This window comes from Azospirillum oleiclasticum, assembly GCF_013423485.1.
Lineage (GTDB): Bacteria > Pseudomonadota > Alphaproteobacteria > Azospirillales > Azospirillaceae > Azospirillum > Azospirillum oleiclasticum.
The window spans coordinates 226,986-340,701 of record NZ_JABFFR010000011.1 but is presented as its reverse complement, the minus strand read 5'-3'; the positions used below and the strand labels follow the sequence as shown (position 1 = coordinate 340,701).

The window sequence follows — 113,716 nt, the reverse complement described above, 5'->3', positions numbered from 1 at the left end:
TCAGCCCGTGCCGCTCCACCGCCGCCGCCGACGCCAGGACCAGCGCCGCCGCCCCGTCGTTGACGCCCGACGCGTTGCCCGCCGTCACCGTCCCGTCCCGGCGCACCACCGGTTTCAGCCGGGCGAGCGTGTCCGCCGTGGTGTCGGCGCGCGGGTGCTCGTCGCGGCCCACGACCGTGGTTCCCTTCCGGTCGGGCACCTCCACCGGCACGATCTCGGCATCGAAGAAGCCGGCGGCCTGGGCCGTCGCGGCGCGGCGCTGGCTGCGCAGCGCGAAGGCGTCCTGGTCCTCCCGCGACACGCGGAAGTCGTCGGCGACGTTCTCCGCCGTCTCGGGCATGCTGTCGATGCCGTGCTGGTCCTTCATCACCGGGTTGACGAAGCGCCAGCCGATGGTGGTGTCGAAGATCTCCGCGCTGCGCTGGAAGCCGGTCTCCGCCTTGCCCATCACGAAGGGCGCGCGGCTCATGGACTCCACGCCGCCGGCGATGGCGAGGTCGATCTCCCCGGCGCGGATGGCCCGGGCCGCCGCCGCGACGGCATCGAGCCCGGAGGCGCAGAGGCGGTTGAGCGTCACCCCTGGCACCTCGACGGGCAGGCCCGCCAACAGCAGGGCCATGCGGGCGACGTTCCGGTTGTCCTCCCCCGCCTGATTGGCGCAGCCGAGATAGACCTCCTCCACCGCGTCGGCGAGGCCGGGGTTGCGGGCGGCAAGCGCGCGGATCGGGATGGCAGCCAGATCATCGGCCCGTACCCTGGACAGGGCGCCGGCGTAGCGGCCGATGGGGGTGCGGGCGTAGTCGCACAGGAACACGTCGGTGGTCATGGGATGCATCCGGTGGAAGGACGGGAAGTGGCGGTCAGCCGGCCATCGCCCGCATCGTCTCGCGGGCAATGATGAGCTGCTGGATCTGCGACGTGCCCTCGTACAGGCGGAACAGGCGGACGTCGCGGTAGAAGCGCTCCACCGGGTACTCGGCGATGTAGCCGGCCCCGCCGTGGATCTGCACCGCCCGGTCGGCGACGCGCCCGACCATCTCGGTGGCGAAGAGCTTGGCGCAGGACGCCTCCAGCGTGGTGACGGCGCCCGCGTCGCGACGGCGCGCGGCGTCGAGCACCATGCAGCGCGCGGCGTAGCTCTCGGCCCGGCTGTCGGCGATCATCGCCTGGACGAGCTGGAACTCGGCGATGGGCTTGCCGAACTGGCGCCGCTCGGCGGCGTAGCGGCAGGCGTCGGCGATCAGCCGTTCGGCGATGCCCACGCTGAGTGCCGCGATGTGCAGCCGCCCCTTGTCGAGGACGCGCATGGCGATTTTGAAGCCGTCGCCCTCCCGCCCGCCGAGAAGGGCGGTGGCCGGGACGCGGCAGTCCTCGAAGATCACGTCGCAGGTGTGCGCCCCCTGCTGCCCCATCTTGCGGTCCTTGTGGCCGAGCCTCAGGCCGGGGGTGCCGGCCTCCACAAGGAAACAGGATATGCCGCTCTCCCCCTCCGGTCCGCGGGTGCGGGCGAGCACGGAAAAGACGCCGGCCTGCGGGGCGTTGGTGATGTAGCGCTTGGTGCCGTTCAGCACGTAACCGTCACCGTCGCGCACGGCGAGCGTGCGCAGGCTGGCGGCGTCGGAGCCGGCGTCGGGCTCGGTCAGTGCGAAGGAACCGATCAGCTCCCCCGACGCCAGCCGCGGCAGGTACCGGCGGCGCTGTTCCTCCGTCCCACCGAGGACGATGGCCTGCGAGCCGATGCCGTTGTTGGTGCCAATGGCGGAGCGGAAGGCCGGCGAGGTGCGGCCAAGCTCGAACACCGCCAGCACCTCCTCCTCCATGGTCAGGCCGAGCCCGCCATAAGCCTCCGGGATGGTCAGGCCGAACAGGCCCAGCGCGCGCATCTCCTCCACCAGCTCGTCGGGGATGCGGTCTTCCTCCGCCACCCGCGCCTCGTTGGGCACGAGCCGTTCGACGACGAAGCGGCGGATGGTGTCGAGGAGCTGGTCGAGCGTGTCCCGGTCGAGGGCCATGGCGGTCCTTTCGTCATGAGGGTTCTGCGGCGGGCCGCAGGCCGCGCACCAGCAGGTCGTGATAATCGGCGGCGATGGCGGCGGCGGTCTGCGGCCCGCCCGGCCGGTACCAGCGCACCATCCAGTTCAGCATCGACAGCACCGCGCGGCCGGTGACGGCGGGATCGACGGGGCGCAGCTCGCCGGCGGCCACGCCGTCGCGGATGATCGCGCGCAGCGTGCCCTCGTGCCGGCGGCGCCAGAGCAGCGCCTCCGCCCGCATGTCGGCGGAGTGCATGCCGCCCAGCCCGATCAGCATGGTGACGAAGAACCAATAGTGGCGCTCGAAGAAGTCGCCCTGTGCGGTCATGAAGACGCGCAGCCGCGCCTCCGCCCCGGTGACACCGTCGAGCGCCGCCTCCACCGACACCGCCAGGCCGCGCAGCGCGTCCACGATGATGGCGTCGTAGATCTCCTGCTTGGTCTGGAAGTAGTGGTAGACGGTGGCCTTCGACACGCCCATCGCCGCGGCCAGTTCCCGCAGCGACGTCTTCTCGAAACCGACCTCGGCGAACTGGCGGGCGGCGCTGTCCAGGATCGATTGCCGGCGGTTCTCCACCAGCGGCGGGCGACCAAGCCTGCGACGGCCGGTGTCGGTCATCGGTGACTGGTCCGGTTCATGCGGTGCGGCGGGCGGGGGCGCCGAGCGGCAGGCCCAGCGCGGCGCGACGGCGCAGCCAGGGGCTCGGCCGATAGCGCGGGTCACCGGTCAGGTCGTGCAGCGCACGCAGCACCATCATCACACGGCCGGTTCCGATCCGGTCGCCCCAGGCCAGCGGCCCGCAGGGGTAGCCCAGCCCCAGTTCGATGGCCCGGTCGATGTCCGCCGGGCTTGCCAACTCCTGCTGCGCCACCTCGCAGGCGAGGTTGACGATGGCGGCGAGCACCCGCTGCACCACGAAGCCAGGCCCATCGGACAGCACCGTCACCGCAAGCCCGGCCCGCCGCATGGCGGCCGCGGCGGCGGCGAGGGCACCCGGCTCCGTCGCCGGGGTCGGCATCAGCACCGCCCGGCGAACCGGCGGCAGCATCAGGTCGACGGCGACGGTTCGCTCCGGGTCGAGGCCCAGGCGCAGCGCCGCACTGGTGGCGTCCTCGCCCAACGGCGCCACCAGCAGCACGCTGCCCGTGCCCGGCCGTTCGCCGTCGTCGATGGGAACGCCGGCATCGGACAAGCTGCGCAGCAGCGGCCCCGGATCGCAGGCCGACCCCGGCGCCGCCCAGATCGGCCGCAGCTCCGCGTCGTCCCACGCCGGCTCGGCCGGTTCGATGCGGCGCCCATCCTCGTACCGGTAGAAGCCGGCGCCGGTCTTCCGGCCGAGCAGCCCCGCGGCGACCCGCGCCCGCGGAAGCGGCGTCGGGCGCACGCGCGGCTCCTCGTAGAAGCCGCGGTAGACCTCCTCCATCACCGCGAAGGAAACGTCGAGCCCGGTCAGGTCGAACAGCTCGAACGGACCCATCCGGAAGCCGGCGCCGTCGCGCAACACGGCGTCGATGTCGGCGGGATCGGCCACCCGCTCCTGCACCAGCCGCAGCGCCTCCGTCGAATAGGCGCGGCCGATGTGGTTGATGACGAAGCCGGGGCTGTCGGCGCAGCGGATCGCCGTGTGGCCGACCCGCGCGCACAGGTCCACCAGCGTGTCCGCGACCGTGGGCGCGGTGCGCAGCCCGGAGACCACCTCCACCACCCGCATCAGCGGCACCGGGTTGAAGAAGTGAAGGCCGGCCACGCGCTCCGGCCGGCGGCTGCCGGCGGCGATGGCGGTGACCGACAGGGCGGAGGTGTTGGTGGCGAGCACCGCGTCGGGGTTCACCACCCCGTCGAGCCGGGCGAACAGGTCGCGCTTGACGTCGAGCCGCTCGGCGACCGCCTCCACCACCAGGTCGCAGCCGGCCATGCCCGCCACATCCCCGACCACGGTGAGCGCCTGTGCCGCACGGTCGGCGGTGCCGGCGGGAAGGCGCCCCTTGCCTTCGGCCCGCCCGACCTGCTCCAGCGCGGCGTTGCGCGCGCGTTCCGCGGCACCCGGCGCCAGATCCTGAAGCACGACGGACAGCCCGCTCTGCGCCATGAGCTGCGCGATGCCCGTGCCCATGACACCCGCGCCGATCACGCCCACCCGCTCGATCCCGCTCATCCCACCCTCATGGTTATTTACCGGCCGACCGGCTGATAAATAACCATGAGGGTGGGCGGCCGTCAAGCTCCGGCGGGGGCTTCGGCGACACCTTTCATGTCCATCATGATGCCCTGCATCAGAGTGATCGCGGTCTCGCGCCCCGCGGCCACGCCAAGCACCGCAGGCAATTGCGAATTGTTCGCATCTTATACAGGGTGTCTGCGGATATGGGGATTGCCGGAACGGGCGGATCGGAGTGACGGGATAAGGACCTCAAGCGGCTGTTTCTCGTCCACAAGCGGGAAAGCCACGGCTACCTGACACGGCGCCTGCGCAACGTCCATTCTCGCGACGGAGGCTCGCCCTATACCTCGCCCGACGGCGCGGATAGAAGTTTCGCCCGCCGCCGCCGAACGTCCAGCGCCTTGATCGGAGGGAGCGGCACAAATTCCTTCGGGCTTTCCACGCTGCCGGTCATGGCCTTGTAGATCGAGACGTTGGCTCCCTGGACCACGTTGCCGCGCTGCACCTGATCGAGGAATTGCCGGCTCGGGGTCATGACATAGACGATATCGTCGATCCGTCGTCCATCCTTGGACACGACCTTTTCGACCTGATCGAGGATCCCCTCCTCGACGAGCGAGTCTACGGCCAAGGACACGGTGCGCAGGGTATCGCGACGCCGGCTCCACTCGTTCATGCCGGAATTGTTGATGATCTGGTCGGCCGACAGCGTCATCGCCGGCACTCCCTCCGGGCCGGCGGTCACCTGCGCGATGTCGAGGTCGCCATATTCGATGGAAAGGCGGTTGTAGAGCCACCGAGCGACGGGGCTCTTGAGCCGCATCATCCACTGGTACGAGATGGGCTTGAATTCGAGGTTGCGGATGGCCGAGGCCACCAGCGCGTTGAACTCGATGTAGGTGTCCTCCTCGTCCCCGTCGACGGCTTCGCCGGTCCGCGGCCGGATGTACAGCGTCGGGAAGACCGACGACTCCAGCACCGGCCGGGGCGTCTTGCGGCCAGTCTCGGACACCTTGGAGATGATCATGCGCGTCCGCGCAAGGATCTCCAGGGCCTCGCGGATCTCGGCAACGTCCATGGTCCGGTTCACCGCGCGCAACTCGCGCCTTATCTCGTACAACGAGAAGTGGACCCTCACGCGATCCTGCTTGTCGCCCATGAGCGACAGGCGCGACCGGTCCATAGCCAGACGCCGCACCACCTGCTCGACGATCTGCTCCCGCTCCGAGGGGAACACTTCGTACTCGACCATCCGCTTCTCGCCGGCGTCCTCGCCAGGGGCGGGCTTTGCCGGACGGTAGATGCGGGCGGGCTGGAGGGTGAGCGTGAAGGTGGCCTCCTTGAACGGAAACTCCTTGTGAACCGACTGCACGAATTGATTGGCACTCGGCAGGTCCACCTCGCCGTTCCGTCCATGCCCCTTTGAAACGAACACGAACCGCGGCGCCGTGTCGTAGAGTGCGATCATGTGGGACTGGCTGCGGTCCTCCATCTCGAACAGAGCCAACTGGACAGCCGTCGTCTTGGTCATGCGCAACCTCCTCACCCAAGGGCCACGATAGGGGCGACGGCCAGGTGGACGCAACGCGCGACGCCGGATGGGGGCCGACGTGTGTATCCCGTTTGCTCGCGGCTAGGTCGGCAATGGTCGCGGGTGTGTCCCATCAGCTCGCGTTTGGGCCGGCGCGGCCACCCAGGTCGCTGTTCCAGAGCTTTCCCGGACCTGCTGCCGGGCTGCGGATCGCGCGGCCGATTCCCCTGCCGCTCCGAAACGCGAGCAAACGGGACCGAACGACCGACGCCGCGGCGGTTGGAAGCGCGAGCAACAGGGACACACGAGACCCTTTCGTCGGCACCGCCGATCGGATCCGTACGGAGCGCGGGCCGGACGTCCACGGCACGCATCAAGCGCGACCAAAAGTGACATGGCCAACCGACCCGGCACACGAAGCGCGAGCAATCGGGACAGGCCGGTGGACCCGACCCTTCGCAATTCGGTGCGGCGCGATGCCGAACCGGAGCAGACGGGCCCGCACCCGGCTCCGAACGACGGCTCCGGCCGAAAGCGCGGGCAAACGGGACACACCAGAGCCGATCGGGGCTTCCACCATGGCCTCCCGCGGGACCCGCCTACCGCGAGCAAACAGGATACATCCGCGCGCATTGGGGATCGAATCCGATTCGGCGACGAAGCGCGGGCAAAGGGGACCCATGCGCGACCATCTCCGCTCCATGCGCGGGCAAACGGGAGCTATCCGCGGGCAAAGGCGACAAGGGCGACTCGGTCCCACTTGCTCGCGATTCGACGCCCGCGGATGTCGTGCGGAATCCTTCTCGGCGGAACACCGACCCGCTGCCGACCAACCACTTGCTTGGACCCGCGATGACAACCGCAAAAGCCGCCGACACCAGCCGCTGGGGCAGGATCCCGGCCTGGTGGCTCGACCATCCCGATCTCGACGCCGACGGTTTCGCCGTGTTGGCAGCGCTCGCCACCTTCGCCGACGAACACGGCCTTTGCTGGCCCTCGCAGTCCACGCTGGCTGCGAAGCTGAAGCGCTCGCGTCCGACGATCAACCGCATCCTGCAAACCTTGGACCGCATCGGCTTGGTCAGCATCGAACATCGCAGTGGCCGCGACGGCGCCCGGCTGTCCTGCCTGTACCGGCTTCGCCTTGTGCGCGACGGCGGGACGGATGCCGTCCAGGCGGCCCCGACCGCCGTTCCAACTCCGGACCGGGATGACTCGCGGGCGAACGCCCCCTGTCCAACGGCGAGTCAGGAACATCACCATTCCGAACAGACTCCGGACTCGCACGCTTCGGGCAGGCGCGGGCCGGTACTTGCGGTGCTCCGAGATTGGATGCCATCGGCCGACGACCTCGCTTGGGCTCACGAACGCTTCGGCGCTATCGACCTCGTGCAGCATGTCGAGACCTTCACGCTCCGCTGCCAGGCGCACGGCTACCGCTACCGCGACATCGGTGCGGCCTGGCGGGCGTGGCTGATGCAGGACGCAGCGGCCGGCAGGGCCCCGTCGGCAATGGCCGCGGCGGGCCGAACGGCCCGGCCCGCCCAGCCCTTCACAAAGCGTGCGTACGACAACGCCGCCGAGCAGCGGATGGGCGCCTGGATGGCCGCGGCTGCGCGCCTCCAGGGCTCCGTCTCACCATCCCCAACCTGGTCCTGACCCTGGGAGAAAGTCATGTCCGCTGCTGTCAGGTCATTGCCCGAACGATCGGCGCTGCCGTTCGATCCCAAGATGCCCCCCGCGGATCGTGTCCGGACACTCGTCGCCGCACTTCCGGACGCTCTCCAGGAGGTGCTGGCCTCCGGCCGGGTCGAGCGCTGCTCGCGCTTTCGCGACGAGGTCTTCGACGACCTTGCCGAACTGTGGTTGCCACCCGCCTCCGTAAACGCCCGCACTGCCGCCATCGCACAACGCACGCTCGACGAGATGGAGCGCAGCGTGCTGGCACCGGCCGACACGAATCATGTGCTCGCCCGGGTCCTATCGCTTCTCTCACACTTTCCGGCCAAGGCCCTGCCAGCACCCGTCGAGGAGATGGTGGCGCTCGACTGGGCTGACGACCTCGGCGAATTCCCCGGTTGGGCCATCGACCAGGCGGCACGGGTGTGGCGCCGGACCCGGAAATGGAAGCCGTCGATCGCCGAAATGCGGGCGCTGTGCGAGGAGGCGTGCGCGCCGGAGCGTCGGGTCGCCGCGAGGCTGAAGGCCGTCGCGCAGGCCGGTACGGCCGATCCTGCGGTCCGACCGGAGTCCCTGCTACGGCTGGCTGGAGTGGCCGTGCGTCGCATGTCGTGACCGGTGTTCGGCCGATGTTCGTCAGGCCGACCGGGGATGGGAGTCCGATAGCCGGCAGTGTGGGGTGCCGATTCACATCTAATCCAACACCATGAGCCAATCGACCGCGACGACGCCGGCCGGGCCGGCCAGAACCGGGTTCAGGTCCACCTCCGTCAGACGAGGCCCGGCACCGGCGGCAAAGGCCGACGCCGCACAGATCAGCCGCGCGACGGCCTCGCGGTCGACCGGTGGCCGGCCGCGCACGCCGGCAAGCAGCGCCTTGCCACGAAGCTCGTCCAGCATGCCCAACGCCTCCACCCGCGTCACGGGGGCCGGTCGCACCGCAACGTCCTTCAGCACCTCCACGAGGACACCGCCGAACCCGGCCATCACCACGGGCCCGAAGACCGGGTCATGCTTCAAGCCGATGACCAGCTCCACATCGCCCTGCGCCATCGCCTGCACCACCACACCCTCGATACGGGCGTCCGGACGATGGGCGCGTGCGGATTTCATGACCGCGGTGACGGCGTCGCGCACCGCCGCTCCGTCCGCCAAGCCAAGGCGGACGCCCCCGACCTCGGTCTTGTGGGCGATGTCGGGTGACTCGATCTTGACCGCCACCGGAAACCCCAGTTCCTGCGCGGCCGCGACCGCTTCGTCGGGGTCACGCGCGAACCGCGCGGCGGTCAGCGGCACCCCGGCGTCGCCGAGCAGCCGTGCCGCTTCCAGCGTCGGCACCAGCCCGGCACGCTCCGGAAGCGTCACCGGTGGCGGTGCCAGCGCGATCCGCTGGGGGCGGTCCGCCGCCAGACGGCGCCTAGACTCGGCGTAGCCGATGACGGCGGCGGCGGCGTCCACCGCCGGCTCGCCGCCCCGGAACACGGGAATGTTCCGCTCCCGGCACTTGGTCAGCGCCTCGTCGGTGGCGGCGACCCAGCAGACGAGGAAGGGCTTGGACGTGCGTGCGCGGATCTCCTCGAACAGGCCGACGAGCACATCGACATGCGCCTCCATCAGCTGCAGCCAGATGATTCCCATATGCACCTGCGGATCCTCCAGGACGAGGACAACGCTTTCGCGGAGCACATCGGGATCGGCCAAGAACTGCGCGGTGACGTCCACGGGATTGCCCGTCGCGCCGAAGCCGGGCACGACCTTGGCGAGCGCGGCCTGCGTTTCGGGGGCGAGCACCGGCACCGTCAGCCCCAGCTCCTCCGCCCGGTCGGCCATCAACACGCCGGCCCCGCCGGACTGGGTGACCAGCCCCAGTCCGCGACCGGCCGGAAGCGCGTCGAGTCCGGTGAAGGCCTCGACGATGTCGAGCATATGCTCCTCATTGCGCGCGCGGATCATGCCGCCGGCCCGCACCGCGCCGTCGAACACCGCATCGACGCCGGCCAGCGACCCGGTGTGCGACGCCGCGGCGCGCGCACCGGCCCCGGTCCGGCCGACCTTGGTCAGCACGACCGGCTTGCCGGCGGCCATGGCCTCCTCCGCCAGCCGCTGGAAGCCGGGGCCGTCCTTCAGCCCCTCGATGTAGCCGGCCAGCACGCGGATGCGGGGATCGGCGACAACCGCGCGCATCACCTCCACCACGTCGACGTCGGCTTCGTTTCCGGTGTTCACGAAATAGCCGAGCCCAAGCCCACGCCGGCGGGCGAGCGCCGCGATGGCCGTGCCGAACGCTCCGGACTGGGTGACGAAGCCGACCGGCCCCGCCGGGGTGTCGCCGTTGGCGTACTGGCTGAACGTCGCGATCACCCGTTCGAACGCATTGATCAGACCCAGCGTGTTGGGTCCGCACAGGCGGATACCGCGGCGACGCGCGGTCTCCGCCACCTCCCGCTCCAGGCGCCGCCCGTCCTCGCCCATCTCCCCGAAGCCGGAACTGAAGACGATCGCGGCCGGGATGCCCTTCCGCCCCGCCGACTCCAGCGTCGTGGCGACCTCGCGCGCGGGTACGGCCACGATGACCAGGTCGACGGGCCCCGGGATCGCCTCCAGATCCGGATGGCAGGGCAGACCGGCGACGGTGTCGTATTTGGGGTTCACCGGATGGATCGCCCCCGCATAGCCCTTCTCCAGCAGGAACCGCAACGACCGTCCATTCAATTTGCGGCCGTCCGACGAGGCGCCGACGATGGCGATCGACCGTGGGTTGAGCATGGCGTCGATGTTTCTCATTGTCCCTTTCCGTCTGCGGTTTCGTCCGGAGATGCCGCGCGTCCATCCCCGTCGGCATCCGGTCCGCCCGAAATTGATTGATGTGCGAACAGTCCGTTCTCCCATCTTGTATTGGATGCTCAGCCGGGTAAAATGGTTTTCTCAGACGCGACGTTTCATTCCGAAAAATGAGACGATCGTTGCAGCAACGATAACGGCCCCGCCACGACGGGGCTTCGGGGAGGAGACGGTCACGATGGTGTGCACGACGTCGCCATACGGTCGCGTGAGCGCCCCTCCCCGGTGGTTCGGTCCGACCAAGGACGCCCGAGCAGGAGGAAGCGCATGAACATCCGAAACGCAGCAGGACGAGTGGCCGTGGCGGTGCTGGCGCTGGGGGTGCCACTGGCGGCCGGCCCAGGTGCCGCGGCCGGCTATCCCGACAAGCCTGTGACGATCGTGGCGCCCTTCAGCGCCGGCGGCGACTCGGATCTGGCCGCCCGCAATCTCGCCAACGTCGCCCAGAAGTACCTGAACCAGCCGGTGATGGTGGTGAACAAGACGGGTGCCAGCGGGGTCACCGGCTCCAACTTCGTCGCCAAGTCGAAGGGCGACGGTTACACCCTCCTGCTCGCCCGCGTCGGCTCGCAGGCGGTCACGCCGGCGCTTCAGCCGAACATCCCCTACAAGTGGGACGACTTCACCTTCATCGGCCTGCTGGAGCTGAACCCCTATGCCTGCGCCGTGCGGGCGGACTCGCCGATCAAGTCCTTCGATGATCTGGTCCAGCGCATCAAGGACAAGCCGGGCACGCTGACGTACAGCACGGCCGGTGTCGGCACGATCCACGGCATGGGCCCACAACTCCTGTTCGAGCGTCTGGGCCTGGACAAGTCGGCGGCCACCGAAATCCCCTTCAAGGGCGGCGGGGAGGCGTCCACCGCGCTGGTCGGCGGCCATGTGGATTTCGGCTGTTCCAACGTCGCGACGATCATGCCGCACATCCAGTCGCGTGCGGTGCGCGGGTTGGTGGTGACCACGCCGGAACGCTATGAGGGCATTCCCGATGTGCCGACGGCCCGCGAGGTCGGTTACCCCGAGTTGGAGCGGATCACCGGCTGGAGCGCGCTTTACGGTCCTCCCAACATGGACAAGGCGGCCGTGGAGCAATGGTCCAAGGTCCTGACCCAGGTCAAGAACGACAAGGAGTGGGCGGACACCACGCGCAAGCTGGGCTCGGTCCCCCAGGTCCGCTCGCCGCAGGAAACGGAAGCCTTCGCCAAAGAGCAGTTCGAGACCTACGACGGGCTCGCGCGCAAGCTGGGCCTGCGGCAGGGCGGCTGACGCCACACTGTCGCCATGCGGGATCTGGCAAGCGGGGCCTTGGATGATTGGCAAATACGGACGCGACACGATCTTCGGAGCGCTGCTCGCCGGCTTCTTCCTCCTGTTCCTCTTCGTCGTCATTCCCGTCGGCATCCCGGTGCCGGCGGGGGTGCGGAGCACCGCCCTGTCGCCGGCCTTCTGGCCCCGCATCGTGTCCGTCCTCATGGTGGTCTTCGGATTGATGCTGATGGCGCAGGGCATCCTGGCCGCACGCGCGCGGCCGGCGGAGGACGCCGGGTCCGCCATCCCGACGGAGGAGGAGGACCTTGTGCCGCCCATGGTGGCGCGTACGCGCATCGCCGCGGCCATGGTGATGATGTTCGCCTATTACGGGCTGGTGGAGATGGCGGGCATGACGGCCGCCTCCATCATCGCCTTTGTCGGCTTCGCCGCGCTCTATGGCGAACGCCGATGGCTGCTTCTCGGGGTCGTCGGCGTGTCACTGGCGCTGGCGCTCACACTGTTCTTCACGGATGTGGCGCAGGTGCCCATTCCGTCGGGAACGCTCTGGGACTGACGATCCGCATCCTAAGACGCAAGAGGGACCAACCACGGTGAGTTCCGACCTGTCCGCCGGGTTCGCGATGTTCGCGGACGTCTACAACGTGCTCGCCATCTTCGGCGGGGTGGTGATCGGCACCATCGTCGGCGCCATCCCCGGCATGACCGGGACGATGGCGGTGGCGCTGGCCCTGCCCTTCACCTTCTACATGTCCCCGGTCACCGCCATCCTGCTGCTGGTCGGGCTCTACAAGGGGGCGATGTACGGCGGCTCGATCACGGCCATCCTGATCAAGACGCCGGGCACCCCGGCCGCCGCGGCCACCGTGCTGGACGGCTACCCCATGGCCCAGCGGGGCGAGGCGGGCAAGGCGCTGAACATGGCGCTGTACGCGTCCTGCATCGCCGACTTCATCTCCAACCTGTCGCTGATCTTCCTGACCGGGCTGATCGCCGGCTTCGCCCTGTCCTTCGGCCCGCCGGAGTTCTTCGCGCTGATCTGCTTCTCGCTGACGATCATCGCCGGGGTGTCCGGCGGGTCGCTGCTGAAGGGCGTGATCTCGGCCGGGCTGGGGCTGCTGTTCGCGGTGGTCGGCATGGACATCATCTACGGCTCGGAGCGGCTGACCTTCGGGCGGTTCGAGCTGATGGAAGGGCTGAGCTTCATCCCCGTGCTGATCGGCCTGTTCGCCATTCCCGAGATGCTGGAGGCCTATCGCCAGCGCTGGCGCGCCAGGAGCGGTATGGCACCGGTGGGCGCCAGCCGCGTCAGCCGGGCGGAGTTCACGCGCTGCCTGCCGACCATCCTGCGCGGCAGCCTGATCGGCGTGGTGCTGGGCGCCATTCCCGGCATCGGCGGTGCGCCGGCCGCCTTCCTCTCCTACAGCGAGGCGCGGCGCGTCTCGCGACACCCCGAGCGCTTCGGCCGCGGCGAGATCCAGGGCGTGGCGGCGGCGGAATCCGGCAACAACGGGGTCTGCGGGGCCACGTTGATCCCGTTGCTGTCGCTGGGCATCCCCGGCGACGTCATCACCGCGGTGATGCTGGGGGCGTTCATGATCCACGGCCTGTCGCCGGGGCCGCTGCTGTTCCAGCAGAATCTGCCGGTCGTCTACGCCCTGTATTTCGGGATCATGCTCAGCTCGGTGTTTCTGTTCATCACCGGCAAAGCGATGATCCGCGGCTTCTCCCGCGTCGCCGACGTGCCGAATCCCATCCTGTTCCCGGCCGTGCTGGTGCTGTGCTTTTACGGCGCCTACGCCGTCAACGGGAACATGCTGGATGTGCTGGTGATGGTGGCGATGGGGGTGTTCGGCTTCGGCATGCTGACCATGGGCCTGCCGGCGGCCCCCTTCCTGATCGCCTTCATCCTGGGGCCGCTGTTCGAGGACAATTTCCGCCGCTCCATGCTGATGTCGCACGGCGACCCGTCGATCTTCTTCCGCAGCTGGATCTGCTGGCTTTTCCTGGGGCTGACCGTGCTGTCACTGGTGATGCTGCTGCGGCCCATGGGCGCCACCCAGCGGCCGGAGCCGGGCTCCGCCCCGCCGGGCAAGCACGCCGCCACCGCCGCCGACGGCGAGTGAGTTGCAATCCTCTCTGTATTTTCCTTCGGAGACTTCCCCGATGACGACCACGGTCGCCGACAGCATCGCCACGACCCTGCACGCGTACGGCGTACGCTTCGCCTTCGGCCTGCCGGGCAACGACGTGCTGGAGACCATCCGCGCCTGCGAGGCGGTGGGCATCACCTTCGTCCTCGCCAAGGCCGAACCGTCCGCCGCCTTCATGGCCGACGCGGTGTACCAGTTGACCGGCGCCCCGGCCGCCCTGATCCCGGCGCTCGGCCCCGGCATCGCCAACGCGGTGTCGGGCATCGCCGGCGCGGCGCAGGAACGCTCGGCGATGATCGTGCTGTCGGGGGAGATGGGCACGAAGCAGATGGGCATCTACACCCATCAGATCTTCGACCATGTGGCGCTGTGCGCGCCGGTGACGAAATACGCCGCCCCGCTGAACCCGAACCGCCCGGCCCAGCAGGTGGCGAAGGCGCTGGACATCGCGCTCAGCCACCCGGCCGGCCCGGTGATGCTGAACGCCGCGGCCGACCACACCCGCGCGCCCGCCCCGAAGGAACCGGCCTTCACCCCACCGCGCGTGCTGCCCGTCGCCCTGCCGGCCGAGGCGGTCGCGACCGCGCGTGCGCTCCTGGAGAAGGCCCGCCGGCCGCTGGCGCTGGTCGGGCGCGGCGCCCTGAAGGACGGCGTGCCGGAACCGCTGCGCCGCTTCCTCGAAGCCTGGAGCATGCCCTTCTTCGCCACCTACAAGGCGAAGGGCGTGCTGGACGACGCGCACCCGCTGTGCCTGGGCGCGGTCGGCCTAAGCCCCATCGTCGACCAGGAGAACCAGGCGCTGGTGGCCGAGGCCGACCTGATCGTCCCCATCGGCTTCGATCCCATCGAGCTGCGTGACGGCTGGGTCGATGCCTGGCCGGTCGACCGCGCCTGCCTGTCCATCGACTGGGCACCCGCCACCCACCGTGTGTTCCCGCTGGGGACGGAGGCGGCGGGCGACCTGCCGACCATCCTGGGCCAGCTCGCGCCGGAGGGCGGCGGCCGGAAGACCGGGTGGCCCACGGAGCGGCTGGACCGGCTGCGCGCCGCGGTGGCGCACATCGTCCGCCCGCGCACGCCGGATCACGGCATCAGCCCGGCCGCCCTGTTCGGCGCGATCAGCGACCGCGCGGACGCGGACTGGATCATGACGGTGGACGTCGGCTCCCACCGCATCCTGGCGAACCACGTCATCCGCTGCCGGGCACCGGGGCAGCTCATGCAGTCGAACGGTCTCGGCTGCATGGGCTACGCCCTGCCCGCCGCCGTCGGAGCCCAGCTCGTGCACCCCGAGCGGCCGGTGGTCGCCATCGCCGGCGACGGCTGCACGCTGATGACGTTGGGCGAGATGGCGGTGGCGGCGGAGCGCGGCCTGCCCATCGTGCTGGTCGTGCTGAACGACGCGAGCCTGAGCCTGATCAAGCTGAAGCAGTCGAAGATGGGGCTCGACACCAAGTCGGTGGATTTCGGCGCCCCGCGTTTCGACGCGATCGCGGCGGGCTTCGGCGCCGTGGGCGTTCGGGTGGAGACCATCGGCGCCTTCGCCGAGGCGCTGGATCAGGCCGTGCGCAGCCGCCGCTTCACCATCATCGATGCGCTGGTCGACCCGCGCGAATACTGGGAACAGATGTGAAGGAAGGAGCGGCCGATGCTGCGAGCCGAGCGCGAGGGCGCCGTCACCACCCTGTGGATCGACCGCCCGAACCGGCGCAACGCGCTGAACGCGGAGGTCATCGCCGCCCTGCCCGGCGCCATCGCCGCGGCCGGGGCGGACGGGGCCTGCCGCTGCGTCGTGCTGCGCGGCGCGGGCGATCATTTCTGCGCCGGGCGGGAGCTGGCGGACGGTGAGGCGGTCGGCCGGTCCCTCGACGCCGTCTTCGCCTACGACGACGCCTACACCCGCATCTTCGAGGAGCTGAACCGGCTGCCCAAGCCGTCGGTCGCCGTGGTGCGCGGCTACGCCGTGGCCGGCGGCTTCACGCTCGCCATGGGCTGCGACTTCGTGCTGGCGGACGAGACCGCGCGCTTCGGCGCGCTGGAGATGCGCAACGGCTTCCCCGCCGCCATCAACACCGTCCTGCTGGCCCGGCTGGCCGCACCGCGCCACGCGCTGGAGCTGCTGCTGTCCGCCGGCACCGTCACCGCACGCCGGCTCGAGGCGATGGGGCTGGTCAACCAGGTGGCCGACGACGGCGACGCGCTGGAGGCGCTCGCCGGCTCCTTCACCCGTGACCTCGCCGAACTCGACCCGCTGGCCGTGCGCCTGACCAAGGAGGCGCACCGCGCCGCCCGCTCGCTGCCGCCGGGGGAGGCGCTGGCGACCGGGCGCAACCTGAACGCCTTGCTGATGGCGTCCGGCCGCATCGCCGAGGGTGCGCGCGCCTTTGCCGAGCGGCAGGCCGCCCGGCGGGGGGCGTCATGACCGATGACGCGCCACTGATCCTCGCGCGGTTGGAGGCGCATGTCCTGCGCGTGCCCATCGTGGTGCCCGTGCGCACCTCCTTCGGCACGATGACGAGCCGGCCCGCGGTCGTGGTGCGGGTGATGGACGCGGACGGCGTGACCGGCTGGGGCGAGGTGTGGTGCAACTTCCCGAGCTGCGGGGCCGAGCACCGGGCGCGGCTGGTGGAGGGTTGGGCGGCCGAGATCCTGACCGGTCGGCCCTTCGCAGATCCGGCCGACGCCTACCGTGAACTGACCGCGCGGGCGCGGCTGCTGGCGATCCAGGCGGGGGAGCCCGGCCCGTTCGCGCAGGTGGTGGCCGGCATCGACATCGCGCTGTGGGACCTGACGGCGCGACGCGCCGGCGAGCCGCTGTGGCGGATGCTCGGCGGCGCGTCGCCGCGCGTGCCGGTGTACGCCAGCGGCCTCAACCCCGACCGACCGCAGGACCTCGCCGCCGAGCGGCAGGCCGAAGGCTACCGCGCCTTCAAGCTGAAGGTGGGATTCGGCCGCGAGCGCGACCTGGAGAACCTGCGGGCGCTGCGCGCCACGCTGGGCGAGGACGCGGCGCTGATGGCCGACGCCAACCAAGCCTGGGAACCGCAGGAGGCGGCGGAGATGGCCGCGGCCATGGCGCCGTTCCGGCCGGTCTGGCTGGAGGAGCCGGTGGCCGCCGACCGTCCGCTGTCGGACTGGGTGGCACTCGCCCGCCGCTGCCCCACCCCGCTCGCGGCGGGGGAGAACCTGCGCGGGGAGGAGGCATTCCGCGACGCCATCGGTTCCGGCGCCTTCGGGGTGGTGCAGCCGGACCTGTGCAAGTGGGGCGGCTTCACCGGCTGCCTGCCGGTGGCGCGGGCGGTGCTGGCCGCCGGCCTCACATACTGCCCGCACTATCTCGGCGGCGGCATCGGGCTGGTGGCGTCGGCCCATCTATTGGCGGCGGCGGGCGGTCCCGGCCTCCTTGAGGTGGACGCCAACCCGAACCCGCTGCGCGACGCCCTGGCGGCCCCGGTTCCGGCGCCGCGGGACGGGCATCTCGTGCTTCCCGACGCGCCCGGGCTGGGCGTCGAACCCGATCTGCCGGCGCTTGCCCGGCTGTGCGGGTCCGACGGGTGATGGATGCGGGGGCGGGCGCCGGGCTGACGCTGGCCGTCGCGGCGGCCGGCCTGATGCTCGGCGGATTTGTCAAGGGAACCATCGGGATCGGTCTGCCGCTGGTCGCCGTGCCGCTGCTCGCCACCGTCATGCCGGTACCGCAGGCGGTGGCGCTGATGGTGCTGCCGCTGATGGTCACCAATCTTTGGCAGGGGCTGGCCGGCGGGCACGCGCCGACGATCGTCCGGCGCTTCTGGCCGATGATCCTGGTGCTCATGGCGACCATCCCGGTCAGCGCCACCGCGCTGTCGGCGCTCGACCCGTCGCTGCTCTACCTGATCCTGGGCGCGGCGGTGGTCGTGTCTGCCGTGCCGATGCTGGCCGACGTGGTGCCGCCGATCCCGCCGCACGCCGAGCCTTGGGCCGGCCCGCTGGTCGCCGGCATCGCCGGGGGGCTGGGCGGCGTGTCGTCCTTCTTCGGGCCGCCGATCGTGCTCTACATGCTCGGCCTGCACCTCGCCAAGGACCTGTTCGTGGCGACCATGGCGATCGTCTACCTGACCGGCACCATCGCCCTGTCGCTGACGCTGGCCGCCAACGCCGTGCTCACCCTCGGTCTGCTCAAGCTGTCGGCCGCCGCGGTGCTGCCGACGGCGCTGGGAATGGCGGGCGGGGCGCTGGTGCGGCGGCGCATCGACCAGCGCCTCTTCCGCCGCGTCGTCGCCGTCACCCTGCTCGTCATCGGAGTCAATTTCGGCTGGAAGGCGTTGTCGTGAGGGGTGACTTGCGCGCTTGGAATCAATGGTGCAAATTATTGAACAACACGTCTCATAAATCGAGACCATAACGACGGGCGGCCACACCGCTCCGGGAGGAGACAATCATGGTCGTGCAGACCGAGACCGTGGCGGATGGCGTCCTGCTCGTCCGCCTCAACCGGCCGGACGCGCGCAACGCGCTGAACATGGAGCTGCGCACGCGGCTCGCCGAAGTTTTTCTCGCCCTCGCCGACGACCCGGCGGTGCGCTGCGTGGTGGTGACCGGATCGCCGAAGGTGTTCGCCGCCGGAGCCGACATCAAGGAGATGGCGGAGTCCGGCGCCATCGAGATGATGGGCCGGCGCATTCTGCGCCTGTGGAAGCCGCTGGCCGACTGCCCCAAGCCGGTGATCGCGGCGGTGAACGGCGTGGCGCTCGGCGGCGGCTGCGAGCTGGCGATGCACGCCGACATCATCGTCGCCGGCGAGGGCGCCCGCTTCGGCCAGCCGGAGGTCAAGGTCGGCATCATGCCCGGCGGCGGCGCCACCCAGCGGCTGGTCCGCGCCGTCGGCGTCTACCGCGCCATGCGGATGATGCTGACCGGCGAGCCGGTGACTGCGGCGGAGGCCCTGTCCATGGGTCTGGTGAGTGAGGTGGTGGCGGACGACACGGTGCTGGATCGCGCGCTGGAGATGGCGCGGGCCATCGCCGCCATGCCGCCGCTGGCCGTGCAGCAGATCAAGGAGACGGTCTACGCCGGGCTCGACGGGTCGCTGGCCGGCGGGCTGCTGCTGGAGCGCAAGGCGTTCGAGATCCTGTTCGCCTCCGCCGACCAGAAGGAGGGCATGCGCGCCTTCATCGAGAAGCGGTCGCCGACCTTCGAGGGGAAATGAGACATGACGCTGGACGCTGAACGCTCCGATCTGGTGGTGGGTGTCGTCGGGGCCGGGGCCATGGGCCGCGGCATCGCCCAGGTGGCCGCCACCGGCGGCATGCGCGTGATCCTGCACGACGCCCGGCCCGACGCCGCCGCGGAGGCGCGGCGCTTCGTGGGCTCGATGCTGGAGCGCTCCGCCGCCAAGGGCGGCATGACGGCCGACGCCGCCGCGGCGGCGCTGGAGCGCATCGCCGTCGCCGGCACGGTCGCCGACTTCGCCCCCTGCCATCTGGTGGTGGAGGCGGTGGTCGAGGACCTCGCCGTCAAGCGCGCGGTCTTCGCGGAGCTGGAGGAGGTCGTGTCCGAGGGCTGCATCCTCGCCACCAACACCTCGTCTTTGTCCGTCACCATGATCGCGGCGGGGCTGCGGCGGCCGGGGCGCTTCGCCGGCTTCCACTTCTTCAACCCGGTCCCGGTGATGAAGCTGGTGGAGGTGATCGCCGGCATCCGCACCGAACCCTGGGTGGCCGAGGCGCTGACCGTCGTCGGCCGCCGCATGGGCCGCGAGCCGGTCGGCGTGATGGACGCGCCGGGCTTCCTGGTCAACCAGATCGGCCGCGGCCTGACCATCGAGGCGGCCCATCTGGTGTCGGAGACGGGCATCCCCTTCGTCGATGTGGACCGCGTGATGCGGGAAGCCGGCGGCTTCCGCATGGGGCCGTTCGAGCTGATGGACCTGACCGCGGTCGACGTGACCCACCCCGCGACCGAGGCGATCCACGACCAGTTCTACGGGGAGCCGCGCTACCGCCCCTCCCCCCTGATGCGCGCGCGCATGCAGGCCGGGCTGCTCGGCCGCAAGACCGGCCAGGGCTTCTACACCCACGCCGACGGCAAGCAGCAGAATCCGGCGGAATCCCCCGCACCCGATGCGAGGCCGGCCGCCGTCTGGGTCGGCCGCGCCGACGCCGCGGGGCACGCGGCGGTCACCGCCCTGCTCGGCCGGCTGGGCGCCATGGTGGACGGCGGAGCGCGGCCGGGCACCGACGCGCTGTGCGTGGTGACGCCGGTGGGCGCCGACGCCACCACGGCGGCGCTGGCGGAGGGGCTGGACCCCGCCCGCACGGTGGCCATCGACACCATCCTGCCGCTCGACAAGCGCCGCACCGTGATGGCGAACCCGCTCACCACGCCGGCGATGCTGGCGGCGGCGCACGGGCTGTTCGCATCGGACGGGGTGCCGGTGACGGTGATCCCCGACAGCCCCGGCTTCATCGCCCAGCGCATCCTGGCGATGATCGTCAACATCGGCTGCGGCGTGGCGCAGCAGCGCACGGCCTCGCCCGCCGACATCGACAAGGCGGTGACGCTCGGCCTCGGCTACCCCAAGGGGCCGCTCGCCTATGGCGACGCGCTGGGACCGGCGCGCGTGCTGGCGGTGCTGGAGACCATGCACCGGCTGACCGGCGACCCGCGCTACCGCCCCACCCTGTGGCTGAGCCGCCGGGCGCGGCTGGGCGTGTCGCTGCTGACGCCCGAGCGTCCGGACTGACGCGCAGTCCCGCCCTCCCCTGCTCCCGCTTCCCGAAGGACACCTTCCATGCTCGACGCCTACATCTACGACGGCCTGCGCACCCCCTTCGGCCGCCTGTCCGGCAGCCTGTCGCGGGTGCGGCCGGACGACCTGCTGGCCGGGGTGCTGCGCGCGCTGGTCGACCGCAACCCGTTCGCCGCCGGCGACATCGAGGACGTGCTGGTGGGCTGCGCCAACCAGGCCGGCGAGGACAGCCGCTGCGTCGCCCGCCACGCGGCGCTGGTCGCCGGGCTGCCCATCGAGGTGCCGGGGGCCGCACTCCAGCGCAACTGCGGCAGCGGCATGAACGCCGTCATCGCCGCCGCCCACGCCATCACCGCCGGGGAGGGCGGGCTGATGCTGGCCGGCGGGGTGGAGAGCATGAGCCGCGCCCCCTTCGTGGTCGCCAAGGCCGAGCAGGCCTTCGCGCGCGACTTCAAGGTCTTCGACAGCACGGTCGGCGCCCGCTTCCCCAACCCGAAGGTGGAGGCGGAGTACGGCGCCGACACCATGCCGCAGACCGCCGACAACCTCGCCGCCGAGCACGGCATCACGCGGGAGGAGGCGGACGCCTTCGCGCTGCGCTCCCAGCAGCGCTGGGCGGCGGCGCAGGAGGCCGGCTTCTTCGCGGGCGAGATCGCGCCCGTCTCCATTCCGGCCGCCCGCAAGGGGCCGCCGACCGAATTCTCGGTGGACGAGCACCCGCGCCCCGACACCACCGCCGAGGCGCTCGCCAAGCTGCGCGCCCTGAACGCGGGCGGGGTGACGACGGCCGGCAACGCGTCGGGCGTCAACGACGGCGCGGTCGCCATGCTGGTGGGCAGCCGGCAGGCCGGCGAGAAGGCCGGGGCCGCCCCGGCCGTCCGCATCCTGGCGAGCGCCGTCGCCGGCGTGGCCCCGCGCATCATGGGCTACGGCCCGGTGCCGGCCTCGCAGAAGGCGCTGGAGCGCGCCGGGCTGTCCGTCAAGGACATGGACGTGGTCGAGATCAACGAGGCCTTCGCGGCGCAGGTCCTGGCCTGCGCCAAGGGCCTCGGCATCGCCGGCGACGACACCCGCCTCAACCCCAACGGCGGCGCCATCGCGCTCGGCCACCCGCTGGGCGCGTCCGGCCCGCGCATCGTGCTGACCGCGGCGCGGCAGTTGGAGCGCACCGGCGGGCGCTACGCGCTGGCGACCATGTGCATCGGCGTCGGCCAGGGCATCGCCGTGGTGCTGGAGCGGGTCCGTTGAGTGGCTTCCGCTGGGACGACCCGTTCCTCCTCGAAGACCAGTTGACGGAGGAGGAACGGCTGATCCGCGACACCGCGCGCGAGTACGCGCAGGACCGGCTGATGCCGCGCGTGGTGGAGGCGAACCGCAACGAGCGGTTCGACATGGCGGTGTTCGACGAGATGGCGGCGCTGGGGTTCCTCGGCGCCACCCTCAAGGGCTACGGCTGCGCCGGCATCGGCTACGTCGCCTACGGGCTGGTGATGCGGGAGCTGGAGCGGGTGGACAGCGCCTTCCGCTCCGCCGTCACCGTGCAGACCAGCCTCGCCATGAACGCCATCCACGCCTACGGCTCGGAGGAGCAGAAGCAGCGCTTCCTTCCGGCCATGGCGCGCGGCGAGGTGCTGGGTTGCTTCGGCCTGACGGAGCCGGACCACGGCTCCGACCCCGGCGGCATGCGCAGCCGGGCGCGCCGGGTGGCGGACGGCTGGGTGATCTCGGGCAGCAAGACCTGGATCAGCCACGCCCCCATCGCCCATGTGATGGTGGTGTGGGCCAAGGACGACGAGGGCACGATCCGCGGCTGGCTGCTGGAACGCGGCATGGCCGGGCTGACCACGTCCAAGATCGAGGGAAAGTTCTCCGTCCGCGCCTCGATCACCGGGCAGATCGCCATGGACGAGGTGTTCGTGGCGGAGGAGAACCGGCTGCCCCTCGCCCACGGGCTGAAGGCCCCCTTCGGCTGCCTGAACAACGCCCGCTTCGGCATATCCTGGGGTGCGCTGGGGGCCGCGGAGTTCTGCTGGCACACCGCCCGCACCTACGCCATGGAGCGCCACCAGTTCGGCCGGCCGTTGGCCGCCAACCAGCTCGTCCAGCGCAAGCTGGCCGACATGCAGTCGGACATCGCCGTGGCGCTCCAGGCCGTCCTGCGCGTCAGCCGCCTGCGCGACGAGGGCAAGGCGACGCCGGAGATGATCTCCATCATCAAGCGCAACTCCGCCGGCCGCGCGCTGGAGATCGCCCGCATGGCCCGCGACGTGCTGGGCGCCAACGGCATCAGCGACGAGTTCCACGTGATGCGCCACCTGCTGAACCTGGAGACGGTCAACACGCTGGAAGGCACCCACGACGTGCATGCCCTGGTGCTGGGCCGCGCGCAGACGGGGATCAGCGCGTTCTGAGCGGATCGCCGGAAGGTGGAATGACCTTGGTGGTTCCGGTGCGGAGCGTCGCTTCGGTTCGCGCTTTGGGTCTGGGGGGCATGCGGCCGGTGGGAAGGCGACGACCCGATCCGATCGGCTTCCGGAGCACCCCGTGCGGTTCGGTATCGGGCGCCCCGGGCCGCCGCCGCCCCTGTGAAGGGCCGGCGGCGGGTGCATCCGTGGGCACGGCCCGGATTCAGGCCGTCGTCGCTCAGATCTCCCGCTTGCCCATCTGATCGGCGATGAAGTCGGCCTGCCGGATCGCCAGGGCGACGATGGTCAGGGTCGGGTTCTCGGAGCCGCCGGTGGTGAACTGGCTGCCGTCGGAAACGAACAGGTTCTTCACGTCATGCGCCTGTCCCCACTTGTTCACCACGCCGTCGCGCGCGTTCGCGCTCATGCGGTTGGTTCCGAGATTGTGGGTGGAGGGGTATGGCGGGGTGTGGATGGTGCGCTTGGCGCCCACCGCGTCGTAAATGGCCGAGCCCCGGGCGAAGGCGTGATTGCGCATGGCGACATCGTTGGGGTGGTCGTCGAAATGCACGTTGGGGATCGCGAAGCCGAACTTGTCCTTGTCCGTCGCGTGCAGGGTGACGCGGTTGGTCTCGCGCGGCATGTCCTCGCCCACCAGCCACATGCCGGCCATGTGGTCGTACGCGTCGAGGGCCGAGGAAAAACCGCGCCCCCAGGCGCCCGGATCGAGGAAAGCCGCCATGAAGGGCACGCCCAGCGACAGCGTCTCCATCTCGTAGCCGCCGACGAAGCCGCGCCGGGGGTCGAAGCGGGACTCGTCCTTGACGATGCCGGCCATGGTGGTGCCGCGGTACATGTGCACCGGCTTCTCGAAGACGCCGTAGACCGAGCCGGTCATGTGCCGCATGTAGTTGCGCCCCACCTGCCCGGAGGAATTCGCCAACCCGTCCGGGAACATCGGCGAGGCCGAGTTCAGCAGCAGCCGGGGGCTTTCGATGGAGTTGCCGGCCACCGCGACGATGCGCGCGCGCTGCCGCTGCACCGCTCCGGACGCGTCGGCGTAGAGCACCGCGTTGGCGCGCCCGCGCGCGTCGTGCTCGATCTTCAGCACCTGGCTGTTCGGCCGGACCTCCAGGTTGCCGGTGGCTTCGCCCTTCGGGATTTCGCTGTAGAGGGTGGACCACTTCGCCCCGGACTTGCAGCCCTGGAAACAGAATCCGATCTGCTGGCAGGACCCGCGCCCGTCGCGCGCCTTGCTGTTGATCGACATGTTGCCGGTGTGGAAGTCGGAATAGCCGACCTTCTTCGCGCCGGCGGCCAGCACCTTGTAATTGTTGTTGCCGGGCAGGCGCGGAATGCCGTTGGTGCCGGTCGTGCCCATCTTGCTCTCGGCCTTGGCGTAGTAGGGCTCCATCTCCGCCAAGGTCACCGGCCAGTCCAGCAGGTTGGCGCCATCCAGGGCGCCGTAGGTGGTGCGCGCCTTGAACTCGTGCTCCTGGAAGCGCAGCGAGGCGCCGGCCCAGTGCACGGTGGAGCCGCCGACCGCCTTCACGATCCAGGCCGGCAGGTTCGGGAAATCCTTCGACACCCGCCATGTGCCCGAGGTCGTGCGCTTGTCCAGCCAGGAGATCTGGGCGAAGCTCTTCCATTCGTCGTTCACGAAATCCTGGATCTCGTGGCGTCCGCCGGCCTCCAGGCAGACGACCTTGATGCCCTTCTGCGCCAGCTCGTTGGCCAGCGTCCCGCCGCCGGCACCGCTGCCGATCACCACCACGACGCCGTCGTCATTCAAAGCGAAATTCGCAGCCATTCCTCATCCTCCCCCGTGTCGGTTCAGCCGGTTGGTTCACGCGTGCCGAACCGGTCAGGCCTCTTTGATCCAGTCGATGTCGTCGAAGCCGCGGTGCAGATAGCCACCCAGCTCCGCCGACGGTCCCTCGTAGCCGAGCTTCGCCCACACCTCCGGCTGGTTGTAGAGGGCGACCACCATGTCGCCGCGCACCTTCTGGAAGAAGGGCGTGGCCTCCATGGATTTCAGGACGGCCACGCGTTCCTCCTCCGTCTTCAGGGCGGCGTAGGGGGTCTTGCGCTGCGTCTGCGCGGCGGCGTCGAGCGCCGCCGCACCCTCGTTGAGCTGCCTGCCGAGCGCGGGTTCCTTCGCGGCGGCCTCGTCCATGGCGGCGATCGCACGCTCGTAATAGCCGTCGCCCAGCCGGTCGTGCGGGTAGAGGTCCCGCACCATGACCAGAAGCGTCTTCGCCGCGGCGGGATCGATGGCCTTCAGCGACCCCGCCCAGGCCGGCAGTGCCGGCAGCGACACCATCCCGCCCGACAGGGCGCCGACGGCGGCCGTGGACGCCGCCGAGCTCTTCAGGAAGCCTCGCCGGCTGATCCGGCTCCGTTTGTCGAGAACGCGCATGATCGACATCTCCTTCCCAGGGTCCGTTGTTCGTGATGAAGCGGTCACCGGTAGCGGCCGTGGCGCTGGAGCACCTCGATCTTGTAGCCGTCGGGGTCGGTGACGAAAAAGAAGCGCGCCAGCAGGGATCCGCCGGGCGCGAACTCCTTCACCGGCGTGACCGTGAAGCCCAGCGCGGTGAAGCGCGCGTGCTCGCCGTCCAGCTCGTCCACCGCCACCGCCATGTGGCCGTAGCCGTCGCCATGGGTGTAGGGTGCCGTCCGGTCGTGGTTGACCGTCAGCTCCAGCTCCATGTCGTTCTCCCGGTTGCGCAGGTAGATCAGCGTGAAGCCGTCGAACGGCAGCCGCTCCGCCGGCTCCAGCCCGAAGGCACGGGCGTAGAAATCCAGCGACCTCCGCTCGTCGAGGACGCGCACCATCATGTGGATGATCTTTGCCATCAGGTTCTCCCGGTTCAGTCGGCGGCGCTGGTCTGAAGGAATCGGATGATCTCCCGGCGAACCGTGTCGTTCGTCTGCCGGTAGTTCATGACGCTGCCGGGCAGGAACTCGTTGGAGTTGGTCAGCCAGCGTTCAAGCGTCGCGGTGTCCCAGGTGATGCCGGCTTTCCGCAGGGCGTCCGAATACTCGTAATCCGCCGCGGAGCCCGCCTTGCGGCCGACGACCCCGTGCAACGAGGGACCGGCGCGCGGGCCGTCGTCGCGCTTCACCGAATGGCAGGTCCCGCACTGCTGGCGGAACAGCGCCTCCCCTTCCGCCGCCGCCGCCGGCGCCATGAGGACTGGCAACGCGAACAGGGCCAGGGCCAACCTCGCGGCCAGCGCCGGCGTCACCGTCCGCGTGTGCAAGGCATGCGTCATGTCTCGCTTTCCCTCCTGAAGTCTGTGGGCCCGAGGTCTGTGGGGCGCGGTTCCGGCGCCGAGCCCCGGAAGGAAAGACAGCAACGGGCGTGCCAGATCGGCCGATGGCCTGCGCGGCCGGTCACGGACCTGTCCGTGCGTCATACTGTCTCATATTGGGACAATCCGTTGACGCAGCATGTCCCAGAATGCAACGCGGCCGCGGCCGTGTGCCCGCCCACCCGCAGCCTGGCCGTCACGGCGGGCGGTTGGCACGGCGCTTGCTGAATTGGTGCCACGAGGTGGCCACGGCCTCTCGCCAACGACCAGCCGTCACCAGGGCGCCCTCCGCGCCCAGGGTGGACCCAAGGCCCCGGCCGCCCACACCCCGACAAGACGCCTCGCCACAAGAACCGGGTCCGGCCGCAACGACCGCCGGACAACCACATTCCAAGGGAGAAGACGACATGCCGGATGGATTGACGCTCAACAAGATCACCAGCCAGAAGGGCATCAGCATCGGGGAAGCGGCGCGTCGGGTCGCCGATCTCGGCTGGACGCCGTCCTATGTGCAGGAGGCCATGAGCTTCCCCACCGACTACAAGATCACCAAGGCGCCGCGCGACCCGATGAAGCAGGTTCTGCGCTCCTACTTCCCGATGCAGGAGGAGAAGGACAACCGGGTCTACGGCGCGCTGGACGCGGCGCTCCGCGGCGACATGTTCCGCAACGTCGAGCCGCGCTGGATCGAGTGGATGAAGCTGTTCCTGGCGATCATCCCCTTCCCCGAGATTTCCGCCGCGCGGTCGATGGCGACGCTGGGCCAGCTCGCCCCCGGCGACGACCTGCGCACCGGCTTCACCATGCAGATGATCGACGAGTTCCGGCACTCGACGATCCAGATGAACCTCAAGAAATGGTACATGGAGAACTACATCGACCCCGCCGGCTTCGACATCACCGAGAAGGCGTTCGGCAAATGCTACGCCACCACCATCGGCCGGCAGTTCGGCGAGGCCTTCCTGACCGGTGACGCGATCACCGCGTCCAACATCTACCTCCAGGTCGTGGCGGAGACGGCCTTCACCAACACGCTGTTCGTGGCGATGCCGTCGGAGGCCGCGCGCAACGGCGACTACGCCCTGCCCACCGTCTTCCTGTCGGTGCAGAGCGATGAATCCCGCCACATCGGCAACGGGCATTCGATGCTCATGTCCGTCCTGAAGGAACCGGACAACCATCTGCTGCTGGAGCGCGACATCCGCTATTCATTCTGGCAGAACCACATGATCGTGGACGCCGCCATCGGCACCATCATCGAGTACGGCACCAAGCACCGCGACAAGACCAAGGAATCCTACGCCGAGCTCTGGCACCGCTGGATCTTCGAGGACTATTACCGCACCTACCTGCTGCCGCTGGAAAAGTACGGCATCAAGATCCACCACGACGACGTGCACGAGGCCTTCGACAGCATCGTGAAGAAAAACTACGTGCACAAGATCGCCCAGTTTTTCTCGGCCGGCTGGTGGGCCAACTTCTGGCGCATCGAGGCGATGACCGAGCGCGACTTCGACTGGTTCGAGAGCAAGTACCCCGGCTGGTACGACGAGTTCGGCGTGTGGTGGGAGAACTACGCCAAGCTGAGCAAACCCGGCAGCGTCCCCATCACCTTCGCCGACACCGGCTACGTCTACCCGCACCGCTGCTGGTCGAGCCTCGTCCCCTGCGTCATCCGCGAGGATTTCCAGGTCGATGAGGTGGACGGGGAGCTGTTCACCTACGCCTCCGAGGTCGACCGCTGGACGCACAAGGAAGCGTTCGCGGCCGAGTACCAGGGCCGTCCGACCCCCGCCATGGGCCGCTTCTCCGGCCGCCGCCAGTGGGAGGAGGTCTATGACGGCTGGGATTTGGCCGACGCCATCAAGGACATGGGCTTCGTACGCCCCGACGGGAAGACGCTGGTCGCCCAGCCGCATCTGTCCTTCGAGGAGAAGGACATGTGGACGCTCGATCATGTCCGCGGCCACACCATCCGCAGCCCGCTGCTGGCGCTGCGCGCGATGACGCCGGAGCAGCGCCGGGCGCACATCGACGAGTACCGCAAGGGCTTCACCATCCGCCGGGTCTGATCCCCGTCCCCAATGTCCGGAAACGCCGCCCCCTTCCCCATCGGGACGGGGGAAGGGCGCCCCCTTGCGGAGATCCCACGCCCATGAGCACCCAGGCTCTTCAGAAGAAGCCGGCCGTCCACACCGTGCGGCTGGAGCCGGTCGGCCTCGAGATGGAGGTGGAGGAGGGCGAGACCATCCTCGACGCCGCCTTCCGGCAGGGCGTCTCGTTGATGCACGGCTGCAAGGAGGGGCAATGCTCCGCCTGCAAATGCCTGCTGATCGACGGCGACGTCGAGATGCTGAAATACTCGACCTTCGCGCTCTCCGACCCCGAGCGCGACAGCAACCACATCCTGCTCTGCCGCACCGTCGCCTACAGCGACGTGGAGGTGGAACTGCTGAACTACGACGAGGATCTGCTGGCCCGCTCGATCCCCGTCAAGGACATCGCCGGGCGGCTGGCGGCGGTCGAGACGCTGACCCACGACATCGTCGCCATCGCCGTCACCCTCGACCAGCCCATGAAGTTCTGGGCCGGCCAGTATGTCGACATCACGCTGCCCGGCCATGGGATCACCCGCTCCTTCTCCATGGCGAACCCGCCGGGGGCGAACCCGCCGGGCGGACCGGCCCGGCTGGAGTTCATCATCAAGAAATACCCGCAGGGCGCCTTCTCCGGCGCTCTCGACGACGGACTGGCCGTGGGCGAGCCGGTCATGGTCCGCGGTCCCTACGGCACCTGCTTCCGGCGCGAGGAGCGCGAAGGGCCGATGATCCTGGTCGGCGGCGGGTCGGGCATGGCGCCGCTGCTGTCCATCCTGCACGATCAGGCGGCCAGCGGCGAGACCCGCCCCGTGCGCTTCTTCTACGGCGCCCGCACCCGGCGCGACCTGTTCCACCTCGAGCTTTTCGAGGCGTTCGCCCGCGCCATGCCCGATTTCGCCTTCATTCCCGCCCTGTCGCACGCGGGGGACGAGGACGGGTGGACGGGCGAGACCGGCTTCGTCCACGAGGTGCTGCGCCGGCACCTCGCCGCGATGCCCGATGTGGAGCAGGCCGACGTCTATTCCTGCGGCCCGCCGCCGATGATCGACGCGGTGCTGCCGGTCCTGCAGATGGCCGGCGTCGATTCGGCCCGCATCCACTTCGACAAGTTCACCCCCGCCACACGCTGAACAGACCAACGGGAGGAAACACGATGACCACCCAGCAGACCGCGTCGGCCGCCGCCGGCGCCAAGGTCTTCCCCGGCTCCGACAGCCGCCGCTACAATTACTTCGAACCCAAGGGCCGCAAGGCGACGCATTACGAGGATGTGACCGTCGATGTGCAGCCGGACCCGGAGCGCTACCTGCTCCAGGACTGGATCATCAGCTTCGGCGACGGCACCCCGACCTACTCCAAGAGCTGGACCGCGCTGCGCTGCGCCGACTGGCACCGCTTCCGCGCCCCCGACCAGGAGTGGGAGCGCACCCACTACCAGCGCCAGTCCACCATCGTCGGCATGATCCAGAACGTCGTGGACAACGCCCGGCGGGCCGGCGCCCCGCAGCGCTTCGACAAGGCGTGGGTCGGCGTCCTGCAGAACCACGTCGGCGCCTTCAAGCATGTGGAGTACGGGCTGGGCACGGCGCTGATGCGGGCGCAGCGCTACGGCTACACCCAGATGGTCAACAACGCCATCCTGACCAACGCCTCCTACAAGCTGCGTTTCGCCCAGGATCTGACGCTCTATCTGGCGGAGATCGCCACCGACATCGGCGGCTTCGACCTCGATGCCGGCAAGGCCCATTGGATGGACGACCCGATCTGGCAGCCCTGCCGCGAGGCGGTCGAGCACATCCGCGCCGCGGCGGATTTCCTGGAGCAGTATTTCGCCGCCAACCTCGTCTTCGAACCGCTGGTGGGCGAGCTGTTCCGCAGCGGATTCGTCATGCAGCTCGCCGCCGCCCAGAACGATTTCGCCACACCCTCCGTCGTCTCGGCCGCGGAAGCCGACTACGAGCGCAACCTCGCCAACGCGGTGGAGCTGTTCGCGCTTCTGGTGGGCGATCCCGTGCACGGCGAAGCGAACCGCGCCGTCCTCCAGGACTGGTTCGGCCGTCATTCGGCCCTGGCGGCCAGGGCGGCGCTCCAGCTCCAGCCGCTGTGGTCGCTGCCGCGGGTCAAGGTCGCCGGCTTCCTCGCCGCCTACGAACAGGCCCGCAACCGCGTCGCCGCCATCGGGCGGGAGGTCGGGTTCGTCGCCGACCTCCCGCCCATCCTGGTCGCGGAGCCCGCCCCCATCGCCGACGTCGCCGTGGCCGGCTCCGCCGAGTGACCGCCCCGAACCCATCCAGCGCGAGGAACCCGTCATGAGCGTCATCACCGGACAGCAGCTCTTCAAGCCGCTGAAGGACATCACCCACGAAAGCACCATCTCCCACCAGTGCGGCGTCACCATGAACGACAGCGTGGAGGCCCGCTGCATCGCCGAGGTGATGGAGGACAAGCCGGGCATCTCCGTCACCTATCTCCCCGCCATGATCCGTATCGACGGCGAAGGGCGCATCGAGTTCCGGATGAGCGAGATCGGCGAGGCGCTGGGCCGTGAGATGAACCCGCACCTGTTCGAGATCTCCACCTCCACCCATTACGGCCGGATGGTCATGGTGGACGACGACACCGTCGTCCTCTTCGGCAACATGGACGACGCGCTCGCCTACGAGTGAGGCCGTGCTCCAGGACCCCCGCCCCGCGCGGGGGTCTTCATCAAGCAAAAACTACAGGGAAGGAGACGTCCGCATGGCGAAGATGATGCTGCACCACGCCGAGGCGCGGGCCGCGCTCGGGCGCGGCGTGGAGAAGCTGGCGCTGGCGGTGCGCGGCACGCTCGGGCCGAAGGGAACCAACGCGATCATCGACCGCCCGGTCGGCACGCCGCTGGTCTCGCGCGACGGCGTCAGCATTGCGTCGGAGATCGAGCTGCCCTGCCGCTTCGAAAACATGGGCGCGCAGGTCGTGCGCGAGGTGTCCCGGCAGACCAACGACGTCGCCGGTGACGGCACCACCACCGCGACCGTGCTCGCCGATGCGCTCGTCCGGGACGGCATCGGCGTTCTCGCCGACGGGTGCAGTCCGGTGGAGTTGGCGGCCGGCATGGACCGCGCCTGCGCCTTCGTCGTGGAGCGGCTTCGCGCGGGCGCCCGGCCTCTCCACCGCGACGGCCTTGAGCAGGTGGCGACCGTCGCCGCGACCGAGCCGGCGCTCGGACGACTGGTGGCGGACGCCCTGCGCCGTGTCGGGCCGGAGGGGGTGATCGACATCGACTACGGCCTTCCGGGCACGCCGACGGCCCTGTCGGTGATGGAAGGGATGGTGCTCGACCGCGGCTTCCTGTCCCATCACATGGCGACCGAACCCACCGGCCGCATGGCGGTGCTGGAACGGCCGCGCATCCTGCTGACCGACCACAAGGTCACCGGGCCCGACGCGATCCTGGCCCTGCTCGACCGGGTGGGGCGCGACGGCCGGCCGCTGCTGGTGGTCGCCGATGCGGTGGCCCCGGAGGTGGTGGCGGCCATCATGGGCCTGCGGCGGGACGGGCGCGGCGTCGTGGTGGCGATCAACCCGCCGGAGTTCGGTCACTGGCGTCAGGTCATGCTGGAGGACATCGCCATCCTGACCGGCGGGCGCGTGATCGCCCGCGACCTCGGCGGCCGGCTGGAGGCGGTCACCGCCGCCGATCTGGGCTCCGCCGACCGCATCGAGGTCACCGCCTCCGCCACCACCATCCTGCGCGGCCACGGCGAGCCGGAGTCCGTGCGCGCCCGCCGGTCCCTGGTGCAGCGCCAGTGGGAGGAGGCGCCCCCCAACATCGAGCGCGACAAGCTTGCCCAGCGGCTGGCGAAGCTGACGCACGGAACCGCCCTGATCCAGACCGGTGGCGCCACGCCGGTGGAGCAGAAGCGCACTGCTCAGCTTCTGGAGGACTCGCTCGCCGCCGCCCGCGCGGCCCTGGAGGAGGGCGTCGTACCCGGCGGCGGCACGGCGCTCGCCCGGCTGGTCCCTGCGCTCGACGCCCTGGCGGAGGAGGCGCCGGACGGGGAGCGGACCGGCATCCGGCTGGTGCAGCGGGCGATGGTGCAGCCGCTGTCCTGCATCGCCGCCAACGCCGGGCAGGACGGTGCGGCGGTGGTGGCGCGCGTCGCCGGCCTGCCGGACGGAACCGGCTTCGACGCGCGCGCCGGCCGTTTCTGCGACCTGTTCGCCGCCGGCATCATCGACCCGGTCAAGGTAACCCGGCTGGCGCTGGAGAACGCCGTGTCGGTCGCCAAGCTGATCCTGACCACCCACACGCTGATCGCCGACCTGCCGGAGGAGGGCGACCCGACGGCGGGGCCGGCGCGCGGTGGCGGGGCGGAAACCTTCGGCCGCCGTTAGGGCGGCGCTGCCGCCGGGGAGCGGGTGTGGAAAAATGGCGGTAGTGTAATCCGCTACTACCCGCCCTCCGATCGCCTCCGTTATAGTTCGTCCACAGAGCAGTTGGTGGAGCGGATCGTTTCCGCCCAACCACCGTCGGAAGCCCGGCCGCCGCCTCCAGGGACGACGGACGACAAGAACGCCGGGCCGCAACGGACGACAGGGAGGGGACGCATGCTGACCAAGGGAAGCGCCGGTCTGAACAGCCTCGCCACGACCTCGCCCGGGCCTCTGCTCCACGGGCTCGCCGATGAGGAGTCGGCGACCATGAAGGCGTGGGAGGACTTCGTCTCCGGTTCCCGGCACGAGAACCTCGTGGTCCGCGACGTGGTGGTCCGGTCCTGGAACCGCTGCCGCGATTTCCTCGTCGATGCCCGCGCCGGGGCCGCCCCGGTGCTTGAGGCCGGCAGGATCGAGGCGCTGCGCCGCGACAACCGCGACCTGCTCCAGGCCGCGGCCGCGACGTTGGCGGAGGCCGCCGACCTGCTGGCCGGCACCCGCACCGTGATGCTGATCACCGACGCCAACGGCGTGGTGCTGGAAACCGTCGGCGACCGCGCGACGCTGGCGGCGGCCTGCGACATCAGCCTGGGCACCGGCGGGTGCTGGAGCGAGGACCGCGCCGGCACCAACGGCATCGGCACCGCGCTGGCGTCCAAGCAGCCGGTGCTGGTCCACGCCGCCGAGCACTATTGCGCGGGCATCAAGAGCTGGAGCTGCGCCGGCTCGCCCATCCACGACCCGGTTGACGGGTCGGTCGTCGGGTTGCTGGACATTTCCGGTCTCAAGAACTCCTTCGGCAGCCAGGCGCTGGCGCTGGCGGTCGTGGCGGCACGGCAGGTGGAATGGAACCTCGCCCGCCAGACCGAGGCGGAACACATGCGCCTGATGGAGGCGTGCCTGGAGGACAGCCACCGCTACGCCGGCGACGGTCTGATCGCGCTGGACGCCAAGGGGCGGCTTCTCTACGCCAGCCGCAAGGCGGCCCTCCTGCTGAAGAGCCGCATGGGTGCCCGCATGCCCGACCTCAGCCGCGGAAGCCGGCTGTCCGTCCACCAGAGGTCCGACGCCGACGCGCTCGACGGTGACCGGAAGCGGCTGTCGGTGCCGGCGGACTGGGTCAAGCCGCTGTTGCTGGATGGCGACCGGCGCGGCACGCTGCTGGTCATTCCCGGTGCCCGGACGCCGCGGTCGGCGGGCGGGCGCTCTCCGGTCGCCGACGAGTCGGATGGCGCGCGTTCACGCTTCGCCGGCATCGTCGGCGGCAGCGACGGCCTGCGGCTGGTGATCGGGCAGGCGGAGCGGCTGGCGCCGCTCCATGTCCCCGTGCTGATCGAGGGCGAAACGGGCGTGGGCAAGGAGCTGTTCGCCCGCGCCATCCACGGGCACAGTGCGGTCGCCGACGGGCCCTTCGTGCCCTTCAATTGCGGCGCCGTGTCGCGCGAGATGCTGGGGAGCGAGCTGTTCGGCTATGTCCGCGGCGCCTTCACCGGCGCCAGCACCGAGGGCCGCGTCGGTCGCTTCGAGCTGGCCAACGGCGGCACGCTCTGCCTCGACGAGATCGGTGAGCTTCCGCTGGATCTGCAGCCCTATCTGCTGCGCGTGCTGGAGGAGGGCGTGCTCTACCGGATCGGCGACAACACGCCCCGGCGGGTGTCGGTCCGGCTGTTGACCATGACCAACCGGAACCTGCGGCAGGAGGTGGGCGCCGGCCGCTTCCGCCGCGACCTCTACCACCGCCTGAGCGTCACGTCGCTCCGGGTGCCGCCGCTGCGGGAGCGCGACGGGGACGTCGGGCAACTCATCGGGCATTTCAACGCCCTGCTCGCCGGGCGGCACGGGCGTGCGCCGGTCCGCTTCAGCGCGGCGGCACTCGACCGCCTGCACGGGTACGACTGGCCGGGCAACGTCCGGGAACTGCGGAACCTCGTGGAGCGCATGATCCTGCTGTCGCCCGACGGAACCGCGGATGTCGGCGATCTGCCGGAGGAGTTGCGCGGCGGTGGTGCGCCGTCTTGCACCCCTGTGTCCGACGGCGGCGATCCGCCGGTGCCGATGTCGCTGACCTCGACCGAGCAGCGGACGATCGAGAGCGTCATCATGGCGACCGGCGGAAACCTGTCGGACGCGGCGGCCGTGCTCGGCATTTCCCGCAGCACGCTCTACCGGAAAATGAACCAGTACGGCATCCGGCGCGACCCCGCCGGGCCGCATCACAACCTCAAGCCGCTCGCATGCCGCTACGGCCGGGCGTGACCGGGAAGGGGAAGCGTCATGTGCCGGATCTTCGTCAACACCGATCCCATCCTCTACGAATCCCGGTCACGCTCGGTCCGCATCCACGGGATGGTGACCAGCATCCGGCTGGAAAACCTGTTCTGGAACGTGCTCGCCGACATCGCCGCCGACCAGGGCATGACCACGAACCGGCTGATCATGACCCTGTATGACGAGGTGGTGGAGGCGCATGGAAAGGTGCAGAACCTCGCGTCCTTCCTGCGGGTGAGCTGCGTGCGCTACATGGAAGCCGGTCCCGGAGCCGCCGCCGCTCCCGTGGATGTCGATGAGGACACAGCGATGCGGCACGACGATCCGCCGTCATCCTCGGTCCACCGGCTGCGGCCCCCGCGCCGCGCCGCCGCGCCGCGGAGCGGCTGACCCCGGACCGGCCCCCGTCAACAGTTCAGGCCGAGCAGAGTCGGGTCGAGGCGGTAGGTCGTGACGGCCGTTCCGTGGAACAGCGCCTTGCGCTCGCCCTGGGAGAACCCTGCGGTCATCCTTTTGTAGGCGTTCCACAGCGACACATAGTCCACCATGCCCTTGTCGACCGGGAAGTTGCTCTCGAACATGCAGCGCGCCGGCCCGAACAGCTCGATGCAACGGAGCATGTAGGGGGCCCAGGCATCGACAAGCCGCGACGACGACGGCGGCCGGTCCCCTTCATGGAAATCGAAGCCGTTCACCCGCATCGCCAGTCCGCCGAGCTTGAGGCGGACGTTGGGGCGCTCGGCGATGCGCGCCATCCGCGCCGACCAGTCCGCGAACACCTCGTCGCGCCGTCCCCGGTAGCGCCCCATCCCGAGCGGGCAGCCACAGTGGTTGAGCACGATGACCGTGTCGGGGCAGGCATCGGCGAGGACGGTGATCTCGTCGAGCTGCGTGTGGTAGCAGAAGACGTCCAGCGTCAACCCGTGCGCCGGCAACAGGCGGGCGGCTTCGGCGAAGCGCGGATCGATGACCATCCCGGCCGGCGGGGGCACCGGGTTTGAGGTGATCTCGGGATCGTCGTGCCGCGCGGTCTGATTGCGGATGCCGCGCAGCCGGCCCTCGCCGGCCCCCGCCAGCGCCTCCAGCACGGGCTCGATCCCGCGACCGAGCATCATGTCGGCGAAGGCGACGATGCCGGCGCAAGCGTAGCGGCGACCGTAGAGGCCGCTCGCGGCCTGCGCCGCCACGCCGTTCGCGAACTCGACCTCGCCGACCGGCTGCAGCGGCGGTGGCAGGTCCGGACGGTACATCGACTTGGCCTGCAGATAGACCGTGGCCCGCACGTCGTGCCCGGCCTCCATGTCCGCCAGGAGATCGAGGAACAGGTAGCGCTGCCCCTCCGGACGGTCCCACAGGTGATGATGGCAATCGACGATCGCCAGCTCCGGCTCCAGGGCGCGCTCGCCGGCCAGGGCCAGCCAGTCCGGCCTGACCGGCGCGTGAAGGCCGCGCGTCGACGTCATTCCTCGACCTCGCAGCCAAGGCGGGTCAGGCTCTCATCGACCCAGCGCCGGTCGTAGCGGCGCTCCTCGATGGCCCGCATCATCTGCTGCTCCGCCCTCTGCTTGGCATCGGCCGCCGCATACACGGATTCGGCCTGAGCGAAGGGAACGCACAGCACCCCGTCCTCGTCGCCGATGACGAGATCCCCCGGCTCGACCACCATGCCGTCGATGGCGATCGGCACGTTGATCTCTCCGGGGCCGTCCTTGTAGGGGCCGCGGTGGGTCACGCCGGCCGCATAGACCGGAAAATCATGCGCACCGATCCAGCCCGCGTCGCGGATCGCCCCGTTGATCACGATGCCGGCGATCCCGCGGGTCTGCGCGTAGGAGACCATCAGTTCGCCGATCAGGGCGTTGGTCAGGTCGCCGCCGCCATCGACCACCACGACGTCGCCGGGGCCGGCGAGGTCGAGCGCCTTGTGGATCATCAGGTTGTCGCCGGGGCGGGTCTTGACCGTGACGGCCACGCCGGCCATGCCGCCGCCGCGGTGCAGCGGGCGCAGGCGCGGGCCGCCGGCGGTCATGCGCGCCATCGAATCGCTGACGTTGGCGACGGGAAGCCCGCGGAAGCGCGAAACCAGATCCGCGCCCACCTGCCGGCGGCGCTTCAGAATGCGAAATCCGATCATGGAGAACCTCGTGTTGGGGCCGATGGCGATGGTGATGGCGGCCGGAGCGTCGGCCGGCCGGTCATGGCAAGCGGGCCGTGCCGTCAGCCGGCATCGCGCGGACGGGTGGCGGTGTGGTCGATGTCCCGGTAATGCCCGGTCGACCCGAAGGTGGCGGAAAGCCGGGCGGCCTCCCGCAGGAGAAGGGAGCGGACGGCCGGATCGGCCGGCTGGAACCGTCCGATCGGCCCCGACAGCGTCAGCGCGCCGACCAGCTTTTCGCGGACGCCGAACACCGGTGTGGAGATCGATGTCGTCAGGGGGTCGATCAGCCCCGCCGACTGGCGGATGTAGCTTCCGTCCAGCATCGGCTGCTCGGCGGCGCGCTGGAGCACCTGGCCCGTCGATGTCTCGTCCAGCGGCACCGTGTCGCCCTGCCGCAAGCTGACGCGCAGGCTCTGGGGCGAGTTCTGCCGGAACAGGCAGATCCTCATCGTCCCCTCGCGCACATAGAAGGAGGCGGTTTCCCGCGACTCCGCCACCAGCGTCTGCAACGACGGCCGGATGATTTCCAGATAGTCGATGGACTGCTCGTAGCTGTAGGCAAGGCTCAGGACCTTGGTGCCCAACTGGTAGCTGCCGTCCTCGTTCTTCCGGACCATGCTCTCGCGGGTCAGCGTGATCATGTAGCGCAGGATCACGCTCTTGAAGAGACCGGTGATCTCTTCGAGTTCGCCCAGCGACAACGGCCCTTTCGCAACCAGGAAGGCGTTGAGGATCGCCATGGTGCGCTCGGCGGCGGAGACGGAACGGTCCGGCGCGGGCTCGCTCTTGTTCGGCACGGATTCTCTTCCAGCTTGTGGGCCGCCTTGGACGCTTGGCGGACGCCAGGATAACGCGCCGGGCCCGGCTTTGCAAATTTTCATAACGCCGTTATGAAAATTTGGGAAGGGGCGTATCGGCTGTCGCGGCCGGCGCCTCGCAAGGCTGAACGCGGTTCCAGCTTGGGCTGAAACATATTGCGTTTCGAAAAATCATAATGCCATTATGAAATCGCAACCCAGATGGAGAGGACCATGCAGCCCATTTCCCTCGCTCGTCGGCTTGGACTCGTCGCGGTCGCACTGGGCGTGTTCGGCGCGCCGTCGGCCTGGGCCGACCGCCTCGACGACATCAAGGCCCGCGGCACGCTGATCTGCGCCACGCTGAATTCCTCGGAACCGCTGGGTTATCAGGACCCGGTTTCGCGCAAGACCGTCGGCTTCGATGTCGACACCTGCGCCGCCATCGCCCAGCGCCTCGGCGTCACGCTCGACCTCCGGTCGGTGTCGGTGGAGGCCCGCATCGCCGAGCTGTCGCTCGGCCGTGTCGACCTGATCGCCGCGGCGCTCGGCTACACCAAGGAGCGCGCGCAGCAGATCGCCTTCTCCGACGCCCACTATCAGGTTCCGATCAAGCTGATCGTGAAGACGGACTCGACGCTCAACGCGCTGGCCGACTTCAAGGGCAAGAAGATCAGCGCCAACAAGGGTTCGACGCCGGAGCTCTACGCGCGCCGCCGGACGGAGGCCGAGGTGGTGACCTTCCAGGACCCGCCGGCCGCGTTCCTGGCCCTGCAGCAGGGCAAGGTGGACGGTCTGGCGCTGGCGGCACCGTCGGCCGTGCGCTTCGTCAACGAGACCGGCGGCAAGTTCCGTTTCGCGGCTGAAGCCCTCGCCTTCGAAGCCACGGCGCTCGGCGTGAAGAAGGACGAGCCGGCCCTGCTGGCGGCCGTCAACAAGGCGCTGGCCGATATGGAAGCCGCCGGCGAGATCGATGCGCTGTGGAACAAGTGGTACGGGCCGAACACCAAGTTCAACCTGCCGCGCGAGAAGAAGCTGACGCCCATCTCGTCCTTCGAATGACCGCCTGAACCCCAACCGTCCGCCATCGGCCTGCCATGCCCGACGGCACGGCAGCGCCGGGACGCCACCGGACCAGCGAGCGGAGCGTCATGACCCTCGATTTCGCAGCGATCCTAACGCCGCAATACACACAGTGGATGCTGTCGGGCGCCATGACCTCGCTGGCGCTCTTCGCCTCCGCCTGGGTGCTCGCCTTCCTCACCGCGTCGCTCCTCGTCGCCATCGGGTCGGCGCCGTTCCGTCCGGCGCAATTCACGGTGGCGACATTCGTCGAGTATCACCGGAACATTCCGATGCTGGTCCAGATCTTCGTCTGGTACTTCGCCATGCCGCAGTTGCTTCCCGACGCATGGACGACGTGGATCAACGCGCACAACAGCGAATTCATCTTCGCCCTCATCGCCCTGTTCCTGAATTCCGCGGCCTACATGTCGGAGGACATGCGCAGCGGCCTGCGCTCCCTGCCGCGCGAGCAGATGGAGGCCGGGCGCGCCCTGGGGCTGAGCTACCTGCAGACCATGCGGGACGTGCTGCTGCCGCAGGCGATCCGCGCGGCCCTGCCGCCGCTGATCAACCAGTCGCTGGCCCTGTTCAAGGCGACAAGCCTGGCGATGGCGATCGGCGTCGCCGAGATGACCTACGCCTCGCGGCAGGTGGAGAACGAGACCTACCGGACCTTCGAGACCTTCGCGATCGCCTCGGCCTTCTACGTCACGCTGTCCTTCGCGATCATGGCGCTGGGCGCCTGGGTCGACCGCCGGAACCAGAAGGCGGCGGGGCACTGACATGCAGGACATCATCGCCATCCTCCGCGATTACGGGCTGCTGCTGGCCATCGGCCAGTTCCCGGAAGGGCCGATCGGCGGTCTCGCGCTGACGCTCATCCTGGCGCTGTCCGGTCTGCTGCTCTCCTTCCCGCTCTCCGTCCTCATCGGGGTCGGGCGGATCAGCCCCAACCCGGCGGTCGCCCGACTGGCCGCGGCCTTCGTCAGCGTCGTGCGCGCCTTGCCGCTGCTGATGCTGATCTTCTGGGCCTATTTCATCGTTCCGTTGATCATCGGCCAGACCGTATCGGGCCTCACGACGGTGATCGTGGCGCTCGTGGTCTATGAAACGGCCTATCTGGCGGAGGTCGTGCGCGCCGCCATCCTGGCCCTGCCGAAGGGGCAGGTCGAGGCGTCGCGCTCGCTGGGGCTGAGCTATGTCCAGACGATGAAGGACATCATCCTGCCGCAGGCCCTGTTCAACGCGATCCCCAGCATCCTCAACCAGTTCATCTCGCTCGTGAAGAACACCTCGGTCGCCTACATCATCAGCGTCGATGAGCTGACCTACGCCGCCTATCAGGTCAACGCGCAGCTGCTGACCAAGCCGGTCGAGGTCTATGTGATCCTGGCGGCGACCTATTTCATCATCTGCTTCTCGCTCAATCGTCTCGTCAAGCTCGTCGAACGGCGCATCCACACGAGCCGTCAAGCTCCCATCGCCGCGGAGGCCGCAGCATGATCGTCTTCGAGAATGTCGACAAATGGTACGGCACGTACCACGCGCTCAACAACGTCAACGAGACCATCGGCAAGGGCGAGGTCGTCGTGATCTGCGGTCCCTCGGGCTCCGGCAAGTCGACCCTGATCCGCACGGTCAACCGCCTGGAACCCATCCAGAAGGGGCGCATCACGATCGACGGCCGCGATGTCAACGGCGCGGACGTGAACGTCAACGCGTTGCGCAGCGGCATCGGTTTCGTCTTCCAGCAGTTCAACCTGTTCCCGCATCTCAGCGTCGTCCGCAACGTCATGCTGGCCCCCATGCGGGTGCACAAGGTTCCGGAGAAGACCGCGCGCGAGACCGCGATGGATCTGCTCGACAAGGTCGGCCTCGCGCACAAGGCGGATGAATTCCCGCCGCGGCTGTCCGGCGGCCAGCAGCAGCGCGTCGCCATCGCCCGCGCCCTGGCGATGAAGCCGCCGGTGATGCTGTTCGACGAACCCACCTCCGCCCTCGACCCCGAGCTGGTGGGGGAGGTCCTCAACGTCATGAAGCAATTGGCGTCCGAGGGCATGACCATGCTCTGCGTCACGCACGAGATGGGTTTCGCACGGGAAGTCGCCGACCGCGTCATCTTCATGGATGGCGGTGCCGTCCTCGAACGCGCGGCCCCGGAGGATTTCTTCCAACGGCCGCAGCATCCCCGCGCCCGGAAATTCGTCGCCGACATCCGCCACTGACATCCGCCACTGACATCCGCCACTGACGCGGCGCGCCGTCGCCGCATCCCACATCAGCCAAGGCCCTCATCATGCCGTTTCTTTCCGACGCGCTCGGACGGATCAAGCCGTCCGCGAGCATCGTTGCCAACCAGCGCGCCCGCGAGCTGGCGGCGCAGGGGCGCGACGTCATCGCGCTGAGCTCCGGCGAGCCCGATTTCGACACGCCCGATCACATCAAGCAGGCGGCAGCCGCAGCCATGGCGGCGGGCCGGACGAAATACACCCCCGTCGCCGGCATCGTCGAACTGCGCCGGGCCATCCGCGGCAAGTTCCAGCGCGAGAACGGCCTCGATTACGGGCTCGACCAGATCATCGTCGGCACCGGGGGCAAGCAGGTCATCGCCAACGCCCTGGTCGCCACGGTCAGTCCGGGCGACGAAGTGATCATTCCCGCACCCTTCTGGGTGTCCTACCCGGAGATCGTCGCGCTGTGCGGCGGCACGCCGGCAATCGCCCCGACGCGGGCGGCGGACGGCTTCCGCCTCACGGCGGAGACGCTGGAGCGGCTGATCACGCCGCGCACCAAGTGGCTCATCCTCAACTCGCCGTCGAACCCGAGCGGCGCCGCCTACGACCGCGACGCGATGAAGCGCCTGACCGATGTGTTGGAGCGGCACCCCCAGGTCTGGGTGCTGACCGACGATATCTACGAGCATCTGATCTACGGCGACCAGCCCTTCTGCACGCCGGCGCAGGTGGCGCCCGCTCTTTACGAGCGCACCCTGACGGTCAACGGCGTGTCCAAGGCCTACGCGATGACGGGGTGGCGGATCGGCTACGCCGGCGGGCCGCGCCACCTCATCCAGGCCATGGACACGATCCAGGGGCAATTCACCTCCGGCGCCTGCTCGATCGCGCAATGGGCGGCGGTGGCGGCCCTCGATGGCCCGCAGGACTATCTCGCCGAGCGGCGGCAGGTCTTCCAGGAGCGGCGGGACCTGGTCGTGGGCATGCTCAACCAGTCGAGCGGCTTGCGGTGCCCGGTGCCGGAGGGCGCCTTCTACGTGTTCCCCACCTGCGAGGCGCTGTTCGGCCTGAAGACGCCGGCGGGCCGGCCGATCACCAACGACGAGGCGTTCGCCGCCGAACTGCTCGACGTCGAAGCGGTGGCCGTGGTTCACGGGGCGGCCTACGGATCGCCGGGACATTTCCGGATTTCCTACGCCGCCTCCACCGCGCAGCTCGAAGAGGCGTGCACGCGGATCCAGCGGTTCTGCAACTCGCTGAGCTGACGCCGGGCCGCGGCGCCATCCGTCCGGATGGCGCACGTCGGGCCGCATGAGGCTAGACTGCGCCGGGTCCCCGTCGACACCCCCGATGAACCGTATGGATTCCCGACATGAGCTGGTTCGCACCGCCCCGCAGGATCGAAACCCGTGTGTTCACGCGCCTTCCCGATCGCTTCCGGAGGGCGCGGCGAACGGCCTGGGCCGACGCCAATCAAGGCGGCCAGCCGATCGACAGCTTCCTCGAAGGCCCATCCTTCGACCGTGCCGGACGTCTGTACGTCACCGACATTCCCTTCGGCCGGGTGTTCCGCATCGATCCGGACGGCGAATGGACGCTGGTGACCGAGTATGACGGCTGGCCGAACGGCCTGAAGATTCACGCGGACGGCCGGATCCTCATCACCGATTACAAGCGCGGGCTGATGCTGCTCGACCCGGACAGCGGGCGCGTGACGCCTCTGGTGGAAACGGTGGCGAGCGAGAGCTTCAAAGGCGTCAACGACCTCGTCATCGCGCGGTCGGGGACGATCTACTTCACCGACCAGGGCCAGACCGGCATGCAGGACCCGACCGGCCGTGTCTGGCGGCTGGGAACCGACGGGCGGCTGAGCTGCCTCGTCGATACGATCCCGAGCCCGAACGGCATCGTCGTGGACGCCGAGGAGACCTTCCTGCTCGTCGCCGTGACACGGGCCAATCAGGTCTGGCGCGTTCCGCTGACCGAAAGCGGCCTCGTCACCAAGGTCGGGGTGTTCGTGAACCTGCATGGCGGGCCGGGCGGGCCGGACGGCCTGGCGCTGGACCGGGACGGCAATCTGCTGATCTGCCACACCGGTTTCGGCTCGGTCTGGCGGGTGTCGCCGGTGGCCGAGCCGCTCGACCGCATCGTGTCGTGCGCCGGGTTGAGCACGACCAACCTTGCGTTCGGCGGCGACGGCAACCGCAGCCTGTTCATCACCGAAAGCCGCAGCGGCTCGATCCTGCGAGCGGAGCTCGACACGCCGGGCCTGCCGATGCACGCGCACGCCTGACGCGGGGCGGCGTTGGCGGTCGATGAACCGGAGGATCCGTCCGGGGCCGGAACCGGGAGGCATGGGAGCCGCGGGCCGTCACCCGCGCGTTTCCAGCGTCTGCGCGATCGCGGGTTCATACCGTCCGGAGACCAGGACGAAGAGCATGCGGCAGATCCGACCGGAGCGGTTGGCCCAGGCATGGTCAATGCCGCGCTGGACGACGACGGATCCCGGTGTCAACAGATCCTCCCCCCGTCCAGGACCAGCACGACCTCGCCGTCGATCACCACCCCGTAATCCACCGATTCCGTGCGGTGCATCGGTGGATGCGGGGAGTCCTCCCGCACCGTCGACGATGGCGGTGCCGTCGGGATCGACGCCTGTTGCCGCGCCCGGAACGCGCTCATTCGCCAACCGGGACGCATCCAATCGACCTGTGCCTACTCGTGGGCAATACAGGTCGGAACGTCGTGGACTTGGTCCGACGCCGGGAAGGGGGCCGGACCGGCACTCAGAACGCGATCATCACCTTGAGGTGCTTCCCGCGCTCGGTGGCCATGCGGAACGCCTCGGCGGCGTCGACCATCGGCACCACCGCGGTGATGATCGGGGAAACGTCGAAGACGCCCCGTTCCAGGCAGGAGACGGCGTCGGCGAAGACGTTGCCGAAACGGAAGGCGCCGCGCAGGTCGAGCTCCTTGGCCATGATGCGGTTGGCGGACACCGGCGACGCCCCGCCGGGCAGCGACCCCACCTGGACGATGACGCCGCCCGGCCGCACGGTGTCGATGGCGGCGTTCAGCCCGGCCGGTGCCCCCGACACCTCGAAGACCACGTCGAAGCCGCCACTGCGGCGCGCCGCCTCCTCCAGCGCGCCGGCCTCGGTACCGACGTTGATCACCTCGTCCGCGCCGAGACGGCGGGCGGTCGCCAGCGACGCATCGACCAGGTCGGTCACGGTGACCGCAGCCGCGCCGCCGCGCCGCGCGGCCAGCAGCACGAGCTGCCCGATGGGGCCGGCCCCGATCACCAGCACCCGCTGGCCCATCAGGTTGCCGGCCCGGTGCGCCGCGTGCAGCGCCACCGACAGCGGCTCGGCGAAGGCGGCCACCGTGGCGTCGATGGAGCGCACGACGTGGCACTGGCTCTCATCGACCGTCACGGTCTCGCAGAACCCGCCCTGCATGTGCGGAAACTTGCTGGCGCTGCCCATGTAGAAGACGGCCTGGCACAGGTTCGGGCGCCCTTCCCGGCAACGCGGGCAGCGGCCGCAGCTCCGGCCGGGGTGGACGGCCACGGTGTCGCCAGGGAGGAGCGTGGAGACGGACGCGCCGACCGCTGTCACCTCGCCGGCGATCTCGTGGCCGGGCACCAGCGGTTCGCGGATCACGAAGTCGCCGACGCGGCCGTCCTTGAAGTAATGGATGTCGGACCCGCAGATGCCGCCGGCGCGCACCCGCACCACCACACCGGTCTCGCCCGGCGATGGCGGGGTCCGCTGTTCCAGACGCAGATCCTTGGCTCCGTGAATGACGCAGGCTTTCATGATCGTATCCTGTGGATGGTCCGTGCGGTGAGGGCGACGGGTCAGGGAGTGCCGGTGCGGCCGAAATCGAACAGCTTCATGTAGGCGATGTTGTCCTCCGGCCCGATGCCGGCGCGCACGATCATGCGGTGCAGTTCGGTGACCAGCCCGGTCAGCGGCATCGGCGTGCGCAGCGCGAAGGCGTAGCGCTGCACCGCCTCGAGATCCTTCAGCATGTTGTCGATGCGGCCGGTGGGGGTGGGATCCCGGGTCGCCATCTTCGGCATGAACTCCTGCAGGATGCGGGAGTCGGCCCGGCCGCCGGCCAGGGCCGCCGGGATCTTCGCCGCGTCGATGCCGCCGTCGGCGGCGAGGCGGGTCGCCTCGGCCACCGCGATGAAGGTGCAGGCGCACAGCACCTGGTTGATCAGCTTGGTCGTCTGCCCCGCCCCGCTCGGCCCCATGTGGGTCATGGTGGCGGCCAGCTCGGCCAGCACCGGCCAAGCGCGGGCGACCGCCGCGTCCTCGCCGCCGATCATCAGCGTCAGCCGTCCGGCGAGCGCGGCCGGCGCACCGCCGGACAAGGGGGCGTCGACCCAGCCCATGCCGGTCTCCGCGTGCAGCCGGGCGGCCATCGCCGCGGTCGCCTGCGGGTCGATGCTGCTCATGTCGATCAGCAGCTTGCCGGGACCGGCGGCGCGACGGACGCCGTCGGCGCCGAACGCCACCGCCTCCACCAGCGCCGCGGTGTTGAGGCTGGTGATCACCACATCGGAGACCTCCGCCACCGCCGCGGGGCTGTCCAGCGCCGTCGCCCCGCGGGCGACCAGCGGGGCCAGCTTCGCCGGGTCCGGATCGCGCAGGGCGACGCGGTGCCCGCGGTCCAGAAGCCGGGTGGCGATCGCCGAACCCATGACCCCGACGCCGATCACGCCGATGTTGTATCGCGGTGTTTCCACGTGTGTCGCTCCATTCGAACGCGGCCGTCCGGGGCCGCAAGCCTCGTCAAACCGTCCTGCGGGATGGGCGCGTGCTGCCGCGCGACAGGATCTCGAAGCCCAGGTCGTGCACCGGGGCCGGCGGCCGGTCGGCGCCGAGCGCGTCGAGGATCACCTCCGCAGTCCGCAGCCCGATGGCGCGCGCGTCCACCCGCACCGTGGTCAGCGGCGGGACCGTCTGGCGGCCGATCTCGAAGTCGCCGAATCCCATCAGCGACAGATCCTCCGGCACCGCGACGGAGCGGCGCTGGCATTCCATCAGCGCGCCGACCGCCAGCAGGTCCGACACGGCGAACACCGCGTCCAGGTCGGGCGCCCGTTCGAGCAGGCGGCCCATCGCCTCGCCGCCTTCCGTGAAGGACAACGGCACGCGCGGGTGGCGCTGGATCAGATCGTCGGGCAGGCCGCATTCCCGCAGGCCGCCGGCGAAGCCGGCCAGCCGTTCCTCGCCACGGACGTCGCGCGCCTCGCCGTCGGCGGCCGGCCCGAGGGCGCCGATGCGGCGATGACCGAGCCCGGCCAGATGGCGGGCCGCGGCGCGCCCGACCTCGACGTTCGAGAAGCCGACGACATGGTCCACCGGCCTGTCCTGCACGTCCCAGATCTCCACCACCGGCACGCCGGCCTCGATCAGCATGGCGGTCGTCTCCCGTGCGTGGGCCATCCCGGTGAGCACGATCGCCTCCGGCCGGCGGGTCAGCACCGATTGGACGACGCGTTCCTCCTCGTCCTGGCGGTAGAGCGTGACGCCGATCAGGAGCTGGTAGCCGGCCTTCCGCAGCCCTTCGGTCAGGGCCTGCGCGGTGTCCGCGAAGTTCGAATTCATCAGGGTCGGGAGGATCAGGGCGACAAAGCCGCTGCGGCGGGACGACAGGCTGCCCGCCATGCGGTCGGGCACGTAGCGCAGTTGCGCGACGGCGTCCAGCACGCGGGTGCGCGTCTCCTCCGCGACAAGGTCGGGGTCCGCCAGCACCCGCGACACCGTCATCGTCGACACGCCGGCCAGCCGGGACACATCCCGCATCGTGGGTTTCGTTCGACGCCTGGTCATAACACCCGGTCCATTCCGATGCCGTTGTGAGCGGAGCGCCCCCGAACATTCGGGGTTCACGATGATCCGCCGCAGCAGCATTTTTGTGTTGTGCTGTTATCGATAACATGGCATTGTCCGGCCACACAACGAAAATAAAATATTGCACGTGCGAAAAGCGGACGGCGCAGTATTCGGGGGGAATCGGGTATGATTGCTGTCAACGCCGGAAGTATCCGACGGCTCTTTCTTCAACGACAGTCATGTTATCGATAACACAATTCCGCAGCGGTGTGGCTGGAGGCAGCGCTGTCGATGGTGGGCGGATTGCCGGCCCCATCTCTTGGGCCGGGCAGCAATTCCGTCTCCGGCGAACCGCGCGCAAGGAGGGTGGCCGTGTTCGAACGCCTCATGACCAAGGGCCTGGAATGGATGCTGATCGCCATGCTCAGCCTGATGGTGCTGCTCGTCTTCGGGAACGTGGTGCTGCGTTATGGATTCAATTCGGGCATCACCTTCTCCGAGGAGGTGTCCCGCTTCCTGTTCGTGTGGGTGACGTTCCTGGGGTCGGTCCTCCTGCTGCGCGACGGCGGGCATCTGGGTGTGCACATCCTCACCGGCCGCCTGTCCCCGCGGGGCCGTCGCGCGTGCCGGTTCACCAGCGACCTGCTGGTCTTCCTGTGCTGCGCGCTGCTGACCAAGGGTGCCTGGCACCAGACCATGCTGAGCGTCGACAACCACGCTCCCGCGTCCGGGTTGTCCCTGGCCGTCGTCTATTCGGCGACCCTGTTCTGCGGTGTCGGGATGGGCGTGATCCTCCTGAACTCGATGTACCGCCTGGCCACCGGCCGGATGACCGACGACGAGCTCAACCCCGGGGACGTCGAGGACGCCCTGTGAGGCGCTTGCGAACGACGACGAAGAACAAGGCTCCTGGAGGGATCCCGTGACCATCGCCGTATTCGTATTCTCCCTCTGCGGAGCCATGGCGATCGGCATGCCCGTCGCCTTCGCCTTGCTGGTCTGCGGGGTGGCCCTGATGGTCCATCTCGACATGTTCGACACGCAGATCATCGCGCAGAACCTGGTGCTTGGCGCCGACAACTTCCCGCTGATGGCCATCCCCTTCTTCATGCTGGCCGGCGAGATCATGAACAAGGGCGGGATCTCCCGCCAGATCGTGCTGGTGGCGGAGGCGCTGGTCGGTCATATCCGCGGCGGGCTCGGTTATGTCGCGATCGCGGCGGCTCTGGTGATCGCCAGCATTTCGGGCTCGGCAGCCGCGGATTCCGCCGCCCTGGCCGCGGTCGTGATCCCGATGATGCGCAGCGCGGGCTACAATGTGCCGCGTTCGGCCGGTCTGATCGCGTCGGCCAGCGCCATCGCCCCCATCCTGCCGCCCGCCATGCCGCTGGTCCTGTTCGGCGTGGCCGCCCAGCTGTCGATCACCAAGCTGTTCTTCACCGGCATCTTCCCCGGCCTGCTGATGGCCCTGTCGCTGGTGATCGCCTGGAAACTGACGGCCCGCAAGGATTTCGCCGACGCACCGCCGCGGCGCTTCGAGTGGCGCGTCCTGGTGTCCGCCGTCTGCGGGGCGGTGTGGGCGCTGATCCTGCCCTTCGTCATCATCGGCGGCATGAAGGCGGGGGTGTTCACCCCGACGGAAGCGGCCGTCGTGGCGGCCGTCTACTCGCTCCTCGTGAGCTGCGTCATTTACCGGCAGCTCAGCCTCGCCGATCTGCCCGGCATCATCCTGGCGGCGGCGAAGACCGCCAGCTCGATCATGCTGATCGTCGCCGCGTCCATGGTGTCGGCCTGGCTGATCACCATCGCCGAGATTCCGGCGCAGGTGACGGCGCTGATGCAGCCCTTCATGCACGACAAGACGCTGCTGATGTTCGTGCTGATGGTGCTGGTCTTCGCCGTCGGCACCGCGCTCGATCTGGCGCCGACGGTGCTGATCCTGACGCCGGTGCTGATGCCGCTGGTGAAGGAGGCCGGCATCGATCCCTATTACTTCGGCATCATGTTCATGATGAACAACGCCATCGGCCTGATCACCCCGCCGGTGGGAACGGTGCTGAACATCGTGTCCAGCGTCGCGCGGGTGAAGCTCGACCACGTGATCACGGGGATGCTGCCCTTCCTGCTGGCGGAGACCCTGGTGATGTTCCTTCTCGTCCTTTTCCCGGAGCTGGTGACGGTTCCGGCCCAGTGGCTGCGCTGACGGCGCCGCCGTCGGACACGCCTCTACCAGCGCAACGAACCCGCGGGCGGTCGCCCGGAGAAACAAGGAGGAATGCCATGAAGATGTTGAAACGGTTCCTGCCGCTGGCGCTGTCCACGGTGACTCTGGCCGCGGTGACGCTGGCCGCCGCGGTGGTGCCGGCCGAGGCGGCGACCCGCCTGCGCTTCGGCTACGAGGCGCCGCGCTCCGACAGCCAACATGTGGCGTCCGAGCGGTTCAAGGAGCTGCTTGCCGCCAAGACCGGCAACGAGCTGCAGCTCCAGCTGTTCCCGGAAGGCACGCTGGGCAACGCGCAGGCCCTGATCAACGGCACCCGCGGCGGCACCATCGACCTGGAGCTGTCGGGCTCGTCCAATTTCTCGGGCCTGGAGCCGCTGCTGAACGTGCTCGACACGCCCTTCACCTTCAAGGACGAGGCGCACGCCTACCGCTTCCTCGACGGCGAGGGCGGGCAGAAGCTGCTGGACGCGCTGGAGAAGCACAACCTCAAAGGCCTGGCCTATTGGGACAACGGCTTCCGGATGATCACCAACACCAAGCGCCCGGTGCGCACGCCGGACGACGTGAAGGGCCTGAAGATCCGGACCACCGCCAGCGCCGTCCACATCGAGGCGTTCAAGCTGCTGGGCGCCAACCCCGCGCCGATGCCGCTCGCCGAGCTCTACACGGCGCTGGAGACCGGCGCCATGGACGCGCAGGAGCACCCGCTGGGTGTGCTGTGGTCGGTCAAGCTCTACGAGGTCCAGAAGCATCTGACCCTCAGCCGCCACGCCTACAGCCCGCTGATCCTGGTGATGAACAAGCCGAAGTTCGACAGCCTGCCTCCGGCCCAGCAGAAGGCCATGATCGAGGCCGCGCGCGAGGCCGGCGCCTACCAGCGCCAGCTCAACGCGCAGAACGTGGCGATGATCGTGGAGGGGGTGAAGAAGGCCGGGATGCAGGTGGTGGAGACCATCGATCCCCAGCCCTTCGCCCGGATCACCGCGCCGGCGCGCCAGTTCATCATCAACAAGTTCGGCGGCGAGGACATCTTCAAGCAGATCGACACGGTGCGCGACGTACCGTGACCGCAGGCACCGGGCCGGCCGCCCAGAGCGCGCCGGCCCGGTCCCCCACAGTCAGGCACTCCACGTCGGGTCCCCAGTCAGGCCCCCCAGTCAGGCCCCCAAGCCCCCGAGGATGAGACGACATCATGCTGTTCGGCAACGTTCACACCCTGCAAGACATGGCCGGATGGCTTCCCGAGCCGATCCGGATCGCGGTGGAGCATCTGCGCGACACCGATTTCCTGGCGATGCCGGTCGGAAACTACGAGCTGCGCGGCCAGGACATCGTCGTGCAGGTGTTCGACGTGACCACCCGCGTCATCGAACAGACCCGCCCCGAGGTGCACCGCAAGCACATCGACGTGCAGTTCCTCTGCCGCGGCCACGAGCGCATCGGGGTGGCCGTGGACACCGGGAACAACAAGGTCGCCGAGGATCTTCTGGAGCAGCGCGACCTGCTCTTCTACGAGGCCATGGAGGATGAATCGACGCTGACCATGCGGCCCGGCAATTTCGCGGTGTTCTTCCCGACCGACGTCCACCGCCCGGCCTGCGTGGACGGCGAGCCCGAGCGCGTGCGCAAGGTCGTCATCAAGATCCGCACCGCCCTTCTGGCCGCGCACCCCCCATCCTGATCCGGCGCCGAACCGCCGGACACCCGTCACCAGAACACCAGGATTCCCGACGATGCCACGCATCCCATTCTCCGACATGAAGGCGGAGTTCAAGCGAGTCCTACTGAAGAAGGGCACCCCGGAGGAGAGTGCCGAGCTGTCGGCCCGGCTGATCGCGGAGACGAGCTGCGACGGCATCTACTCCCACGGCGTGAACCGCTTCCCGCGGGTGGTGGAGTACATCGACAGGGGCTACATCGACGTCAGCGCCCGACCGACGCTGGTGGAAAGCCTGGGCGCCTTCGAGCGCTGGGACGGCAATCTGGGGCTCGGCAACGTCTGCGCGACCCTGATGATGGACCGCGCCATCGGGTTGGCGCGGGCATCCGGGATCGGCTGCGTGGCCCTCGCGAACACCAACCACTGGCTGCGCGGCGGCACCTATGGCTGGCAGGCGGCCAACGCCGGGTGCGTCGGGCTGTGCTGGACCAACACCCAGCCCAACATGCCGGCCTGGGGTGCCAAGGACCGCCGCATCGGCAACAACCCCCTGATCCTCGCGGTTCCGCGGGCCGGGGGTGCGGTGGTGGTCGATATGGCCATGGCGCAGTTCTCCTACGGCCAGCTCGAGGCCACGCGGAACCGGGGCGAGGCGCTGCCGGTCGCCGGCGGCTACGACGGCGATGGCAACCTCACCACCGATCCGGGCGCGATCCTGCAGAGCTGGCGGGTGCTGCCGATCGGCTTCTGGAAGGGATCGTCGCTGTCCCTGGTGCTCGACCTCGTCGCCACGGTGCTGTCGGGGGGGCGGTCGACCTACCGGGTCGGGCAGCTCGGCAGCGACGAGTACCAGCTGAGCCAGGTGTTCATCGCCATCGACGCGACGCGGATCGCCGGGGACGCCTTCCTCGCCTCCGCGGTCGATGAGGTGCTGGCCGACGTCAAGGCGTCCGAACGCGTCGATCCGGACGTGGCCATCCGCTATCCGGCCGAGCGGGAGCTGCGCGTCCGCCAGGACAATCTGGAACACGGGATTCCCGTGGACGACGCCGTCTGGGCACGCATCACCGCCCTGTGACGCCACCTCCGGAACGCCGCCGGCGGGCCGGCGGTCGCCTCTTCGTCGGGCGATACCCTCACTCGCCACCGGTCAGCCAGGCGCGCGGGGGTTGTCCATGCCGCAGCCGAAACCGCTTCGCGAAGTGGCTCGGGTTGGCGTAACCGGCGGCCAGCGCCGCCTCCGTCACGCTCTGGCCGTCACGCAGCAGGCGGGCGGCGCAATCGACCCGGGTGGACGCTTTCGCCTCGGCTCCGCTGGTGCCGGGCGCGCTGTACGGCGATGTCGCGCTGCGCTGGTCGCGGGAACTGGGAAGCATCGACAATCTGAGCACCGGCGAGAAGGACGCCGACGAGGCGACCTCCCGGCTCGGCAGGCTGCGCCTGCGCTACGCTCCGGCCGGCGGGCCGCTCGACATCATGCTGACGGTCCAGCGCGAGACTCTCGACGCCGACGACGAGCTGTACGTCAATGATGCGATGATCCGCGACCGCGACTTCGTCAACGGTGCCTTCGGCAGTCAGATGCACTACGAGCGCGACGTCAACTCATACGCGCTGACCGTCGCGTACGACCTTGACGGGATCACCCTGAACAGCGTCACCGCATGGCAGGACCGGGACATGCCCCGCCTGCTGGTCACGCCGCCGGCTTACCGGTCCTTCGGGGCCGATCCCGGCTACCTGTTCGAGGAGGAGCAGCGCGGCGTGTCCCAGGAACTGCGCCTCAGCTTCGGCGAGGGCCGGCGGCTGGGCGGCGTCGGCGGCCTGTTCGTCCAGGACATCGACTTCACCCGCCGGGAACCCGCTCTGGCGTTCATCGACCGGTCGGAATCGGAGAACCATGTCGACACCCGCTCCCACGCGGTGTTCGGCGAGGCGACCTACGCCGTGACCGAGGCGCTGGACCTGACGGCCGGCGCCCGCTTCGCGCACGAGGAGGTGACGGCCGACGACGCCGGCACGTTCTCGTACCGGGCGAGCGCCGACTTCTCGGGCGTCTCGCCCAAGCTGGCGCTGGGCGACCGGATCGATCCCGACAACCGCGTGTACGCGCTGATCAGCCGGGGCTTCAAGCCCGGCGGCTTCAACCGCACGGTCTCCAGCACGAACGACAGCGTGCCCTATGATTCCGAAACTTCGACCAACGACGAGATCGGCTGGCGCGGCTCCATGTTCGATGGTGTCGCGGAGCTGACCGCCGCCGCCTACCTGATCAAGACCCGCGACAAGCAGTTCTATGTGGGGCTGCCGGGCTTCCAGGTGCTGCGCAACATCGGCGATGCCGAGAGCCGCGGCGTCGAGTTGAATGCCGACCTGCACCCCGCCGCCGGGCTGACCGTGTCGTTCGGTACGGCCATGTCATCGGCCTGTCCGGTCCCGGTTACGAGGTCGCCGACCGCATGGGCATCCTGGCGGAGCCGAAGGCGCGCGGGCGCGAGGTCGATGAGAACGTCTTCCTCGACCGCGAGGGCCGCGAGGTGCTCCGCCTGCGTTACCGCGAGTTCCTCACCACGCTCGACTGGATCGGTATGGTCCGCGCCGAGCTGGTCAACGTGCTGCACGACCGGGCGCGGGCGGTCGCGGCCATCCGCTTCGACACGACCATGGCGGATTTCGAGCCGCGCGCCGACGGCGTCCATTCGGCGACGCGCCGGTGCCTGTTCGGCGACGATCCGGATCCCTACCGGCCGCTCGGCTACCGCGTCGCCGATCTTCACGTGTGGTTGGTGGTGCCGGGCCGCCATGCCGTCGTTCTATCGGTGGTCAGCCACCACCCCCAGACGCCCGATCGCTACAAGGCGCGGCTGCCCGGCAGGCTCGGGCTGGTTCACCCTGTCGTCGAGGTGTGGCGCTGCCCGGTCGACGCAGCGTGCTGGCCCCGACACCGTGGTGCCGGCGGCCAAGGTGCCGGCACGCCCAAGGCGCAAGGCCCAAGGGGGGCGTGGGTCGTGCCGCGGCGGGTCATGAAACCTCCGTCCGATGGCGGCGGCGCAACGGATAAGGACGGATCAGGATCTCCGCCGGAACGCCCCATTCGCGATGCAGGCGCCACGCCTGCTCCAGAGAAAGATGGCGACGGCGGTTCAGCACCTCGGACGCGCGCGCCTTGGATCCGAGAAGCTCGGCCAAATCCTTCTGGCGCTTGCCGATCTGCGTCATCCGTTCGCGCAGCGCCTCGGGTGCTTCCGGTGCCTCTATGGCCCAATGCTTGTCCTCATAGTCGCCAATGACCAAGGCCAGAAGATCGAAGCGGTCCGCCTCCAGGCTTCCAGGCTCCGGCTCGTTCTCGAAGTAACGCTCGATCTCGGCAAGCGCCTGATCGTAATCCGCTTCCGTTCGCAAAAGCCGAATGTCCATCACACTGTCTCCGGATCGGTCTTGTCGTACTCTTTGTGCGTTCCCACGAACTTTACCAGCACCCGTTTGTAGCGATACGCGATGTGGACGATCAGGCGGTACTTGTTTCCGCCAATGTCGAAGATCACCCGATTGTCCCCGACAAAGTCCACCGTCGCGCCAAACTCCCTCTTCACGTCCGTCGGCTCTTGCCATTCCGCATGTGCGACCTGGCTGTACCAGGTCTCCAAAGGCGCTTTCGCCTGTGGGTGCCGCCGCCAGAACAGCTTCAGTGTCCGTCGTGCGATGATCTGCATGAGCCGAACCGTAGCAGGTTCCGAATACGGGAACAAGCGAAGGTTCCCGCATTCGGAACAATCCCGCTGCGCTTACGGTGAATCGACGACGCCCGCCGCCTGCTCAGCGTGCGGTGTCGAGGGCCTCTCGCGTGATGATGATGGGCAGATGGCCGTCGGGCAGGAAGTTGGACCCGTCCTCGCGGTTCACGGTGTATTGCGGCGTTTCCGTCCCCCGCCGCATTTCGGCGGTGCACGCCTTCGGGTCCCTGCTGGAAGCGTCGGACCGGGAGCCGGTCGTCGATGTCGCCTTTTCCGATCCGCTTGCCATCTCCTTCACCTCCGGCGCAACGGGACCGTCCAAGGGCGTGCTCGGCACCAACGCGCAGGTGGTCACCTTCGGTGCGGACTGGATCAGGGCCACCGACTTCCGGGAAGGGGATTCCCTCTACACGCCGCTGTCCCTCTTCCACGCCATCGCGTCCTGGCTGGGCGTTGCACCCACGATCATCCGCGGGAGGTGGATCGCCATCGCCGAGCGCTTTTCCGCCTCACGCGATTGGGACGAGGTGCGTCGCTGCAACGTGTCGCTGGCGCACGGGATCTTTTCCATGATCCCGATCCCGATGAAGCAGCCGCCGCGTCCCGGCGACGCCGATCAGCCCGCCCGCACCTTCTACATCGGGCAACGCGATCCCGAGTTTGAACGGCTATTCAACGGCCGCGTGGAGGCGGATGGGCAGGGCGAACAGCATGACCGCGGTCCGACCGGGCGTGCGGCCATGGCGGTGCCCCTTGCCGTCCGCGGCGGCGAATGCGACGCCAAGCCCGCTTGGCCCCGTCGATGGTTCGGGTGGACGCTCATGAATGTTCCGTTCCGGAGGCCCGATCGCGTGCGCTTCAGCCATCATCCCGCTCGCCCGCATGCCGGACCTTCCTGCCTTCGACCCTGGATTCTGTCGCTGAAGCTGAAAACCCTTTCCGGAACATGAACGATTGGGCGCGTCCGTGGTTTCCCCAATTTTCCGGGACCGGCACGGCCGGACCCGTCGTATTGGCAACCGAGGAGAAAGGTCATGTCCACGATCAGCGCAACGGTGAACGAGGTCGACGGCAAGGTGGCGCTCGTGACGGGGGCCGCGAGTGGCATCGGCAAGGCGACCGCCCTTCTGCTGCACGCCCGCGGCGCCAAGGTCGTGGCCGAGGACATCGACCCTGCGGTCGAAAGCCTCGTCCGACCGGACCTTGTCCCCGTCGTCGCCGACATCACCAAGGACGGGAGTGCCGAGGCGGCGGTGGCACTGGCCGTCGACCGGTTCGGCAGGCTCGACATCCTGGTGAACAACGCCGGCCGCATCATCTACAAGCCCCTGCTGGAAACCAGCCGCGAGGAGTGGGAGGCCATCCTGGCGACCAACGCCACCGGCGCCTTCCTGCATTCGCGCGAAGCCATGAAGGCGATGATGCCCCACAAGTCCGGAGCCATCGTCAACATCGCCTCCTACGCCGCCTACTTCGCCTTCCCCGGCATCGGCGCCTACACCGCGTCCAAGGGTGCGCTGGCCCAACTCACCCGCACCCAGGCGCTGGAGGCGATTCCGCACGGGATCCGCGTCAACGCCATCGGTGTGGGCGATGTGGTCACCAACATCCTGAACGACGTGGTCGAGGACGGGCCGGGCTATCTGGCCGAGCACGGCAAGGGCGCGCCCATCGGCCGCGCCGCCCGGCCGGAGGAAATCGCGGAGATCGTTGCCTTCCTGGCGTCCGACCGCGCGAGCTTCATCGTCGGCGCGGTGGTGATGGCCGATGGCGGGATGACGGTCACCGCCGGCTGACCCGAAGGAGCTTTGCGGAAAAATGGGTGGACCGGGATCGTGCCCTGCGGGGCACGATCCGTGGAAGTCCGGTTGGCCGCGTGAACAGGGTTCACATCGTCGAGCCGGGATGGCGAGGGCCGGCACACCTCACCGGACGGTCGGCACCCGCTGGCACCTCGTCAATAGGCGCCGCGCACCAGATTGCTCGGTTTGCCGGCGACGAAGTTCTCGATGTTGTCGATCAGCTGATCCGCCAGCGTCTGCTGCGCCTCGTCCGATGCCCAGGCGACATGCGGCGTGACGATCACGTCCGGCCGCCCGGCGATCCGCATCAGCGGGCTCGATGAATCCGGCGGTTCGACCTCCGCGACGTCGAAACCGACCCCGCCGATCAACCCGTCCTCCAGCGCAGCGACCAGATCCTCTTCGACGACCAGGCCGCCGCGTGCGGTGTTGATCAGCAAGGGCCGGCGGCTCATGCGGCGAAACTCCGGCAGTCCGATCATGCCGCGCGTCCCGGGGGTCAGCGGACAATGCAGGGTGATGACGTCGCTGGTTTCCAGCATGTCCTCCCAGGGGGTGTAGAGGGGGCCGAGACCGGTTGCACCCTTATGGGCGGCGAACAGCGGAACCATGCCGAAGGCGGCGGCGATCGCCGCCACCCGCTGGCCCAGCACCCCTTCCCCGATGATTCCGATCCGGGCACCGCGAAGGTCGCGGATCGGGTGGTTGAAGAAGCAGAACTGCCCGGCCTGCTGCCAGGCGCCCGCCAGCACGTCCTGACGGAAACCGACGATGCTCCTGCGAAGCGCCAGGATCAGCGCAAAGGTATGTTCCGGAACCGTGTTGACGGCATAGCCGCGGATGTTCGCAACGGCGACGCCGCGCACCTGGCAGGCCTGCTTGTCCACGCAATCGGTGCCCGTCGCCGCCACCGCGATCAGCTTCAGGTCCGGTAGGCGCGCCAGCGTCTCCGCCGTGATCGGCACCTTGTTGGTGACTGCGATGGACGCGCCGGAAAGACGCTCCGCGACCTCGTCGGGCTGGGTCTGTGCGTGCTCCACCAACCGATGGTCGAAGGAGGGGCGCCGCAGACGGATCCGCGGCGCCAGGGTGGCGCGGTCGAGAAAGACGATCCTGTGCATCGATCTGCCCTTCCGCCCTCAGGCCGCCGTCGCCTGGAGCGGCGGCTGGACATCCGCCGGTACCGGGCACTCGTACGGACGGCCGCCGGTGAGGGTGCGGAATTCCTCCTTCGCCTTGGCGATCAGGTCGGGATCGGCAAGCGCGTCCAGCGCGGTCAGCGCCAGGATCGCCGCCGCGTTTGTCATGCCCTTGTGCGCGCCGGGCAGCTTGCCCTGCGCGACCAGCTGCCAGGAATGGAACGGCGTGCCCATCGCGCAGGTCGCTCCCCAGAACTGCGCGGTCGGCACCACCCAGCTGACGTCCCCGACGTCGGTCGAGCCGAAATTGCGGGTGCGGGTGCCGTCGAACGGTGCCACGCCGTCGTGCAGGCTGCGCTCGGGCGCTGCGCCGGATCCGAACCCCTTGGTCCGGACATGCCGGAGATCCTCCGCCGAGAGGGTTTCCATGAAGGCTTGCGCGGTCCTGAAATCGTCCTCGTCGAACCGAACACCCCCGACGTCCCGCATGCGGCGATACAGGGCGTCGCCGACGGTACGGTTGAGCAGCACGTTGGACATGCCGGACTCGACCCGCACCTCCACCGTCGTCTCCGTCATCAGGGCGGCGCCTTCCGCGATCTTCTTCACACGCTCGAACAGCTGCCAGAGCTGCTTCAGGTCGGGAGCGCGAACGACGTAGGCGATCTCCGCGTTCGCCTGGACGACGTTGGCGGCGCGGCCGCCGGCATCACGGTAGGCGTAATGGACGCGGGCCTCCGGGATCATGTGCTCGCGCATGTAATTGACGCCGACATTCATCAGCTCGACCGCATCGAGCGCGCTGCGGCCGAGGTGCGGCGACAGGCCGGCGTGGGCCGCCCGTCCGGTGAAGCGCACCGAAGCCTGGAGAAAGGCCAGAGTGTCGGCGAAATTCATCCCGGTGTAGGGCGCGGGATGCCAGGTCAGGGCGAGGTCGACATCGTCGAAGGCACCGCCGCGCGCCATGAAGGCCTTGCCGCCACCTCCCTCCTCCGCCGGGCAGCCATAATACCGCACCCGGCCGGGCAGGCCTTCGCGGGCCATGGCCGCCGCAAGGGCGGCCGCTCCGAGCGCCGCCCCGGAGCCCAGCAGGTTGTGCCCGCAGCCGTGCCCCGGCGCCTCGGCGACTTCCGCCTGCGGTGCGGTGGCACCGGCCACCTGGCTGAGGCCGGCCAGGGCGTCGAACTCCCCGAGCAACGCGACCACCGGTCCGCCGGACCCGGCTTCGGCCATGAAGGCCGTCGGCACCCCACCGACATTGCGGGTGATCCGGAAGCCCTCGGCCGCCAGGGCTTCGATCTGCGCTTCCATCGACCTGAACTCGCAATACCCGAGCTCGGCAAATCCCCAGATGCGGTCGGAGAGGTCATGAAAGACCGGGGCCTTCGATTCCACGGCCTCCAGGATGGCGGTGCGCAGAGAGGTCGTGTTGGACAGGCTGCGGCTCATGGTGAGGGTCCTTTCAAAATGATCGAAGGGAAGCCGGGAAATCCGTCAGTCATCGCCGATGGCCTGCGCCGCGACCGCGCTGCCGCGCCGCCGTTCGCGCAGCAGGACCACGATGCCGCTGGCGATGATCACGGCCGAGCCGACCCAGGTCCAAAGATCGGGCACCTGTCCGAAGGCCAGCCAGCTCAGGGCGGCGGCGCCGAAGATCTGCAGGTAGATGAAGGGGGCGACGAATGGCGCGGGCGCCACCTCGAAGGCGCGGACCAGACAATAGTGACCGAACCCGCCGAGCGTGCCGAGCGCCAGAAACATCATGGCGTCGCGAAGATCGGCCGGCGGTACCCAGACGAAGGGAGCCGGGATGCTGCTGAGGAGGAAGCCCAGCAGCACCATGTAGGTGCTCGAAGTGGCGGAGGGATCCTGCCCGGAGAGCTTGCGCGACAGGATCTGCGTCAGCGCCGAGGTGACGGCACTGAGGAAGATCAGAGCGGCCGACCAGTGCAGCGGGCTGTAGCCGGGCCGCACCACGATCAGCGCCCCGATGAAGCCGACGACCACCGCGCAAAGCCGCACCGGCCCGACCCTTTCGCGCAGCAGAAGCGGCGCCAGCGCCGTCACCATCAGCGGTGCCGTGAAGCCGATCGCCGTGGCGGTCGCCAGCGGGGTGTGCTCCAACGCAAGGAACATGAGGAGGGAGGACGCGCAGAACAACACCGACCGCGCCGCCTGCAGGTCCGGCCGCCGCGTGCGGAACAGCGACCACCGGTAGCGCGGAACGAACACCGCCAGCATGAACAGGAAGTGACCGGCATAACGCAGCCATTGCAGTTCGGCGACCGGATAGCGCCCCCCCAGGTGCTTCACGGTTGCGTTCAGCAACGGGATCGCGACCGCGGTGGCGATCATCAGCAGCACCGCCTGACCGGCCATGGTCCGGCGTGGCGAAGCCGGGGTGCGGCTCCCGACTGTGCTTCCCGATATGTTTCCCGGGGCGTAACTCACGTGCCGGCCCCGCCGCCATTCCCAGAGAACGGATCGGCGACCCGCGGCCAGTAATCCGGTTTGCGACGGGTGTAGGGCAGCGCGGCGAAATCGGGTTCCACCGCCCCCGGTGCCGCGACATAGCGCACATCGGCGGCAAGCGGCGCGAAGCCGGTGTAGAAGTGCTGCATCGATTTGACGACGATGATCCGCTTGTCGTCGAGCGAGCAGCCCAGGCTGGTGAAGGCCTCCGGCGCGTGGGTCTGCTGGCGCACCGACGTGAGAATCAGGTCGATCCCCTGCCCCTTGCCCGGCTCGCAGCCGCGCACCCAGGCGCTCGGCCCGTAGCTGGAGCGCCCGCCCCCCAGGGAGCGCTGCGAATGGTCTTCCGACAGCCCCATCACCGTGACCCGCAGGTCCGCCGGAAGGCCGGAGGCAACCCCGGTCTTGCCGCCGACCCGCAGTTCGAACGTCGCCCCGACACCGGCCTCCAGGCAGAAGCCGACCGCCACCGGATCCCAGTAGCAGCCGCTGGCGACCCCGGAAATTCCGCGCGCGATCAGTCGGTGAAGGATCGCGGTGTTGTCGGACGGTGCTCCGGCACCGGCATTGTCGGCCACGTCGGCCAGCACCACCGGCCGGCCGGACCCGGTGGACGTCACGGCAAGCGCGATGTCGATGGCCTCGTCGATGGTGTCGTAGCGCTGGGGGGTGTCGTCGCGCAGCTCCCAGATCCTGCGTGCGAACCTCTGGGCGACCTGTCGGGCCTTTTCCGCATCGCCGTCGGCGACGACCAGCATCTTGGCGCCGACGTCCGGAATGTCGGCCCAGGGGAAACCATGCCCGAAGGAAACCGACAGGATGCCGTCCCGGCCCTCCTGATCGGTCATCTCCCGAACCAGCGACCGCATAGGCTCGAAGGGTGGACGCCACACGCCGATCATCCGGCAATCGTGGATCGCCATGACCGGCCTGATCTCGCCACGCTGTGCCGACCTGCACAGCCGGTAAAGCTGTTGCGCCCGCGCCGGGATGTCGGTGTGCGGATACTCCTTGAAGGCGACGATGACGTCGGCATTCGCCCGCATCCGTTCGGTCAGATGACAGTGCAGGTCGATCTCGACGCCGATAGGCACGTCCGGACCAACGAGGGCGCGGACCTTTTCGAGGACGTCGCCCTCGCAATCGTCGTAGCCGTCGGCGACCATCGCACCATGCAGGAACAGCAGCACGACATCGACCGGCATGGCACGGCGCAGATCGTCGAGGATTTCTTCGCGCAGCCCCTCATAGACGGGCCTTTGCGTGCTGCCGGCAGGGGTCGCGAATGCGCATACACTCTCGGCGACCTCCCAACCATCGGCTTCCGCAAGGCGGCGCCATTCGATCAGTGGCACGTTGCCGAGCCTGGGGGGCTGCCGGCTGCCGTCGCCGCGAAAATACTCGCGGCCATGGAAGGCCGTCCGTCCCGACGGTATGGGTGAGAAGGTGTTGGTTTCTGTGGCAAGGGTTGCCATGAAGAGCTTCATCGCTCGATCCGATCGGCTGATGGCGCGGCCTGGATGCCGCGTCGCGGGGAAAGGGACGGCCCGCTCAGGGCAAGGTGGGCGGACGAGCTCCGCCCCCGATCACGCGTCGAGACGGCGGTTTCCGGCGATCGCCGGCACGCCGGTCTGCTGAAAGCAGATGCGGGCCAGTGTGGCGACGCCGTCGACGATCTGTTGCTCGGTCGGCAGGGCAAAGCACAGCCGCATGAAGGAGCGGGCGGCCTCCGGCTCCACCGCCTAGGACGGGCCGGGGTTGAACACCAGTCCGGCCTGCTCGGCCGGGGCGACCAGCGTACGGACATCGACCTGGTCCGGCAGCTTCAGCCAGAGAAAGATCCCGCCCTTCGGCGGCCGGCATTCGACGGCGGTGCCGAACTCCCGCTCGACGGCGTCGATCATGAGAAGCATCTTGGCGTGAAGCGCCGAACGAAGCCGCTCGATCAGCTCGTCCGGCTGGCGGGTCAGATATTCGGCGACGATCAGTTGGTCCAGCGCTCCGGTGCCCGCGTCGGTCTTGGCCGGAAGAACACGACCCATCACGGACCATGGCGCGATCAGGTAGCCGAGCCGCACGGCGGGAGCGAAGGATTTGGAAAAGGATCCGATGTAGAGCACCCGCTCCGGCGCAAGCGCCTTCAGCGCCGGACCGGGGTTCTGGTCCGGCCAGACCAGGTCGGCGTAGCAGTCGTCTTCCAGGATCGCGAGATCGTGAAGCCGTGCCAGCGCGATCAGGGCCTCCCGACGGTCGGTCGGGAGGATGCCGCCCGTCGGATTCTGCACGGTTGGAATGGTGTAGATGAATTTCGGCTTCACGCCGCCGGACGCCAGCCACTCCACCTGCCTGGCCAGCACCTCCACCATGATGCCGTCGGCGTCCATCGCCATCGGCAGGACCCGCGCCCCCGCCGCCTGGAAGCGCTTCAGGGCGCCCTCATAGCAGTGCTCCTCGGCCAGAACGGTGTCACCCGGCGCGATCATGGTCCGGCAGAGGAAATCGATCGCCTGATTCGATCCGCTGGTGATCAGCACGTCGTCGATCACCGCCGCGACGCCACGGCGCTTCGCAAGCTTGTCCACCACGCACTGGCGCAGGGCCGGTACACCGAGCGGCCCGCGGCCAAGATGGTATTTGGCCAGATCGGCGCCTTCGCGCCTGATGACCGCCGCCGCCGCCTCGGCGATCGCGTCCACGGGCACCTGCTCCGGATCGTTGTGCCCTCCGACGAACGGGTATCGGGGAAGGCCGGCGGGAAACGGTACGGGACCGGCGGCCGTGGGTGCGAGAAGGCGCGTGAAGTCGAACGACGCTTCGGACATGGAGGCTGCATTTCCTGGCTGCGGATTCTGACGGAGGCGGCGGACCGGCTCAGGCGACCCTGATGTTCCAGGCGAGCGGCAAGGGTGCCTTCAGCATGCCGGTCACGGTGCGCCGCCGGGCGGACGGCGTCTGGAACTGTCCCAGCGGAACGAAGGGCACCGCGGCAAAGGCGCGTGCCTCGACCTTCCGGGTGATGGCGTCCTGTTCCGGCCCGGATGCCGCCATCCAGTCGGTGCGGAGCTGCTCCATGACCGGGTCCGTCGGCCATCCCGGCCACCCCTGGCGACCATTGCCGCGCAGGGCAAGATGGGTTGCCGGATCCATGATGTCGGTCACGGCGGTCCCGGTGTGGAAGATCGACCAGCCGCCCTTGTCCACCGGCTCCATGCTGGTGCGCCGTTTGAAGAAGGTGCCGAGGTCCATCGCCTGCAACTCGACATTCACCCCCATCCGCTTCAGCAGGTCTTCGGTCACCAGCGAGGCGGCGTGCAGCCAGGAAAGGTCGGTCGCGGTCAGGATCGCCACCTTCTCGCCGTTGTAGGAGGACTTCAGCAGCGCCTTGGCCTTCTCGAAGTTGGCCGTCATGACCTCCGAGCCGGTGCCGGTGGACATCGTCGTGCCGCAGAAGAAGGCCGACCGGCATTCCTTGTACAGATCGGGCATGCCGACCTGCGCCTGCAGGTAATCGACCTGGTTCACCGCCATCTGGATCGCCCGGCGCATTTCCAAACGGTCGAACGGCGGCTGAAGATGGTTGAAGCGCAGGATCGTCATGTAGCCGAGATCGTCGAACGCCTCCACGATCACGTCCTGATCCTGCTTCAGCAGCGGCAACAGCGTCAGATCCGGCTGGCTGTACCAATCGACCTCACCACGCTGGAGCGCCGCCGTCGCCGTCGCGGCGTCGGGGATGACATGCCACTCCAACCGCTCGATGTGGACGATCTTGCCGCCGGACGTGCAATCGGGCGCTTCGTTGCGTGGGAGGTAGCCGTCGAACTTCGCGTAGACCGCCCGGCTGCCCGGCACCCACTCGTCGGCCAGGAAGCGGAAGGGGCCGGATCCGATCGCTTCCTTGATCGCCACGTTCGGATCGGTCTGGGCGATCCGCTCCGGCATGATGAATGGCGCCGGTCCACCGATCTTGGCCAGCCCCTTGGTCAGCAGGCCGAAGCGCGACTTCAGCCGGAACTCCAGGGTGCGGTCGTCGACGGCACGCAGCTCGTCGGTCAGGTTGAAGATGGTCTGCCCCAGTGGATCGCGGGCACCCCAGCGCCTCAGGCTGGCGACGCAGTCGCGCGCCAGGACCTTCTCGCCGTCATGGAACCTCAACCCGTCGCGCAGCCGGATCGTCCAGGTCAGCCCGTCGGAGGACTGCTCCGCCCCCTCGGCCATCTGCGGCCGGACCTCGAACCGCCTGTCCATCCCGAACAGGGTGTCATAGATCTGATAGCCGTGATTGCGAACGGGCGCGCCGCTGGTCAGCACCGGATCGATGCCTGCCAGATTGGAGGGAGGAATGTACCGCAGCACATTCTTCCGCCCTTGCGCGATCGCCGGAGCGGCAATCGCCGCCGCGCCGGCCACCGTTGCCGATCCTGCCAAGAACGCACGCCGTGAGATCCCCATGACTCCCGCCTCCCGTAGTGAAAGGTTCGCTTTTCGTGGCGCCGCCGGCAGCTCAGGCACGCGGCCGGATCGCGATACCCGTGTTGAGCCTGTGGATGCTGCTGCGGACCGGGTTGGGCGTCGGGTTGTCGAACAACTCGCTCTGGGTCGCCCGATCCGACAGGAACAGGAATTCCGATGGCGCCGAGCCTTCCGGATAGGCGTTCAGGCTGTGCCAAGTCCCCGTCTTGAACATGAAGCCCTGACGATCGATCCGGAATGCACGGAGATCGGAGGGGGTCGGCGGAGCGTCGCTGGGCGGGGCCACGACCACGATGGCCGGAGAACCGCCGATGTGCATGCGCGATTCCGTGACGTGCCAGTGCCGTTCGACGGCATCGACGATGAAGGGCAGAGGCTTGAACGCGATGATCTGGACGATGGTTTCGGAATCGGTGGTCCAACCGAAGCGATGGAGCGCCTTGGTCGGCAGATCGAACGTCGGCCGCTCCCGCACCGCGAGAACCTCTCCGAACGGCGCGAAGGCGTCCGACGTCAGATCCTCGACTTCAAGCGTATGAATGATGGTGTCGGTCATCATGCTGAACCTTTCGTCGCGCCGGCGGCGCACAGGGTGGAAGCCGTGGTCGCTCCTCAGGCCGCCGGGAACAGGCGCATCGCCTGCGGCAGCTTCGTCCAGGGCAGGTCCCTGGGATCGGCCTTCATCGGTCCCGGCGCCTTGGCGATCAGGATCGCCTCGCTGATCGGTCCGAAATCGGCGCGGAAATGCACCGAGCTCTTGTTCACGAGGATTTTCATCGCTTCCGGCTGGATGCCGACCATACGGTAGAGGTTCCGGTCGAACATCTGCGCCTTCGTCGCGCAGACCACGACCCGCACACCGCCGATGCGCAGGCAGGCGGCCCCCTGAAGATCGAGCTCGGTTCCCCGAAGCATCGGCCCTTCGAAGACGCAACGACCGTCGCCGACCGTTTCCACCTCGAAGGTTCCGACGAACGGCTCGTCGCCCGCCGTGCCGGAGCGTCCGCCGAGCGCCAGGGTCACCGTTCCGCCCGGGCCTGCTTCGGCCGCGGCGGCGACCGCGGCCGGATCGTAGAAGACGCCGAGCGCCGCCCCGTCCGCCCGGCAGGCGACAAGGGCCCGCAACATGCCGGTGGTGTCGGCATCGGCCCCAGCACCGGGGTTGTCCTGCGTGTCGGAGATGACCACCGGCCGGGTTGCACCGGCTGAAAGGCGCATCGCCTCCTTCACGGCGGTTTCCGGGTCGAGGAACTCCACCGCCCATTGCGGTTCCGTCTCCAGAATGTGACGGTGGACCGCCTCCACCGCGGCATCGACGGCCTCCTGGGTCCGGCCGTAGCCCCAGACGACCGGGCCGCATTCGGCGAAATCTGACGCGGGAAAGCCCGGCGCGAAGGACAGCGAGAGGACGTCCCCCACCCGCTTCTCCCGCACCAGGGCGTAGGTCGATCGCGCCGGTTCGGCCAGCGTGCATTGAGCGTTGAGCGGGATGAGAAACGGCAGGCGACGGGCGGCACGGTACAGACGCCCGCCGGCATTCCGACAGGCATCGTGCAGGGCCACGGCGCGGCGTCCGGTCTCCGCCATGTCGATGTGCGGATAGGTCTGGTAGCCGACGATCCCGGTCGCCAGTGACAGCATCGCCTCGGTCATGTTCGCATGGAGATCGACCGAACAGAAGATCGGCATCGCCGGCCCGACGACCGCGCGCAGCCGGCGCAGCAGTTCGCCTTCGCCATCGTCATGCCGTTCGGTTACCATCGCCCCATGAAGGTTGAGGTAGATGGCATCGAATGCGTGAGCCTTCGCCGCCGCGACGATCTCGCCGGCAATCCGTTCGTACGCATCGGTCGTGACGTGCGCCGAGGCGCTCGCCCCTGCCCAGATCACCGGGATGATCTCGAACCCGCGCTGTTCCGCAGCCTGGATGAATCCGCCCGTCGCCAGATTGACGTCGCGCAGGCGCAGCATGTCGCTGCCGCGGGCCATGGCCGGGTAGCCTTCCCCGTTCAGGAAATTTCGATAGCCGGCCCTGGTAGGAGCGAATGTATTCGTCTCGTGCTCGAAGCCCGCGACCATTACGCGCATGTTCTCACCAGCTCCGTCAGAAATTGCAAGGTCGTTCCGAAAGATATTCTTCCTGAGAAATCTAGTGCCGGATTACGAGGTGCGGGAAGAGCAGGTGGAGTTCTCCGGCGTTGCCGAAATGAGAACACTCTTTCGTGATTTCGGCATTGGATTCCACCGGCCACGCCAGGTCCGGCCAAGGGGCAAAGCCGCAGGGGTGCTCGATGCGGGAAATCAATCAGCGACGGTTGCGCTATTTCTTCGAGGTGCTGACCCACGGATCGATCCGTGGGGCGGCCAATGTGATCAACACCGCGCCATCGGTCATTGCCCGCCAAATCCGTCTGTTGGAAGAGGAGCTGGGCACCACGCTGTTCGAACGCGGGGCTTCCGGTGTCACCCCCACGGAAGCGGCGCACCATGTCCTGGACTATTGGCGGACCTGCCGGTCGCAGCAGGAGGATCTGGAAGAGCGCATCGCCGAGCTCAACAATCTGCAAAGGGGCAGCTTGCGGCTGGCGATCGGCGAGGGCTTCATCGACGATCTGATGGACCATGCCCTGTTGCCGTTCAGCAGGGCCTATCCGAACATTCAGTTGACGATGAACACCATGACGGCGAACGACGTGGTCGCCGAAGTGACGGAGGACATCGCCCACATCGGCGTCACCTTCAATCCGCCGCGTTCGGTGAAAATCCGCACGGTGATGAAGGCGGTGCTTCCGCTCTACATGCTGGTCGGCCCGGAGCACCCGCTTTCCGCCGATCCGGGACCGATCACGATCCAGCGGGCCCTGGAATACCCGGTGGCGATGATGCCGTCGGCCTTCGGCATCGGCAAGATCATCGAAACCCTCGCCTATGTCGAACAGGTCCCGCTCACGATCGCCTTCTCGACCAATTCAGTCCACAGCCTGGCGCGCTTCGTGCGGAACAACCGGGCGGTGACCTTTCTCGGGGCGCACAACGCGCTGGCCGCCGCCCAGGGCGGCGAGGTCGTCGCCCTGCGGGTCGACCATCCGCTGTTGCTGAAATCGGCGGCGCATCTGATCGTCAAGGTCGGCCGAACCCCGACCAAGGCGACGCAGATGCTGATCCAGCACATCCGTTCCCGAACCCGCATCTTCTCCACGGAGTTCCTGAGCTCGCTCAAACAGTCCGGAGGTGCCCAGAATGCAACGGAAGACGTCGCAGAATAGACTTCGCCGACTGGAAAAAACCCGTCAAAATCCTGATGAGCAGAAATCACTGCCGGACATCAGGAAGAACCCGTGCCATGAGCCCAGCGTCAATTCCAACCTTTGACGGCCATAACGACGTCGCCCTTCGTCTTTACCGCACCGCGACAGCGGATCCGGCCACGGCATTTCTTGGGGGACAGGACGAGGCGCACATCGATCTGCCCAAGGCCCGCGCCGGCAACTTCGCGGGTGGATTCTTCGCCTTGTTCTCGCCCTCCTCGTCCCGCAACAATTACTCCAGCATGGCCGGCGAGCGCTACGACATCCCGTTGCCGCCGATGCTCGACCTGGAAACGGCCCGCACGCCCATCGTGACCATGCTGTCCCTGCTCCTCAGGGTGGAGCGGGCCTCGCAGGGTGCGGTCACCATCTGCCGCGATAGCGATGCGATCCGGTCGGCGATGGCGCGCGGCAGCATCGCCGTGCTGGTCCATCTCGAAGGCGCCGACGCCATCGACGCCGACCTGCACATGCTGGACGTCCTGCATGCGGCCGGGCTCCGCTCGCTGGGACCGGTCTGGAGCCGCGACACGATCTTCGGGCATGGGGTGCCGGCGCGCTTTCCCAGCGGCCCCGACTGCGGTCCGGGACTGACGGCGGCGGGCGAGCGTCTGGTCCGCGCCTGCAATGACATGAAGATCATGATCGATCTCTCGCACATCACCGAACAGGGATTCTGGGATGTGGCGCGCCTGTCGAGGGCACCGCTGGTCGCCACCCATTCGAACGCCCACGCGCTCTGCCCATCATCCCGCAACCTGACCGACCGGCAGCTCGACGCGATCCGCGAGTCCGGCGGGGTGGTGGGGCTGTGTTTCGCCACCTCCTTTCTGCGCGCCGACGGCAACATGAACCCGGATACCGGCATGGGGGTGGTGGTGCGGCACCTCGAGGGGCTGCTCGAACGGCTGGGGGAGGACCGGGTGGCGATCGGGTCGGACTTCGACGGCTGCGTCGTCCCGCGGGACATCGGCACGGCGGCGGGCATGCCGCTGTTCTACGAGGAACTGCGCCGGCGCGGTTACGGCGAGGACCTGCTCAACAAGATCGCCTGGTCGAACTGGCTCGATGTGCTGCAGCGGACGATCGGCTGAAAATCCATCGACGCCCGAACGGTCACAAAGCTATCGACAAAGCCGGCAACCGCCACTACCGTTGATCGGCAACTGACATATCAATAGGTGGATATCGATGCTTCAGGCCGACCTGTTTCCCGGTTGGACGACGGTGTGTCGTCTGGAGGAAGCCCCCGGCCTTCCCATCCTGGCCGATGTCGACGTGCTGGTGGTGGGTGGCGGTGCCGCCGGGGTCGCCGCCGCGACGGTCGCGGCGGAAGCCGGCAAGTCGGTGATGCTTCTGGAACGGTACGGTTTCTGCGGTGGTGCTGCGGTCGCCGGCATGTCGGGCACGATCTGCGGCATGTATCTCGCCAGCGACCGCAATGCCGGACCCGAGCAGGTCGTCTTCGGCTTCACCGAACGGTTCCGCCGCGCCATTCTTGAACGGGGCGGCCTGACCGCGCCGCAAATCTACGGCAAGACCTGGACCGTGACCCACGACCCGCTGATGTGGCGGGAAACGGCGGATGCCTTTCTGGCCGCGGCGGGCGTCCGCGTGCTGTTCCACACCGCGGTGACCGGCGTTCTCATGGATGGCGAGACCTATGCCGGCGTCGTCATCGAATCCAAGGCCGGGCGGTCCACTGTCCGCGCCCGGCGCATCATCGACGCCTCCGGCGATGCGGCGGTCGTGGCCCGCGCCGGGCACCGCCATGTCTTCGGCGACAACGGGAAGATCCAGAATCCGACGATGTTCTTCCGTCTCGGCAACGTCGATATGGATCGCTACCTCGCCTATTACGGGGAGGACACCATTTGCCCGCCGAAACTGACCGAAGCCATCCGGCGGGCGAATGACGGCGGCGCCTACCACCTGCCGCGCAACAAGATCTGGATTTTCCCGACCACCCGGCCGAACGAGCTGATGGTCAACGCGACACGGCTGAGCGGCCGTGACGACCGCATGCTCAACGTCATCGATCCGGCCGACTTCACCGAAGCCGAGATGAGCGGGCGCCTGCAGGTCCGCGAGTATGCCCGCTTCCTGCGCGACACGGTGCCGGGCTGCGAGAACAGCCACGTCGTCGATACCGGTGTCGAAGCCGGGATCCGGCAGACACGCTCCATCGTCGGTGTCGACACCTTGCGCAACAGCGATGTGCTCGCCTGCCGCAAACGCACCGACGGCATCTGCCGCGTGCCCTGGCCGATCGAGCTCCACGCGGGCGACAAGCCCAAGCTGCACTGGCTGCTCGACGACTGGTACGAGGTCCCCTATCTGGCCCTGGTGCCGGAAACGGGTGAGAACATCATCGTGGCCGGCCGGTGCCTGAGCGCCGAGCACGAGGCGCTGGCTTCGGCGCGGGTCACCGCCCAATGCTTCGAATATGGCCACGCTGCGGCGGTCGCCGCGGTGATGTCCCTCGATGACGGTCTGCGGTTCCGCGATGTTCCCGGGGCCGGGGTCCGCGAGCTGATGGCCCGCAACGGCAGCGCCTTCTGATGGAAGCGGGAGCGGAGGCCCTGCGGCTTCCGCTCCGTCCTCGCTTATTTCCTGATCAGGGGGCACTGGCTTTCGGAGAGCGGACGGACGACCTCGCTCGCGGGGATCCGGCGGACCAGCTTGTAATAGTCCCATGGCGCTTTGGATTCGGCGGGCGATTTGACCTGGAACAGGTACATGTCGCGCGCCAGCTTGCCGTCCTCGCGCAGCACGGCATTGTCCGTCATCATGTCCTTGACGGGAATCTTGCGCATCCGCTCGGCGACCGTCATCGCATCGGTGGTGCCGGCCGCCGACACCGCCTTCAAATAATGCATGACCGCGCTGTAGACGCCGGCCTGCACCATCGTCGGCATCCGGTTGTGCCGCTCGAAGAACCGCTTCGACCAAGCGCGGGTCCCGTCGTTCAGATCCCAGTAGAACGACGCCGTCAGCAACAGGCCGCGTGCCGTGTTCAGCCCCAGCGAATGCACGTCGGTGAGGTAGACGACGAGCCCGGCCAGCGTCTGTTGTCCATCGATCAGGCCGAATTCCCCGGCCTGCTTGATCGAGGTGATGGTGTCGCCTCCGGCATTGGCCAGCCCGATGTATTTGGCGCCGGACCCTTGGGCCTTCAGCAGAAACGAGGAATAGTCGTGGGTATCCAGCGGGGCGCGGACCGAGCCGGTCACCTTTCCTCCCCCGGCCGTGACGACCGCCGCGGCGTCCCGTTCCAGCGCGTGACCGAAGGCGTAGTCGGCGGTCACGAAGAACCAGCTGTCCTCCGCCCCCCTGGTCAGGGCACCCGCCGTCCCTTTGGCGAGGCCATAGGTGTCGTAGGTCCAGGCAAAGCTGTTGGGGGAGCATTTGGCGTTGGTCAGGTCGGACGAGGACGCGCCGGAGAAGATGGCGAGCTTGCCCTTGTCCCGGGCGACCGCCTGCACCGCCAGGGCGACGCTGGAATTGGGGATATCGACGATGAGATCCACGCCCTTCTGATCGTACCATTCGCGGGCGATCGCCGAGCCGATATCCGCCTTGTTCTGATGGTCGGCGCTGATGATCTCGATCGTGATTCCGGTGTTCGCGCCCGAGTTTGCGGCGGTGAAATCCTCGACCGCCAGCCGGGCCGCCTCGATGCTTCCTTTGCCGCCCATGTCGGCATAGATGCCGGACTGGTCGTTGAGGACACCGATCCGCACGCCGGCAACCTCGGCCCGGGCCGTGGCGGCGACCATGCCCATGGTCGCCGCCAGGCAATAGAGTGCCTTTCTTCGCATCGTTTCCTACCCCATTCTCTTGGTTGTTGACGGTCGGCAAGCCGCATCCGGCGGCCGGCATGGCCGCCGGTTTCATGGAACGCCGGTCACCGCGGCCGCTTGCGCTCAGCGAAACAGGGCCGTGTCCATCACCGGCAGCGGGTCGAGGATCTGGATGGGCTGATACTCCATCCGCTCCAGCACGTGCCGGCGGACATCGACGCCCGGCGCGATCTCGCTGAGCACCAGCCCGTCGGACGTCACCTGGAACACCGCGCGCTCCGTCACCAGGAGTGCGGTCTGACCCCGGTGGCGAACGCCGTCGAAGACGCGATAGGTCACGCTTTCGGCGTCGCGGACGAATTTCGAGATCCGGCCGTCCTGCCGGATGTCGAGGCGACCGTCGGCGATCGCGATGTCGAGCCCGCCGGTGGTGAAAGTGCCGGTGAAAACCAGACGCCTGGCGTTCTGGGCGATGTCGGTGAACCCGCCGGCGCCGGGGTTGGCCGCCCCGAACCGGCTGACATTGACCGAACCGTGCCGGTCGAATTGCGCGAAGGCCAGGGCGGCGAACTCGCAGAGACCGCCGTCGATCGCGTCGAACTGGTAGATTCCGTCGAGAATGGCATCCGGGTTGATGTTGGCGGAAAACTGCCAGCCGGACATGACGACGCCGCCGTAGGAGCCGTGCTCGGTCGTGAACCAGTAATCCGCGAGTGCGCCATCGTCGAACATCCCCTGCTCCGCCATCACCAGCGGAATGTCGGCGGCGGCGCCGAAACCGAAGATCGACAGCTGGCGCTTGGCGACCTCGCGCGCCGCCCGGGCGGCGATCACCTTGTCCGGGCTCTGGACCGGCTTCGGCAGCGCCGACAGCGGGCATCGGAGACCGCTGAAATAGGCGGGATCGAACGGCGTGTCGGTGGACATCATCATGTCCGGATCCACCACCACGGCATCGACGAACATGCCGGGAATCGTCACGATGGACGCCGGACGCTCCCCCGCTCCCGACACCCGCCGGACCTGGGCGATCACGCGGCCGCCGCTGGCCTTGGCGGCGAGTACGAGGCCGATGTTCGAGGAGACCAGCGCCTCGTCCTCGAAGGACAGGTTGCCGTGCTCGTCGGCCGTCGACGCCCGCAAGATCGCCACATCGATCGGCCAGCTGGGATAGTAGAGATAAGGCTTGCCGTCGAACTCGACCTTCCGGACCAGCTCCTCGGTCGCCCTGGCGGTGAATCGGCCGCCGCCATGCGCCGGATCGATGTAGGTGCCGAGCCCGACCTGGGTCAGATAGCCGGGCCCGCGGCGGGCCACCTCGCGCAGCCAATGCATCGATGCGCCGATCGGCCAGGAATAGGCCTCGATGCGGTTCTCGCGGATCAGGCGCATCAGCTCCGGGCGCCGATTGGTCTTGGGATCGAGCGGATTGATGTAGGATCCGGCGATGATCCGCTTCATCAGCCCTTCCTGGGCGACATGATCCATGCCCTTGATGCCCTGGGCATCACCGGTTCCCACCGGAAAGTAGAAGGTCAGGTTTCGCGGATAGCCGGTCGCGCGGAAGCGGTCGCCGAGAGCCTTGAGCACCTTGTCCGGCGTAACCCATCCGATCACCCCGACCGAGGCGACCGTGGCACCATCGGCGATCCCGCCGACAGCATCCGCGACGTCGACGATCTTGCTCATGGCTTCACCGTGAAGCGGTCGAACGTGGCGCGGGCGGCGGGAGAAAGGCAATCCTCGGCGAACAGGCGCGACGCCTGCATGTCGGCGCGCTCCGCATCCTGGGCGACGAAGGCCTCGAAGAAGCGCTTGGTGGTCGCCACCGCATTGGCGGGAAGTGCCGCGAGCGCCGCCGCCAGTGATCTGGCACGGTCGAGGGCGGCGCCGTCTTCGGTGGCATAGTCGGCGACCCCCAGCCTCAACGCCTCGTCGCCGCCGATCGGCTCGGCTCCCCAGGTGAGCAGGCGCGCCTTGACTCCGCCGACGCGGGCGACCAGGGCCTGCAGCCCCCAGGGCGGCAGCCACCCGTTCCGCACCTCCGGCAGGTGCCATCGGGTTCCTCGTGCGGTGACGACGACGTCGCAGCACACCGCCAGAATGAACCCGCCACCCAACGCATAGCCTTCCACGGCGGCGACGACCGGCTTCGACATGAAGGCGATGTTGCGGGCGATGGCCGCCGTCTCCGCCTCGTGCCCACACATGGCGGCGATCGACTGGCCACCGAGTTCCTTCAGGTCGCTGCCGGCGCAGAAGGCCGGGGGCGCACCGGTCAGGACGACGGCCCCGACCTCGGGATCCTGCTCCGCCGCCTGCAGTGCGGCAGCAAGCCCCGTCATGACCTCCTCACCCAGCGCGTTGCGCCGCTTCGGCCGGTCGAGCGTGATGACGGTGACCCGCCCCGTCGTTTCGATTCCAATCATGGGGATGTCCGTATTGCTGGAAAGGGGGGCACGACGGCCCGGTGATCGAAGCTGGCGATCCAAGGGCGACGTCGATTGATGATCGATTAGTATGCATGTGACATATCAGATGGGCCGCAATAGTGTCAAGCTGGATTGCGGGAGTCGGATTGTCGTGCGGGACCGGGAGACGGGAAGCCTGATGCGGGACGAGATCAAGGTGGATCAGGAGGCGGCATCGATCGCCGAAACGGCGTATCTGCGGATCGAGGACATGATCGTGACGCGGGTGCTGCCTCCGGGGTCGATGATTTCGGAGAACCGGCTGGCGGATGAGCTGGGATGCGGACGCACGCCGATCCGCGAGGCGCTGCAGCGGTTGAAACTCGAAGGCTTCATCGAGATTCATCCGCGCCGCGGCGCTCTGGTGACCCCGGTGGACGTCATGAAGCAGATCGAGCTGCTGGAGGTCCGCCTTCCGTTGGAATTGCTGATGTCCCGGCTGGCGATCCGGCGCGCCACCAAGGCGGAACGGTCGGAAATGCTGCGGCTGGCCGCGGTCATCCGGCAGGCGGCGGCGACGGGAAACCGCCCGCTCTATCTCGCGACGAACCGCGCCATCCACGAAATCCGGACCGCAGCGGCCCACAACAGCATGCTGGCGCAGACCGCGCGGGGCGTTCTGGCGCTCTCGCGGCGCTTCTGGTACGCCTACATCGAGGATACCGACAGCTTCACGGAAGCCGCCGACCTGCACGCCAAGATCCTGACGGCAATCGCGGAATCGTCGGAAGAGCGTGCCGTCGAAGCGACGCAGGGCTTCATCGATTTTCTCGACCGGCTGACACGCCGCGCCTTGTCGCGCGATTTCTAGGCCGGGACGCGGCACTCCGGATCACGACAATCGGCCGAGCGATTTCCGCCCGGCCGCGTGGTCGCGACTCACCGATAGGGGGTCTGGGTCATCATCGGTTCACTCCAGCCGATGGTCCGGACGTACGGCTGAAATCTCATTGATATGTCATTGATATGTCATTGATCCATCAACAGGCTATCAACGACTCGTCACACGCTCAGCCGGCGGGCACGGTGTGCTCGTCCAGGAATTGGATGACGGCGTCGAACGCCTGGCCGCGGTTCTTTTCCATCAGCACCATGTGGGTCGCCCGACCGATCTCCACCAGCCGCTTGTACCGTGCACCGGTGAGACGGGTGAAGAGATCCTGCGCCATGTCGAACCGCACATCGACATCCCATTCGGCGCAGACCAACAGAACGGGATTGGCGATCGCCGACGGGTCGTAGAGCGGATTGCCGGCGGTCCAGTGCTGCCGCACGTCCAGCACGGCACCGGAGGGCGCACGGATCGTCCCAGCCGCGGACGATGCGGCATCGGTGGCCAGCGTCGCCTCCGCCCAGGCGTCGAACCAGCCTTCCGGAATCAGCCCCGCCCTCTCCTGCTCCGGCGCCGCGGCACGCCAGGCGGCTTCGAAGGCCCGTGGGCTGACGATGCGGTAGGCGCCGATCGGCCCTCCGGAATCGAACCGCAAGGGCGTTCCCGACAGCCAGAGGGGAGCGACCAGAACCAGCTTTCCGAACCGCTCCCCGGCTTCGGCAGCCAGCGCGCCGGCAACGGTCGCTCCCCAGGACATGCCGAGCAGGTTCACCCGCCCGACACCGCGTTTCCGCCGGACGAAATCGACGGCAGCGGCAAGATCGCGAACCGCCGTCCTGGCCGGGATCAGCGGCGGATTGTCGTCGGGCGGTTGCGACATCTCGGGCAATCGCGTCGAACCGCCATAGCCACGGACGTCCACGGCCCAGACGTCATAGCCATGGCGGGCCAGAACATCCATGAACGAGGCGCCTGCGACCGCTACGTCGAACAGGCTCGCCGACGGAAAGGTGGCGCCGTGGATCATGACCAGCGTGCGTTCGGCGGAATACTCCACCGGATCGACCGGACGCTTGTTGATCAACTGAAGCTGCACACCGTCCGTATCGCTCGGAATCATGAACCGCTCGCCATGGATCCGGTGGTTCGGCGCATTGTCTGTCTGCAACATGACCGCTCCTTGCTCAGGCGAAATCCCAGGTGAACCAGTCGCCGTCGCGCGTGACGCGGCCGGCGGAGGATTCGGCGAAATGGGTGGTGAAGACCAGGGCCCCGGTTTCCGCCGCATGGTTCAGCGCCCATCGGCGTGACGCCTGGGCAGCCTCGGGAAATTCGCAATAGACCGAGTTCCAATCGGGCCTGACGGCCTGCATCGGGTGGTGCAGCACGTCGCCCCAGAACAGCGCGGACTCGCCCCGGGATGCGAAGCGGATGCAGGCATGATCGATGCTGTGGCCGGGGCTCGGCAGGAAGGAAAAGCCCTCCTCCACCTCCGCACCGTCGACCATGATCGGTCGCGCCAGCCCGGCGTCGACGACGGGGCGCACGCTGTCCTCGTAGACACCCGCCAACGGCGTCTTGACCATGCGGCCCAGCCCGGCTTCCGTTCTGATCGCCGCGTCGGAGCCATCGCCGGCGGACAACGCCGCGAGGTAGGCGTGTTCGCGGGCGGAGAAGACATACCGGGCATTGGGAAAGGTCGGGACCCATCGATCGCCGACCTTGCGCGTGTTCCACCCGACATGATCGACGTGCAGGTGCGTGAACAGGACCACATCGACATCCTCGGGATCGACCTGCACCGCCTTCAACCGGTCGAGAAAGGGTTCGTCGAGCCGGTGCAGGATCGGCATCGCGGGGCGTTCCTTGTCGTTTCCCGTCGCCGTATCGATCAGGATGACCCGGTCCGGCGTGCGAACCAGCCAGCTATGGATGCTCTTGCGGAGCAGGCCCGTCTGCGACTCCACCGATCCCGGTCCGAACCCACGGCCGATCTCACGGGCGATGGCGGTGTCGGCGTCTGGGTAGAGGTGGGTCGGATCGACCCCGTCGAGCGCCAGTTCGGGAATCTTGACGATGACGGCGTCACCGACATGATGCACGGCGGTCTCGGACTGCATGGGAATTCCTATCGGGGAGTTGTCTGGCAGGCAACCTAATGGCACATTGCCCATCAGGCAAATCGATGCGAGTCATGAGCTCAATCAATCATTTCGATCTTCGGTCGTTCGACCTCAACCTTCTCGTCGCGTTCGATGCGTTGATGCAGGAGCGCAGCGTCACGCGCGCCGCCGCGCGTCTGCGGGTCGGCCAGCCCGCGATGAGCCACAGCCTTTCCACCCTGCGCGTGCTGTTCCAGGACGAGCTGTTCGTCCGGGTCGGTACGGCCATGCAGCCGACCGCCCGCGCCCGCGCGTTGGCCGGGCCGATCCGCACCGCCCTTGCGCAGATGCAGACGGCGCTTCATGCCCGCACCCTCTTCGACCCGGCGACCGAGGAGCGGACCCTCCGCCTGGGCTTCTCCAGCGAGGTGGAGCTTCTGCTGATCCCCGAACTGACGGCACACATCCGGCAGTCCGCACCGGGGATCCGGCTTCTCTGCCGACCGGCGGACAAGGACGAGGTTCACCGCATGCTGGACGACGGGACGCTCGACCTTGCCGTCGGCTGTTTCGACGCGGTTGCCCAGCGCCACCGATCGCGGTTCCTGTTCGAGCAGTCCCTGAGTTGCGTCTTCAATACCCGTCACGTCGCGCTGGGCACACCGATCGGCCTGGCGGACTATCTGGCCGCGCCGCACGCCCTGGTGACCTGGACCGACAGCCTGCAGGGCTGCCTTGAAGCCGCCCTGATCGAGATCGGTGCGGATCTCAACATCGTCGTCGCCGGGTCGGAATTCCTCACCGTTCTGGCGACGGTCGCGTGCGCGCCGGTGATCACGACCATCCCGACCCGCATGGCCCGTCTCTATGGTCCCCGCTTCGGTTTGACCGTCTGCCCCGCTCCTCTGACGCTGAGGCTGCCCGCGGTGGCGATGATCTGGTCGCTCCAGCTCGATCAGGATCCGGCATCGGCCTGGTTCCGGGATCAGGTCGCCGGAATCCTGCTGGCGGCGGAAATGGACGTGCGCGACACCCTCATGGCAGCAGGCGGCCGGGGTTGAACAGTCCCGACGGGTCGAGGGCGCGCTTGACCGCCCGCATCATGGCGATCTCCGCCGCCGGCTTGTAGCGCGCCATTTCGGCGACGAGCGTCTGACCGATGCCATGCTCCGCGCTGAAGGTGCCGCCCAGCCCGACCGCCACCTCATTGACCGAACGCCGAACCCGCGCGGCGAAACCCTCGCGGTCGGCGAGACCGCCCCAGTGTTCGAAACTGAGGAACGGAATGAAATGCACATTGCCGTCGCCCAGGTGCGAAACGATCATCACCGGCAAGTCCGGAACGATGGCACGCACCGCGTCGGTCGCCGCGGCGATGAAGGCGGGGACCGCCGACACCGGCACCGCGCAGTCGGTCGTCAGGCCGATGCCCGCCACCCTGTTCGCCTCCGAGGCGCCGTGGCGGTAACCCCACATCGCGTTTCGCTGAGCCTCGCTTGCGGCCACCGCCGCATCGCCGATCAACCCGCACCCGATCGCCTGCTCCAGCACCGCCTGCATGGCGTCGCCCAGCTCATCGGCGGAACAGGTGTCGGACAGTTCCATCAGGACATGCCAGCGCGGTGCGCCATCCAGCGGACAGCGTCGGCCGGGAACATGCCGCGCGACCAGCGCCACCTGGCTGGCGCTCATCAGTTCGAAAGCGGACAGGCGCCCGCTGCAGGCCGCCTGGACCAGTTCAAGCACGGCAAGGGCGGCCTCGGCGCTGTCCAGGCCAAGCCACGCGGTGGCGTGCGCCTTGGGGAGCGGGTGGAGCTTCAGCACGGCGCCGGTTACGATCCCCAGCGTGCCTTCCGAACCGATGAACAGATGTTTGAGGTCGTACCCGGTGTTGTTCTTGCGGAGCGCACGAAGCCCGTCCCAGATCGAACCGTCGGGCAGCACCACCTCGAGGCCGAGCACATTCTCGCGCATATTGCCGTAGCGCAGAACCCCGCTGCCCCCGGCGTTGGTGGCGATGGCGCCGCCGATCTGGCAGGAACCTTCCGCGCCGAGGCTGACCGGAAACAGGCGGTCGTTGTCGACGGCCGCCCGCTGTACCGCCGCCAGCACGCAGCCGGCATCGACGCGGATTGCATTGCTGGCGGGATCGACGGAACGGATGCGCCGCATCCGCTGAAGGTTGACGATGACCGGTGCCGGCCCGTCCGTGCCGGGAACCGCACCGCCGCACAGGCTGGTGTTGCCGCCCTGCGCCAGCACCGGAACCCCGGCCTGCGCGCACAGACGGACGACCGCGGCGACCTGTTCGGTCTTTCGCGGCAGGGCGATGCAGACCGCTTGCCCGCTGTAGCGGCCGCGCCAATCCTGCGTGAAGGCCCGCGTCTCGTCCAACGCGGTGACGACGCCGTCCGCTCCCAGGACCGCCTGCAATCCGGCGATGAACATGCATACCTCCGATTTGGAAATCCGGGAAAGCGACGGCAGCCCGCCGCGTCGAACCGGCGGCACTCTGCCGCGTCGAACCGGCGGCACTCTGCCGCGTCGAACCGGCGGCACCGCGCGATGATGGTGGTCGGCGCCAAGACCGATCCGTCATGTCACGGAGTGACGGTGCGTCCATTGGCCTTGCCGGGAAGCGGCGCCGGCGATGGCTTCTCCGGTCGCGATCTCGGCCCGTCCGATGTCCGGAACCTGGGCGCGAAGATCCCGGTTCTGGTGCTGACATACTCGATCAGCGTGCGCGCGGACTTGATCGGGTTGCGCCCCGCTTTCACGATCAGTTGCGCGTTGGATTTCAGAAGAAGCGGATGCTGGACGCGCAGGGCGACGACCTCGTCCGAATCCGCCAGGGCGGACGCGTTGATCGCCCCGGTGAAGGTCACCGCGTGGTTGTTGAGGACGAACCGCGCCAGGCTGTGGACGGAGTTCGTCATGAAGGCGATGTTGAGCGGCAGTTGTTCGACATAGGCCAGCGTTTCGACGAGCTTGCCGAGGCCCGTTGCCGACGGCATCATGGCCACCGGGTATTCGAACACCTGGGAAAGGGTGACGGGCTCGGTGGACAGCGCCAGCGGATGGCGGGCACCGACCAGCACATGGACCGGGGCATTCGCCTTCAGAACCGTACGGGTCTTGGTCGAGCGCGGCGGGTTGAAGGCGATCCCGATGTGGGCGACGTCCTCCGCCACTTCGGACACCACTTCGGTCGCCGACATGGTGTTCATCGTGAACTGGATCCCCGGATAGGCCTTGCTGAACGGCAACAGCGCTTTCTCCATCAACTCGTCGATGTAGCCTTCACTGATCGCCAGACGCAGACTTCCGCGTTGCAGGTTGTTGATCTCGGAGATCCGTTCCTCGAGATTCTCCTGCTGGGATTTGCAGAAGCGCCAGTACTCGAGGACATATTGCGCAGCTTCGGTCGGCGTGGCGCCGCTGGCTCCCCGCTCGAACAGTGCGGCACCCAGCTCCTCTTCAAGCAGCCGAATCTGGCGCGTTATCACGGACGGGGCGGTGTTGATGGCATCGGCGGCCCGACGGATCGAGCCGTGTGTCAGAACTTCATGAAAATAGCGCAACCGCCGCTGGTTGATCTCCCGCATCGAGGTTTCCATTCTCCGTAAAACGGAACAACTTCTTTTATCGATGTCTTATTGCTTGTCGCATCCGGTCGAGAATTTCGTCGATGATGGTCGTCGACGTCGCAAAATTCATCCGGACGAAGGGCGAGGATTGCGGATCGAACGTTTGGCCGGCGCTGAACGCCACCTTTGCTTGGTGCAGAAAGAAGTCTCCGGCCGGCCGGTCCAACGCCATCGCCGAACAATCCAGCCAGGCCAGATAGGTCGCCTGCGGCGGATGAAGCCTGATCTCCGGCATCTCCGCACGCAGAACCGCACAGACGTAGTCCCGCATCCCTTGCAGATGGGCCAGCACGGCCTCGAACCACTCCTGTCCGTCCCGCCACGCGGCCAGCGTCGCCTCGATGCCGACGATGCCGCATTGACCCAACAATCTGGGATGCACCACCGCCGTGAACCGCTCCAGCAGCGCGCGCGACCCGAAATGCATCACCGCACAGCGAACACCGGGGATGCCGAAGCTCTTGGTCGCCGACTGGAGCGTGACGGTCCGCCGGGAAACCTCCGGCCCCAGCGAGGCGAACGGAATATGGACACGGCCGTCATAGACGATGTCCGCATGGATTTCGTCGGCGACGACGATCAGATCGTTGCGGACCACATGGTCGGCCAGTTCGGACAGCTCCTTCCTGCCGAGCATCCTGCCGGTCGGGTTGTGCGGATTGCACAGGATCAGCAGTTTCGCAGGCGGTCGTGGGTCTTGCGAAAACCAGCCCAGGTCCCAGCCATATCCGCCCGGACCAGGATTGGCGGGCCACGCGAGGACTTGCCGTCCGGTGTCTTCGATCGCGCCCCTGAACGGGGGATAGGTGGGAACCTGGACAGCGACGCCCTCCCCTTTCCGGGTGAGAGCCGTCACCGCCGCGTAGAGGGCCTGCACGAGATCGGTGACGACCAGCGTGCAATCGGGATCGACCGACCAGGCGTACCGTTTTTCCATCCGCTCCGCGAAGGCATCGGCGACCAGACGGTCGGGCGGCCGGCTCCGACGCAAGGGATAGTGAAAGGCACCCGCCGCCGACAGACCAGCCACGGCCCGGCGGATCGGATCGGCCATGTCGAAATCCATATCGGCAACCCAGCAAGGAAGGACCGAAGGATCGTAGCGATCCCATTTGAGCGAGCCCCGACGGCGCAAGGCGCTTTCGGACAGGAGAAAACTCTGCCCTGTGGACCCTGCGGCGTCGGTGACGCACACCGTGGCCTCTCGATTCCCGATCATCGTTCCGCCTCTCGCTTGTCCCCTGATTCCCGGACGGGACTCAGCCCACCTTGATATTCCAGGCCAGGGGTAGCGGCGCCTTCAGCATGCCGGTCACGGTGCGCCGCCGGGCGGACGGTGTCTGGAACTGCCCCAGCGGCACGAAGGGCACCGTCTCGAAGGCGCGCGCCTCGATCTTGCGGACGATCGCGCCCTGGCCCTGCGGATCCGCGGACATCCAGTCGTCGCGCAGCTGCTCGATCACCGGATCGGTCGGCCAGCCCGGCCAGGTCTGCTTGCCGTTGGCGCGAAGCCCGAGATGCGTCGAGGGGTCGAGAATGTCGGTCACGCTGAACCCGGCATGGAAAATCGACCAACCGCCCTTGTCCACCGCCTCCATGCTGGTCCGGCGCTTGTAGAAGGTGCCGAGGTCCATCGCCTGCACCTCGACATTCACCCCCATCCGCTTCAGCAGGTCTTCGGTCACCAGCGAGGCGGCGTGCAGCCAGGAGAGGTCGGTGGCGGTCAGGATCGCCACCTTCTCGCCCTTGTAGGAGGATTTCAGCAGCGCCTTGGCCTTCTCGAAGTTGGCGGCCATCGCCTCCGAGCCGGCGCCGGTGGACATCGTCGTGCCGCAGAAGAAGGTCGACCGGCATTCCGTGTACAGATCGGGCATACCGACCTGGGCCTGCAGGTAATCGACCTGGTTCACCGCCATCTGGATCGCCCGCCGCATCTCCAGACGGTCGAACGGCGGCTGAAGATGGTTGAAGCGGATGACCGTCATATAGCCGAGATCGTCGTAAGCCTCGGTGTTGATGGCCGGATCCTGTTTCAGCAGCGGCAGCAGCGTCAGGTCGGGTCCATGATACCAATCGACCTCGCCGCGCTGGAGCGCCGCCGTCGCCGTCGCGGCGTCCGGGATGATGTGCCACTCCAACCGGTCGACGTGGACCACCTTGCCGCCCGCGGTGCAGTCGGGGGCCTCGTTGCGCGGGACGTAGCCGTCGAACTTCGCGTAGACCGCCCGGCTGCCCGGCACCCACTCGTCGGCCAGGAAGCGGAAGGGGCCGGATCCGATCGCTTCCTTGATCGATACGCTCGGGTCGGTCTGGGCGATCCGTTCCGGCATGATGAAGGGGGCCGGCCCGCCGATCTTGGCCAGCCCCTTGGTCAGCAGGCCGAAGCGCGACTTCAGCCGGAACTCCAGGGTGCGGTCGTCGACGGCACGCAGCTCGTCGGTCAATCCAAAGATGGTCTGGCCCAGCGGATCACGGGCACCCCAGCGCTTCAGGCTGGCGACGCAGTCGCGCGCCAGGACCTTCTCGCCGTCATGGAACCTCAACCCGTCGCGCAGCCGGATCGTCCAGGTCAGCCCGTCGGAAGACTGCTCCGCCCCCTCGGCCATCTGCGGCCGGACCTCGAACCGCCCATTCATCCCGAACAGGGTGTCGTAGATCTGGTAGCCGTGATTGCGAACGGGCTGCCCGCTGGTGACCACCGGATCGATGCCCGAAAGGTTGGACGCCGGCACGACGCGCAAAACGTTCTTCTTCGTCTGGGCGACCGCCGGGGCACTGAGCCCCGCCGACCCCACCAGCGTACCTGCCGCGATCGTCGATCCTGCCAGAAACGCACGCCGGGAAATAGCCATGGCACGATGTCTCCGAATATGGGGGGTTTGCCGGTTACAGCTCTCGCGAGAGGCGCGGATCCAGCAGGTCGCGCAGCCCGTCGCCGATCAGGTTGATGCTGAGGACGGTCAGCGACAGGAAGACCGCCGGGAAGAAGATGATGTTGGGGAACAGCTGGAAATAACTCCGGCCCTCGGCGATGATGCTTCCCCAGGTCGGAACCGACGGCGGTGTGCCGGCGCCGATGAAGCTTAGGATCGATTCCGAAATGATGGCCGAACCACAGATGAAGGTGCCCTGGACGATCAGCGGTGCCAGCGCGTTCGGCGCGATGTGGCGCAGCAGGATGACAAGCGGCGGGGTGCCGATGGCGGTCGCGGCCTCCACATAGGTCTGTTCCCGCAGCGTCAGGACGACGGCGCGGACCAGACGGGTCACCCGCGGCGTCTCGGCGATTGCCAGCGCGATGATCACGTTCTCCACGCTGGCGCGGGTCAGTGCGATCAGGGCGATGGCCAGAAGAATGGCCGGAATCGCCATGAAGGCTTCAAGGATGCGCATGAGGACGGCGTCCACCTGCCGGAAGAAGCCCGTCAACAGTCCGAGCACCAACCCGCCGAGCATCGCGAGTGTCGCCACCGACAGCCCGACCAGAAGGGAAACCCGCCCGCCATACAGCACCCGGCTGTAGAGATCCCGGCCCAGCGCGTCCGTCCCGAACCAGTATAGGGCGGACGGAACCTTCAGCCGCGCCGCCGGTGCCAGCTTCTGCGGATCGCTGGTCCCGAGCCAGGGGGCCAGCAGCGCCGCGGCGACGATCAGCGCCAGAACCAGGGCACCGAAGATCATCGGGCCGTGATGACGCAGGAAGGGACCCCATGTCGAGCCGACGCGCTCGGGCTCGGGGGAGGTGGCCGGAGCCATTTCAGTAGCGGATGCGTGGGTCGAAGATTGCATAGCTGATGTCCACGCAAAGGTTGACGATGATGTAGATGCTGGCGAGCAGCAGGATGACGCCCTGGATCATCGGGTAATCGCGCCGCAGGATCGCGTCGACCAGCAGCCGTCCGACCCCCGGGATCGCGAAGACGGTTTCGGTGACCACGACCCCGCCCAGCAGCAGGGCCACGCCGATGCCCACCACCGTCGCGATCGGCACGGCCGCATTGCGCAAGGCGTGTCGCCAGATGATCGCCCGGTCGCTCAGCCCCTTGGCGCGGGCGGTGCGGATGTAATCCTGTGACAGCACCTCCAGCATGCTGGCCCGGGTGATCCGGGTGATCAGCGCGATGTAGACCATCCCGAGCGACAGCGTCGGCAGGACGAGGTTGGACAGCCATGATCCGACGCCGTTCGACAGCGGCGTGTAGCCCTGCACGGGAAACCAGGCGAGCTTGATGGCGAACACCCAGATCAGCAGATAACCGACCACGAAGACCGGAACCGAAAACCCGAGCACGCTGATGACGAGCGCCATCCGATCCACCGCCCGCCGCGCCCGCCATGCCGCCAAAGCACCCAGCGGCACCGCGACCACCACGGACAGCAGGATGGTCAGCGCACCCAGCGAGAAGGTCGGCTCCAGACGTTGCCCGATCAGGTAGGTGACCGGCAGGTTCGAGAAGATCGACGTGCCCAGGTCGCCCCTCACGAGGTTGAGAAGAAAGATCCCCAACCGAACGTGAAAGGGTTGGTCGAGCCCCAGGGCGACACGGATTCGCTGGACCTCCTCGGGTGTCGCCAAGTCCCCGGCGATGATGGTGGCCGGGTCGCCCGGAGCGAAATACAGAAGGCAGAAGATGATCAGTGCGACGAGGGCGATGACCGGTATGGCGCCGATCAATCGCCGGATTATGAATGCGAGCATGGTTCTTCCCTGTTCCTGTCTGGCCGGCACTCCCTCGGTCGTCAGCTGCCGAAGCTCATGCGGCCCATTCCTCGCCCCATGACTGGACGAGGTGACCCGCCGACACCTCGCGGTATTCGCGTACCGGCGGTATGTAGTCGAGCGCGCGCACCGGGCTCTTGATTTCCGCGTTCGAGATCGACCGCGCCATCCGGCGCCGCGAGGGATCCGGCACCGGGACGGCGGAAATCAGGCGTTTGGTGTAGGGGTGCTGCGGGTTGCCGAAGACCGCGGAGCGTGGTCCGATCTCGACCATCTCGCCCAGATACATCACCGCGACGCGGTGGCTGAGGCGTTCGACCACCGCCATGTCGTGCGAAATGAAGAGGAAGGCCAGCCCCAGACTTGCCTGCAGATCGAGCATCAGGTTGACGACCTGCGCCTTGATCGAAACGTCGAGCGCCGAAACCGCCTCGTCGGCGATGATCAGCTTCGGCTCGACCGCCAACGCGCGTGCGATGCAGATGCGCTGGCGCTGGCCGCCGGAGAATTCGTGCGGATAGCGCGAGGCCATGTCGGGCTTGAGACCCACCCGGACCAACAGGTCCGCCACCTTGTCGCGCGCCTGGGCCCGCGTTCCCATCCGGTTTACCAGGAACGGCTCGGCGATCGCGAAACCAACCTTGATGCGGGGGTTGAGGCTGGCGAAGGGGTCCTGGAAGATCATCTGCATCTTCTTGCGCGCCTCGGACAGGGCGCGCGCGTCGGACGACAGGATATCGGTGCCTTCGACGAGGATCGTTCCCGCTCTCGGCTCGATCAGACGCAGGATCGACCGTCCGGTGGTCGACTTGCCGCACCCGCTTTCCCCGACCAGGGACAGGGTTTCCCCCGGTTGGACGCTGAAGGAGACGTTCTCGACGGCGTGCACGCAGCCGGTCCGCTTGCGCAGAACGCCGGCGCGGATGTCGAAACGGGCCGTCAGGCCGCGCACCTCCAGGACCGGGCGGTCCGCCCGGGCGATGGTGTCCGGCGTTTCCACCGGCGTGTCCGACTCTCCGGTGTTGATATCGACCACGGGAAAGCGCATCGGGCGCCCCCGGCCCGTCATCGACCCCAGTTGCGGAACGGCCGACAGCAGTGCCCGCGTGTAGGGCTTGCACGGGTTGCGGAAGACTTCGGCGGTCTCGCCCGCCTCCACGGCGTTGCCGTGGTACATCACCAGCATGCGGTCGGCGATCTCCGCCACGACGCCCATATCGTGGGTGATGAACAGGACCGACATGCCCTCTTCGGCCTGCAGCATCTTGATGAGTTCGAGCGTCTGCGCCTGGATGGTGACGTCCAGCGCGGTCGTCGGCTCGTCGGCGATCAGCAGCTTCGGCTTGCAGGCCAGCGCCATGGCGATCATGACACGCTGCCGCATGCCGCCGGAAAAGCGGTGGGGATACTCGCCGAGCCGCGATTTGGCGGCAGGAATCCTGACCTTGTCGAACAACCGGACGGTTTCGGCTTCCGCTTCGACCCGGGACAGTCCGCGATGGAGCATCAGCGCCTCGACGATCTGGTACCCGACCGGAAGCACCGGATTGAGGCTCGTCATCGGCTCCTGGAAGATCATGGCAATCTCGTTGCCACGGATCCTGCGCATCTCGTTGTCCGGAAGGCGGAGCAAATCCCGTCCCATCAGGGTGATGGACCCGGCGGTGCGGCTGTTTGTCGGCGGGAGCAGACGCATGATCGACAGAGCCGTGACGCTCTTGCCGGACCCGGATTCCCCGACGATCGCCAGCGTTTCCCGCGGGCGGATGTCGAAGGACAAATTCCTGACCACCGGCTGCCACAGGCCATCCCGCGCAAATGATGTCGTCAGGTTGCGCACGGAAAGAACTGGCTGCTCCAATAGCTCCTCCTTACCGCTATCCATGATTGTCGAACCGGCAAATCAGCCACAGGAGCGCAGCACCCGTCCCTGCGGCCGGCGTTGCCCGCATCGGTCAGTACCAAGAACTCGGGAGATGTTGCCCTTTGCGGGGCTTGTTCATGGGTTGGTCAGATCAGGCGGACTGAACGGCGTGGCGTCACAATCACCCGGCATTGCTGTCAAGCACTGACGATAGCATCGGTCAACGAATGCAGAAAGAACTGTAAGGGTCGATGATCGTTGCCTAGGGGGCAACACCGACACGGGTCGATGCCGGGCGCCGGGCAACTCACCCGGCCCGCATGTGAAGCACCAGGGCATCGACCTCGGAGCCGAGCGATTCCACCTGTTGGGCGACCGTCGCCGACGCGCTGAGGACGCGATCGGCGGATTCTCCCGATTCCGTTGCGGCCTGTGTCACCAGGTCGATGTTGCGGCGGACATGCTGCGTGCCGGTTGCCGCTTCGACCACGTTCCGCGCAATCTCCCGCGTCGCGGCGCCCTGCTCCTCCATCGCGGACGCCACGCTCGCGGCAACCCCGTTGATCTCGCGGATCGCGCCGGCGATGTTGCGGATGGCCTCGACAGCCTCCTCCGTCACCGCCTGCATCGCCTGGATCTGACCGGCGATCTCGTCGGTCGCACGGGCGCTCTGGGTCGCGAGGCTTTTCACCTCCTGGGCCACCACGGCAAAGCCGCGCCCCGCCTCACCCGCCCGGGCGGCCTCGATGGTGGCGTTCAGCGCCAGGAGGTTGGTCTGCTTGGCGATGCGGTTGATCAGTTGAACCACCTCTCCGATCCTCAGCGCCGTCTGCGCCAGACTCTCCACGGTGCGGTCGGTCCGTTCCGCGGCACCGGCCGCCTCGTGGGCAATCCGGCTGGAGGCGGTCAATTGCGCCCCGATCTCCGCGATCGATCCCGACAGTTCCTCAGCGGCGATCGCCACCGCCTTCACGCAACCCTCCGCCTGTTGGGAGGCCGCCGCGGCCGTCGCCGCTTCGCCCGACGTCGTCTGCGCATTGCTGTTCATGCGCTTGGCAACGTCGTCCATCTCGCCGACCGCCCGACTGACCCGATCCAGGACGCTTTTCACCCGCGCCTCGAAGCTCTCGGCCATTTCGACCATTGCCCGTCGGCGTTCCTGGCCGGCACGGGCACGTTCGGATTCGATGCGGGCGCCGGCCTCGGCGGCCTTGTCGGCGGTATCGCGGAACACGATCAGCGCCGTGGCCATCTCCGCAATCTCGTCGCTTCCGCCACTGGGAATCGCCGCGGCCAAATCTCCCCCGGCGATCCGCCGCATCGCCTTCGTCAGCATGTCGAGCCGCCGCACGATCATGCGGCCGACCACGATCCAGGCGAGCAGCCCCGCGGCCACAAGGCTGGCGGCTGCAAAGGCCGCCAGCATCCACCGGCCGGCGACGATCGCCGACATGGCGCCCGCGGCCGCATCGTCCGCTTCCTGCTTCATGGTCGCGATCTGCCGATTGACCGCCAGGGCGAATTGCCGTGCCGCCTCCCGGTTCTCCGCCAGAGCGGTGAGAAGCTCGTGCTCGGACGCGGCAAGCTCGGCCTTGCGCATGGCGAACAGGCTCCGCTCACCGGTTCCGAACGCGATGACCGCGTCGAAGGCCGTGGCGAGTTCGGCGTTCTCACCGTCACGACCGATCATCGCGACGATGGAGGTGACGGCGAAAACCGATTTCCTGAGATTCCCCGCCAGCGCGTCGATCCGGCTTGCCGTCAGCGCCTGTGCGGCCTCGCTCAGGGTTCCGGCCACGACATTTCCATAGGCGGCAAGATCGAGGTAGGCACGAAAGCGCCGCAGCCCCGTCCCTGAAAGCCCGTCCACCATTTCCTTCGATCGTGCACGGATCGACTGCGTCACGCGCTCGATCTCGCCCTTCGGGTCGGCAACGCGGCCGTCACCCTGCCGACGTGTTTCCTCCCGATCCACACCGGGGGCGGCGGCATCGACGGCGTCGGGCCCAAGGGCGACCCTGTTCAAGTCATCCAGATCGTTCTCGTTGGCGGCCCCCAGCGTGGTCCCGAGATCCCTGAGCCGATTGCCTGCCCCGTCGACCAGCGGACGCAGCTTGGAGACGAAGGCGGAATAGTGTCGGGACAGGTCGACCGCAGCCTCCTCCCGCCGCGTGCGAAGCTCGATCCGGCGCGCGGCGGCAGCCCGTTCGGCATCGAGGGTTTCGATCAGTCGTGTTGCCTGCCGGGTGACCTCCTGGACATTCGCATCGTCCGGCCGCTTCTGGGCAAGTCTGCCGACCAGGGCCAACAGCGACTGCCCGCGCGCCTCGATGTCGCTGTAGGCGGTCGCCAGGGTCTCCTGGCTGTCGGCGCCGGCGAGCGTGGGAGCCGCCATCGCGATCGTGCCGCTTTCCCGCGACAACTGCTCCGCCAACTCCATGCCGGGCAGGCTGGTGCCGACGATACGCTCCAGAGGCCCTTGCACGGCGGCGAAGGACAGAAACCCGACGCCACCGGCGGCGATCGTCAACCCTGACAGACAGGCGAACGCCAGAAGCAACTTCGTTCCCACACGGAAACGTCGATCACGCGAACCGACGGCCGATCTGGCGTGCTGGTTCATTGGTACCTACTCCCTTGCTGTTGGCGTGGCAAGAAGATGCGGCAGGCAATATTGTCTTTTTCGGAATCAAGAAATTCGCGCGCCGATCCATATAGAATCCAGCGACAGCCTACAAAATAACTTGCATACTGTTTGAGATAGAGTTCATAAATACTTGACAGCTTAGGAATTTTGCGACATAGGCCGCTTGAATGTTTCGATTCTTTGTCATAATCTCTACGGTAAGCAAGAAAAAATCTAACAGACAGTCCGGCAAATAAGGCGTCTATTTTTTCTCGCAGAGCATTGCCTTCGGGGCAACGCTCGACAGCGCCGGCGTTCAGAGTGCCCGGGTGACCGGCGGTTGGCCAAAGCGCCTGCGGCCATCCTGCGGCGCGGCGATAGCGGCGCGAACGGCGGGTGAGGCCGGGCTTCCCGCTCTCCATGGCGACGGTGACGACGTCCATGCCCCAACCCGCGGCCTCCGAATCTCGTTCAACGCCATATGAGGCGGGAGCGATGCCCGAAGCCGCGGAGGTCGTCGGGCTCGAACCAGCGGGAGGAGCGGAGCTTCCTTGTCATTGCGACGCGGTGACTCCCCCGTCCGGGTAGGCGCCCTGCCCCATCATGTAGCTTCTGGCCGGTGCCGCGAAGGCGATGACCTGGCCCGCCACCTCGATCGTGTCCCCGATGCGACCCAGGGGGTTGCGTTCAAGGATGACGTCGCGGATTTCAGGTTGGTCTGGTAGACGGCGTCGAAGGTCGTCTCGGTCACCTCCATCAGCGTTTGGTCGCGCTGGATGCCGACGCAGGTGACCAGCACCTCGATACCGTCCATCAGCGCCACGGCCTGTTCCGCGTGCCGAGCGCAAGGTTGCGGCGGGCGGTCAGCGCGGGGAACAGGCGCCGGTCATCGGGCGCCCAGCCGATCTCCATCCGTGAAATGCGGTGCGTCGGCGTCCGCGTGATCTCCTGTCCTTCGAAGCGCACCCGACCGGCACGCGGCGGCGACAGGCCGAGAATCGAGCGGCTCGTGGCCGTCTTGCCGGCCCCGTCGAGTCCGAGCAGCGTGACGACCTCGCCGGCACCTACGGTCAGCGGGGCGCCGAACAGCGCCTGCGTTTCGCCGTGGAAGGTTTCGATATGATCGACCTCGAGCATCAGGCCACCTCCCTCAGCGCCCGCGTCGCGTCGGTTCCCAGCCCCCCGGGCACCTACGCCGAGGTGGCGCTGAGTCTCGGCATGGACACCGCGAGCGGGTCTCAGCCAATCTCGGGGGCCGTGGACGCGGACGACCGCAATGGGGTCCCCTGCCCCGGTCATTGCCGTGACCCGCGGGAACTCGGGACCGGCAGAAGCGCCCCGGCCGGTCCTGGTGCGTGAGCCCTCTCCGACGAACGCGATGGTCGGAACGTCATCCGGATTCGGTTTGTCTCCACAGCGGTAGGGGTAGTAGAGGGTTTTCCATGGTTTGCGATTGACAAAGTTGAGGGCGTGACACCAGGATGCGCCCATTCGCAGGAATGGGCGGTGGGCATGGACCGGAAGGATGGAGAGGCGCTGCGTGCGCTTCGGGAGCAGCGTGGCTGGAGCCAGCTTGAACTGGCTCAATGGTTGAACGCGGCGCTGGACCGGAAATACGACAAGGCGCAGTGTTCCCGCTGGGAACGCAGCGCTGAAGCCGTTCCGGTCAAGGTTGCGGAGCTCGTGGCGCATGAACTGCTGGAGAGCCAGCCGCGCAACGCCGTCATCATCGCCTGTGGCAACCAGAAGGGCGGTGTTGCCAAGACCGAGACAGCCACATGCCTCGCCTATCTGCTCCGCGAGCGCGGCGCCCGTGTGCTACTCGTGGACTGCGATTCCCAGGGCAACGCCTCGATCCATGTCGGCTTGACGGCAAGGCGCATCGATGAGCTGGAGGAAACCCGCCGCACCCTGTATTACGCAATGGTCGATGACAAGACCGCGTTCACCGACTTCATCCTCCCGACCGACGAGCCGCGGGTGGATCTGGTGCCCGCCTTCATGAGCCTTGCCGAAGCCGATTTCGAACTTGCGAGCGCCAAAGGTCTGGTCACGATCAAGGAGCGCCTGGCGGAGATTCGCGATCAGTACGACTATGTGATTCTCGACACCGCGCCGAACCTCGGGCTGGTCACCATCGGGGCGTTCGAGGCCGCGGACCTCCTCCTCGTACCGGTCCAGACGGAGGCTTTCGCCCTTCTCGGGCTGAAGAGGCTGATGCAGACGGTCGAGCGGCTTCAACATCGCAAGAACCGGAACCTTCGGGTCCTCGGGCTGCTGCCCACTCTCTTCAGCGCGCGCAACAGCCAGGACCAGGCGAGTCTGGAGGAACTTCAGCGCAACTATGGTTCGCGGTTTCCGATCTTCCCGCCGGTGCCGCGGGCGACTGTGTATGGTCAAGCGGCCGCCGCCGGTGTGTTCACCCTGTCGGTCGGCGGCAAGATACCCGGCCGCGACGCGTTCGAAGACGTGGCGAACGCCGTCCGCCATGCGAAGGAGACCCTCCATGCCACCGCGTAAGCTGCAGCGCCGCACCGAAGAGCTCATCCATGACGGGAGGGATGCAACCGGGTCGACCAGCGTGGGCAGCGTGCTGTTCGGTGACTCCCCCGATCACCCGCGGGCGGTCGAAATCGAGCTGACGGCGATCGAACGCGGCGTTCATCAGCCCCGTCAACGGATCGACGAGGAGGCGCTTCAGGGGTTGGCCGAGAGCATCGCCAAGCAGGGGCTTCTCTATCCCGTGCTGGTGCGGCAGATCGGGCGTGACCGCTACACGCTCATCGGCGGCGAGCGTCGCATGCGCGCTCACGAGATGCTTGGCCGCAGCACCATCTTCGCCATCGTCACAAAGGGCGATCCCGATGAGATCGCGCTGGTGGACAACCTGCAGCGCGAGGAGATGGACGCGCTGGAAATCGCCGACGGTCTTGAAAAGCTGAGGGCCAACCATGGCTACTCCGACGTGGAGCTTTCCAAGGTGGTCGGCCTCCACCGCAACACCGTCGGCCGGGTCCTGCGCATTCGCGATCTGCCCGACGACATCCGGGCCGAATACGCGGCCAGCTTCCGCTCGATACCCCGGTCCATCATGGAGGAGATCGCCGCGACCACGGACAACACCGTCCGGAAGCGGCTGTGGGAGAAGGCCAAGAACGGCGCCAGCGTGAAGGCCATTCAGGAGACGCGCCGATCGATCCGGCAGGACGTGCCCGAGGAACGGCAGCGTCAATCCGCCGTCTCCGCGTCGCTCCGCACTTTGGTGAAGGCCGTTCGGTCCATCCAGGAGAAAAAGGACGTGCTCGACGACGCGCAACGCACCATCCTGAAAGGCTTGCGCGACCAGATCGACACCCTGCTGTGACCCAGTCTGCAAGACGTCTTGCATCGAGTTAAGGTTGTGTCTGGTGAGGAAGACAACAACCTGAGGGCGGTGCAAGATATCTTGCAGCCGGCCGGCTTCGATCCCCTCCCCCGCCCCGCCACCCGCCCTCCCCTGCGCGTGACTTGGCACTGGAAACCAACACCCTGCTCGGCGATGATGCCACGATCATGCGGTCGCGGAGACCGGCCGGCCGGTTCCCAGCCACAGGGGCGAACCGGGTCGGACGCAGGAGACGGCGAGGCGAAGGACGCTCGATGACGCTTGGCTGGCATGTTCCGATGGCTCCGGTCTGGCGCCGGCTTCCGCGCCCGGTCCGTACGCTCGCCCTGTGGTCGGGCGCCCTGCTCGTCGCGGCTGTCGGCGCTGGTTCCGCCGCAGTGTGGAGCGAGCGCAGCAGCATCGACGGGCTGCGCTCGACGGGCGAGCACCGCCTCGCCCTCTATGTCAACAACCTGCAAAGCGCCATCCAGCGGCACGACTATCTGCCGTTCGTGCTGTCGATGAACGCCGACATCCGCGAGCTGCTGCGCCAGCCCGGCGACCACGCCCTGACCGACCGCGTGAACCGGTATCTGGCGACGGTCACGCGAGAGGCGCAATCCGCCACCCTGTTCGTCATGGACGCCGCCGGCTTGACGCTCGCCGCCAGCAATTGGGACACGCCGCAGAGCTTCGTCGACAGCAACTATGGGTTCCGGCCCTATTTCCGGCAGGCGGCGACGCTGGGGCGCGGCAGCTTCTACGCCGTGGGGGTGACCACCGGAACGCCGGGGCACTTCCTGTCGCACGCGGTGTACGACGGCGGCCGCATTGTCGGCGTCGTTGCGGTGAAGGTCAGCCTCGACGGGCTGGAGGAGGCGTGGCGTTTCGGTGCCGAGCGCGTGCTCGTCACCGACGACGCCGGAGTCGTCTTCCTGTCGTCGGAGCCGGCCTGGCGGTTCTCGACTCTGGGCGCGCCATCGCCAGCCGACGCACGACGGATGGACGAGACGCGCCAGTACGCCGGCATCGAGCTGACGCCGCTGCCCGTGCTGGAGCGGCGCGACGTGGATGGGGCCGCGGTCCTGACGATTGAGGATCCGCAAGGGCAGGGGGCTACCGGCTATCTGGCGCAGGCCGTGCCGATTCCCGAGCTGGGTTGGCATGTCCTGGTCCTGTCCGACACGGCACCGGTGCGCGCGGCCGTGCGGGCTGCCGCGTCGGTGGCGGTCTTCGCGGCCGTCTTCCTGCTCCTCGTCGTGCTGTATCTGCGCCAGCGTCGCCGGCGCATCCGCGAGGGGCTGCTGGCCCGCGAGGCGCTGGAGCGGGCCAACACCGAGTTGCGCCGGGCGCGCGACGAGCAGGAAATCCGCATCGCCGAGCGCACCGCCGATCTGCGGTCGGCCAACGATCGGCTGATGCGCGAGGTGGCCGAGCGGGAACGCGCCGAGCGGGTGCTGCGCGAAGCCCAGGACGAGCTGGTCCAGGCCGGCAAGCTTGCCACGCTGGGGCAGATGGCGGCCGGCATCACGCATGAGCTGAACCAGCCTCTGGCCGCGATCCGCACCTTCGCCGACAACGCGGTGGTGCTGGCGGAGCGCGGGCTGCACGACGATCTGCGTGACAATCTCCAACGCATCGGGCAGCTCGTCGCGCGCATGGCCCGCATCACCGGGCAACTCAAGGCATTCGCGCGCAAGACAAAGGCGCGGGCCGAGCCGATCCCGGTCGCGCGCGCCGTCCAGAACGCCCTGATCCTCATCGAGCAACGGCTGCGCCTGGAGAAGGTGGAACTCGACTGCACCCTGCCCGACGGCGAGGTCGATGTGGTGTTCGAGGAGGTGCGGTTGGAGCAGGTGCTGATCAACCTCTACCGCAACGCGCTCGACGCCATGCGTGGCAGCCCGGTTCGGCGGCTGGAGGTGGTGATCGAGGATACGGGCGAACGCGTGCTCATCCGCGTGCGCGACAGCGGGCCCGGCATTCCCGACGACGTGAAACCCCGGATCTTCGAGGCCTTCTTCACCACCAAGGATGCCGGCGGTCTGGGGCTGGGGCTGCCGATCTCCGCCGGCATCGTGCGCGACGCCGGCGGTCAGCTGACCGCCGCCAACCGGGACGGTGGCGGGGCGGAATTCGTGGTCGACCTTGCCCGGGCCGGCGTGCAGAAGGATGCGGCGTGACATGGATGGCTTGAAGGTCCTGCTGGTCGAGGACGAGGAGGATGTGCGGCTCGGCTGCGAGCAGGCGCTCAAGCTCGCCGGCATCGCCGTCGAGGGCTTCGAGAGTGCCGAGGACGCGCGACCGCATCTGGTCCCCGATGTCGCCGGTGTATTGGTCACCGACGTCAAGCTGCCGGGCATGGATGGTCTCGACCTGCTGCGCGCGGCGCGCGTCATCGACCCGGCGCTGCCGGTCGTGCTGGTCACCGGCCATGGTGACGTGGCCATGGCGGTGGGGGCGATGCGCGAGGGAGCCTACGACTTCATCGAAAAGCCCTTCTCGTCCGAGCATCTGGTGGAGGTGGTCCGGCGGGCGCTCGAGAAGCGCCGCCTGGTCCTGGACAACCGCCGGCTGCGCCGTCACATCGGCGGCCGGCAGACCCTGGACGAGTCGATCCGCGGTGTTTCCCCCGCCATGGCGGAGGTCCGCCGTCTGGTCGAACAGCTCGCCGGGACCTCGGCCGATGTGCTGGTGCAGGGCGAGACCGGCACGGGCAAGGAGCTCGTCGCCCGCGCCTTGCATGAACTGAGCCCCCGCCGCGGGCGCAACTTCGTCGCGATCAACTGCGGCGCGTTGCCGGAAAGCGTGTTCGAGAGCGAGATCTTCGGGCACGAGGCCGGGGCCTTCACCGGCGCGATCAAGCGCCGCGTGGGGAAGATCGAACACGCCGACGGTGGCACGCTGTTCCTCGACGAGATCGAGACGATGCCGTTGTCACTTCAGGTCAAGCTGCTGCGCGTGCTGCAGGACCGGCGCGTCGAGCGGCTCGGGTCCAACGACGGGCGCGCCGTCGATTTCCGCGTGGTGGCCGCCACCAAGGAGGACCTGAAGGCCCTGTCCGATGTCCGGAGTTTCCGCGCCGATCTCTATTACAGGCTCAACGTGGCGACCGTGTCGCTTCCTCCCCTGCGCGAGCGGGCCGGCGACGTGCCCGTGCTGTTCGAGCATTTCGTCCTGGATGCCGCCGTCCGCTACGACCGCGATCCGCCGATCCTGTCGCGCGCGCAGATGCAGCTCCTCGCCACCCATGACTGGCCGGGCAACGTGCGTGAGCTGCGCAATGTGGCGGAACGCTGTGTCCTGGGCCTGTTGCGCGAGCCTTTTTCTCCGGGTCGGCCGGATTCCGTCGCGGCGGGCGCGCCGCTGTCCTTGGCCGAGGAACTCGACGCCTTCGAACGCGGCGTGATCGAGCGCGAGCTGTCCCGTTGCCGCGGCGACGTGGCCGCCACCTGCGCCGCCCTTCAGCTTCCCCGCAAGACATTCTATGATAAGTTGCGGAAGCACGGCATCGACCGCATCCGCTTCGCGCCGGATTGACGTGCTTGTGCACCCGCGAAAGCTGTGCCGAATTCCGCACGACCGCCGGTCGGGCGTGCGGAATTCGGCACGCCGCCGCCCGGTCTGGCCGGGGCGAAGGGACCCGGGAGGAAGGATTGCCAACGATCGGTGTGCCTGATTGTGTCTGGCACGGCTTTTGCCCCTGACGTGGCCGGCGGCGCACCCGCGCGCCGCCTCCGGAACCGCCGGTTCCGGACCACGAAAAGGGGAGGGGAATCCCATGAAGTCCGCGTGCACGGCCCTGTGCATCGCCGCCGGTCTGTCCTTCACGACCCTGCCGGTCCGCGCCGCCGAGTTCGTCAACATCCTGACCGGTGGGACGAGCGGCGTGTACTATCCGCTGGGTGTCGCCGTCGGCAAGGTCGTCGGCACCGCCATGCCCGACGTCAAGACGTCGGTGCAGGCGACCAAGGCGTCGGTGGAGAACTTGAACCTGCTCCAGGCCGGGCGGGGCGAGATCGCCTTCACCCTCGGCGATTCTCTCAGCATGGCCTGGGCCGGCAACGAGGACGCCGGCTTCAAGCGCAAGTTGGACAAGCTGCGCACCATCGGCGCCATCTACCCCAACTACATCCAGATCGTCGCCCGTGCCGACAGCGGCATCAGGACGCTGGCCGACCTGAAGGGCAAGCGGGTGTCGGTCGGCGCGCCGAAGTCGGGAACGGAACTGAACGCCCGCGCCATCCTCGGGGCGGCCGGCCTGGGCTACGGCGACATGGCCAAGACCGAGTATCTGCCCTTCGCGGAATCGGTGGAGTTGATGAAGAACCGCCAGCTCGACGCGACGCTGCAATCGGCCGGTCTCGGCGTCGCGTCGATCAAGGACTTGGCGGTCGGCACCAGCATCGTGGTGGTGGAGGTGCCGCCGGCGGTGGTCGCGAAGATGGGCGATCCGGTCTATGTCAGCGCGACCATTCCCGGCGGCACCTACCCCGGCCAGGACGCGCCGGTGCGGACGGTGGCGGTGGTGAACTATCTGGTGAGCCACGCCGACGTGCCGGAGGCCACCGCCTACGGCATGGCGAAGGCGGTCTTCGAGAATCTGGGGGAGCTGGCCGCGGCCCACAGCGCCGCCCGGCAGATCGCCCTCGACAAGGCGACCGCACCGGCTTCGGTGCCGATGCATCCCGGAGCCGAGCGCTACTTCCGTGAAAAGGGTCTGGTGAAGTGACGCCGCCGCCGGGGGAGGTCCCTCCGGCGCACCCGCCCCCGATCGTTCCATCCTTCGGAGTTCCGCCCATGAGCGCCCCGTCGCGACCGCCAGCCGCGGCCGCAACCCCGCCCGTTTCCGAGCCTGTCCCCGAGCTTTCCGGCACCGACGCCGCCGAGGTCCGCCGCGTCATCGACCGCGAGAATCCCGCCAGTGCGCACCTTGAACTGCCCGGCTGGACACAGGGCGTGATCTTCGCCGTGGCCGTGGCCTTCTCGGTCTTCCAGCTGTGGACGGCGACCTTCGCGCCGCTGTCCAGTTCGGTGGTGCGGGCGATCCATGTCGGCTTCCTGCTGTTGCTGACGTTCCTTCTGTTCGGGGTCTCTCAGGGTCGCAACCGCCGAACCGTTCCCTGGTACGACTGGCTGTGCGGCGGGCTCGCCTTCGCGGTCGGCCTCTACCACATGGTGTTCGAGGTGGACCTGCTGCTTCGCGCCGGCGATCCTTCCACGACCGACCTGATCGTCGGCGGGGTGACCATCGCGCTGGTGTTCGAGGCGGCGCGGCGCATCATGGGGTTGGCGCTGCCCATCATCTGCGGCGTGTTCATCCCCTTCGCCCTGCTCGGGCCGTATCTTCCCTGGGGGTTGTCGCACCGCGGCTACGGGCTGGACCAGGTGATCGAGCAACTCGCCTTCGGGACCGAGGGCATCTACGGCACGCCGGTCTTCGTCTCGGCCACCTTCATCTTCCTGTTCATCCTGTTCGGCGCCTTTCTGGAACGCGCCGGCATGATCAAGCTGTTCAACGACATCGCACTCGGCCTGTGCGGGCACGCCAAGGGCGGGCCGGCCAAGGTGGCGGTGATCTCGTCGGGCTTCATGGGGACGATCAACGGCTCGGGCGTCGCCAACGTGCTGACGACGGGGCAGTTCACCATCCCGCTGATGACGCGCTTCGGCTATCGCCCGGCCTTCGCCGGCGCGGTGGAGGCGACGGCCAGCATGGGCGGCCAGCTCATGCCCCCCGTGATGGGTGCGGCGGCCTTCATCATGGCCGAGACGATCGGCGTGCCCTACCACGAGGTGGTGATCGCCGCCATCATCCCCGCCATCCTCTATTTCGGCGCAGCCTTCTGGATGGTGCATCTGGAAGCCGGGTTGCACGACCTCAACGGCATTCCCAGGTCGGAATGCCCCAGCGCGCTGCGGGCGATCCGTGAGCAGTGGCATCTGCTGTTCCCGCTGCTGGTGCTGGTCTATCTGCTGTTCACCGGCTTCACGCCGATGTTCGCCGGGGTGGTCGGCATCGCCTGCACGGTGGTGCTGATCCTCGGCACCGGCACGGCGGGCGCGCTGCCGGCGGCGTGGCTGCGGACGGTGTTCTGGATCGCGCTGGGGCTGGTCGCGGCCGGGCTGTGGCGGCTTGGTCTCCGGGTCGAGCATCTGGCCTCGGCGATGGTCGCGCTGCTGATCCTGCCCAGCCTGTTCCTGCGCGGCGGACGGCGGACGCTCGTCCTGCTTTCCCACAGCCTGGCCGACGGTGCCCGCAACGCCGTCGGTGTCGGTGTCGCCTGCGCGCTGGTGGGGGTGCTGATCGGCATCCTGACGCTGACCGGCCTCGCCTCGGGCATCGCGTCCGCCATCGTCCAGATCTCCGGCGGCAGCCTGGTCCTGGCGCTTCTCCTGACCATGGTGGCGTCCATCGTGCTGGGCACCGGGCTGCCGACCACGGCCAACTACATCATCACCTCGGCGATCGCCGCCCCGGCGTTGCTGGAGCTGGGGGTGCCGCTCATCGTCAGCCACATGTTCGTCTTCTACTTCGGCATCATGGCGGACCTGACGCCGCCGGTGGCGCTGGCGGCTCTGGCGGCCTCCTCGATCGCGCGCGCCGGGCACCTGGAGATCGGCTGGATCGCCACCCGCATCGCCATCGCCGGCTACGTGGTCCCCTTCATGGCCGTCTACGACCCGGCGCTGATGATGCAGAGCGGGAGCTGGCTGGCTGTGGCCTATGTCACGGGAAAGGCGGTGGTCGGCATCATGCTGTGGGGTGGCGCTTCGGTCGGTTTCTTCATGACGCGGCTGTCCTGGCCGGAGCGGCTGTTCGCCACCGTCGCGGCCTTCCTTCTGGTGGTGGCGATGCCGGTTACCGACGAGGTCGGACTGGCCATGGCCGCCGGCTTCGTCGCCTGGCAATGGCGGCGCTCGCGCCGCCCCGCGCCGGCGACCTTCGCCGCTTGATCCGCCGGCCTGGGGAGGAAGGGATGGTGGATGGTTCCGCGACCCGCCCGGCGGGTGAACCGGCGATCCGCACGGTGGCGATGCCGGCGGACACCAACCCGGCCGGCGACATCTTCGGCGGCTGGTTGATGGCCCAGATGGACATGGCGGCGGGGAGCGCCGCCGCCCGCCGGGCCCGTGGGCGTTGCGTCACGGTCGCGGTGAACGGCATGGCGTTCCTCAATCCGGTCTATGTCGGCGACGAGGTCAGCCTGTACGCCAGGATCGTCGGGGAGGGCTCGACCTCCATGACGATCGAGGTCGAGGCGTGGCGGCGCAGCCGGGACGGCGACGACGCGGTCCAGGTGACCAAGGCCGTCTTCACCTTCGTTGCGCTCGATGCCGGGCGCCGCCCCCGGCGTCTGCCGCCCGCCGGCAAGGACGGCATCGACTAGCGCGCATCCACGAAAAAGGAAGGGGCCGCACACAGGCCCCCGTCATCCAGGGAGGAGACAGATCATGCGCCCGGTGTTCCGGATGGGCATCGCCGTGAAGCTCTTTGCGGCGTTCGGTGCCGTCGCCGGCCTGACGGTGGCGGGCAGCGCCGTCGGCTGGTGGTCGTTCAAAGCCGTCGAGACGGGCGTTGCCGGCATCGCCGACCGCAGCCTGCCCGCGGTGGCCGCGGCGAGCGCCTTGTCAACCGCAAGCGCCGCCCTCGCCGCAGCCGCGCCCAGTCTGGAGGCCGCGACCGACGCGGCCGACCGGGCCGCGGCAGGGGAGGGCATCGCCCGCCTTTCCGCAGGCATGACGGAGCGGCTGGACGCTCTGGGTCAACTCGGCCTGCCGTCCGAACGGGTCGAGGCGCTGACCGCGGCGGCCGGGGCGATCGGCGACACCCTGGACCGGCAGGCGGCGGCGGCGGACGAGCGGATCGCGCGCCGCCAGCGGCGGCTGGATTTCGTTGACCGGCTGAACGCCAACCATCAAGCGCTGCTCGCGGCCCTCGAACCGGCGACGCTCGAGGCCCGGCGGGACGTGGCGGCCGCGGCCGAGACGCTGACCGACGACGCCGCGACCGCGGCCCGGTCCCTGGTCCGGGCCGCGTTGGGCGGTCTTGGGGCGGTTCTCGATCTGCGCGTGGCAGTGGCGACCGCCGCGGCGCTGCTGTCGGAGGCGCATGCGGCCTCCGACGCGGCGGCGGTGGGAGAGTTGGAGACGGCTTTCGCCGCCGTGGTTGCCGGCTTTCCGGAACGGGCCGCCGCTGCCGGATCGGGCGGGGCCGGGTTGGAGGACCCGCTCGCCCGGCTGGCCGCGCTGGGCAGCGGTCCGGACGGCGCGTTCGCACGCCGCGCCGCGGGGCTGCGTGGAGCCGGCGACGGTGACATCGCGACCGCCGTCCGCGAGGCGGGAACACTGCGCGCCGGGATCGACCGGTTGCTGGAGTCCCGCGCCGCCGCGTCGCGCGACACCGTCGCCCGTGCCGGCGACCGGATGCACCGCGACGTCACCTTCGCGGTGAGCGAACTGACGACGGAGGCCCTGCGCCGTTTCAGCGACGTCCGCGAGCTGAACGCGCTCGGCAATCTGGCCGCCGGCCTGCTCAACGAGGCCGCCAACACCATGGAGTCATCGCGGTTGCCCGGCCTGCGGGCCCGTTTCGAACAGGCTGCCGGGCGTCTCGAGGCGCTGCTGGCCGGCATGCCGGCCCGCGAGGCGGCGCGCGTGGACGGGGCGTTGCGACCACTGCTGGCGATCGGCCGCTCTCCCGACGGGCTGTTCGCCCTGCGTGCCGCGGAACTGGAGGCGCTGCGGGCCGGTGCCGACCTGCTGGCGGAAAGCCGGCGCCTGTCCGTGATGTTGGACGACACCGTGTCGGAACTGGTGGAGGGCACGCGCGCCGACGCCGGTGCCACCGCCGAGGCCGTGCGCGCCGCCACCCTGTCGGGCCGCGTCTGGCTGGGCAGTGTGGCGCTGCTCGGCATCGTCGGCGCGGTGCTGATCGCCTGGCTCTATGTCGGGCGCAACATCGCCGCCCGGCTGGGCACGTTGTCCCGTGCCATGCGCGCGGTCGCGCGCGGCGACGCATCGGCACCGGTGCCGGCCGGCGGGTCCGACGAACTCGCCGACATGGCGCAGTCGCTGCTCGTGCTTCGCGACGCGACGGTGGAGGCCGCCCGCGCCAACGAGCGGGTGGAGCAGGAACGCGCCCGCGCCGCCGCCGACAAGGGCCGGACATTGCGGACATTGGCGGAACGGTTCGAGGCCAGCGTCCAGATGGTGGCCGACGTGGTTGCGGAGGCGGCCGTCGACCTGCAGGGCACCGCCGCCGCCGTGGTCGGCCAGGTCGAGGAGGCCGGCCGGCAGTCCCGCGGCGCGTCGGAGGGGGCCGTCCGTTCGCTGGACAGCGCGCAGGCCGCCGCAGCGGCGGCCGGGGACCTGACCGCTTCGATCGGCGGGATCGAGCGGCAGGTGGAGCTTGCCACCGGGATCGCCGGGCAAGCCGTCCAGGATGCGGAGCGTACCGACGCCATCATCCATCAGCTCGCCGGTGCCGCGGCCAGCATCGGCACCGTGGTCGAGCTGATCGGCAAGATCGCCGCCCAGACCAACCTTCTCGCCCTCAACGCCACCATCGAGGCGGCGCGCGCGGGCGATGCCGGACGCGGCTTCACGGTGGTCGCCAACGAGGTGAAAACGCTCGCCAACCGGACCGCGACCGCCACCGGCGAGATCACCAGCCAGATCCGCAGCATGCAGTCGGCCACCGACGAGGCGGTCATCGCCATCGGGGGAATCGCACAGACGATCCGCAGGATCGACGATGTGGCCCGCGCGGTCGCCGGCGGAATGCGCGCGCAGGCCACGGCGACGCGCGAGATCAGCCGCGGCATCCAGGAGGTGGTCCGCGGAAACGGCGACCTGTCGGGTGCCCTGGACGTCGTCGCCGCCACCGTGGTCGACAGCCGGCAATCCATGCAGACGGTGCTCGCTGCGGCCGACCGCATGGCGGAGCAGGCGCGGCGGCTGGATGGCGAGATGCGCCAGTTCGTCGGGTCGATCAAGGCGATGTGACCGTGCGCGGGGCCTGCCTGCGACGGCTGTCCCCACGCACGGTCCACCACCTCGTTCCACCGACGCTTCACTCCGCCGGCGCTTCACTCCGCCGGGGCCGCCGCGCCATGCGGAATTTGGCGCGGCGCCCGGCCGCCGGCCAGTTGACGGAGCAGCACGTAGAAGACCGGCGTCAGCACCAGCCCGAACAGCGTCACCCCGATCATCCCGAAGAACACGGCGATGCCCATGGCCTGCCGCATCTCCGCGCCGGCTCCACTGGACAGCACCAGCGGCACCACGCCCATGATGAAGGCGATGGAGGTCATCAGGATCGGGCGCAGCCGCAGGCGGCTGGCCTCGATCGCCGCCTGGACGACGCTGCGCCCCTGCTGCTCCAGCTCGCGGGCGAACTCCACGATCAGGATGGCGTTCTTGGCGGACAGGCCGACCAGCACCATGAAGCCGATCTGGGTGAAGATGTTGTTGTCGCCGCCGGTCAGCCAGACGCCGGCCAGCGCCGACATCAGGCTCATCGGCACGATCATCAGGATGGCGAGCGGCAGGGTCAGGCTCTCGTACTGGGCGGCCAGCACCAGGAAGACCAGCAGCACGCTGATCGGGAAGATCCAGAGGGCGGCGTTGCCGGCCAGGATCTGCTGGTAGGTGAGGTCGGTCCACTCGAACCGCACGCCGCGCGGCAGCACCTCCGCCGCGATGCGCTCGGCCGCGGCCTCCGCCTGGCCGGAGGAAAAGCCGGGCGCCGGGCCGCCGTTCACGTCGGCGGCGGTGTAACCGTTGTAGCGCACCACCATCTCCGGCCCGTAGCTGGGATTGACCGTCACCAGCGACGACAGCGGCACCATCTGGCCCTTGTCGTTGCGGGTCTTCAGCAGGCCGATGTCCTGCGCCTCGGCGCGGTGGGGAGCGTCGGCCTGCACCCGCACCTGGTAGACCCGGCCGAAGGCGTTGAAGTCGTTCACATAGAGCGAGCCGAGGTAGATCTGCATGGTGTCGAACACCTCGCCCACCGACACGCCGAGCTGCTTGGCCTTCACCCGGTCCAGCTCGACGTCGAGCTGCGGCACGTTGATCTGGTAGCTGGAGAAGGTCGGCCCGAGTTCCGGCGTTTCCGCAGCCTTCTTCACGAAGGCGTTGACCGCCTGGGCCAGCGCCTCGTAGCCGAGCGCGCCGCGGTCCTCGATCTGCAGCTTGAAGCCGCCCAGCGTGCCGAGACCCATGACCGGCGGCGGCGGGAAGATGGCGACGAACGCCTCCTTCAGGCCAGCGTAGCGGGCCTGAAGCTCGCCGGCGATGGCGGCGGCGGACAGCGACGGGTCCTTGCGCTCGGCGAAGGGCTTCAGCGTCACGAAGACGATGCCGGCACTGGAGCTGTTGGTGAAGCCGTTGACCGACAGGCCGGGGAAGGCCACCGCGCTCTGAACGCCGGGGTGCGCCAGCGCGATGGCGGACATGTCGCGGATCACCGCGTCCGTGCGGTCCAGCGACGCGCCGTTGGGAAGCTGGGCGAAGCTGACCAGATACTCCTTGTCCTGGGCCGGCACGAAGCCCATCGGCACCGCACGGCCGAGCATGACCGCCGCACCCAGCAGCAACACATAGACCAGCATCATCGCGCCCTTGTGCCGCAGCACCCCGGACACCCCACGGCCGTAGCCGTCGGAGCCGCGGGCGAAGGCCCGGTTGAACAGCCGGAAGAAACCGCCCAGCACCTTGTTCATGACGCGGGTCAGCCGGTCCTGCGGCTGGTCGTGCCCACGCAGCAGCAGGGCGGCCAGCGCCGGCGACAGGGTCAGCGAGTTGAAGGCGGAGATGACGGTGGAGATCGCGATGGTCATCGCGAACTGCTTGTAGAACTCGCCGGTCAGGCCGCTCATGGCGGCCAGCGGCACGAAGACCGCAACCAGCGTCAGGGCGATGGCGATGATGGGGCCGCTCACCTCCCGCATGGCGCGGTGGGTGGCCTCGCGGGCGGACAGCCCGGCCTCGATGTTGCGCTCGACGTTCTCGACCACGACGATGGCGTCGTCCACCACGATGCCGATCGCCAGCACCATGCCGAACAGCGACAGCGCGTTGATGGAGAAGCCGAAGGCCAGCATCAGCGAGAAGGTGCCGATGATCGAGACGGGAACCGCCAGCAGCGGGATGATCGAGGCGCGCCAGGTCTGCAGGAAGACGATCACCACCACGACCACCAGCGCCACCGCCTCCAACAGCGTGTGCACGACCGCCTCGATGCTGGAGCGGACGAACTGTGTGGGGTCGTAGACGATGCTGTAGGTCACGTCCTCCGGCATGTCGGCCTTCAGCTCGGCCATCACGGCGCGCACCTGGTCGGAGATGGCGAGCGCGTTGGCCTCCGGCGTCTGGTTGATGCCCAGCGCCACGGCGGACTTGTTGTCGAGCAGGGAGCGCAGCGCGTACTGCGCGGCGGCCAGCTCCACCCGCGCCACGTCGCCGAGCCGGGTGACGCCGCCGTCCGCCCCCACCTTCAGGATGATGTCCGCGAACTCGTCGGCCGTCTTCAGCCGGCCTTTTGCATTGACGGAAAGCTGGAGCGGCGTGTCCGGAACGCTGGGGGAGGCGCCGATCACGCCCGCCGCCACCTGCACATTCTGCTCGCGGATCGCGTTCACCACGTCGGTGGCGGTCAGGCCGCGCTGGGCGACCTTCTGCGGGTCGAGCCAGACCCGCATGGCGTAATCGCCGGCCCCCCACACCTGCACCTCGCCCACGCCCTGGATGCGGCTCAGCCGGTCCTTGACGTTGAGCACCGCGTAGTTGCGCAGGTAGGTGGTGTCGTAGCGGTCGCCGGGGGAGATCAGGTGCACGACCATGGTCAGGGTCGGCGAGCTCTTCACCGTGGTGACGCCCAGCCGCTGCACGTCGGCCGGCAGCCGCGGCAGCGCCTGCGCCACCCGGTTCTGCACGAGCTGCTGCGCCTTGTCGGGGTCGGTGCCGAGCCGGAAGGTGACGGTCAGCGCCATGTTGCCGTCGCTGTTCGCCTGCGACTGCATGTAGAGCATGTTCTCGACGCCGTTGATCTGCTCCTCCAGCGGTGCCGCCACCGTCTCGGCGATCACCTTGGGGTTGGCGCCGGGGAACTGCGCGCGCACGACGACGGACGGCGGAACCACCTCCGGATACTCGGCGATGGGCAGCCGGAACATGGCGATCAGGCCGGCCAGCAGCACCGCGACCGAGAGGACGCCGGCGAAGATCGGCCGTTCGATGAAGAAACCGGAGATGTTCATGGAAAGCCTCCCGGCGCCGGCGTCACCGGGGTGACGCGGCGGCCGTCTGGGTCTTGTCGGTGGGGCCACGCCCGCCCATGGCGACCAGGTTGGGGCGCACCGCCATGCCGGGGCGGGCGTGCTGCACACCGTTGACGACCACCCGGTCGCCCGCGGTCAGCCCCGCGGTGACGACGCGCAGTCCGTCCTGCGCCGGGCCCAGCGTGACCGGCTGGTAGCGCACGGTGTCGTCGGTGCCCACCACATAGACGAACTTCTTGTCCTGGTCGGTGCCGACCGCGCGCTCGTCCACCAGCAGCGCGTCACGGGGCTTGGCGGCACCCACCTTGACACGGGCGTAGAGGCCGGGGACCAGCGTCCCCTCCGGATTGTCGAAGCGGGCGCGCACGCGGATGGTGCCGGACACCGTGTCGAGATGGTTGTCCACATGCTCCACCGCACCACTGCGCGAGTAACCGTCCTCGTCGGCGAGGCCGAGCTGGACCGGCACGTTGGCGGCGTCCTTCACGGGCGCGATGTGGCGGAGGTAGGTCTGCTCGTCCACGTCGAAGGAGGCGTAGATGGGCGACACCGACACCAGCGTGGTCAACGGCTCGGCTGCCGCACCGGCGGCCACCACGTTGCCCACCGTCCGTTCCGCCCGCGACACGCGGCCGGACACCGGGGCGGTCACCCGCGTGTGGCCCAGGTCGATGCGGGCGATCTCCAGCGCCGCCTGCGCGGCCTTCAGGTTGGCCGTCGCCTCGCGCGCCGCGTTCTCACGGTCGTCCAGCGTGCGGCGGGAGATGGTGTCGCCGCGCACCAGGCTGCGGGCGCGCTCCAGGTCGGCGGCGGTGTAGCGCACGCGCGCCTCCGCCGCGGCCACCTGCGCCTCCGCCCGGTCCACCTCCGCGGCGAAGGGGCGCGGGTCGATGGTGAAGAGCGGATCGCCCTGCTTCACCAACGCACCGTTGCGGAAATGGACGGCGACGATGGTGCCGGAGACGCGGGGGCGCACCTCCACATGGTCGACCGCCTCCAGCCGGCCCGAATAGGACTGCCAGTCCACCACGGGACGGGCGACGACGGCGGCGACGTCCACCTCCGCCACCGGGGCAGCGGGAGCGGCGGTCTGCGCGTCGGCGGGGCTGCGGACGGTCACCACACCGGCGACGGCGGCGGCGGAGACGCCGGCGGCGAGCAGGAAGGCGAGGGTCTTGCGTGACGAAGCCATGGAGAAACCTGTCGGTCTGGGTGGTCAGGAACGGGCGCCGGTCAGCCGGCGCCTCAGGAAATCGGACGCGGCGTCGAGCGCCGGGCCATGGGCCGGCAGCGCCGCGTGGGTGACATTGGCGAAGCGGATGGTCTCGGTCGGCACACCGGCCTCGATCAGCCGGGCGGCGTAGCGTTCCGCCTCCGCCCGCAGCACGTCCTTCTCGGCGGTGATGATCAGCGCCGGCGGCAGCCGGCCGAGGCGGCTGGAGTCGAGGGGCGAGGCGTAGGGGTGCAGGCGCAGCACGGCGTCCGGCAGATAGGCGCGGTAGCAGCGGGCGCAGGCGGCGACCGACCGGTCGGAGTCCGGATCGGCGCCGTCGTCGGCGCGGGTCAGGCTGGGGTCGAGCATGGGGCCGAGCAGGGCGACGGCGGCGATCCGCGGGCCGCCCTGGTCGCGCGCCATGAAGGTCAGGGAGGTGGCGACGTGGCCGCCGGCGTCATGGCCGGCCAGCCCCAGCCCGCCCGACCGGATGCCCAGCGCGCCGGCCGTCTCCTCCATCCACAGTCCGGCCCGGTGCGCGTCCAGCAGGGCGGTGGGGAAGGGGTGGGCGGGGGCGAGGGAGTAGGCGACCGACACGACCAGCGCCGGGATGGCGCGGGCGATGTGGGACGCCGCCACCTCCGCCTCCTCCGGCGAGCCGGAGGTGAAGCCGCCGCCGTGCAGGTAGAGAACGCCCGGCAGCCGACCCGTGCCGGCCGGCCGGTGGAGCCGCAGACGGACCTCCTGCGCGTGGCCGGCGATCGTCCGTTCCTCGACCCTCAGCGCGTTGGCGGCGTTGCCCCGATTTGTCGAACCCATGTCCCTGTGGCGCCCGAGCGCCCCTCCCGCAATGCAGCGGTCGGAGTGTCACCGAGCGTCGGGATCGGATAAAGACGCGGTTCCCGCGAACACAATTCAGCTCAGCCGAACAATCGGCCGTTCGGGTGTGACGGGCGTCACACCACGCCGCATGGACGCGCCCTGTCGCGGAGGATCGTCACCGTCCACGGCCGGCCGGGTCATGCGGCCGCACCGGGCCGGGGGGCCACATCACACCGAGTGGCCGGGTGACCGGCCGCCCCGGCATGGGCGTTCAATCCCGGAGCGAGCGTGCGAGCGCCTCGAATCCGGCCGCGAAGGTGTTGCGCCCGACCTGCTCGCGCAGGCCCGGCAGATCCTCCGGCGCGCAGTCGAATTCGGCCCACCATTCCCCGAAGCAGCGGTTTCCCTCCGTGACCGGCGTCAACCGGAAGGTGGCGACATAGCCGGTCAGCGGCAGGGGCGATTCCAGGATCGTGTAGGTGTAGGAATGGTCGCGGTCGCTGAAGGACACGAGCTGCTCGCGCAGACGGCCGGCGCCCTTGATCCCGAAATTGCGCACGCAGCCCACGGTGTCGCTGCGCAGCCCGTCCTCGATGGTGCTGTCGGCGATGACGGGGTGCCAGTCGCGATGGCCGTTGAAGTCGCGTGCTGTCGCCCATACCCGCTCGACGGGGGCGTCGATCACGGCGCTGACATAGATTCGCGGCATGCTGTTGTCCTCCCTCAGTGTCGTTTTCCGATGGCCTTGAAGCGCCGCGTCTGTTCGGTCAGCGCGGTTTCCGTGGGCAGCCGCTCCATGCTGGAGGCACCGTAGAAGCCGTGGCAAGTGGGGCATTCGCCTAGGATGAAGGCGGCGTCCTCCGGCGTGGCGATCGGCCCGCCGTGGCACAGCACGATCACGTCCTGGCGCACCCGGAGTGCGGCGTCCGCCATCGCGTCGATCAGCGCCGGGCAGTCGGCCAGAGACAGGGCCGTCTCCGCCCCGATGCTGCCGCCGGTGGTCAGGCCCATGTGGCAGACCACGATGTCGGCCCCCGCTCCGGCCATCGCCGCCGCCTCCTCGGGGTTGAAGACGTAGGGGGTGGTCAGCAGGTCCAGCGCGTGCGCGCTCGCGATCATATCGACCTCCAGCCCATAACCCATGCCGGTCTCTTCCAGGTTGGCGCGGAAGGTGCCGTCGATCAGCCCCACGGTCGGAAAATTCTGGACGCCGGAAAAGCCGAGGTCCGCAAGCTGGCGGAGGAATGGCCCGGTCAGCAGGAAAGGGTCGGTGCCGTTGACGCCGGCCAGCACCGGGGTGCGCCGGACCACCGGCAGCACTTCCCGCGCCATCTCCACGACGATCTCGTTGGCGTTGCCATAAGCCAGCAGGCCGGCCAGCGAACCGCGCCCGGCCATGCGGTAGCGGCCGGAATTGTAGATGACGATCAGGTCGATCCCGCCGGTCTCCTCGCACTTGGCGGACAGGCCGGTGCCGGCACCACCGCCGACGATGGGCTCGCCGCGGGCGATCATGCCGCGGAACCGGTCGAGAATGTGCTGGCGGGCAATCCGCGGCATCTCAGCGTGCTCCTTGCTGCACCGGTCTGTCCTGGCCGGTCCCGGCGATCTCCCGGAACGCGCGGACCAGCGCCTCGGCGAAGGCCGGGTCGTTGATGTGGTGGGGAAGGCGGACCAGCCGGCGGTGATCGGACTGTTCGACCGTGCGTTCCAGCGCGTCGAACAGGGCCGCGTCCGCCGCCGGATCGTGGAAGGGCTGTCCCGGCGCGTCGAGCGCCGACACACCGCCCACGGGCAGGAGGAAACGGACGGGGCCGGCGAACGCGTTCAGCTTGCGTCCGATCCACGCGCCCATCGCGCGGTTCTCCTCCTCCGTGGTGCGCATCAGCGTGACCTGCGGGTTGTGGACGTAGAGGGTGCGGCCCTGGTAGCGCTCCGGCACGGTGTCGGGCGCGCCGAAATTGACCATGTCCAACGCGCCGCAGGAGCCGACATAGGGCAGGCCGGAACGGGCAAGGGCGTCCAGCCGCTCCTCCCCGGCGCTGAAGATGCCGCCCATCAACAGGTCGCAGACCTCGGTGGTCGTCACGTCGATCACACCGACCAGCAGGCCCGAGGCGGCGAGCTTCTCCATCGCCCGGCCGCCGGTGCCGATGGCGTGGAAGACCAGGCAGTCGTACGCCGCCTCCAGCTCCTGCATGGTGCGGGTGACGCAGGGCGTGGTGACACCGAACATGGTCAGCCCGAGCGCCGGCTTCGTGTCGGCGGGCGGTACGGGGCGCGTGACCATGCCGGCGACCGCGTGGGCCGCGTTGCCGAGGACGCGCCGGGAAATGCGGTTCAGCCCGGCCACGTCGGTGACCGAGAACATCATGCAGATGTCGCTCTCGCCCACATAGGGCGCCACGTTGCCCGAGGCGACGGTGGACACCAGCAGCTTGGGCACCCCCACCGGCAGCGAGCGCATGCCGGGCGCTATGATCGCCGTGCCGCCGGAGCCGCCCAGCCCGATCATGCCGGCCACGTCGTTCCGGTCCTGCATGAAGCGGGTGAAGGCGTCGGCCATGCGCGACACCGCCAGCCCGCGGTCATCGGTGCCCAGCACGGCGTCGGCACCGTCGGGGTGGCTGGCCGCCACCTGCCTGGCCGTCACGTCGGCGGCAACCGCGGGCGGCCGGGTTCCGACATCGACGGTCACCGTCCGCAACCCTTCGGCCGCGACGAGCCCGCGCACATAGTCCAGCTCCGCACCCTTGGTGTCGTGGCAACCGACGACGTACACCGCCGCCGTGCCCTGTGCTGCGTCCTTCATGGCCGGGCCTCCCCTCCCGTATCCAGGGAGCTTAGTGGGGCAGGGCGGGCCGGCAACAGGGTGCTTGCGACGGATCGGGTAAAGTTGGGTATGATGCCGTATGTCCCGCGACCGTCACCATCTTCTGGAGGATCTCCGGCGCGCCTGTTCGGGGCGGCACACGCTGCTGGTCGGCGCCGCCATCGGAACCGGCATGGCGGCCCGGGCGGCGGCGCGCGGCGGGGCCGATTTCCTGCTGGCGCTGGCGGCCGGCCGTTTCCGCAACATGGGAACCTCCTCGATCGCGACCATGCTGGCCCTGAAGGACGCCAACGCCTTCGTCGCCGACTTCGCCGTGGCGGAGATCGTCGCCGCGACCGGGGTTCCGGTCTTCTTCGGTGCCAGCGCCTGGGGCATCGCGGAGGAGGACCTGCCGGCCTTCATGGATCGCGTGCGGGATTGGGGGTTCGCCGGCGTGGTGAATTTTCCGACGGTCGCCCATGTCGATGGCCGCTTCCGGGAGGCGCTGGAGCGGACGGGGCTCGGCTTCCGGCGCGAGGCGTGCATGCTCGATGCGGCACGCGCCGCCGGCCTCGCCACCATCGGCTACTTCTGCCGGAAGACCGAGGCGGTGATGCTGGCGGAGATCGGCATCGACATCCATTGCTTCAACGTCGGCTGGAACGCCGGCGGTGCGCTGGGCGTGCCGAGCGGGGAATCCGTCCTCCAGGCCGGGAACCGCGCCCGCGGCGTCATCAAGGCGATCCGCACCATCCAGCCCGGCGCGCTCTGCGTCGTCGAAGGCGGACCGATCACCACCCCGCAGGACATGCACGAGGCCTGCCGCGAGGCGCGGGCCGACGGCTACATCGGCGGCTCGACCATCGACCGGCTGCCGTCGGAGAGCTCGATCGAGGAGGTCACGGCCGCCTTCAAGCTCGTCTCCTCGCTGCAACGGCGGATCGACAGCCTGGAGCGCCAGCTCGACCGGGACGGACGGAGCCTCGGCCTGATCGGCCGGACCGCCCCCATGGTGGAGGCGCGGGCGCGGCTGGAGCAGCTTGCCGCCGACCACGGGCCGGTGTGGATCGGCGGGCCGGAAGGCAGTGGCCGGTCTCTGGCTGCCTCGATCCTGCACGCGCGCGGCCCCTGGCGCCACCGCAAACCCGTCACCATCGACGCCCGGCGTGTCGATGCCGGCTGGCTGTTCGGGGCGGAGCCGGGCGAGGGTGGGGGACGGCGGCGTCAGGGCTGGGTGGAGGTGGCGGACGGCACCACCCTGGTGATCGAGCACGCGGACTGTCTCGATCCGGTTCTTCAGGCCGAACTGGCGGCCTTCGCGGAGGATGGTCTCTTCCGGCGCCAGGGCGGGCAGGACAGCCTGCGCTCCACCGCCAGGGTCGTCCTGGTCGGGGCGATGCCCCTGGACGCCGCCGCCCGCGCCGGCGCGATCGTGCCGGAGCTGGCGCATCGGCTCGCCCGGCGGGACATGACGCTGGTTCCGCTGCACGAACGGCTCGACGACATCCCGTTGCTGGTCGAGCGCTTCGCCGCGGCTTTGCGGCCGGGTGCCGATCCGGTCCGGCTGGCTCCTTCCGCCTTCCGCCGGCTTATCGCCCATGACTGGCCGGGCAATCTGCGCGAGTTGCGCACCGTGGTCGAGCAGGCCCTGCGCGGGTCGGGCGATGTGATCGATGCGGCGGCTCTGCCCCCGCTCGACGGGGGGCGGCTGTCGCCGTCGCGCCCGGTGGCGGAGGATGGCCCCGCCGCGAGGGAGGCCGAGCGGGAGTGGATTCTGGGCGGGCTGCGCCGCCATCGCTTCCGCCGTGGGGAGACCGCCCGTTTCCTGGGCCTGTCCCGCAAGACCCTCTACAACAAGATGCGGCTTCACGGTCTGCTCGATTGACCGGGCGGCAGCACCAGACCATCGGCCGCCCTTTCCAGCACCGGGCGGTGCGCCTCGAACCCGGCCGGCAGAAGGACGAGGACAGGGCCGGGCCCCTCGCTGCGCAGCTCCGCCGCGATCGCCGCGGCAAGCGACGCGGCCGCAGCGTCCTGCACCGCGTTTCCGGTCGCGGCACCGGGGTGCACCACGATCCTGGACGCTCCGGCCCGGCGCAGCCGGCGGGCGGTCTCCGCATCGGTCGCGAAGCCGGTGACGGCGAATCCCGACGCCGCCGCCTGCTCCAGAAACGCGGCCTCGCGCTCCCGCCCGAGCCCGACGGACCTCAGCGCCTCGCCGGTTTCCCCGTCGAAGAGCGCCGTCGTCGGAAAATTCGCGACGCCGCGCACACCGGCGCGGCGCAGGATCGACAGGAACGGACCCACCGGACGGAACGGGTCCACGGCGAGG

101 protein-coding genes and 1 pseudogene (1 of these 102 running past the window's edge) are annotated in these 113,716 nt (G+C 68.6%); 48 read left to right on the top strand and 54 right to left on the bottom strand.

What is annotated here, in order from left to right:
- From HL658_RS15365 to HL658_RS15345, 5 genes are all read right to left on the bottom strand, one after another.
- Nucleotides 1-826 (bottom strand): acetyl-CoA C-acyltransferase (locus tag HL658_RS15365; protein ID WP_180287641.1); only part of this gene is annotated, 826 nt, incomplete at its 3' end.
- A gap of 34 nt (nt 827-860) precedes the next feature.
- A complete protein-coding gene (locus HL658_RS15360; protein WP_180282630.1) occupies nt 861-2,012 on the bottom strand; it encodes an acyl-CoA dehydrogenase family protein in 1,152 nt (383 codons plus the stop codon).
- 13 nt (nt 2,013-2,025) lie between these two features.
- Nucleotides 2,026-2,652 carry a TetR/AcrR family transcriptional regulator gene (locus tag HL658_RS15355; protein WP_180282629.1) on the bottom strand — a complete coding sequence of 209 codons (627 nt, stop codon included), beginning with the start codon at nt 2,650-2,652 and terminating at the stop codon, nt 2,026-2,028.
- A gap of 16 nt (nt 2,653-2,668) precedes the next feature.
- Entirely contained in the window at nt 2,669-4,189 is a 1,521-nt protein-coding gene (locus HL658_RS15350) for a 3-hydroxyacyl-CoA dehydrogenase (RefSeq protein WP_180282628.1), read from the bottom strand.
- A 346-nt stretch (nt 4,190-4,535) separates the two neighbouring features.
- The gene (locus HL658_RS15345) at nt 4,536-5,726 is read right to left on the bottom strand and encodes a plasmid replication protein (protein WP_180282627.1); all 1,191 of its coding nucleotides are present in this window, start codon (nt 5,724-5,726) and stop codon (nt 4,536-4,538) included.
- Nucleotides 5,727-6,578: 852 nt separating this feature from the next.
- On the opposite strand from HL658_RS15345, the gene HL658_RS15340 reads away from it, so the two are divergent.
- Nucleotides 6,579-7,385: a helix-turn-helix domain-containing protein gene (locus tag HL658_RS15340; protein ID WP_180282626.1), complete on the top strand. Its 807-nt coding sequence runs from the start codon at nt 6,579-6,581 to the stop codon at nt 7,383-7,385.
- A gap of 15 nt (nt 7,386-7,400) precedes the next feature.
- On the top strand, nt 7,401-8,021 hold the full coding sequence (locus tag HL658_RS15335; protein WP_180282625.1) for a hypothetical protein: 621 nt from the start codon (nt 7,401-7,403) through the stop codon (nt 8,019-8,021).
- Nucleotides 8,022-8,099: 78 nt separating this feature from the next.
- Here HL658_RS15335 and HL658_RS15330 read toward each other — a convergent pair whose 3' ends face one another.
- Nucleotides 8,100-10,190: an acetate--CoA ligase family protein gene (locus HL658_RS15330; protein WP_180282624.1), complete on the bottom strand. Its 2,091-nt coding sequence runs from the start codon at nt 10,188-10,190 to the stop codon at nt 8,100-8,102.
- Nucleotides 10,191-10,514: 324 nt separating this feature from the next.
- Between HL658_RS15330 and HL658_RS15325 the strand changes: the two genes are divergently transcribed.
- The 11 genes from HL658_RS15325 to HL658_RS15275 all read left to right on the top strand — a co-directional run bounded on the left by HL658_RS15325 (nt 10,515) and on the right by HL658_RS15275 (nt 22,810).
- Complete coding sequence (locus HL658_RS15325) at nt 10,515-11,513, top strand: Bug family tripartite tricarboxylate transporter substrate binding protein (protein ID WP_180282623.1); 999 nt, start codon at nt 10,515-10,517, stop codon at nt 11,511-11,513.
- A gap of 43 nt (nt 11,514-11,556) precedes the next feature.
- Nucleotides 11,557-12,072, top strand: coding sequence for a tripartite tricarboxylate transporter TctB family protein (locus HL658_RS15320; RefSeq protein ID WP_180282622.1), 516 nt, complete (start codon nt 11,557-11,559; stop codon nt 12,070-12,072).
- 37 nt (nt 12,073-12,109) lie between these two features.
- Complete coding sequence (locus tag HL658_RS15315) at nt 12,110-13,642, top strand: tripartite tricarboxylate transporter permease (RefSeq protein ID WP_343055121.1); 1,533 nt, start codon at nt 12,110-12,112, stop codon at nt 13,640-13,642.
- A 40-nt stretch (nt 13,643-13,682) separates the two neighbouring features.
- Nucleotides 13,683-15,302 (top strand): thiamine pyrophosphate-binding protein, encoded by a 1,620-nt coding sequence (locus HL658_RS15310; RefSeq protein WP_180282621.1) that lies wholly within the window; start codon nt 13,683-13,685, stop codon nt 15,300-15,302.
- 15 nt (nt 15,303-15,317) lie between these two features.
- Nucleotides 15,318-16,091 carry an enoyl-CoA hydratase/isomerase family protein gene (locus HL658_RS15305; RefSeq protein ID WP_180282620.1) on the top strand — a complete coding sequence of 258 codons (774 nt, stop codon included), beginning with the start codon at nt 15,318-15,320 and terminating at the stop codon, nt 16,089-16,091.
- A complete protein-coding gene (locus HL658_RS15300; protein WP_180282619.1) occupies nt 16,088-17,227 on the top strand; it encodes a mandelate racemase/muconate lactonizing enzyme family protein in 1,140 nt (379 codons plus the stop codon). The genes HL658_RS15305 and HL658_RS15300 overlap by 4 nt, the downstream gene beginning before the upstream one ends.
- The gene (locus tag HL658_RS15295) at nt 17,227-17,982 is read left to right on the top strand and encodes a sulfite exporter TauE/SafE family protein (protein ID WP_180282618.1); all 756 of its coding nucleotides are present in this window, start codon (nt 17,227-17,229) and stop codon (nt 17,980-17,982) included. Before HL658_RS15300 ends, HL658_RS15295 begins: the two co-directional genes overlap by 1 nt.
- A gap of 107 nt (nt 17,983-18,089) precedes the next feature.
- Nucleotides 18,090-18,857: an enoyl-CoA hydratase-related protein gene (locus tag HL658_RS15290; protein WP_180282617.1), complete on the top strand. Its 768-nt coding sequence runs from the start codon at nt 18,090-18,092 to the stop codon at nt 18,855-18,857.
- Nucleotides 18,858-18,860: 3 nt separating this feature from the next.
- Nucleotides 18,861-20,393, top strand: coding sequence for a 3-hydroxyacyl-CoA dehydrogenase (locus HL658_RS15285; RefSeq protein WP_180282616.1), 1,533 nt, complete (start codon nt 18,861-18,863; stop codon nt 20,391-20,393).
- Between the two features lie 48 nt (nt 20,394-20,441).
- Nucleotides 20,442-21,647, top strand: a complete 1,206-nt coding sequence (locus HL658_RS15280; protein ID WP_180282615.1) for a 3-oxoadipyl-CoA thiolase — start codon at nt 20,442-20,444, stop codon at nt 21,645-21,647.
- Nucleotides 21,644-22,810 carry an acyl-CoA dehydrogenase gene (locus tag HL658_RS15275; protein WP_180282614.1) on the top strand — a complete coding sequence of 389 codons (1,167 nt, stop codon included), beginning with the start codon at nt 21,644-21,646 and terminating at the stop codon, nt 22,808-22,810. Before HL658_RS15280 ends, HL658_RS15275 begins: the two co-directional genes overlap by 4 nt.
- Nucleotides 22,811-23,042: 232 nt before the next feature.
- On the opposite strand, the gene HL658_RS15270 is transcribed toward HL658_RS15275, so the two are convergent.
- Genes HL658_RS15270 through HL658_RS15255 form a run of 4 tightly spaced genes read right to left on the bottom strand, consistent with a single transcriptional unit; the run spans nt 23,043 to nt 25,998 of the window.
- Nucleotides 23,043-24,614, bottom strand: a complete 1,572-nt coding sequence (locus HL658_RS15270) for a GMC family oxidoreductase (RefSeq protein ID WP_180282613.1) — start codon at nt 24,612-24,614, stop codon at nt 23,043-23,045.
- A 54-nt stretch (nt 24,615-24,668) separates the two neighbouring features.
- Nucleotides 24,669-25,223 (bottom strand): twin-arginine translocation signal domain-containing protein, encoded by a 555-nt coding sequence (locus HL658_RS15265; protein ID WP_180282612.1) that lies wholly within the window; start codon nt 25,221-25,223, stop codon nt 24,669-24,671.
- Nucleotides 25,224-25,267: 44 nt separating this feature from the next.
- Nucleotides 25,268-25,663 carry a VOC family protein gene (locus tag HL658_RS15260; RefSeq protein WP_180282611.1) on the bottom strand — a complete coding sequence of 132 codons (396 nt, stop codon included), beginning with the start codon at nt 25,661-25,663 and terminating at the stop codon, nt 25,268-25,270.
- 14 nt (nt 25,664-25,677) lie between these two features.
- Nucleotides 25,678-25,998, bottom strand: coding sequence for a c-type cytochrome (locus HL658_RS15255; RefSeq protein ID WP_180282689.1), 321 nt, complete (start codon nt 25,996-25,998; stop codon nt 25,678-25,680).
- Nucleotides 25,999-26,528: 530 nt separating this feature from the next.
- Here HL658_RS15255 and HL658_RS15250 point away from each other — a divergent pair.
- The 7 genes from HL658_RS15250 (at nt 26,529) to HL658_RS15220 (ending at nt 35,294) form a co-directional block, all read left to right on the top strand.
- Nucleotides 26,529-28,193, top strand: coding sequence for an aromatic/alkene/methane monooxygenase hydroxylase/oxygenase subunit alpha (locus tag HL658_RS15250; RefSeq protein WP_180282610.1), 1,665 nt, complete (start codon nt 26,529-26,531; stop codon nt 28,191-28,193).
- 83 nt (nt 28,194-28,276) lie between these two features.
- The gene (locus HL658_RS15245) at nt 28,277-29,350 is read left to right on the top strand and encodes an NADH:ubiquinone reductase (Na(+)-transporting) subunit F (RefSeq protein WP_180282609.1); all 1,074 of its coding nucleotides are present in this window, start codon (nt 28,277-28,279) and stop codon (nt 29,348-29,350) included.
- Between the two features lie 23 nt (nt 29,351-29,373).
- The gene (locus HL658_RS15240) at nt 29,374-30,495 is read left to right on the top strand and encodes an aromatic/alkene monooxygenase hydroxylase subunit beta (protein ID WP_180282608.1); all 1,122 of its coding nucleotides are present in this window, start codon (nt 29,374-29,376) and stop codon (nt 30,493-30,495) included.
- Nucleotides 30,496-30,529: 34 nt separating this feature from the next.
- Nucleotides 30,530-30,886 carry an MmoB/DmpM family protein gene (locus tag HL658_RS15235; protein WP_180282607.1) on the top strand — a complete coding sequence of 119 codons (357 nt, stop codon included), beginning with the start codon at nt 30,530-30,532 and terminating at the stop codon, nt 30,884-30,886.
- A 73-nt stretch (nt 30,887-30,959) separates the two neighbouring features.
- The gene (gene groEL, locus HL658_RS15230; RefSeq protein WP_180282606.1) at nt 30,960-32,597 is read left to right on the top strand and encodes a molecular chaperone GroEL; all 1,638 of its coding nucleotides are present in this window, start codon (nt 30,960-30,962) and stop codon (nt 32,595-32,597) included.
- Between the two features lie 213 nt (nt 32,598-32,810).
- Nucleotides 32,811-34,892 carry a sigma-54-dependent Fis family transcriptional regulator gene (locus tag HL658_RS15225; RefSeq protein WP_180282605.1) on the top strand — a complete coding sequence of 694 codons (2,082 nt, stop codon included), beginning with the start codon at nt 32,811-32,813 and terminating at the stop codon, nt 34,890-34,892.
- Between the two features lie 18 nt (nt 34,893-34,910).
- Nucleotides 34,911-35,294 carry a ribbon-helix-helix domain-containing protein gene (locus HL658_RS15220; RefSeq protein ID WP_180282604.1) on the top strand — a complete coding sequence of 128 codons (384 nt, stop codon included), beginning with the start codon at nt 34,911-34,913 and terminating at the stop codon, nt 35,292-35,294.
- A gap of 17 nt (nt 35,295-35,311) precedes the next feature.
- Here HL658_RS15220 and HL658_RS15215 read toward each other — a convergent pair whose 3' ends face one another.
- The 3 genes from HL658_RS15215 to HL658_RS15205 all read right to left on the bottom strand — a co-directional run bounded on the left by HL658_RS15215 (nt 35,312) and on the right by HL658_RS15205 (nt 37,859).
- Nucleotides 35,312-36,367 (bottom strand): amidohydrolase family protein, encoded by a 1,056-nt coding sequence (locus tag HL658_RS15215; protein ID WP_180282603.1) that lies wholly within the window; start codon nt 36,365-36,367, stop codon nt 35,312-35,314.
- The gene (locus HL658_RS15210; RefSeq protein WP_180282602.1) at nt 36,364-37,038 is read right to left on the bottom strand and encodes an RraA family protein; all 675 of its coding nucleotides are present in this window, start codon (nt 37,036-37,038) and stop codon (nt 36,364-36,366) included. The genes HL658_RS15215 and HL658_RS15210 overlap by 4 nt, the downstream gene beginning before the upstream one ends.
- Nucleotides 37,039-37,121: 83 nt before the next feature.
- The gene (locus HL658_RS15205) at nt 37,122-37,859 is read right to left on the bottom strand and encodes a helix-turn-helix domain-containing protein (RefSeq protein WP_180282601.1); all 738 of its coding nucleotides are present in this window, start codon (nt 37,857-37,859) and stop codon (nt 37,122-37,124) included.
- Nucleotides 37,860-38,093: 234 nt separating this feature from the next.
- On the opposite strand from HL658_RS15205, the gene HL658_RS15200 reads away from it, so the two are divergent.
- From HL658_RS15200 to HL658_RS15175, 6 genes are all read left to right on the top strand, one after another.
- Nucleotides 38,094-38,921, top strand: a complete 828-nt coding sequence (locus HL658_RS15200; RefSeq protein WP_180282600.1) for a transporter substrate-binding domain-containing protein — start codon at nt 38,094-38,096, stop codon at nt 38,919-38,921.
- A gap of 89 nt (nt 38,922-39,010) precedes the next feature.
- Entirely contained in the window at nt 39,011-39,706 is a 696-nt protein-coding gene (locus tag HL658_RS15195) for an amino acid ABC transporter permease (protein ID WP_180282599.1), read from the top strand.
- A 1-nt stretch (nt 39,707) separates the two neighbouring features.
- Nucleotides 39,708-40,427, top strand: coding sequence for an amino acid ABC transporter permease (locus HL658_RS15190; protein WP_196242219.1), 720 nt, complete (start codon nt 39,708-39,710; stop codon nt 40,425-40,427).
- The gene (locus tag HL658_RS15185) at nt 40,424-41,149 is read left to right on the top strand and encodes an amino acid ABC transporter ATP-binding protein (protein ID WP_180282598.1); all 726 of its coding nucleotides are present in this window, start codon (nt 40,424-40,426) and stop codon (nt 41,147-41,149) included. Before HL658_RS15190 ends, HL658_RS15185 begins: the two co-directional genes overlap by 4 nt.
- Before the next feature lie 71 nt (nt 41,150-41,220).
- Complete coding sequence (locus tag HL658_RS15180) at nt 41,221-42,423, top strand: pyridoxal phosphate-dependent aminotransferase (RefSeq protein ID WP_180282597.1); 1,203 nt, start codon at nt 41,221-41,223, stop codon at nt 42,421-42,423.
- A 107-nt stretch (nt 42,424-42,530) separates the two neighbouring features.
- Complete coding sequence (locus HL658_RS15175) at nt 42,531-43,451, top strand: SMP-30/gluconolactonase/LRE family protein (protein ID WP_180282596.1); 921 nt, start codon at nt 42,531-42,533, stop codon at nt 43,449-43,451.
- A 78-nt stretch (nt 43,452-43,529) separates the two neighbouring features.
- On the opposite strand, the gene HL658_RS36635 is transcribed toward HL658_RS15175, so the two are convergent.
- From HL658_RS36635 to HL658_RS15155, 5 genes are all read right to left on the bottom strand, one after another.
- Complete coding sequence (locus tag HL658_RS36635; protein ID WP_211109752.1) at nt 43,530-43,673, bottom strand: cupin domain-containing protein; 144 nt, start codon at nt 43,671-43,673, stop codon at nt 43,530-43,532.
- Nucleotides 43,670-43,840: a cupin domain-containing protein gene (locus tag HL658_RS36630; protein WP_211109751.1), complete on the bottom strand. Its 171-nt coding sequence runs from the start codon at nt 43,838-43,840 to the stop codon at nt 43,670-43,672. The genes HL658_RS36635 and HL658_RS36630 overlap by 4 nt, the downstream gene beginning before the upstream one ends.
- Nucleotides 43,841-43,944: 104 nt before the next feature.
- Complete coding sequence (locus HL658_RS15165; protein WP_180282595.1) at nt 43,945-44,979, bottom strand: L-idonate 5-dehydrogenase; 1,035 nt, start codon at nt 44,977-44,979, stop codon at nt 43,945-43,947.
- A 41-nt stretch (nt 44,980-45,020) separates the two neighbouring features.
- Complete coding sequence (locus HL658_RS38015) at nt 45,021-45,917, bottom strand: NAD(P)-dependent oxidoreductase (RefSeq protein WP_343055119.1); 897 nt, start codon at nt 45,915-45,917, stop codon at nt 45,021-45,023.
- A 46-nt stretch (nt 45,918-45,963) separates the two neighbouring features.
- Nucleotides 45,964-46,980 (bottom strand): LacI family DNA-binding transcriptional regulator, encoded by a 1,017-nt coding sequence (locus tag HL658_RS15155; protein ID WP_180282594.1) that lies wholly within the window; start codon nt 46,978-46,980, stop codon nt 45,964-45,966.
- Between the two features lie 402 nt (nt 46,981-47,382).
- Here HL658_RS15155 and HL658_RS15150 point away from each other — a divergent pair, with 402 nt between their 5' ends.
- From HL658_RS15150 to yiaK, 5 genes are all read left to right on the top strand, one after another.
- Nucleotides 47,383-47,886, top strand: a complete 504-nt coding sequence (locus HL658_RS15150) for a TRAP transporter small permease (RefSeq protein ID WP_211109749.1) — start codon at nt 47,383-47,385, stop codon at nt 47,884-47,886.
- 46 nt (nt 47,887-47,932) lie between these two features.
- Complete coding sequence (locus tag HL658_RS15145) at nt 47,933-49,213, top strand: TRAP transporter large permease subunit (protein ID WP_180282593.1); 1,281 nt, start codon at nt 47,933-47,935, stop codon at nt 49,211-49,213.
- Between the two features lie 77 nt (nt 49,214-49,290).
- Nucleotides 49,291-50,301, top strand: coding sequence for a TRAP transporter substrate-binding protein (locus HL658_RS15140; RefSeq protein ID WP_211109748.1), 1,011 nt, complete (start codon nt 49,291-49,293; stop codon nt 50,299-50,301).
- A gap of 125 nt (nt 50,302-50,426) precedes the next feature.
- A complete protein-coding gene (locus HL658_RS15135; RefSeq protein ID WP_180282592.1) occupies nt 50,427-50,915 on the top strand; it encodes a NanQ anomerase/TabA/YiaL family protein in 489 nt (162 codons plus the stop codon).
- Between the two features lie 52 nt (nt 50,916-50,967).
- Nucleotides 50,968-51,972, top strand: coding sequence for a 3-dehydro-L-gulonate 2-dehydrogenase (gene yiaK / locus HL658_RS15130; protein WP_180282591.1), 1,005 nt, complete (start codon nt 50,968-50,970; stop codon nt 51,970-51,972).
- A 58-nt stretch (nt 51,973-52,030) separates the two neighbouring features.
- Here yiaK and HL658_RS38010 read toward each other — a convergent pair whose 3' ends face one another.
- Nucleotides 52,031-52,270 (bottom strand): helix-turn-helix domain-containing protein, encoded by a 240-nt coding sequence (locus HL658_RS38010; protein WP_180282590.1) that lies wholly within the window; start codon nt 52,268-52,270, stop codon nt 52,031-52,033.
- On the opposite strand from HL658_RS38010, the gene HL658_RS15120 reads away from it, so the two are divergent.
- Nucleotides 52,185-53,921 (top strand): TonB-dependent receptor domain-containing protein, encoded by a 1,737-nt coding sequence (locus HL658_RS15120; RefSeq protein ID WP_343055117.1) that lies wholly within the window; start codon nt 52,185-52,187, stop codon nt 53,919-53,921. The genes HL658_RS38010 and HL658_RS15120 overlap by 86 nt on opposite strands.
- On the opposite strand, the gene HL658_RS15115 is transcribed toward HL658_RS15120, so the two are convergent.
- Entirely contained in the window at nt 53,916-54,311 is a 396-nt protein-coding gene (locus HL658_RS15115) for a helix-turn-helix domain-containing protein (protein ID WP_180282588.1), read from the bottom strand. The two genes, HL658_RS15120 and HL658_RS15115, sit on opposite strands and share 6 nt — an antisense overlap.
- Nucleotides 54,311-54,607, bottom strand: coding sequence for a type II toxin-antitoxin system HigB family toxin (locus HL658_RS15110; protein ID WP_180282587.1), 297 nt, complete (start codon nt 54,605-54,607; stop codon nt 54,311-54,313). Before HL658_RS15110 ends, HL658_RS15115 begins: the two co-directional genes overlap by 1 nt.
- 134 nt (nt 54,608-54,741) lie before the next feature.
- On the opposite strand from HL658_RS15110, the gene HL658_RS15105 reads away from it, so the two are divergent.
- Nucleotides 54,742-55,578: an AMP-binding protein gene (locus HL658_RS15105; protein ID WP_246337624.1), complete on the top strand. Its 837-nt coding sequence runs from the start codon at nt 54,742-54,744 to the stop codon at nt 55,576-55,578.
- 84 nt (nt 55,579-55,662) lie between these two features.
- The gene (locus HL658_RS15100; RefSeq protein WP_180282585.1) at nt 55,663-56,424 is read left to right on the top strand and encodes an SDR family NAD(P)-dependent oxidoreductase; all 762 of its coding nucleotides are present in this window, start codon (nt 55,663-55,665) and stop codon (nt 56,422-56,424) included.
- 161 nt (nt 56,425-56,585) lie between these two features.
- On the opposite strand, the gene HL658_RS15095 is transcribed toward HL658_RS15100, so the two are convergent.
- The 9 genes from HL658_RS15095 to HL658_RS15060 all read right to left on the bottom strand — a co-directional run bounded on the left by HL658_RS15095 (nt 56,586) and on the right by HL658_RS15060 (nt 66,593).
- Entirely contained in the window at nt 56,586-57,551 is a 966-nt protein-coding gene (locus tag HL658_RS15095; RefSeq protein WP_180282584.1) for a D-2-hydroxyacid dehydrogenase, read from the bottom strand.
- Nucleotides 57,552-57,569: 18 nt separating this feature from the next.
- Nucleotides 57,570-59,018: an amidohydrolase gene (locus HL658_RS15090; protein WP_180282583.1), complete on the bottom strand. Its 1,449-nt coding sequence runs from the start codon at nt 59,016-59,018 to the stop codon at nt 57,570-57,572.
- A gap of 45 nt (nt 59,019-59,063) precedes the next feature.
- Complete coding sequence (locus HL658_RS15085) at nt 59,064-59,948, bottom strand: DMT family transporter (RefSeq protein WP_180282582.1); 885 nt, start codon at nt 59,946-59,948, stop codon at nt 59,064-59,066.
- Between the two features lie 68 nt (nt 59,949-60,016).
- Entirely contained in the window at nt 60,017-61,528 is a 1,512-nt protein-coding gene (locus tag HL658_RS15080; protein ID WP_180282581.1) for a M81 family metallopeptidase, read from the bottom strand.
- A gap of 99 nt (nt 61,529-61,627) precedes the next feature.
- Complete coding sequence (locus tag HL658_RS37765) at nt 61,628-61,753, bottom strand: hypothetical protein (protein ID WP_281378774.1); 126 nt, start codon at nt 61,751-61,753, stop codon at nt 61,628-61,630.
- Between the two features lie 30 nt (nt 61,754-61,783).
- Nucleotides 61,784-62,863, bottom strand: a complete 1,080-nt coding sequence (locus tag HL658_RS15075) for an aminotransferase-like domain-containing protein (RefSeq protein WP_246337610.1) — start codon at nt 62,861-62,863, stop codon at nt 61,784-61,786.
- A 49-nt stretch (nt 62,864-62,912) separates the two neighbouring features.
- Nucleotides 62,913-64,493 carry an ABC transporter substrate-binding protein gene (locus HL658_RS15070; RefSeq protein WP_180287640.1) on the bottom strand — a complete coding sequence of 527 codons (1,581 nt, stop codon included), beginning with the start codon at nt 64,491-64,493 and terminating at the stop codon, nt 62,913-62,915.
- Between the two features lie 52 nt (nt 64,494-64,545).
- Nucleotides 64,546-65,073, bottom strand: coding sequence for an ureidoglycolate lyase (locus HL658_RS15065; protein WP_180282903.1), 528 nt, complete (start codon nt 65,071-65,073; stop codon nt 64,546-64,548).
- Between the two features lie 53 nt (nt 65,074-65,126).
- Nucleotides 65,127-66,593, bottom strand: coding sequence for a M81 family metallopeptidase (locus HL658_RS15060; protein ID WP_246337609.1), 1,467 nt, complete (start codon nt 66,591-66,593; stop codon nt 65,127-65,129).
- 212 nt (nt 66,594-66,805) lie between these two features.
- On the opposite strand from HL658_RS15060, the gene HL658_RS15055 reads away from it, so the two are divergent.
- The 3 genes from HL658_RS15055 to HL658_RS15045 all read left to right on the top strand — a co-directional run bounded on the left by HL658_RS15055 (nt 66,806) and on the right by HL658_RS15045 (nt 70,384).
- Nucleotides 66,806-67,780, top strand: a complete 975-nt coding sequence (locus HL658_RS15055; RefSeq protein ID WP_180282901.1) for a LysR family transcriptional regulator — start codon at nt 66,806-66,808, stop codon at nt 67,778-67,780.
- A 77-nt stretch (nt 67,781-67,857) separates the two neighbouring features.
- On the top strand, nt 67,858-68,916 hold the full coding sequence (locus HL658_RS15050; RefSeq protein WP_180282900.1) for a dipeptidase: 1,059 nt from the start codon (nt 67,858-67,860) through the stop codon (nt 68,914-68,916).
- Nucleotides 68,917-69,013: 97 nt separating this feature from the next.
- The gene (locus tag HL658_RS15045; RefSeq protein ID WP_180282899.1) at nt 69,014-70,384 is read left to right on the top strand and encodes an FAD-dependent oxidoreductase; all 1,371 of its coding nucleotides are present in this window, start codon (nt 69,014-69,016) and stop codon (nt 70,382-70,384) included.
- Nucleotides 70,385-70,428: 44 nt separating this feature from the next.
- Here HL658_RS15045 and HL658_RS15040 read toward each other — a convergent pair whose 3' ends face one another.
- The 3 genes from HL658_RS15040 to HL658_RS15030 all read right to left on the bottom strand — a co-directional run bounded on the left by HL658_RS15040 (nt 70,429) and on the right by HL658_RS15030 (nt 74,054).
- A complete protein-coding gene (locus HL658_RS15040) occupies nt 70,429-71,607 on the bottom strand; it encodes an ABC transporter substrate-binding protein (protein WP_246337608.1) in 1,179 nt (392 codons plus the stop codon).
- A gap of 141 nt (nt 71,608-71,748) precedes the next feature.
- Nucleotides 71,749-73,314, bottom strand: coding sequence for an acyl CoA:acetate/3-ketoacid CoA transferase (locus HL658_RS15035; protein ID WP_180282897.1), 1,566 nt, complete (start codon nt 73,312-73,314; stop codon nt 71,749-71,751).
- Nucleotides 73,311-74,054, bottom strand: a complete 744-nt coding sequence (locus tag HL658_RS15030) for an enoyl-CoA hydratase/isomerase family protein (RefSeq protein ID WP_180282896.1) — start codon at nt 74,052-74,054, stop codon at nt 73,311-73,313. Before HL658_RS15030 ends, HL658_RS15035 begins: the two co-directional genes overlap by 4 nt.
- 97 nt (nt 74,055-74,151) lie before the next feature.
- Between HL658_RS15030 and HL658_RS15025 the strand changes: the two genes are divergently transcribed.
- Nucleotides 74,152-74,907, top strand: a complete 756-nt coding sequence (locus HL658_RS15025; protein WP_211109747.1) for a GntR family transcriptional regulator — start codon at nt 74,152-74,154, stop codon at nt 74,905-74,907.
- A 199-nt stretch (nt 74,908-75,106) separates the two neighbouring features.
- Here HL658_RS15025 and HL658_RS15020 read toward each other — a convergent pair whose 3' ends face one another.
- Together HL658_RS15020 and HL658_RS15015 are read right to left on the bottom strand one after the other, a co-directional pair.
- Nucleotides 75,107-76,099, bottom strand: a complete 993-nt coding sequence (locus HL658_RS15020; RefSeq protein ID WP_180282926.1) for an alpha/beta hydrolase — start codon at nt 76,097-76,099, stop codon at nt 75,107-75,109.
- A 13-nt stretch (nt 76,100-76,112) separates the two neighbouring features.
- Nucleotides 76,113-77,102: an MBL fold metallo-hydrolase gene (locus HL658_RS15015; RefSeq protein ID WP_211109746.1), complete on the bottom strand. Its 990-nt coding sequence runs from the start codon at nt 77,100-77,102 to the stop codon at nt 76,113-76,115.
- A 20-nt stretch (nt 77,103-77,122) separates the two neighbouring features.
- Between HL658_RS15015 and HL658_RS15010 the strand changes: the two genes are divergently transcribed.
- A complete protein-coding gene (locus HL658_RS15010) occupies nt 77,123-78,091 on the top strand; it encodes a LysR family transcriptional regulator (protein ID WP_180282895.1) in 969 nt (322 codons plus the stop codon).
- Here the strand turns inward: HL658_RS15010 and HL658_RS15005 are convergent.
- The 12 genes and pseudogenes from HL658_RS15005 to HL658_RS14955 all read right to left on the bottom strand — a co-directional run bounded on the left by HL658_RS15005 (nt 78,066) and on the right by HL658_RS14955 (nt 91,024).
- On the bottom strand, nt 78,066-79,478 hold the full coding sequence (locus HL658_RS15005; protein WP_180282894.1) for an FAD-binding oxidoreductase: 1,413 nt from the start codon (nt 79,476-79,478) through the stop codon (nt 78,066-78,068). The two genes, HL658_RS15010 and HL658_RS15005, sit on opposite strands and share 26 nt — an antisense overlap.
- Nucleotides 79,479-79,630: 152 nt before the next feature.
- Nucleotides 79,631-80,635: a LysR family transcriptional regulator gene (locus tag HL658_RS15000; protein WP_180282893.1), complete on the bottom strand. Its 1,005-nt coding sequence runs from the start codon at nt 80,633-80,635 to the stop codon at nt 79,631-79,633.
- 37 nt (nt 80,636-80,672) lie between these two features.
- Nucleotides 80,673-81,896, bottom strand: coding sequence for a MalY/PatB family protein (locus tag HL658_RS14995; RefSeq protein WP_211109745.1), 1,224 nt, complete (start codon nt 81,894-81,896; stop codon nt 80,673-80,675).
- Between the two features lie 40 nt (nt 81,897-81,936).
- On the bottom strand, nt 81,937-83,529 hold the full coding sequence (locus tag HL658_RS14990; RefSeq protein ID WP_180282892.1) for an ABC transporter substrate-binding protein: 1,593 nt from the start codon (nt 83,527-83,529) through the stop codon (nt 81,937-81,939).
- Between the two features lie 34 nt (nt 83,530-83,563).
- Nucleotides 83,564-84,433: an ABC transporter permease gene (locus HL658_RS14985; protein ID WP_211109744.1), complete on the bottom strand. Its 870-nt coding sequence runs from the start codon at nt 84,431-84,433 to the stop codon at nt 83,564-83,566.
- Nucleotide 84,434: 1 nt separating this feature from the next.
- On the bottom strand, nt 84,435-85,376 hold the full coding sequence (locus HL658_RS14980) for an ABC transporter permease (RefSeq protein ID WP_180282890.1): 942 nt from the start codon (nt 85,374-85,376) through the stop codon (nt 84,435-84,437).
- 55 nt (nt 85,377-85,431) lie between these two features.
- Nucleotides 85,432-87,282, bottom strand: coding sequence for an ABC transporter ATP-binding protein (locus HL658_RS14975; protein WP_180282889.1), 1,851 nt, complete (start codon nt 87,280-87,282; stop codon nt 85,432-85,434).
- 286 nt (nt 87,283-87,568) lie between these two features.
- Nucleotides 87,569-89,884: a methyl-accepting chemotaxis protein gene (locus HL658_RS14970; protein WP_180282888.1), complete on the bottom strand. Its 2,316-nt coding sequence runs from the start codon at nt 89,882-89,884 to the stop codon at nt 87,569-87,571.
- The gene (locus HL658_RS14965; RefSeq protein ID WP_180282887.1) at nt 89,881-90,330 is read right to left on the bottom strand and encodes a hypothetical protein; all 450 of its coding nucleotides are present in this window, start codon (nt 90,328-90,330) and stop codon (nt 89,881-89,883) included. The genes HL658_RS14970 and HL658_RS14965 overlap by 4 nt, the downstream gene beginning before the upstream one ends.
- A gap of 111 nt (nt 90,331-90,441) precedes the next feature.
- Complete coding sequence (locus tag HL658_RS38195) at nt 90,442-90,564, bottom strand: hypothetical protein (protein ID WP_425485340.1); 123 nt, start codon at nt 90,562-90,564, stop codon at nt 90,442-90,444.
- Nucleotides 90,565-90,641: 77 nt separating this feature from the next.
- Nucleotides 90,642-90,701 (bottom strand): annotated as a pseudogene (locus HL658_RS38190) (hypothetical protein); the annotation flags it as partial.
- Nucleotides 90,701-91,024 (bottom strand): ATP-binding cassette domain-containing protein, encoded by a 324-nt coding sequence (locus HL658_RS14955; protein ID WP_180282885.1) that lies wholly within the window; start codon nt 91,022-91,024, stop codon nt 90,701-90,703. The gene HL658_RS14955 and the pseudogene HL658_RS38190, both read right to left, overlap by 1 nt.
- Before the next feature lie 375 nt (nt 91,025-91,399).
- Here HL658_RS14955 and HL658_RS14950 point away from each other — a divergent pair, with 375 nt between their 5' ends.
- The 8 genes from HL658_RS14950 (at nt 91,400) to HL658_RS14915 (ending at nt 103,259) form a co-directional block, all read left to right on the top strand.
- A complete protein-coding gene (locus tag HL658_RS14950; RefSeq protein ID WP_180282884.1) occupies nt 91,400-92,407 on the top strand; it encodes an AAA family ATPase in 1,008 nt (335 codons plus the stop codon).
- Nucleotides 92,394-93,251 (top strand): ParB/RepB/Spo0J family partition protein, encoded by an 858-nt coding sequence (locus HL658_RS14945; RefSeq protein ID WP_180282883.1) that lies wholly within the window; start codon nt 92,394-92,396, stop codon nt 93,249-93,251. Before HL658_RS14950 ends, HL658_RS14945 begins: the two co-directional genes overlap by 14 nt.
- 275 nt (nt 93,252-93,526) lie before the next feature.
- Entirely contained in the window at nt 93,527-95,434 is a 1,908-nt protein-coding gene (locus tag HL658_RS14940; RefSeq protein ID WP_180282882.1) for an ATP-binding protein, read from the top strand.
- A gap of 1 nt (nt 95,435) precedes the next feature.
- Nucleotides 95,436-96,791, top strand: a complete 1,356-nt coding sequence (locus tag HL658_RS14935) for a sigma-54-dependent transcriptional regulator (protein WP_180282881.1) — start codon at nt 95,436-95,438, stop codon at nt 96,789-96,791.
- A gap of 241 nt (nt 96,792-97,032) precedes the next feature.
- Complete coding sequence (locus HL658_RS14930) at nt 97,033-97,983, top strand: TAXI family TRAP transporter solute-binding subunit (RefSeq protein WP_180282880.1); 951 nt, start codon at nt 97,033-97,035, stop codon at nt 97,981-97,983.
- 68 nt (nt 97,984-98,051) lie between these two features.
- Entirely contained in the window at nt 98,052-100,208 is a 2,157-nt protein-coding gene (locus tag HL658_RS14925) for a TRAP transporter permease (protein ID WP_180282879.1), read from the top strand.
- Between the two features lie 23 nt (nt 100,209-100,231).
- Nucleotides 100,232-100,642, top strand: coding sequence for an acyl-CoA thioesterase (locus HL658_RS14920; protein ID WP_180282878.1), 411 nt, complete (start codon nt 100,232-100,234; stop codon nt 100,640-100,642).
- A gap of 64 nt (nt 100,643-100,706) precedes the next feature.
- Nucleotides 100,707-103,259 carry a methyl-accepting chemotaxis protein gene (locus HL658_RS14915; protein WP_180282877.1) on the top strand — a complete coding sequence of 851 codons (2,553 nt, stop codon included), beginning with the start codon at nt 100,707-100,709 and terminating at the stop codon, nt 103,257-103,259.
- An 83-nt stretch (nt 103,260-103,342) separates the two neighbouring features.
- Here the strand turns inward: HL658_RS14915 and HL658_RS14910 are convergent, their stop codons facing one another.
- From HL658_RS14910 to HL658_RS14885, 6 genes are all read right to left on the bottom strand, one after another.
- Nucleotides 103,343-106,516, bottom strand: coding sequence for an efflux RND transporter permease subunit (locus HL658_RS14910; protein WP_180282876.1), 3,174 nt, complete (start codon nt 106,514-106,516; stop codon nt 103,343-103,345).
- Nucleotides 106,517-106,538: 22 nt separating this feature from the next.
- A complete protein-coding gene (locus tag HL658_RS14905) occupies nt 106,539-107,729 on the bottom strand; it encodes an efflux RND transporter periplasmic adaptor subunit (protein WP_180282875.1) in 1,191 nt (396 codons plus the stop codon).
- A 24-nt stretch (nt 107,730-107,753) separates the two neighbouring features.
- Nucleotides 107,754-108,569, bottom strand: coding sequence for an alpha/beta hydrolase (locus tag HL658_RS14900; protein ID WP_180282874.1), 816 nt, complete (start codon nt 108,567-108,569; stop codon nt 107,754-107,756).
- Between the two features lie 274 nt (nt 108,570-108,843).
- The gene (locus HL658_RS14895; RefSeq protein WP_180282873.1) at nt 108,844-109,281 is read right to left on the bottom strand and encodes an SRPBCC family protein; all 438 of its coding nucleotides are present in this window, start codon (nt 109,279-109,281) and stop codon (nt 108,844-108,846) included.
- A gap of 14 nt (nt 109,282-109,295) precedes the next feature.
- The gene (locus tag HL658_RS14890; protein WP_180282872.1) at nt 109,296-110,132 is read right to left on the bottom strand and encodes a phosphoenolpyruvate hydrolase family protein; all 837 of its coding nucleotides are present in this window, start codon (nt 110,130-110,132) and stop codon (nt 109,296-109,298) included.
- 1 nt (nt 110,133) lies between these two features.
- Entirely contained in the window at nt 110,134-111,384 is a 1,251-nt protein-coding gene (locus HL658_RS14885) for a Tm-1-like ATP-binding domain-containing protein (RefSeq protein WP_180282871.1), read from the bottom strand.
- A 100-nt stretch (nt 111,385-111,484) separates the two neighbouring features.
- On the opposite strand from HL658_RS14885, the gene HL658_RS14880 reads away from it, so the two are divergent.
- Complete coding sequence (locus HL658_RS14880; RefSeq protein WP_180282870.1) at nt 111,485-113,269, top strand: phosphoenolpyruvate hydrolase family protein; 1,785 nt, start codon at nt 111,485-111,487, stop codon at nt 113,267-113,269.
- On the opposite strand, the gene HL658_RS14875 is transcribed toward HL658_RS14880, so the two are convergent.
- Nucleotides 113,251-113,716: the 3' portion of a phosphoenolpyruvate hydrolase family protein gene (locus HL658_RS14875; RefSeq protein WP_180282869.1), read on the bottom strand. The gene runs 209 nt beyond the window's last position; only the last 466 of its 675 coding nucleotides appear in the window; the start codon falls outside the window, past its right edge; its stop codon occupies nt 113,251-113,253. The genes HL658_RS14880 and HL658_RS14875 overlap by 19 nt on opposite strands.

Excerpts from the sequence above, each read along its gene's own strand:
- HL658_RS15360 (WP_180282630.1), bottom strand. The coding sequence starts at position 2,012 with ATGGCCCTCGACCGGGACACGCTCGACCAGCTCCTCGACACCATCCGC.
- HL658_RS15355 (WP_180282629.1), bottom strand. The coding sequence starts at position 2,652 with ATGACCGACACCGGCCGTCGCAGGCTTGGTCGCCCGCCGCTGGTGGAG.
- HL658_RS15350 (WP_180282628.1), bottom strand. The coding sequence starts at position 4,189 with ATGAGCGGGATCGAGCGGGTGGGCGTGATCGGCGCGGGTGTCATGGGC.
- HL658_RS15345 (WP_180282627.1), bottom strand. The coding sequence starts at position 5,726 with ATGACCAAGACGACGGCTGTCCAGTTGGCTCTGTTCGAGATGGAGGAC.
- HL658_RS15340 (WP_180282626.1), top strand. The coding sequence starts at position 6,579 with ATGACAACCGCAAAAGCCGCCGACACCAGCCGCTGGGGCAGGATCCCG.
- HL658_RS15335 (WP_180282625.1), top strand. The coding sequence starts at position 7,401 with ATGTCCGCTGCTGTCAGGTCATTGCCCGAACGATCGGCGCTGCCGTTC.
- HL658_RS15330 (WP_180282624.1), bottom strand. The coding sequence starts at position 10,190 with ATGAGAAACATCGACGCCATGCTCAACCCACGGTCGATCGCCATCGTC.
- HL658_RS15325 (WP_180282623.1), top strand. The coding sequence starts at position 10,515 with ATGAACATCCGAAACGCAGCAGGACGAGTGGCCGTGGCGGTGCTGGCG.
- HL658_RS15320 (WP_180282622.1), top strand. The coding sequence starts at position 11,557 with ATGATTGGCAAATACGGACGCGACACGATCTTCGGAGCGCTGCTCGCC.
- HL658_RS15310 (WP_180282621.1), top strand. The coding sequence starts at position 13,683 with ATGACGACCACGGTCGCCGACAGCATCGCCACGACCCTGCACGCGTAC.
- HL658_RS15305 (WP_180282620.1), top strand. The coding sequence starts at position 15,318 with ATGCTGCGAGCCGAGCGCGAGGGCGCCGTCACCACCCTGTGGATCGAC.
- HL658_RS15300 (WP_180282619.1), top strand. The coding sequence starts at position 16,088 with ATGACCGATGACGCGCCACTGATCCTCGCGCGGTTGGAGGCGCATGTC.
- HL658_RS15295 (WP_180282618.1), top strand. The coding sequence starts at position 17,227 with ATGGATGCGGGGGCGGGCGCCGGGCTGACGCTGGCCGTCGCGGCGGCC.
- HL658_RS15290 (WP_180282617.1), top strand. The coding sequence starts at position 18,090 with ATGGTCGTGCAGACCGAGACCGTGGCGGATGGCGTCCTGCTCGTCCGC.
- HL658_RS15285 (WP_180282616.1), top strand. The coding sequence starts at position 18,861 with ATGACGCTGGACGCTGAACGCTCCGATCTGGTGGTGGGTGTCGTCGGG.
- HL658_RS15280 (WP_180282615.1), top strand. The coding sequence starts at position 20,442 with ATGCTCGACGCCTACATCTACGACGGCCTGCGCACCCCCTTCGGCCGC.
- HL658_RS15270 (WP_180282613.1), bottom strand. The coding sequence starts at position 24,614 with ATGGCTGCGAATTTCGCTTTGAATGACGACGGCGTCGTGGTGGTGATC.
- HL658_RS15265 (WP_180282612.1), bottom strand. The coding sequence starts at position 25,223 with ATGCGCGTTCTCGACAAACGGAGCCGGATCAGCCGGCGAGGCTTCCTG.
- HL658_RS15260 (WP_180282611.1), bottom strand. The coding sequence starts at position 25,663 with ATGGCAAAGATCATCCACATGATGGTGCGCGTCCTCGACGAGCGGAGG.
- HL658_RS15255 (WP_180282689.1), bottom strand. The coding sequence starts at position 25,998 with ATGGCGCCGGCGGCGGCGGCGGAAGGGGAGGCGCTGTTCCGCCAGCAG.
- HL658_RS15250 (WP_180282610.1), top strand. The coding sequence starts at position 26,529 with ATGCCGGATGGATTGACGCTCAACAAGATCACCAGCCAGAAGGGCATC.
- HL658_RS15245 (WP_180282609.1), top strand. The coding sequence starts at position 28,277 with ATGAGCACCCAGGCTCTTCAGAAGAAGCCGGCCGTCCACACCGTGCGG.
- HL658_RS15240 (WP_180282608.1), top strand. The coding sequence starts at position 29,374 with ATGACCACCCAGCAGACCGCGTCGGCCGCCGCCGGCGCCAAGGTCTTC.
- HL658_RS15235 (WP_180282607.1), top strand. The coding sequence starts at position 30,530 with ATGAGCGTCATCACCGGACAGCAGCTCTTCAAGCCGCTGAAGGACATC.
- groEL (WP_180282606.1), top strand. The coding sequence starts at position 30,960 with ATGGCGAAGATGATGCTGCACCACGCCGAGGCGCGGGCCGCGCTCGGG.
- HL658_RS15225 (WP_180282605.1), top strand. The coding sequence starts at position 32,811 with ATGCTGACCAAGGGAAGCGCCGGTCTGAACAGCCTCGCCACGACCTCG.
- HL658_RS15220 (WP_180282604.1), top strand. The coding sequence starts at position 34,911 with ATGTGCCGGATCTTCGTCAACACCGATCCCATCCTCTACGAATCCCGG.
- HL658_RS15215 (WP_180282603.1), bottom strand. The coding sequence starts at position 36,367 with ATGACGTCGACGCGCGGCCTTCACGCGCCGGTCAGGCCGGACTGGCTG.
- HL658_RS15210 (WP_180282602.1), bottom strand. The coding sequence starts at position 37,038 with ATGATCGGATTTCGCATTCTGAAGCGCCGCCGGCAGGTGGGCGCGGAT.
- HL658_RS15200 (WP_180282600.1), top strand. The coding sequence starts at position 38,094 with ATGCAGCCCATTTCCCTCGCTCGTCGGCTTGGACTCGTCGCGGTCGCA.
- HL658_RS15195 (WP_180282599.1), top strand. The coding sequence starts at position 39,011 with ATGACCCTCGATTTCGCAGCGATCCTAACGCCGCAATACACACAGTGG.
- HL658_RS15190 (WP_196242219.1), top strand. The coding sequence starts at position 39,708 with ATGCAGGACATCATCGCCATCCTCCGCGATTACGGGCTGCTGCTGGCC.
- HL658_RS15185 (WP_180282598.1), top strand. The coding sequence starts at position 40,424 with ATGATCGTCTTCGAGAATGTCGACAAATGGTACGGCACGTACCACGCG.
- HL658_RS15180 (WP_180282597.1), top strand. The coding sequence starts at position 41,221 with ATGCCGTTTCTTTCCGACGCGCTCGGACGGATCAAGCCGTCCGCGAGC.
- HL658_RS15175 (WP_180282596.1), top strand. The coding sequence starts at position 42,531 with ATGAGCTGGTTCGCACCGCCCCGCAGGATCGAAACCCGTGTGTTCACG.
- HL658_RS36630 (WP_211109751.1), bottom strand. The coding sequence starts at position 43,840 with ATGAGCGCGTTCCGGGCGCGGCAACAGGCGTCGATCCCGACGGCACCG.
- HL658_RS15165 (WP_180282595.1), bottom strand. The coding sequence starts at position 44,979 with ATGAAAGCCTGCGTCATTCACGGAGCCAAGGATCTGCGTCTGGAACAG.
- HL658_RS15155 (WP_180282594.1), bottom strand. The coding sequence starts at position 46,980 with ATGCGGGATGTGTCCCGGCTGGCCGGCGTGTCGACGATGACGGTGTCG.
- HL658_RS15140 (WP_211109748.1), top strand. The coding sequence starts at position 49,291 with ATGAAGATGTTGAAACGGTTCCTGCCGCTGGCGCTGTCCACGGTGACT.
- HL658_RS15135 (WP_180282592.1), top strand. The coding sequence starts at position 50,427 with ATGCTGTTCGGCAACGTTCACACCCTGCAAGACATGGCCGGATGGCTT.
- yiaK (WP_180282591.1), top strand. The coding sequence starts at position 50,968 with ATGCCACGCATCCCATTCTCCGACATGAAGGCGGAGTTCAAGCGAGTC.
- HL658_RS38010 (WP_180282590.1), bottom strand. The coding sequence starts at position 52,270 with ATGCTTCCCAGTTCCCGCGACCAGCGCAGCGCGACATCGCCGTACAGC.
- HL658_RS15115 (WP_180282588.1), bottom strand. The coding sequence starts at position 54,311 with ATGGACATTCGGCTTTTGCGAACGGAAGCGGATTACGATCAGGCGCTT.
- HL658_RS15110 (WP_180282587.1), bottom strand. The coding sequence starts at position 54,607 with ATGCAGATCATCGCACGACGGACACTGAAGCTGTTCTGGCGGCGGCAC.
- HL658_RS15105 (WP_246337624.1), top strand. The coding sequence starts at position 54,742 with ATGATGATGGGCAGATGGCCGTCGGGCAGGAAGTTGGACCCGTCCTCG.
- HL658_RS15100 (WP_180282585.1), top strand. The coding sequence starts at position 55,663 with ATGTCCACGATCAGCGCAACGGTGAACGAGGTCGACGGCAAGGTGGCG.
- HL658_RS15095 (WP_180282584.1), bottom strand. The coding sequence starts at position 57,551 with ATGCACAGGATCGTCTTTCTCGACCGCGCCACCCTGGCGCCGCGGATC.
- HL658_RS15090 (WP_180282583.1), bottom strand. The coding sequence starts at position 59,018 with ATGAGCCGCAGCCTGTCCAACACGACCTCTCTGCGCACCGCCATCCTG.
- HL658_RS15085 (WP_180282582.1), bottom strand. The coding sequence starts at position 59,948 with ATGGCCGGTCAGGCGGTGCTGCTGATGATCGCCACCGCGGTCGCGATC.
- HL658_RS15080 (WP_180282581.1), bottom strand. The coding sequence starts at position 61,528 with ATGAAGCTCTTCATGGCAACCCTTGCCACAGAAACCAACACCTTCTCA.
- HL658_RS37765 (WP_281378774.1), bottom strand. The coding sequence starts at position 61,753 with ATGCGGCTGTGCTTTGCCCTGCCGACCGAGCAACAGATCGTCGACGGC.
- HL658_RS15075 (WP_246337610.1), bottom strand. The coding sequence starts at position 62,863 with ATGTCCGAAGCGTCGTTCGACTTCACGCGCCTTCTCGCACCCACGGCC.
- HL658_RS15070 (WP_180287640.1), bottom strand. The coding sequence starts at position 64,493 with ATGGGGATCTCACGGCGTGCGTTCTTGGCAGGATCGGCAACGGTGGCC.
- HL658_RS15065 (WP_180282903.1), bottom strand. The coding sequence starts at position 65,073 with ATGATGACCGACACCATCATTCATACGCTTGAAGTCGAGGATCTGACG.
- HL658_RS15060 (WP_246337609.1), bottom strand. The coding sequence starts at position 66,593 with ATGGTCGCGGGCTTCGAGCACGAGACGAATACATTCGCTCCTACCAGG.
- HL658_RS15055 (WP_180282901.1), top strand. The coding sequence starts at position 66,806 with ATGCGGGAAATCAATCAGCGACGGTTGCGCTATTTCTTCGAGGTGCTG.
- HL658_RS15050 (WP_180282900.1), top strand. The coding sequence starts at position 67,858 with ATGAGCCCAGCGTCAATTCCAACCTTTGACGGCCATAACGACGTCGCC.
- HL658_RS15045 (WP_180282899.1), top strand. The coding sequence starts at position 69,014 with ATGCTTCAGGCCGACCTGTTTCCCGGTTGGACGACGGTGTGTCGTCTG.
- HL658_RS15040 (WP_246337608.1), bottom strand. The coding sequence starts at position 71,607 with ATGGGCATGGTCGCCGCCACGGCCCGGGCCGAGGTTGCCGGCGTGCGG.
- HL658_RS15035 (WP_180282897.1), bottom strand. The coding sequence starts at position 73,314 with ATGAGCAAGATCGTCGACGTCGCGGATGCTGTCGGCGGGATCGCCGAT.
- HL658_RS15030 (WP_180282896.1), bottom strand. The coding sequence starts at position 74,054 with ATGATTGGAATCGAAACGACGGGGCGGGTCACCGTCATCACGCTCGAC.
- HL658_RS15020 (WP_180282926.1), bottom strand. The coding sequence starts at position 76,099 with ATGTTGCAGACAGACAATGCGCCGAACCACCGGATCCATGGCGAGCGG.
- HL658_RS15015 (WP_211109746.1), bottom strand. The coding sequence starts at position 77,102 with ATGGGCAATGTGCCATTAGGTTGCCTGCCAGACAACTCCCCGATAGGA.
- HL658_RS15010 (WP_180282895.1), top strand. The coding sequence starts at position 77,123 with ATGAGCTCAATCAATCATTTCGATCTTCGGTCGTTCGACCTCAACCTT.
- HL658_RS15005 (WP_180282894.1), bottom strand. The coding sequence starts at position 79,478 with ATGTTCATCGCCGGATTGCAGGCGGTCCTGGGAGCGGACGGCGTCGTC.
- HL658_RS15000 (WP_180282893.1), bottom strand. The coding sequence starts at position 80,635 with ATGCGGGAGATCAACCAGCGGCGGTTGCGCTATTTTCATGAAGTTCTG.
- HL658_RS14995 (WP_211109745.1), bottom strand. The coding sequence starts at position 81,896 with ATGATCGGGAATCGAGAGGCCACGGTGTGCGTCACCGACGCCGCAGGG.
- HL658_RS14990 (WP_180282892.1), bottom strand. The coding sequence starts at position 83,529 with ATGGCTATTTCCCGGCGTGCGTTTCTGGCAGGATCGACGATCGCGGCA.
- HL658_RS14985 (WP_211109744.1), bottom strand. The coding sequence starts at position 84,433 with ATGGCTCCGGCCACCTCCCCCGAGCCCGAGCGCGTCGGCTCGACATGG.
- HL658_RS14980 (WP_180282890.1), bottom strand. The coding sequence starts at position 85,376 with ATGCTCGCATTCATAATCCGGCGATTGATCGGCGCCATACCGGTCATC.
- HL658_RS14975 (WP_180282889.1), bottom strand. The coding sequence starts at position 87,282 with ATGGATAGCGGTAAGGAGGAGCTATTGGAGCAGCCAGTTCTTTCCGTG.
- HL658_RS14970 (WP_180282888.1), bottom strand. The coding sequence starts at position 89,884 with ATGAACCAGCACGCCAGATCGGCCGTCGGTTCGCGTGATCGACGTTTC.
- HL658_RS14965 (WP_180282887.1), bottom strand. The coding sequence starts at position 90,330 with ATGGACGTCGTCACCGTCGCCATGGAGAGCGGGAAGCCCGGCCTCACC.
- HL658_RS14955 (WP_180282885.1), bottom strand. The coding sequence starts at position 91,024 with ATGCTCGAGGTCGATCATATCGAAACCTTCCACGGCGAAACGCAGGCG.
- HL658_RS14950 (WP_180282884.1), top strand. The coding sequence starts at position 91,400 with ATGGACCGGAAGGATGGAGAGGCGCTGCGTGCGCTTCGGGAGCAGCGT.
- HL658_RS14945 (WP_180282883.1), top strand. The coding sequence starts at position 92,394 with ATGCCACCGCGTAAGCTGCAGCGCCGCACCGAAGAGCTCATCCATGAC.
- HL658_RS14940 (WP_180282882.1), top strand. The coding sequence starts at position 93,527 with ATGACGCTTGGCTGGCATGTTCCGATGGCTCCGGTCTGGCGCCGGCTT.
- HL658_RS14935 (WP_180282881.1), top strand. The coding sequence starts at position 95,436 with ATGGATGGCTTGAAGGTCCTGCTGGTCGAGGACGAGGAGGATGTGCGG.
- HL658_RS14930 (WP_180282880.1), top strand. The coding sequence starts at position 97,033 with ATGAAGTCCGCGTGCACGGCCCTGTGCATCGCCGCCGGTCTGTCCTTC.
- HL658_RS14925 (WP_180282879.1), top strand. The coding sequence starts at position 98,052 with ATGAGCGCCCCGTCGCGACCGCCAGCCGCGGCCGCAACCCCGCCCGTT.
- HL658_RS14920 (WP_180282878.1), top strand. The coding sequence starts at position 100,232 with ATGGTGGATGGTTCCGCGACCCGCCCGGCGGGTGAACCGGCGATCCGC.
- HL658_RS14915 (WP_180282877.1), top strand. The coding sequence starts at position 100,707 with ATGCGCCCGGTGTTCCGGATGGGCATCGCCGTGAAGCTCTTTGCGGCG.
- HL658_RS14910 (WP_180282876.1), bottom strand. The coding sequence starts at position 106,516 with ATGAACATCTCCGGTTTCTTCATCGAACGGCCGATCTTCGCCGGCGTC.
- HL658_RS14905 (WP_180282875.1), bottom strand. The coding sequence starts at position 107,729 with ATGGCTTCGTCACGCAAGACCCTCGCCTTCCTGCTCGCCGCCGGCGTC.
- HL658_RS14900 (WP_180282874.1), bottom strand. The coding sequence starts at position 108,569 with ATGGGTTCGACAAATCGGGGCAACGCCGCCAACGCGCTGAGGGTCGAG.
- HL658_RS14895 (WP_180282873.1), bottom strand. The coding sequence starts at position 109,281 with ATGCCGCGAATCTATGTCAGCGCCGTGATCGACGCCCCCGTCGAGCGG.
- HL658_RS14890 (WP_180282872.1), bottom strand. The coding sequence starts at position 110,132 with ATGCCGCGGATTGCCCGCCAGCACATTCTCGACCGGTTCCGCGGCATG.
- HL658_RS14885 (WP_180282871.1), bottom strand. The coding sequence starts at position 111,384 with ATGAAGGACGCAGCACAGGGCACGGCGGCGGTGTACGTCGTCGGTTGC.
- HL658_RS14880 (WP_180282870.1), top strand. The coding sequence starts at position 111,485 with ATGTCCCGCGACCGTCACCATCTTCTGGAGGATCTCCGGCGCGCCTGT.